The 115,343-nt window shown below is 70.1% G+C and carries 82 protein-coding genes (2 of these 82 cut by a window edge); 48 read left to right on the top strand and 34 right to left on the bottom strand.

Translation table 11 applies throughout. The features are described from left to right. Nucleotides 1-2,286 carry the 3' portion of an AAA family ATPase gene (locus tag ACYQ78_RS05710; protein WP_459799607.1) on the top strand. 387 nt of this gene lie to the left of the window's left edge, so the window shows 2,286 of its 2,673 coding nt (coding positions 388-2,673); its start codon lies beyond the left edge, outside the window; its stop codon occupies nt 2,284-2,286. Between the two features lie 99 nt (nt 2,287-2,385). Next, complete coding sequence (locus ACYQ78_RS05705) at nt 2,386-4,068, top strand: sensor histidine kinase (protein ID WP_459799606.1); 1,683 nt, start codon at nt 2,386-2,388, stop codon at nt 4,066-4,068. On the opposite strand, the gene ACYQ78_RS05700 is transcribed toward ACYQ78_RS05705, so the two are convergent. Next, nucleotides 4,061-4,702, bottom strand: coding sequence for a response regulator (locus ACYQ78_RS05700; protein WP_459799605.1), 642 nt, complete (start codon nt 4,700-4,702; stop codon nt 4,061-4,063). The genes ACYQ78_RS05705 and ACYQ78_RS05700 overlap by 8 nt on opposite strands. Nucleotides 4,703-4,840: 138 nt before the next feature. On the opposite strand from ACYQ78_RS05700, the gene ACYQ78_RS05695 reads away from it, so the two are divergent. From ACYQ78_RS05695 to ACYQ78_RS05655, 9 genes are all read left to right on the top strand, one after another. Continuing rightward, nucleotides 4,841-5,695 carry a universal stress protein gene (locus tag ACYQ78_RS05695; RefSeq protein ID WP_459799604.1) on the top strand — a complete coding sequence of 285 codons (855 nt, stop codon included), beginning with the start codon at nt 4,841-4,843 and terminating at the stop codon, nt 5,693-5,695. 98 nt (nt 5,696-5,793) lie between these two features. Continuing rightward, nucleotides 5,794-6,975 carry an ROK family protein gene (locus tag ACYQ78_RS05690; RefSeq protein WP_459799603.1) on the top strand — a complete coding sequence of 394 codons (1,182 nt, stop codon included), beginning with the start codon at nt 5,794-5,796 and terminating at the stop codon, nt 6,973-6,975. Next, nucleotides 6,972-7,901 carry a carbohydrate ABC transporter permease gene (locus ACYQ78_RS05685; protein ID WP_459799602.1) on the top strand — a complete coding sequence of 310 codons (930 nt, stop codon included), beginning with the start codon at nt 6,972-6,974 and terminating at the stop codon, nt 7,899-7,901. Before ACYQ78_RS05690 ends, ACYQ78_RS05685 begins: the two co-directional genes overlap by 4 nt. Beyond that, nucleotides 7,894-8,700: a carbohydrate ABC transporter permease gene (locus ACYQ78_RS05680; RefSeq protein WP_459799601.1), complete on the top strand. Its 807-nt coding sequence runs from the start codon at nt 7,894-7,896 to the stop codon at nt 8,698-8,700. Before ACYQ78_RS05685 ends, ACYQ78_RS05680 begins: the two co-directional genes overlap by 8 nt. Nucleotides 8,701-8,725: 25 nt before the next feature. After that, entirely contained in the window at nt 8,726-9,979 is a 1,254-nt protein-coding gene (locus tag ACYQ78_RS05675) for an ABC transporter substrate-binding protein (RefSeq protein WP_459799600.1), read from the top strand. Between the two features lie 12 nt (nt 9,980-9,991). Further along, nucleotides 9,992-11,044, top strand: a complete 1,053-nt coding sequence (locus ACYQ78_RS05670) for a glycoside hydrolase family 15 protein (protein WP_459799599.1) — start codon at nt 9,992-9,994, stop codon at nt 11,042-11,044. After that, nucleotides 11,041-13,188, top strand: coding sequence for a glycoside hydrolase family 31 protein (locus ACYQ78_RS05665; protein ID WP_459799598.1), 2,148 nt, complete (start codon nt 11,041-11,043; stop codon nt 13,186-13,188). Before ACYQ78_RS05670 ends, ACYQ78_RS05665 begins: the two co-directional genes overlap by 4 nt. After that, nucleotides 13,185-16,451, top strand: coding sequence for a TIM-barrel domain-containing protein (locus tag ACYQ78_RS05660; protein WP_459799597.1), 3,267 nt, complete (start codon nt 13,185-13,187; stop codon nt 16,449-16,451). Before ACYQ78_RS05665 ends, ACYQ78_RS05660 begins: the two co-directional genes overlap by 4 nt. Beyond that, nucleotides 16,448-19,273 (top strand): TIM-barrel domain-containing protein, encoded by a 2,826-nt coding sequence (locus tag ACYQ78_RS05655; RefSeq protein WP_459799596.1) that lies wholly within the window; start codon nt 16,448-16,450, stop codon nt 19,271-19,273. The genes ACYQ78_RS05660 and ACYQ78_RS05655 overlap by 4 nt, the downstream gene beginning before the upstream one ends. 148 nt (nt 19,274-19,421) lie before the next feature. Here the strand turns inward: ACYQ78_RS05655 and ACYQ78_RS05650 are convergent, their stop codons facing one another. Beyond that, the gene (locus tag ACYQ78_RS05650) at nt 19,422-19,826 is read right to left on the bottom strand and encodes an Imm32 family immunity protein (RefSeq protein WP_459799595.1); all 405 of its coding nucleotides are present in this window, start codon (nt 19,824-19,826) and stop codon (nt 19,422-19,424) included. A 49-nt stretch (nt 19,827-19,875) separates the two neighbouring features. Here ACYQ78_RS05650 and ACYQ78_RS05645 point away from each other — a divergent pair, with 49 nt between their 5' ends. Further along, complete coding sequence (locus ACYQ78_RS05645; RefSeq protein WP_459799594.1) at nt 19,876-20,676, top strand: hypothetical protein; 801 nt, start codon at nt 19,876-19,878, stop codon at nt 20,674-20,676. Here the strand turns inward: ACYQ78_RS05645 and ACYQ78_RS05640 are convergent. Beyond that, nucleotides 20,670-21,071, bottom strand: a complete 402-nt coding sequence (locus ACYQ78_RS05640) for a cellulose binding domain-containing protein (protein WP_459799593.1) — start codon at nt 21,069-21,071, stop codon at nt 20,670-20,672. The two genes, ACYQ78_RS05645 and ACYQ78_RS05640, sit on opposite strands and share 7 nt — an antisense overlap. Nucleotides 21,072-21,342: 271 nt before the next feature. On the opposite strand from ACYQ78_RS05640, the gene ACYQ78_RS05635 reads away from it, so the two are divergent. Both ACYQ78_RS05635 and ACYQ78_RS05630 read left to right on the top strand, forming a co-directional pair. Continuing rightward, the gene (locus ACYQ78_RS05635; RefSeq protein WP_459799592.1) at nt 21,343-22,152 is read left to right on the top strand and encodes a maleylpyruvate isomerase family mycothiol-dependent enzyme; all 810 of its coding nucleotides are present in this window, start codon (nt 21,343-21,345) and stop codon (nt 22,150-22,152) included. After that, the gene (locus tag ACYQ78_RS05630) at nt 22,152-22,625 is read left to right on the top strand and encodes a DUF6368 family protein (RefSeq protein WP_459799591.1); all 474 of its coding nucleotides are present in this window, start codon (nt 22,152-22,154) and stop codon (nt 22,623-22,625) included. The genes ACYQ78_RS05635 and ACYQ78_RS05630 overlap by 1 nt, the downstream gene beginning before the upstream one ends. Nucleotides 22,626-22,627: 2 nt before the next feature. Here ACYQ78_RS05630 and ACYQ78_RS05625 read toward each other — a convergent pair whose 3' ends face one another. After that, complete coding sequence (locus tag ACYQ78_RS05625) at nt 22,628-22,837, bottom strand: hypothetical protein (protein ID WP_459799590.1); 210 nt, start codon at nt 22,835-22,837, stop codon at nt 22,628-22,630. 58 nt (nt 22,838-22,895) lie between these two features. Between ACYQ78_RS05625 and ACYQ78_RS05620 the strand changes: the two genes are divergently transcribed. Then, nucleotides 22,896-23,261 (top strand): DNA-binding protein, encoded by a 366-nt coding sequence (locus ACYQ78_RS05620; RefSeq protein WP_459799755.1) that lies wholly within the window; start codon nt 22,896-22,898, stop codon nt 23,259-23,261. Here the strand turns inward: ACYQ78_RS05620 and ACYQ78_RS05615 are convergent. Together ACYQ78_RS05615 and ACYQ78_RS05610 are read right to left on the bottom strand one after the other, a co-directional pair. After that, entirely contained in the window at nt 23,254-24,468 is a 1,215-nt protein-coding gene (locus tag ACYQ78_RS05615; protein ID WP_459799589.1) for a hypothetical protein, read from the bottom strand. The two genes, ACYQ78_RS05620 and ACYQ78_RS05615, sit on opposite strands and share 8 nt — an antisense overlap. Further along, a complete protein-coding gene (locus tag ACYQ78_RS05610; RefSeq protein WP_459799588.1) occupies nt 24,465-25,922 on the bottom strand; it encodes a nucleotidyl transferase AbiEii/AbiGii toxin family protein in 1,458 nt (485 codons plus the stop codon). The genes ACYQ78_RS05615 and ACYQ78_RS05610 overlap by 4 nt, the downstream gene beginning before the upstream one ends. 46 nt (nt 25,923-25,968) lie before the next feature. Between ACYQ78_RS05610 and ACYQ78_RS05605 the strand changes: the two genes are divergently transcribed. After that, entirely contained in the window at nt 25,969-26,415 is a 447-nt protein-coding gene (locus tag ACYQ78_RS05605) for a hypothetical protein (RefSeq protein WP_459799587.1), read from the top strand. Here ACYQ78_RS05605 and ACYQ78_RS05600 read toward each other — a convergent pair. After that, a complete protein-coding gene (locus ACYQ78_RS05600) occupies nt 26,412-27,623 on the bottom strand; it encodes an acyl-CoA dehydrogenase family protein (protein ID WP_459799586.1) in 1,212 nt (403 codons plus the stop codon). The genes ACYQ78_RS05605 and ACYQ78_RS05600 overlap by 4 nt on opposite strands. A gap of 136 nt (nt 27,624-27,759) precedes the next feature. Here ACYQ78_RS05600 and ACYQ78_RS05595 point away from each other — a divergent pair, with 136 nt between their 5' ends. Further along, entirely contained in the window at nt 27,760-30,306 is a 2,547-nt protein-coding gene (locus ACYQ78_RS05595) for a discoidin domain-containing protein (protein ID WP_459799585.1), read from the top strand. 112 nt (nt 30,307-30,418) lie between these two features. After that, the gene (locus ACYQ78_RS05590; RefSeq protein ID WP_459799584.1) at nt 30,419-31,438 is read left to right on the top strand and encodes an NAD-binding protein; all 1,020 of its coding nucleotides are present in this window, start codon (nt 30,419-30,421) and stop codon (nt 31,436-31,438) included. Here ACYQ78_RS05590 and ACYQ78_RS05585 read toward each other — a convergent pair. The 3 genes from ACYQ78_RS05585 to ACYQ78_RS05575 are packed head-to-tail and all read right to left on the bottom strand — an operon-like array spanning nt 31,389 to nt 34,453. Then, complete coding sequence (locus ACYQ78_RS05585) at nt 31,389-32,009, bottom strand: Uma2 family endonuclease (protein ID WP_459799583.1); 621 nt, start codon at nt 32,007-32,009, stop codon at nt 31,389-31,391. The genes ACYQ78_RS05590 and ACYQ78_RS05585 overlap by 50 nt on opposite strands. Nucleotides 32,010-32,013: 4 nt before the next feature. Continuing rightward, nucleotides 32,014-32,928, bottom strand: a complete 915-nt coding sequence (locus tag ACYQ78_RS05580; RefSeq protein WP_459799582.1) for a glucosyl-3-phosphoglycerate synthase — start codon at nt 32,926-32,928, stop codon at nt 32,014-32,016. Nucleotides 32,929-32,983: 55 nt separating this feature from the next. Then, a complete protein-coding gene (locus ACYQ78_RS05575) occupies nt 32,984-34,453 on the bottom strand; it encodes a helix-turn-helix domain-containing protein (protein WP_459799581.1) in 1,470 nt (489 codons plus the stop codon). A 245-nt stretch (nt 34,454-34,698) separates the two neighbouring features. On the opposite strand from ACYQ78_RS05575, the gene aceA reads away from it, so the two are divergent. Both aceA and ACYQ78_RS05565 read left to right on the top strand, forming a co-directional pair. Further along, a complete protein-coding gene (gene aceA / locus ACYQ78_RS05570; RefSeq protein WP_459799754.1) occupies nt 34,699-35,982 on the top strand; it encodes an isocitrate lyase in 1,284 nt (427 codons plus the stop codon). An 86-nt stretch (nt 35,983-36,068) separates the two neighbouring features. After that, nucleotides 36,069-36,827, top strand: coding sequence for a trypsin-like peptidase domain-containing protein (locus ACYQ78_RS05565; RefSeq protein ID WP_459799580.1), 759 nt, complete (start codon nt 36,069-36,071; stop codon nt 36,825-36,827). Here the strand turns inward: ACYQ78_RS05565 and ACYQ78_RS05560 are convergent. Then, nucleotides 36,798-38,348: a serine/threonine-protein kinase gene (locus ACYQ78_RS05560; RefSeq protein WP_459799579.1), complete on the bottom strand. Its 1,551-nt coding sequence runs from the start codon at nt 38,346-38,348 to the stop codon at nt 36,798-36,800. The two genes, ACYQ78_RS05565 and ACYQ78_RS05560, sit on opposite strands and share 30 nt — an antisense overlap. 218 nt (nt 38,349-38,566) lie before the next feature. After that, nucleotides 38,567-39,574, bottom strand: coding sequence for an alpha/beta hydrolase (locus ACYQ78_RS05555; protein ID WP_459799578.1), 1,008 nt, complete (start codon nt 39,572-39,574; stop codon nt 38,567-38,569). 117 nt (nt 39,575-39,691) lie between these two features. Between ACYQ78_RS05555 and ACYQ78_RS05550 the strand changes: the two genes are divergently transcribed. The 3 genes from ACYQ78_RS05550 to ACYQ78_RS05540 are packed head-to-tail and all read left to right on the top strand — an operon-like array spanning nt 39,692 to nt 42,050. Beyond that, nucleotides 39,692-40,474 (top strand): ABC transporter permease, encoded by a 783-nt coding sequence (locus ACYQ78_RS05550; RefSeq protein ID WP_459799577.1) that lies wholly within the window; start codon nt 39,692-39,694, stop codon nt 40,472-40,474. Continuing rightward, complete coding sequence (locus tag ACYQ78_RS05545) at nt 40,467-41,246, top strand: ABC transporter permease (protein WP_459799576.1); 780 nt, start codon at nt 40,467-40,469, stop codon at nt 41,244-41,246. The genes ACYQ78_RS05550 and ACYQ78_RS05545 overlap by 8 nt, the downstream gene beginning before the upstream one ends. Next, on the top strand, nt 41,247-42,050 hold the full coding sequence (locus tag ACYQ78_RS05540; RefSeq protein ID WP_459799575.1) for an ABC transporter ATP-binding protein: 804 nt from the start codon (nt 41,247-41,249) through the stop codon (nt 42,048-42,050). On the opposite strand, the gene ACYQ78_RS05535 is transcribed toward ACYQ78_RS05540, so the two are convergent. Next, entirely contained in the window at nt 41,977-42,450 is a 474-nt protein-coding gene (locus ACYQ78_RS05535) for a hypothetical protein (protein WP_459799574.1), read from the bottom strand. The genes ACYQ78_RS05540 and ACYQ78_RS05535 overlap by 74 nt on opposite strands. 507 nt (nt 42,451-42,957) lie before the next feature. Between ACYQ78_RS05535 and ACYQ78_RS05530 the strand changes: the two genes are divergently transcribed. Both ACYQ78_RS05530 and ACYQ78_RS05525 read left to right on the top strand, forming a co-directional pair. After that, complete coding sequence (locus tag ACYQ78_RS05530; protein WP_459799573.1) at nt 42,958-43,488, top strand: MFS transporter; 531 nt, start codon at nt 42,958-42,960, stop codon at nt 43,486-43,488. A 44-nt stretch (nt 43,489-43,532) separates the two neighbouring features. Further along, nucleotides 43,533-44,270, top strand: coding sequence for a YcnI family copper-binding membrane protein (locus tag ACYQ78_RS05525; RefSeq protein ID WP_459799572.1), 738 nt, complete (start codon nt 43,533-43,535; stop codon nt 44,268-44,270). Here ACYQ78_RS05525 and ACYQ78_RS05520 read toward each other — a convergent pair. From ACYQ78_RS05520 to ACYQ78_RS05510, 3 genes are all read right to left on the bottom strand, one after another. Continuing rightward, nucleotides 44,267-45,055, bottom strand: a complete 789-nt coding sequence (locus tag ACYQ78_RS05520) for an ABC transporter permease (RefSeq protein WP_459799571.1) — start codon at nt 45,053-45,055, stop codon at nt 44,267-44,269. The two genes, ACYQ78_RS05525 and ACYQ78_RS05520, sit on opposite strands and share 4 nt — an antisense overlap. A 457-nt stretch (nt 45,056-45,512) precedes the next feature. After that, a complete protein-coding gene (locus ACYQ78_RS05515; RefSeq protein WP_459799570.1) occupies nt 45,513-46,436 on the bottom strand; it encodes an ABC transporter ATP-binding protein in 924 nt (307 codons plus the stop codon). Beyond that, nucleotides 46,433-47,458, bottom strand: coding sequence for a LolA family protein (locus tag ACYQ78_RS05510; RefSeq protein WP_459799569.1), 1,026 nt, complete (start codon nt 47,456-47,458; stop codon nt 46,433-46,435). Before ACYQ78_RS05510 ends, ACYQ78_RS05515 begins: the two co-directional genes overlap by 4 nt. A 141-nt stretch (nt 47,459-47,599) precedes the next feature. On the opposite strand from ACYQ78_RS05510, the gene ACYQ78_RS05505 reads away from it, so the two are divergent. Continuing rightward, nucleotides 47,600-48,274, top strand: a complete 675-nt coding sequence (locus tag ACYQ78_RS05505; RefSeq protein ID WP_459799568.1) for a response regulator transcription factor — start codon at nt 47,600-47,602, stop codon at nt 48,272-48,274. Further along, complete coding sequence (locus tag ACYQ78_RS05500; protein WP_459799567.1) at nt 48,264-49,607, top strand: sensor histidine kinase; 1,344 nt, start codon at nt 48,264-48,266, stop codon at nt 49,605-49,607. The genes ACYQ78_RS05505 and ACYQ78_RS05500 overlap by 11 nt, the downstream gene beginning before the upstream one ends. Before the next feature lie 5 nt (nt 49,608-49,612). Here the strand turns inward: ACYQ78_RS05500 and ACYQ78_RS05495 are convergent, their stop codons facing one another. The 6 genes from ACYQ78_RS05495 to ACYQ78_RS05470 form a co-directional block, all read right to left on the bottom strand. Continuing rightward, a complete protein-coding gene (locus tag ACYQ78_RS05495; protein ID WP_459799566.1) occupies nt 49,613-51,991 on the bottom strand; it encodes an outer membrane protein assembly factor BamB family protein in 2,379 nt (792 codons plus the stop codon). Beyond that, nucleotides 51,979-52,797 (bottom strand): hypothetical protein, encoded by an 819-nt coding sequence (locus ACYQ78_RS05490; protein WP_459799565.1) that lies wholly within the window; start codon nt 52,795-52,797, stop codon nt 51,979-51,981. Before ACYQ78_RS05490 ends, ACYQ78_RS05495 begins: the two co-directional genes overlap by 13 nt. Before the next feature lies 1 nt (nt 52,798). Continuing rightward, nucleotides 52,799-54,358, bottom strand: coding sequence for an outer membrane protein assembly factor BamB family protein (locus tag ACYQ78_RS05485; protein WP_459799564.1), 1,560 nt, complete (start codon nt 54,356-54,358; stop codon nt 52,799-52,801). Between the two features lie 181 nt (nt 54,359-54,539). Then, the gene (locus tag ACYQ78_RS05480; protein ID WP_459799563.1) at nt 54,540-55,175 is read right to left on the bottom strand and encodes a response regulator transcription factor; all 636 of its coding nucleotides are present in this window, start codon (nt 55,173-55,175) and stop codon (nt 54,540-54,542) included. Further along, the gene (locus ACYQ78_RS05475; protein ID WP_459799562.1) at nt 55,172-56,347 is read right to left on the bottom strand and encodes a sensor histidine kinase; all 1,176 of its coding nucleotides are present in this window, start codon (nt 56,345-56,347) and stop codon (nt 55,172-55,174) included. Before ACYQ78_RS05475 ends, ACYQ78_RS05480 begins: the two co-directional genes overlap by 4 nt. A gap of 19 nt (nt 56,348-56,366) precedes the next feature. Next, nucleotides 56,367-57,269: an NHL repeat-containing protein gene (locus ACYQ78_RS05470; RefSeq protein WP_459799561.1), complete on the bottom strand. Its 903-nt coding sequence runs from the start codon at nt 57,267-57,269 to the stop codon at nt 56,367-56,369. An 82-nt stretch (nt 57,270-57,351) separates the two neighbouring features. On the opposite strand from ACYQ78_RS05470, the gene ACYQ78_RS05465 reads away from it, so the two are divergent. Continuing rightward, entirely contained in the window at nt 57,352-58,773 is a 1,422-nt protein-coding gene (locus ACYQ78_RS05465; RefSeq protein ID WP_459799560.1) for a pyridoxal phosphate-dependent decarboxylase family protein, read from the top strand. On the opposite strand, the gene folP is transcribed toward ACYQ78_RS05465, so the two are convergent. Both folP and ACYQ78_RS05455 read right to left on the bottom strand, forming a co-directional pair. Next, a complete protein-coding gene (gene folP, locus ACYQ78_RS05460; RefSeq protein WP_459799559.1) occupies nt 58,745-59,587 on the bottom strand; it encodes a dihydropteroate synthase in 843 nt (280 codons plus the stop codon). The two genes, ACYQ78_RS05465 and folP, sit on opposite strands and share 29 nt — an antisense overlap. 135 nt (nt 59,588-59,722) lie before the next feature. After that, nucleotides 59,723-60,592 carry a LysR family transcriptional regulator gene (locus tag ACYQ78_RS05455; protein ID WP_459799558.1) on the bottom strand — a complete coding sequence of 290 codons (870 nt, stop codon included), beginning with the start codon at nt 60,590-60,592 and terminating at the stop codon, nt 59,723-59,725. A 295-nt stretch (nt 60,593-60,887) separates the two neighbouring features. Between ACYQ78_RS05455 and ACYQ78_RS05450 the strand changes: the two genes are divergently transcribed. After that, nucleotides 60,888-62,822: an LCP family protein gene (locus ACYQ78_RS05450; RefSeq protein WP_459799557.1), complete on the top strand. Its 1,935-nt coding sequence runs from the start codon at nt 60,888-60,890 to the stop codon at nt 62,820-62,822. Nucleotides 62,823-63,016: 194 nt separating this feature from the next. Here the strand turns inward: ACYQ78_RS05450 and ACYQ78_RS05445 are convergent, their stop codons facing one another. Both ACYQ78_RS05445 and ACYQ78_RS05440 read right to left on the bottom strand, forming a co-directional pair. Then, a complete protein-coding gene (locus ACYQ78_RS05445) occupies nt 63,017-65,107 on the bottom strand; it encodes a ThuA domain-containing protein (RefSeq protein WP_459799556.1) in 2,091 nt (696 codons plus the stop codon). 9 nt (nt 65,108-65,116) lie between these two features. Continuing rightward, entirely contained in the window at nt 65,117-68,329 is a 3,213-nt protein-coding gene (locus ACYQ78_RS05440) for a carbohydrate-binding protein (RefSeq protein ID WP_459799555.1), read from the bottom strand. A gap of 362 nt (nt 68,330-68,691) precedes the next feature. Here ACYQ78_RS05440 and ACYQ78_RS05435 point away from each other — a divergent pair, with 362 nt between their 5' ends. From ACYQ78_RS05435 to ACYQ78_RS05410, 6 genes are all read left to right on the top strand, one after another. Next, complete coding sequence (locus ACYQ78_RS05435; RefSeq protein ID WP_459799554.1) at nt 68,692-69,975, top strand: ROK family transcriptional regulator; 1,284 nt, start codon at nt 68,692-68,694, stop codon at nt 69,973-69,975. 139 nt (nt 69,976-70,114) lie between these two features. Continuing rightward, nucleotides 70,115-71,563: a DUF2079 domain-containing protein gene (locus tag ACYQ78_RS05430; RefSeq protein WP_459799553.1), complete on the top strand. Its 1,449-nt coding sequence runs from the start codon at nt 70,115-70,117 to the stop codon at nt 71,561-71,563. Nucleotides 71,564-71,890: 327 nt separating this feature from the next. Continuing rightward, nucleotides 71,891-73,252 (top strand): S8 family serine peptidase, encoded by a 1,362-nt coding sequence (locus ACYQ78_RS05425; protein WP_459799552.1) that lies wholly within the window; start codon nt 71,891-71,893, stop codon nt 73,250-73,252. Next, complete coding sequence (locus tag ACYQ78_RS05420) at nt 73,252-73,500, top strand: hypothetical protein (RefSeq protein WP_459799753.1); 249 nt, start codon at nt 73,252-73,254, stop codon at nt 73,498-73,500. The genes ACYQ78_RS05425 and ACYQ78_RS05420 overlap by 1 nt, the downstream gene beginning before the upstream one ends. Further along, entirely contained in the window at nt 73,497-74,054 is a 558-nt protein-coding gene (locus ACYQ78_RS05415) for an AAA family ATPase (RefSeq protein ID WP_459799551.1), read from the top strand. Before ACYQ78_RS05420 ends, ACYQ78_RS05415 begins: the two co-directional genes overlap by 4 nt. A gap of 87 nt (nt 74,055-74,141) precedes the next feature. Continuing rightward, nucleotides 74,142-75,335: a low temperature requirement protein A gene (locus tag ACYQ78_RS05410; RefSeq protein WP_459799550.1), complete on the top strand. Its 1,194-nt coding sequence runs from the start codon at nt 74,142-74,144 to the stop codon at nt 75,333-75,335. Here the strand turns inward: ACYQ78_RS05410 and ACYQ78_RS05405 are convergent. Together ACYQ78_RS05405 and rpsD are read right to left on the bottom strand one after the other, a co-directional pair. Further along, nucleotides 75,301-76,059 (bottom strand): ion transporter, encoded by a 759-nt coding sequence (locus ACYQ78_RS05405; protein ID WP_459799549.1) that lies wholly within the window; start codon nt 76,057-76,059, stop codon nt 75,301-75,303. The genes ACYQ78_RS05410 and ACYQ78_RS05405 overlap by 35 nt on opposite strands. A gap of 105 nt (nt 76,060-76,164) precedes the next feature. Continuing rightward, nucleotides 76,165-76,779 (bottom strand): 30S ribosomal protein S4, encoded by a 615-nt coding sequence (gene rpsD, locus ACYQ78_RS05400; RefSeq protein ID WP_459799548.1) that lies wholly within the window; start codon nt 76,777-76,779, stop codon nt 76,165-76,167. A gap of 79 nt (nt 76,780-76,858) precedes the next feature. Between rpsD and ACYQ78_RS05395 the strand changes: the two genes are divergently transcribed. Both ACYQ78_RS05395 and ACYQ78_RS05390 read left to right on the top strand, forming a co-directional pair. Continuing rightward, nucleotides 76,859-77,584: a DUF2470 domain-containing protein gene (locus ACYQ78_RS05395; RefSeq protein ID WP_459799547.1), complete on the top strand. Its 726-nt coding sequence runs from the start codon at nt 76,859-76,861 to the stop codon at nt 77,582-77,584. Nucleotides 77,585-77,891: 307 nt separating this feature from the next. Continuing rightward, the gene (locus tag ACYQ78_RS05390; RefSeq protein WP_459799546.1) at nt 77,892-79,121 is read left to right on the top strand and encodes a hypothetical protein; all 1,230 of its coding nucleotides are present in this window, start codon (nt 77,892-77,894) and stop codon (nt 79,119-79,121) included. Nucleotides 79,122-79,470: 349 nt separating this feature from the next. Here the strand turns inward: ACYQ78_RS05390 and ACYQ78_RS05385 are convergent, their stop codons facing one another. Beyond that, nucleotides 79,471-80,598: an ROK family transcriptional regulator gene (locus tag ACYQ78_RS05385; RefSeq protein WP_459799545.1), complete on the bottom strand. Its 1,128-nt coding sequence runs from the start codon at nt 80,596-80,598 to the stop codon at nt 79,471-79,473. A 133-nt stretch (nt 80,599-80,731) separates the two neighbouring features. Between ACYQ78_RS05385 and edd the strand changes: the two genes are divergently transcribed. Genes edd through eda form a run of 3 tightly spaced genes read left to right on the top strand, consistent with a single transcriptional unit; the run spans nt 80,732 to nt 84,129 of the window. Then, the gene (gene edd, locus ACYQ78_RS05380; protein WP_459799544.1) at nt 80,732-82,555 is read left to right on the top strand and encodes a phosphogluconate dehydratase; all 1,824 of its coding nucleotides are present in this window, start codon (nt 80,732-80,734) and stop codon (nt 82,553-82,555) included. After that, on the top strand, nt 82,556-83,515 hold the full coding sequence (locus ACYQ78_RS05375; RefSeq protein ID WP_459799543.1) for a glucokinase: 960 nt from the start codon (nt 82,556-82,558) through the stop codon (nt 83,513-83,515). Further along, nucleotides 83,512-84,129: a bifunctional 4-hydroxy-2-oxoglutarate aldolase/2-dehydro-3-deoxy-phosphogluconate aldolase gene (gene eda / locus ACYQ78_RS05370; RefSeq protein ID WP_459799542.1), complete on the top strand. Its 618-nt coding sequence runs from the start codon at nt 83,512-83,514 to the stop codon at nt 84,127-84,129. Before ACYQ78_RS05375 ends, eda begins: the two co-directional genes overlap by 4 nt. A 112-nt stretch (nt 84,130-84,241) precedes the next feature. Here the strand turns inward: eda and ACYQ78_RS05365 are convergent, their stop codons facing one another. After that, nucleotides 84,242-85,255 carry a LacI family DNA-binding transcriptional regulator gene (locus ACYQ78_RS05365; RefSeq protein ID WP_459799541.1) on the bottom strand — a complete coding sequence of 338 codons (1,014 nt, stop codon included), beginning with the start codon at nt 85,253-85,255 and terminating at the stop codon, nt 84,242-84,244. A gap of 426 nt (nt 85,256-85,681) precedes the next feature. Between ACYQ78_RS05365 and ACYQ78_RS05360 the strand changes: the two genes are divergently transcribed. After that, a complete protein-coding gene (locus tag ACYQ78_RS05360; protein WP_459799540.1) occupies nt 85,682-86,968 on the top strand; it encodes an ABC transporter ATP-binding protein in 1,287 nt (428 codons plus the stop codon). On the opposite strand, the gene ACYQ78_RS05355 is transcribed toward ACYQ78_RS05360, so the two are convergent. After that, nucleotides 86,965-87,579, bottom strand: coding sequence for an ACT domain-containing protein (locus tag ACYQ78_RS05355; protein WP_459799539.1), 615 nt, complete (start codon nt 87,577-87,579; stop codon nt 86,965-86,967). The two genes, ACYQ78_RS05360 and ACYQ78_RS05355, sit on opposite strands and share 4 nt — an antisense overlap. Before the next feature lie 160 nt (nt 87,580-87,739). Between ACYQ78_RS05355 and ACYQ78_RS05350 the strand changes: the two genes are divergently transcribed. Then, nucleotides 87,740-89,101 carry a sensor histidine kinase gene (locus ACYQ78_RS05350; RefSeq protein WP_459799538.1) on the top strand — a complete coding sequence of 454 codons (1,362 nt, stop codon included), beginning with the start codon at nt 87,740-87,742 and terminating at the stop codon, nt 89,099-89,101. Here the strand turns inward: ACYQ78_RS05350 and ACYQ78_RS05345 are convergent. Continuing rightward, nucleotides 89,046-94,211 (bottom strand): amino acid adenylation domain-containing protein, encoded by a 5,166-nt coding sequence (locus ACYQ78_RS05345; RefSeq protein ID WP_459799537.1) that lies wholly within the window; start codon nt 94,209-94,211, stop codon nt 89,046-89,048. The two genes, ACYQ78_RS05350 and ACYQ78_RS05345, sit on opposite strands and share 56 nt — an antisense overlap. Nucleotides 94,212-94,419: 208 nt before the next feature. On the opposite strand from ACYQ78_RS05345, the gene ACYQ78_RS05340 reads away from it, so the two are divergent. Both ACYQ78_RS05340 and ACYQ78_RS05335 read left to right on the top strand, forming a co-directional pair. Next, nucleotides 94,420-100,218 carry an amino acid adenylation domain-containing protein gene (locus ACYQ78_RS05340; protein ID WP_459799536.1) on the top strand — a complete coding sequence of 1,933 codons (5,799 nt, stop codon included), beginning with the start codon at nt 94,420-94,422 and terminating at the stop codon, nt 100,216-100,218. Further along, nucleotides 100,215-101,687, top strand: a complete 1,473-nt coding sequence (locus ACYQ78_RS05335; RefSeq protein WP_459799535.1) for a hypothetical protein — start codon at nt 100,215-100,217, stop codon at nt 101,685-101,687. Before ACYQ78_RS05340 ends, ACYQ78_RS05335 begins: the two co-directional genes overlap by 4 nt. Here ACYQ78_RS05335 and ACYQ78_RS05330 read toward each other — a convergent pair. After that, nucleotides 101,684-102,517: an alpha/beta hydrolase gene (locus tag ACYQ78_RS05330; protein ID WP_459799534.1), complete on the bottom strand. Its 834-nt coding sequence runs from the start codon at nt 102,515-102,517 to the stop codon at nt 101,684-101,686. The genes ACYQ78_RS05335 and ACYQ78_RS05330 overlap by 4 nt on opposite strands. 355 nt (nt 102,518-102,872) lie before the next feature. On the opposite strand from ACYQ78_RS05330, the gene ACYQ78_RS05325 reads away from it, so the two are divergent. From ACYQ78_RS05325 to ACYQ78_RS05310, 4 genes are all read left to right on the top strand, one after another. Further along, entirely contained in the window at nt 102,873-104,930 is a 2,058-nt protein-coding gene (locus ACYQ78_RS05325) for an N-acetylneuraminate synthase family protein (RefSeq protein ID WP_459799533.1), read from the top strand. Further along, the gene (locus tag ACYQ78_RS05320; protein ID WP_459799532.1) at nt 104,927-105,865 is read left to right on the top strand and encodes a glycosyltransferase family 2 protein; all 939 of its coding nucleotides are present in this window, start codon (nt 104,927-104,929) and stop codon (nt 105,863-105,865) included. Before ACYQ78_RS05325 ends, ACYQ78_RS05320 begins: the two co-directional genes overlap by 4 nt. Next, nucleotides 105,862-107,145 carry a polysialyltransferase family glycosyltransferase gene (locus tag ACYQ78_RS05315; RefSeq protein ID WP_459799531.1) on the top strand — a complete coding sequence of 428 codons (1,284 nt, stop codon included), beginning with the start codon at nt 105,862-105,864 and terminating at the stop codon, nt 107,143-107,145. The genes ACYQ78_RS05320 and ACYQ78_RS05315 overlap by 4 nt, the downstream gene beginning before the upstream one ends. Nucleotides 107,146-107,232: 87 nt before the next feature. Then, a complete protein-coding gene (locus ACYQ78_RS05310; RefSeq protein ID WP_459799530.1) occupies nt 107,233-108,552 on the top strand; it encodes a CHAP domain-containing protein in 1,320 nt (439 codons plus the stop codon). Here the strand turns inward: ACYQ78_RS05310 and ACYQ78_RS05305 are convergent. Then, nucleotides 108,549-115,343, bottom strand: the 3' portion of a protein-coding gene (locus tag ACYQ78_RS05305) for a phage tail protein (protein ID WP_459799529.1). It continues 984 nt past the right edge of the window; 6,795 of the gene's 7,779 nt are visible here — the last part of the coding sequence; its start codon lies off the right edge, out of view; the stop codon is at nt 108,549-108,551. The genes ACYQ78_RS05310 and ACYQ78_RS05305 overlap by 4 nt on opposite strands.

Raw genomic sequence — 115,343 nt, 5'->3', positions numbered from 1 at the left:
TTCGGCCTCCGTGAGCGGTCGGCTCCGCCGGACGCGTTCCTGGTCGGGGTGGCGGCGCTCGGGCTGCTGGCGGCCCGGCCGGGGCACCTGCCGCTGCTCTGTCTCGTGGACGACGCCCACTGGCTCGACCGGGAGTCGGCCCGGGTGCTGACGTTCGTGGCCCGGCGCCTCCACGCCGACTCGACGGCGATGATCTTCGCGACGCGAGACCACCTCGACGGGCTGCCGGTGCTCGACGTCGAGGGGCTGGACCCGGTGGCCGCCGCCCGGCTGGTGGCGGCCTCGGTCGCGGGGGTCGTGGCGGGCGACGTCCAGGAGAAGATCGTCGAGCTCGCCGAGGGCAACCCGCTGGCGCTGGTCGAGATGGCGCGGGCGCTGACCTCCGAGCAGCTCAGCGGGCAGGTCCCGATCCCCGAGCCGGTGCCGGTGGGGGCGCGGATCTTCGTCGGTGAGACGCGCGCACTGCCGCCCGACGCGCGGGCGCTGCTGCTGACTGCCGCCGCCGACCCGACGGGGAGCCCGTCGACTCTATGGCGGGCCGGGGCGGCGCTGGGTTTCGGCGCCTCGGCAGCGGGGCCGGTCGAGGGTTTGCTGGCCATCGGGCCACGGATCGGGTTCCGGCATCCGCTGATCAGGTCGGCGGTCTACCACGACGCGTCCGTCGCCGACCGGATCCGGGTGCACGCCGCGCTCGCCGGCGTGAGCGACGATCCCGAACTGCGGGCCTGGCATCTGGCCGCCGCCGCGACCGGCCCCGACGACGCGGTGGCCGCCGAACTCGAACGCGCCGGCGAACGGGCCGCCGACCGGGGCGGCTGGACGGGCGCCGCGACCCTCCTGGCCAGGTCGGCGGCCCTGTCCACGGACGCGTCGGCCAGAACCCGGCGCCTGCTCACGGCGGCGGAGGCCGCGGTGGTGGGCGGCTCGGCCGACATGGCCCAGACCCTCCTCGACGAAGCCGATCCCGGCCACCAGAGCCGGGCGTACCGGATTCAGGCCCGGATTCACCGCCTCCGAGGCGAGCCCGCCGCGGCCACCGCCTCGCTGCTGGCCGCCGACGAGCACTTCAGGGACACGGATGTCCTCGTGGAAGCGCTCGTGCAGGCGCAGATCAGCGGCGATCTGGCGCCGAACCGTCAACGGGTGGCCGAGGCGGTCAGGGCGCTGCCAGCAGGCCCGGCCGTCACGGTCGGCGATCTCCTCCTCGACGCCGACACCGCCCTCCACCTCGACGGACTCCATGTCGCCGCGCCGATGCTGGCCGGGGCGGTGGCCGCCGTCCGAACCGCGGAACCAGCGTCCGCCGAATGGCTGGCCGCCGCGTGTTCACACGCCGCGCTGCTCGGCGACGACGTGTCGCTGCATGCCCTGGCCGTCCGGTCGGACACCGAGGCCACCCGGCACGGCGCGGTCATCGCGATGGCGCTCGCGCTCAGTTACGCCGGGCTGGCCGAGCTGATCGCCGGGCGGCTCACCGAGGCCGAGCGGCTCTTCGACCGGTGGGCCGCGCTGGAGGAGGCGCGCGGGGGCGATCTTCCGCTGGGCGCGCTGCTGGTGGCGGCCTGGCGTGGCCGGGAGATCGGCCCGCTGGCGGAAGCGGTCACCGAGCGGGCGATGCGGACCGGTCAGGGCTACCAGCTCGGCTACCGCGACTACGCCCTCGGCCTCGCCGATCTCGCCCATGGGCGTTACGACGCCGCCCTCCCCCGGCTGAGGTTCGGCTTCTGCCTGGCCGACGCCGTCGAGGCCGCCGTCCGGGCGGGGCTTCCCCACACCGATCTGGTCGAGCGCCTGGAGCTCCTGGCGATGACGTCCAAGACGCCGGGGCTGCTCGGCGATCTGGCCAGGGCCAGGGCGCTGACCAGTGGTGACGGCGATCTCTACCGGGAGGCCGTGGACCATCACCGCGGCGCCCGGGGGCCCGGACGGCTGGCCCGCAGTCACCAGGTCTACGGCGAGTGGCTCCGCCGGGAGCGGCGGATCAAGGAGGCGCGCGTCCAGCTGCGGGCCGCCCACGGTCTCTTCGCCGAGATGGGCGCCGCCGGGTTCGCCGAGCGGACGGCCCACGAGCTCTCGGCGGCCGGGGATCCGGTGCCGGTCACGCCGGGTGACCGGCCGGAACTCACCGTCCAGGAGGCCCGGATCGCACGGCTCGCGGCCGGGGGCGCGACCAACCCCGAGATCGCGGCGCAGCTGTTCGTTAGTGTCCACACGGTCGACTACCACCTGCGCAAGATCTTCAGGAAGCTCGGGGTGCGGAACCGGCGGGACCTCGCCGGGGCTTGACTCCGGGTTGGAACGCCCATCGTCCAGACCCCTCGGTCCTGCGGATCTACTGACCGAACTCAGGGCGATATGTCCATTTCGGGAGCGGAAGATGGGCATATGACCCGTCCGCTGATCCCGAGCATGCGGCTGGACGAGCTCCTCTCGGAGCTCCAGACGAGGCTCGACGCCGTGCTGGCCACCCGTGATCGGGTCCACACCCTCCTCGAAGCGGTGGTCCTGATCGGCGGTGACCTCGAACTGGAGACGGTGCTGCGGCGGATCGTCGAAACCGCCACCCGGCTGGTCGACGCCAGTTACGGCGCCCTGGGCGTCATCGGCGACGAGCACAGTCTCGTCGAGTTCATCCCCGTCGGGCTCACCGAGGAGGAGATCTCCCGGATCGAGCACTGGCCGCACGGCCTGGGCCTGCTCGGCCAGCTCATCAAGGAGCCCCAGCCGCTGCGGACGGCCCGGATCGCCGACCACCCCGAGTCCTACGGGTTCCCCGACGGCCACCCCCCGATGGGCTCGTTCCTCGGGGTGCCGCTGCGGGTCAGGGACGAGGTCTTCGGCAACCTCTACCTGACCGAGAAGCGCGGCGGCGCCGAGTTCGACGAGGAGGACGAGGCCGTCGTGACCGCCCTGGCCACCGCGGCGGGTGTGGCGATCGAGAACGCGCGGCTGTACGAGGAGACCCGGCGCCGCGAGATCTGGCTGCGCGCCACCGCCGACGTGACCACGAACCTGCTGTCGGGCGCGGGCCCCGGCGACGTGCTGGCCCAGGTGGCCGAGCGGGTCAAGGAGATGGCCGACTCCGACACCGCCCTGGTCTTCTTCCCCACGGACGGCGGCACCTCACTGCGCGCGCTGATCGCCCTGGGCATGGACGGCATGGACGACCTGGTCGGCGGCGAACTCGCCCTCGACACCTCCCTGGCGGGCCAGTCCTTCAAGACAGGCGAGCCCCTGTCGGTCACCGACATGTCCGCCGACGGCTACACGACCATCCACGGCCTGCCGATCGGCCCGGCCGCCGCCATCCCGCTCGGTTCCGCGGGGTCGGTGCGCGGGATCCTGGCCTTCGGCAAACGTCCGGGCCGGATGCCGTTCAGCGCCTCGACGATGAACCTGCTCTGCTCGTTCGCGGCCCAGGCCACCGTGGCGCTCGAACTCGCCGAGGCCCGGCGCGACGCCGAGCGGATCAACCTCCTGGAAGACCGCGACCGCATCGCCAAGGACCTGCACGACGTGGTGATCCAGCGGCTGTTCGCGGTGGCGATGACGCTGATGAGCACGGTCCGGCTGATCGAGCACCCCGAGGCGGCGGGCCGGGTGCAGCACTCGGTCGACGAGCTCGACGCGACCATCCGCCAGATCCGGGCGACGATCTTCGCCCTCCAGGGCCCGCTGGGCTCCGACGAGTCGGGGCTGCGCGCGCGGGCGGCGGAACTGGTCGACAGGACGTACGGGGATCTGGGGTTCCGGCCGGTGCTGCGGCTGGACGGGAAGCTCGACTACGGCGTCTCTGAGGAGATCGCCGACCAGGTGCTCGCGGTGCTGCGCGAGGCGCTGTCGAACGTGGTCCGGCACGCCGAGGCCAAGCGGGTCGAGGTGTCGCTGGAGGCGGGCGACGAGGTGATCCTGGTCGTCGACGACGACGGGGTCGGCCTGCCGCCGAACGGGCGGCGCAGCGGCCTGCGCAATCTGGAGGAACGGGCCACGGCCTGCGGCGGCGCCTTCGAGGCGGGCCCGCGTGAGGGCGGCGGCACCCATCTCGTCTGGCACGTCCCGGTCAACTGACCCCATCGGGCTGCATCTTGGCGGCGTACACGGCGACCTGGGTGCGGCGCTGCATGCCCAGTTTGCCGAGCAGCCGTGAGACGTGGTTCTTGACGGTCTTCTCCGCCAGGAACATCTCGTCGCCGATCTGCCGGTTGGTCAGGCCCTCGCCGATGTACTCGAGGATCCGGCGCTCCTGGTCGGTCAGGACGGCCAGCGGGTCGCGGCGGCCACTGTCCTCGCGGAGCCGGCGCAGCATCGTGGTGGTGGCCTTCGGGTCGAGCAGCGAGCGGCCCCCGGCCACCGTGCGCACCGCCCCCACCAGGTCACATCCGTGGATCTGCTTCAGCACGTAGCCGGACGCCCCGGCCATCACGGCCTGGAAGAGGGCGTCGTCGTCGGCGTACGAGGTCAGCATCAGGCACGGCAGTTCGGGCACGGCGCTGCGGACCTCGCGGCAGACGTCCACCCCGCTGCCGTCGGGCAGCCGGACGTCCAGGACGGCCACGTCGGGCCGGATCGCGGGGATACGCGTGATCGCCGACGCGACGGACCCGGCCTCACCGACGACCCTGATGTCGCCCTCGGCCTCCAGCAGCGCGGCCACACCGCGCCGCACCACTTCGTGATCGTCAACGAGAAATACGCGAATCATGTCTTCAAACGTATTCGTCCCCTTTGTCCCTAGATAGGGACCAAAGTCACTGTTTGCCTGGTTAGGGACTTTCGGCCCTGGGTATTTGCGCAGCTCAAGCGTTGTTATGGAAGCAAGGGCGAAAACCAAGGGGGAGTCATGAGGGATGTAACAGTCGGTGTCGACGGTTCGCCGATGTCGCTGGCGGCCGTTCAATGGGCCGCGGATGACGCCGCCCGCAGGGGTTCGTGGCTGCGCGTCGTCCATGTGATCGACCGGTCTCCGTACGAGCTCACGCAGTCGCCGGAGCTCGACGCACAGCTCGCGGACGCGGCCTGCCGGATCATGACCGAGGCCGAGAAGACCGCGCGCGACCAGCGGCCCGGCCTCGGGATGCGCCTGCAGAGCATCGAAGGCCGCCCGGCCGACGTGCTGCGCAGGCTCGCCGACGAGTCGGCCGAGCTGGTGCTCGGCAGCCGGGGCATGGGCCGGACGGCCGGCAGCATCCTGGGCTCGGTCAGCATGCAGCTCGCCGGGCACGCCCGCGGCCCGGTCGTCATCGTCCGCGACCGGCCGAGGAACCGCGTCGGCGAGATCGTGGTCGGCCTCGACGAGACCGCCGACTGCCAGCGCCCGATCTCCTACGCCTTCGAGCAGGCGGACCTGAACGGCTCGGAGGTGCGCGCCCTGCACGCCTGGGCCCTGCCCACGCACACCTACGCCCCGGAGATCACCTTCGACCTCGAGAAGGTCAGGGCCGGTCAACGCGCCGTCGCCGCCAGCCAGCTCGCCAAGCACCGCAAGCGCTACCCGCGGCTGGAGGTCTTCGACGACCTGCGCTCCGCGCACCCGGTCGAGGCCCTGGTCGACGCCTCCCGCGAGGCCGACCTCGTCGTGGTCGGCTCGCACGGACGCGGCCGGGCCGGGTCGATGGTCATGGGCTCGGTCAGCCGCAGAGTGCTCCGGCACGCCCGCTGCCCGATCGCCGTCGTGCGCCCGTGCGGGAGCCACTGACGTTCCGACAGGTTTCGATCTGGTTTCGGACCCTTGACAGCACCCAACTGAACAGCGATATTTCGGGACTAACTTTACCAATAAAGAAAGTGAGCCCGATGGCTGCGACCGATCGTGGTGACCTCACCCGGACGGCGATCCTCGCCCTGCTCGGCACGGTCGGGCCGCTCAGCCGCACGGAGATAGCCAAGGAGCTGGACCTCTCCCCCGCGACGGTCACCCAGCTCACCAAGGCGCTCATGGCGGCGGGCATGCTGGAGGAACTCGACCTCCAGCCGTCCAGAGGCGGACGCCCCGCCCAGCGCCTGGGCCTGGCCGGAACGGCCGGACGCGCGCTCGGCGTGAAGGTGACCGCCGAGCACCTGGTCATCGTCGAGGTCCGCCTCGACGGCGACGTCCTCGGCACCTGGGAGACCCCCTTCGACCCCTCCTCCCCCGACGCGCTCGGCGACCTGTCGGAAGCGGTCGCCGACGTGCTGGGCCGGGTCCCCCCTCTGCTCGGCGTCGGGGTCTGCGTCCCCGGCAGCGTCGACGACCAGGCCGTCGGGACCGTGAACGCCCCCACTCTCGGCTGGCAGGCCATGCCGGTGGGCGACCGCCTGCGCCGCCGCCTCAAGCTTCCCGTCCTCCTGGAGAACGACGTCAACGCGCTGGCCGTGGCCGAACGCCTCTACGGCCGGGGCCGTACCCACCGCGACTTCCTCGTGCTGACCATCGGCCGCGGCGTCGGCGCCGCGATCGTCGCCGACGGCCGCGTCTACCGAGGCGCCCGCGGCGGCGCCGGCGAGTTCGGGCACGTCCCGGTCGCCGTGGACGGCCCGTTGTGCGGTTGCGGTGTGTACGGCTGCCTCGAAGCGATCGTCGGAGCGGCGGGTCTCGTGGCTTCGGCCCAAGAGCGCGGCCTGGCCGTCACGACGGTCGACGGCCTCGGCGCCCTTGCCGCAAGCGACCTTAGAGCACGCGCGATCTTCGCCGAGGCCGGCACCATCCTCGGGCGGACGACGGCGGGGTTGATAAACGTCGTCGATCCCGAGGTCGTCGTGGTCCTCGGCGAGGGGACGGCGCACTGGGAGTACTGGCGCGAGGGCTTCGACACGGCGGTCCGCAGGCAGCTCATGCCCGGCCGCCGCGACATCGAGATCGAGGTCGAGAGCTGGGACGACACCTCCTGGGCCCAGGGCGCCGCCGCACTGGTCCTCGCCACCCCTTTCGACACCGAGGGTGCGGCGGGTGAACAGGGCCGGATGGTCCGCGCTCGGCTGATAGGGGCGAGCTCATGACCCTGACCGAAGCCCCGCCGCAGGCTCCCGCCCGTCAGCCGCTCCGGCCGCCGAAGAAGCGGCTCCGGTACGCCCTCACCGTCGCGGTCTTCCTGCTCCCCAGTGCGATCCCGCTGCTGCTGTTCACGCTCATCCCGATGGCCGGATCGCTCTGGACGTCGTTCCACGAGTGGAACCTGATCACCCCGATGCGCTGGGTCGGGCTGGACAACTACGCCGACCTGCTCGGGAGTGAGGAGACGCGGGCCGCGTTCGGGCACACGCTTTACTTCATCGCCGGGTACCTCCCGCTGGTCTACGCGGGTGGCCTGGGGCTGGCGATGCTGCTCAACCGGGCCATGAAGGGCCGGGACATCTTCCGGGCGATCTACTTCCTGCCGGTCGTCACGTCGTGGGTCGTCGTGGCGCTGCTGTGGAAGTGGCTGCTCAACCCGGCCTCGGGGATCGTCAACTGGGCGATCTCGCTGGTCGGGCTGGAGGGCCCGGGGTGGTGGACCGACCCCGACTGGGCGATGCCCTCGATCATCCTGGCCTCGGCCTGGAAGGACCTGGGCTTCGTGATGATCATCCTGCTCGCGGGCCTCCAGGCCATCCCGAAGGAGTACATCGAGGCCGCGCGGGTCGACGGCGCCAACGCCTGGCAGCGGTTCCGCAGCATCACCCTGCCGCTGCTGTCGCCCAGCACGTTCTTCGTCGTCGTCATCTCGCTGATCAACGGGTTCCAGGTCTTCGACCAGGTCCACGTCATGACCGGCGGCGGACCGGCCGGCGCGACGCAGGTCGTCGTCGAGCAGGTCTACAACCTGACCTTCAAGTACGGCCGCGCCGGAGAGGCGTCCGCCCTGTCGTGGCTGCTGTTCGCGGTCGTGCTGGTGGTCACGGTCTTCCAGATCCGCGGTCAGCGCCGGTGGGTGAACTATGGCTAAAGCAGGCAAATACGCCCTCGTCGCGCTGGGCGCCCTGATCATGCTGTTCCCGTTCGCCTGGGCGGTGATCACCTCGCTGACCCCGGCGGGCACCGTCCTCCAGACGCCGCCCGACTTCGCCCCCGACAACGCCACGCTCGACGGCTACTCCCGGCTGCTGGAGACCATGCCGTTCTGGCGGATCATGTTCAACAGCCTCTGGATCGCCGTCGCCTCGACCGTGTTCCAGCTGGTCACGAGCGCGATGGCGGCCTACGCCTTCGCCCGGCTGCCCTTCCCGGGCCGGGGCGCGCTGTTCGCCGTCTACCTGGCGACGCTGATGGTCCCGCTGCAAGTGCTGGTCGTGCCGCTGTTCATCGAGATGCGGACGTTCAACCTGACCGACACCTACTTCGCGATCCTGGCCCCGACGATCGCCTCGGCGTTCGGCGTGTTCCTGCTCCGGCAGGCCGTCCAGCAGGTGCCGAAGGAGTTCGACGAGGCGGCCGTCCTCGACGGCGCCGGGCACTTCCGGATCTTCGCCCTGGTCGTGCTGCCGCTGATCAGGCCCGCCCTCGCCACGTTCGCGATCTTCGGGTTCATGGCGAGCTGGAACAGCTACCTGTGGCCGCTGGTGATCATCAGGTCGCCCGAGTTCATGACGCTCCCGCTGGGGCTGGCCAACCTGCACGGCCAGTTCACCACCGAGTGGAACGTCGTGATGGCCGGGTCGGTCGTCAGCGTCGTCCCGATCCTCATCCTCTACCTGTTCGCCCAGAAGCACGTCATCGCCTCCGTCGCCCAGTCGGGCCTCAAATAACACCCCCCGAAGTAAAGGAACCACCATGGCCGGATCAGCCCGGGTCGTCGCCGCGACCCTGATCACCGCTCTGCTCGCGACCGCCTGCTCGCAGGGGTCGGCGACCCGTACGGAAGAGCCCGCCGCGGGCGGCAAGGTCACGCTGCGCTACTTCACCTTCTCCGCCGCGCCCGACCACGTGAAGGACCTCGACACGATCGTCGCGGCGTTCGAGAAGGAGAACCCCACGGTCGACGTGCAGGTCGAGACGGCGCCGTACGACCAGTACTTCACCAAGCTCCAGACCAGCCTGGCGGGCCAGACCGCCCCCGACACCTTCGAGCTGAACTACGAGAACTTCGTCACCTACGCCGGGGCGGGCAGCCTGCTCGACCTGGGCACGGCGGGCGGCGACACCGACACCTCCGGCTACGCGCAGGAGTCGCTGAACGCCTTCAAGCACGACGGCAAGCAGTTCGCGCTCCCGGCCTCGTTCTCCACCGTCGTCCTGCTCTACAACAAGACCCTGTTCGAGAAGGCCGGCGTGCCGCTGCCCACCGCCGACTGGACGTGGGAGGACGAGAAGGCGGCGGCGGAGAAGCTGACGTCCAAGGACGTCTTCGGCGACTACCAGCCGGTCACGTTCTTCGAGTTCTACAAGGCCCTGAAGCAGGCCGGTGGCGAGTTCATGGCCGGTGGCAAGTCGACGTTCAACAGCCCGCAGGGCGTCAAGGCCGCGAAGTGGCTGGTCGAGAAGGTCGGCAAGACCATGCCGACCGAGGCCGAGATCGGCGGCACCGTCGACTTCGACACCAACCTGTTCAAGTCGGGCAAGCTCGCGATGTGGCACAACGGCATCTGGCAGTTCGCCGGGCTGAAGGACGTGCCTTTCGAGTGGGACGTCGTGGTCGAGCCCGGCGACACCCAGAAGGCCAGCGCCGTCTTCCACAACTCGGTGGCCGCCTCGACCACGACGAAGCACCCGCGTGAGGCGTACGCCTGGGCCAAGTTCCTGAGCAGCTCCAACGTGGCCGCCACGACCCGCATCGCCGGTTCGTGGGAGCTCCCGCCGGTCTCCGACAAGACCGTGCTGGACGGCTACCTGAAGGACCCGGTCCCGGCCAACCGCCAGGCCGTCTTCGACTCGCTGAACAGCATCGCCCTGCCGCCGGTCATCGCCCGCCAGCAGGAGATGCAGGACGCCGTCACCCAGGAGCTCACCGAGGCCGCGGCCGGTCGCAAGTCCGTCGAGGACGCGCTGTCCGAGGCCGCCACCAAGGTCGACGCCCTTCTCGGCTAGGAGAGAACCAGCATGATCGACTTGATGTCTCGCAGCGTCCAGGTGATCCGCGGGAATCAGTCGCCCTCGGGGGCCTATCCGGCGTGTCCGACCTTCTCCGCCTACGCGGGCTACGCATGGCTCCGCGACGGCGCGTTCATCGCCGAGGGCATGTCCCGCGTCGGCGAGGAGGCCTCGGTCACCGCCTTCCACGAGTGGTGCGCGCGGGTCATCACCGCGCGCACCGCGCAGGTGGACGACCTGATCTCCCGTCGACACGGGCCTCTCTCACCTGGGGAGATGCTGCCGACCCGGTTCACCCTGGACGGCGCCGACGGCACCGACGAGTGGTGGGACCATCAGCTCGACGGCTACGGCACCTGGCTGTGGCAGCTCGCCGAGCACGCCGGGCGCTACTCCGTGGACGTCCCGATGGAGGCCGTCCGGGTGGCCTCGCGCTACCTGGCGGCGTTCTGGGACAGCCCCTGCTACGACTGGTGGGAGGAGCACGTCGAGCAGCGCCACGTGGCCACGCTCGGCGCCGTCCACGCCGGTCTGCGGGCCGCCGTCGCGCTCGGGGTCACCGACGCCGAGGTGAAGGAGGCGATCGGCGGCATCGAGGCGCTGATCACCGCCGAGGGCGTCTCGGAAAAAGGCCACCTGCGCAAATGGCTGGGCTCCGACGAGGTCGACGCGAGCCTGCTGGCGTGCGTCGCCCCCTTCGGCCTGTACGCCCCCGACCACCCCGTGGCCGTCGCGACCGTCGCCGAGGTCGAACGGCAGCTCGCCCATGAGGGCGGGGTCTACCGCTACCGCGCCGACACCTTCTACGGCGGCGGCCGGTGGGTGCTGCTGGCGGGCTTCCTCGGGCTGAACCACGCCGCCGCCGGGCGTCCGGAGGAGGCGTCGAGGTACCTGTCGTGGATGGCCGCCCAGGCCCTCCCCAACGGTGACCTGCCCGAACAGGTCTCCGACGTCCTGCTCTTCCCTGACCGTCACGACGAGTGGCTACAGCGCTGGGGCACGGTCGCCACGCCCCTGCTGTGGTCGCACGGCATGTACCTGATGCTGGGAGCCGACCTGTGATCCGTCATCGTCCCTATGGCTCTGGCCACCCCTACGCCGTCTCCGAGGACCAGCGCGTCCCCTCGCTGCCGTTCGAGGGCCAGCCCGTCGAACTGCGCGTGCGCTCGTCGGCGACCGAGGTGGTCTGCGAGTTCGACGGCGTCGACCTGCCGATGACGCGCCTCTTCTCGGGTGAGGGCCCCGCCGTCACCGACGGCGGTCACCTGGCCGCCGCCCAGGCCAAGGCGGCCCGCGCGGCGGTCGGATCATGGACGGTGATGACGGGTCCGCTGGCGTTCGGGAACCGCTACCGCTACCGGTTCCGGGAGCCCGGTCGTACCACCAGGTGGTTCGAGGTGTCGGCGGCGCGGTGGGTCCCCGGGAAGATCGGCGTGAGTGGGACCGACCGGGTCGTGCCCGGGTCGGTCGAGTGGCTGGTGGACGCCGACGGACCCAGAAGAGTCCGTTTCTCGCTTCAGCTCCGTGAAGACGATCACCTGGTCGGGTTCGGCGAGCGCTTCGACGCCGTCGACCAGCGGGGCCACGACCTCGACGCGGTCGTGTTCGAGCAGTACAAGGGGCAGGGGGCGGCGGGGAAGACGTACCTGCCGATGCCCTTCGCCTTCGTCATCGGCGACCAGCCGTGGGGTTTCCATGTCCGGACCTCGCGCCGCACCTGGTACACCGCCGACGGCGACCTGCTGACGGTCGAGGCGGAACTCGGTCCGGACGCCGACCTGGAGATCGCCTTCTACGACGGCGACCCCGCCGCCGTGCTGGCCCGGTTCCTCGACGAGGCCGGTCACCCCACCGAGCTGCCGTCGTGGGTGTTCCGCCTGTGGGCCAGCGGCAACGAGTGGAACACCCAGGCCCGGGTGCTGCACGAGATGGACCGGCACCGCGAGCACGACATCCCGGTCGGCGCCCTGGTCATCGAGGCGTGGAGCGACGAGACCACCTTCACCGCCTTCCGCGGCGCGGTGTACGAGCCCTCCCCCGAACCCCACTCCCTCGCCGACTACACCTTCCCGCCCGACGGGCCGTGGCCCGACCCGAAGGGCATGATCGACGAACTGCACGACCGTGACATCAAGGTCCTGCTCTGGCAGATCCCGCTCCAGAAGATGCGCCCCCACCCCCGCCACCAGGCGGCGCTCGACGCCGAGCAGCTGGTCGAGAAGGGCTACGGCGTCCGCGAGGCGAACGGCAAGCCCTACCGGAACCGCGGCTGGTGGTTCCCGCTCGCGCTGATGCCCGACCTGTCCGCGCAGGAGGTCCGCGACTGGTGGACCGCCAAGCGCGCCTACCTCGTGTCGGAGATGGGCGTGGACGGCTTCAAGACCGACGGCGGCGAACACGCCTGGGGCCACGACCTCCGCTACGCCGACGGAAGGCGCGGCGACGACGGCAACGGCCTGTTCCCGGTGAACTACGCCCGCGCCTTCGGCGACCTGCTCCGCCGCCACGGCAAGGCCCCGGTCACCTTCAGCCGCGCCGGTTTCACCGGCTCACAGCCGCACGGCGCGTTCTGGGCCGGCGACGAAGACTCGACGTGGACGGCCTTCGAGTCGTCGATCCGAGCCGGGATCACGGCTTCGGCCTGCGGCATCGTCTACTGGGGCTGGGACCTGGCCGGGTTCTCCGGCGACCTGCCCACCGCCGAGCTCTACCTGCGCGCGGCCGGGACCTCGGCGTTCATGCCGATCATGCAGTACCACTCGGAGTTCAACCACCACCGCACCCCCATCCGCGACCGCACCCCGTGGAACATCGCCGAGCAGACCGGCGACGCGACGGTCATCCCGGTGTTCCGCGACTTCGTGAAGCTCCGGGAGCGGCTGGTGCCCTACCTGACCGAGCAGGCGGCGATCGCGGTGGCCGGTGGGAAACCGCTGATGAGGGGCCTGTTCTTCGATCATCGGGAGCCGGAGATCTGGCGGTATCCGCTCCAGTTCAAGCTGGGCGACGCGCTGCTCGTCGTCCCCGTCACCGCGCCCGGCGCCACCGACGTCGCCGCCTACCTGCCCGAGGGCGAGTGGGTGGACGTGTGGACCGGCGAGGTGCTGCCCGGTGGGCGGGAGGTCACCCTTCCGGCGCCCATCGAGCGTCCTCCAGTGCTCTGTGCCTCCGAGCACTGGCCGCGTTTGAGAGGAGTGTTCCTGTGATCCGGTTACGCTCGGGCGTCACCGTCGTGGTCCTCGCCCTACTCGCCACGATGTTTCACGCCCTTCCCGCAGCCGCTCTCGACGGCGTCCACCACAATCCGACCGGCATCGACGATCTCTACTCCACCGAACCGACCGAGCGTTCTCCCCGTGACCCGATGGCCGGGGAGGCCGTCACGATCAGGGCCACGACCTGGCCGATCGAGGCCGGGCAGACCGTCTGGATCACCTGGACGAAGAACGGCGTCGCGCAGACCCCGATCGGCGCCGCCTGGGACTACAACCAGGGCAACAACTCCTACTGGCGCATCCCCCTCGGCTCGTTCGTCCGGGGCGACGCGATCTCCTACACCGTCAACGCCAACGTGAACGGCACCGGCCAGCGCAGCGTGGGGCCGTTCACGTTCAAGGTGACGTCGTGGTCGACGGTCACCAACGTCGTCTCGTACGTGAACAACGGCACCTCGGTCGACGTGACGACCGGCGACTCGGCGGGGTCGTTCACCCCGAAGATCCGGTTCGCCTTCCCCGCTCTCGACCGGTTCCGCACCCAGATCGCGCCCGCGGGCAGCGGGCTGAACATCAGCGGCGTGTCCGGCTACACGGTCACCAACTCGGCGTCGGAGCTGACGCTGTCGACGTCGTCCCTGGTGCTGAAGATCCAGAAGACGCCCTACCGCCTGTCGGTCTACAAGGGCGACGGGACGACGCTGATCACGCGGCAGTACGACCCGGCGGTGTTCCGGAACATCGGCTGGGCCAGCGACGGAGTCTCCACGGTCACGAAGATCGAAGACCACTTCCTGTCGCCCGCCGGAGAGCGGTTCGAGGGCTTCGGCGAGCGCTACGACCGGCTCGACCAGCGCGGCACCGACGTGCACAACTACGTCTACAACCAGTATCGCGACCAGGGGTCGTGGCGGCGGACGTACCTGTCGACGCCGTTCTTCCTCAACTCCGCCGGTTACGGCGTCTACATCCCCTCGACGCGCTACTCCATCTTCAACCTGAACACCCACCTGAACGACCTGGCCGGTTTCTCCGTCGACACCGGTGGGGCGTTGAACTCGACGCTCGACTACCACTTCTTCGCGGGCACGCCCGCGGACATCGTCGACGACTACACCGCGGTGACCGGCAGGCCGCAGTTGCCGCCCAAGTGGGCGTTCGGCCTGTGGATGTCGGCCAACGAGTGGAACACCCAGTCGGAGGTCACCGCCGAACTGGCCAAGCCCGGCACCAACAACATCCCGCACTCCGCGATCGTGCTGGAGCAGTGGAGCGACGAGGCGACCTTCTACGTCTGGCACGGCGCGACGTACACGGCGAAACCGGGCAGCGGGAAACTCGCGCTGACCGATCTGACCTTCCCGCCGGGCACGGCGTGGAGCGACCCCAAGGCGATGGTCGACGACGCCCACTCCAAGGGCATCAAGGTCATCCTCTGGCAGATCCCGGTGTTCAAGGAGAACTTCGACTCCAACCCGTCGACCGCACCGCAGCAGCACCTCAACGACCGGTCGTATGCCCAGACCCAGGGCTATCTGGCCACGCAGCCGGGCGGTTCGCCCTACCGGATCCCGACCGGCCAGTGGTTCGGCGACAGCACCGTGCCCGACTTCACCTCGGCCGCCGCGCGGAACTGGTGGATGAGCAAGCGCGACTACCTGATGGACGACGTCGGCATCGACGGCTTCAAGACCGACGGTTCCGAGGCGGTGTTCGGGCGGGGTGTCTCCTTCGCCGACGGGCGCAAGGGCGACGAGATGCACAACGCCTACCCGAACTCCTACCTGTCGGCCTACAACACGTACGTGAAGGGCAAGAAGCCCGACGGGACGATCTTCAGCCGGGCCGGGACCGCCGGGGCGCAGTCGACCTCGATCTTCTGGGCCGGCGACCAGAACTCCTCGTTCCCCGCCTTCCAGGAGGCGGTGCGGGCGCAGCTCACCGCCGGGCAGTCGGGGGTGCCGTTCACCGCGTGGGACATGGCCGGGTTCACCGGCACCTTCCCGAGCGCCGAGCTCTACCTGCGTTCGGCCGCCCAGGCGACGTTCTCGCCGGTCATGCAGTATCACTCCGAGACGGCCAACCCGGGCGTGTCGGAGGCGCGGACGCCGTGGAACGTCCAGGCGCGCACCGGGAACACGAACGTGATCCCGTATTTCCGGAAGTTCGCGAACGTGCGGATGAACCTGATCCCCTACCTGTACACGGAGGCGAAGGCGTCGTCGCTGACGGGTGCGCCGATGATGCGGGCGATGAGCTACGCCTACCCTGCCGACTCCACGGCCGCCGCCCTCGACCAGCAGTACATGTTCGGGCCGCAGCTGCTCGTCGCGCCGATCACCACCGCCGGGGCCACGTCGAAGAACGTGTACCTGCCCGCCGGTGAGTGGTACGACCTGTGGAACGGCGGGCGGTTCACCGGGCCGGGGACCAAGACGTACAACGCCGGGCTGGACACGATCCCCGTCTACGCGAAGGCCGGGGCGATCATCCCGCTGAACCTGAACGCGGGGTACGAGCTGGGCGGGAACATCTCCAACAGCGTCTCGTCGTACGCCAACCTCGTGTTCCGGATCTATCCGTCGGGCACCTCGTCGTACTCCTACTTCGAGGACTCCGCGGGGCTGTCCCGGACCGTCACGTCCACCGAGAACTGGGCCTCTCACACGGTCGGCGTCTCGGTTCCGGCTCTGACGACCACTTCCACGCTCCAGGTGGCCTCCACGCAACCGTCGTCGGTGACCGGGGCGACCGCCCGCGCGTCGCTGGCCGCGTTGCAGTCGGCCACCGAGGGCTGGTGGTGGGATCCGGTGCAGCAGCTCACGTACGTGAAGCTGGCCTCCAGCGCCTCCGCGCGGTCGGTCACCCTGAACGGGGTCGACAAGGCCGCCTACGAGGCCGAGTTCGGCGCCGGGGTCGGCGTCTCCACCAACACCGACCACGCCGGGTACACCGGCACCGGGTTCGTCGACGGGTTCGCCTCCTCGGGCGACTCGGTGACCTTCGCGGTACGGGCCGACGCCACGGGCAGCCACCAGCTCAAGTTCCGCTATTCGACGACGGTCGCCTCCACCCGGACCGTCTATGTGGACGGGGTGTCGGTCGGAACACTGAACCTGCCCGCACTGCCGAACTGGGATACCTGGGGCACGGCGACGCTCACCACGAACCTCACGGCCGGAGCCCGATCGATCAAGATCGAGTACGCCTCCAACGGCATCAACCTGGACAACCTGGTGGTGGCGCGGCCATGAGAAGACTGATCATTCTGGCTCTTCTCGTGAGCAGCTTCTTCGTGGCCCTGCCCGCCGAGGCCGCCGTGCAGCGGGTGCAGTTCACCAGCGGGTCGACGTACCTGATCGCCGAGTTCCTCGACGACGACCTCGTGCACTTCGAACTCGCGCAGGGCACCAGCCCCGGCACCGGGTCACCGCTGTTCACGACCCCGCAGGTGCTCAAGACCGACTACACCGGACCTACCAGCTTCAGCCAGGTCGGGAACGTCATCACGACGGCGTCCATGAAAGTGGAGGTCACCTCCGGGACGCTCTGCGTGAAAGTCTCCGACCCCACCCGACTGCTCTATGAGGCCTGTCCGCGTAATCTTGCGCAAGCCTGGAAGGGTCTGTCGGTCACGAAGGGCTCGATCCAGCACGCCTACGGCCTGGGTGAGCAGTTCTTCATGGGCGGCAGCGCCGACGGCGACTGGGTCGGCCGCACCCGCTCCCCCGGCGGCACCTACGGCAACGCCATGGTCTGGGACACCGACAACGGCCCGGTCGGGAACACCCAGATCCCGATCCTGTTCGCGGTCGGCGCGTCCAACCTGAACTACGGGCTGTTCCTCGACCAGGTCTACAAGCAGGAATGGAACCTGACCGGCGACCCGTGGACCATCGACACCTGGGGCGACCAGCTCCGGTGGTACACGATGACCGGCCCCGACCTCCCTGACCTGCGCAAGGACTACCTGGAGCTGACCGGCAGGCCGCCGGTGCCGCCGAAGAAGGCGTTCGGCATGTGGGTGTCGGAGTTCGGCTACGACAACTGGACCGAGATCGACAACCGGCTCGCCGGGCTGCGCACGGCGAAGTTCCCCGTGGACGGGTTCGTGCTCGATCTGCCGTGGTTCGGCGGCGTGACCGCCGGGTCGGACAACACGGCGATGGGCTCGCTGACGTGGGACACCTCCGACTTCCCCGCGCCCGGTACGAAGATCGCCAACTACGCGGCCAATGACGGTGTCGGGCTGATGACGATCGAGGAGTCGTACATCGGCAGGAACCGCGCCGAACACACCGACATGGCCTCGCGGGGCTACCTGGTGCGGGCGGGCTGTTCGACGTGCGCGCCGACCTATCTGACCACCAACGACTGGTGGGGCCGCGGCGGGATGATCGACTGGACGCAGAACGCGGCCGGCGACTACTGGCACGGCCTCAAACGCCAGGCGCTCAGCGACCAGGGAATCCTCGGCCACTGGCTCGACCTGGGCGAACCCGAGATGTACGACGCGGCCGACTGGACCGCCGGGGTCCTGCCCGGCAAGCACGCCCACGCCGACTACCACAACGTCTACAACCTGAAGTGGGCCGAGAGCATCGCAAGGAATTACGCGTCCGGCACGAAAAGACCGTTCATGCTCGCGCGGTCGGGCGCAAGTGGCATGCAACGGCACGGCGTGGCGATGTGGTCGGCCGACATCGGGTCGAAGCTGACGGCGCTGGCGCAGCAGCAGAACGTCCAGATGCACATGTCGATGTCCGGCATCGACTACTTCGGCTCGGACATCGGCGGCTTCCGCCGCGAGATGCTCGACTCGGACCTGGACGAGCTCTACACCCAGTGGTTCGCCAACGGCGCCTGGTTCGAGGTGCCGCTCCGCCCGCACACCGAGAACCTGTGCAACTGCGCCGCGACCTCGCCCGACTCGATCGGGGACGTGACCAGCAACCTGGGCAACCTGCGGCGCCGGTATGAGCTGACGCCCTACTACTATTCGCTGGCCCACCGGGCCTACCTGACCGGTGAGCCGGTCGTCCCGCCGCTGGTGTACCACTACCAGAACGACGTGAACGTCCGGGAGATGGGCCACCAGAAACTGATCGGCAAGGACCTGCTGGTCGGCGTCGTGGCCGGGGAGGGCGAGCGCTCGCGCAACATGTACCTGCCCGCCGGGACCTGGTACGACTACGCGACCGGCGAGAAACTCGTGTCGACCGGCCAGTGGTTCAACGACCGCCCGTTATGGGTCAACGGCGAGTTCCGCCTGCCGACCTTCGCGCGGGCCGGGGCGATCATCCCCAAGATGTTCGTGGACGACAAGACCATGAACGTCCTCGGCAAACGCACCGACGCCTCCACCCGGAACGAACTGATCACCCGGGTCTACGCGTCACCGACCGCAAGTTCTTTCACCCTGTACGAGGACGACGGTTCCACGACCGCCTACAAGTCGGGCTCGGTACGGACGACTCTTCTCAGCCAATCGCTGTCCGGCTCGGTCGCGACCGTCACCGTCGCGGCCTCCTCCGGGACCTACACGGGAGCGCCGTCGTCGCGCTCGAACGTGGTGGAACTGGTGGCGGACACGCAGGCCAGCGGGGTGACGCTGAACGGATCCGCCTTGACGCAGCACGCGTCGAAGACGGCCTTCGACGCCGCGTCGAGCGGGTGGTACAACGCGGGAGGCGGCGTGATCGTGGCGAAGTCGGCGTCGGTGGCCGTCGGTACGGCGAAAACCTTTGCGTTCACGCTGGGCCAGGCGGTGTCGTCGATGACGTTCAGTTGCGCGAACGGGACCACCACGGCCGGGCAGTCGGTGTACGCGGTGGGGAGCGCGCCCCAGCTCGGGGCGTGGTCGGTGGCCAGCGCGGTGAAACTGTCACCGACGTCATATCCGACGTGGACGGGGACGGTCGCCAAGCTGCCGCCGGGGACGTCCATCGAATGGAAGTGCGTGAAACGCCAGGAGGCGGGCTTCCCGGACACGGCCGACGCGTGGGAACCGGGCGCCAACACGGCGTTCACGGCCCCGGCGAGCGGCTCGGGAGGAACCACTTCGGGTTCGTTCTGACGTTACGGGTCACAGCGCCTTCACCTGCCGGTGGGGGCGCTGTTTCCTTGCCCCTCCGCCGAGATGATCCGGGCGGCGTCATCCGCGACCTCGGGCCACACCTCGATGCCCTCGTCATCGAAAGCCACCTTGAGCGCCCCCTCTACCGTCAGGCCTTCGTGGCCCGCCCGCAACCAGAGCGAATCGCGATGACCAGAGGATCGGAGTCGGGCGCGAGATATGCGTGACCCGGGAAATAGTCGAGATGAAGGTGATCCGAATGATCGGCACCTGTGGCGAACTCCTCGATGTTCTCGGAAAGAAGATCCAGCGCCCCGCGCCCACCGCAGATTCTCAGAGAGGAACCCCGCGCCCAAAGACGGATCGAGTCGCCCGGCGCCTCCTGAAATTCCAGCCCGGACAACGATCGGCTGTACGGAGCTGGTTCACGATTCTCGGAGAGGTCGCATCGTCCAGTGCCACTCCGCAAGGATTGGGCAAGAGCCCGCAGCTCCGGCCGGGTTCCGGACAGCTCCAGTTCAGCGGTCGAATCTGCCCTCAGGACCTGCAGCATCGCGATTCCCGTCATTCATCAGCCGTTGAAGACCTGGAGCGAACCACTCATGTGGACCGACATTCTCGCCGATGAAGCTCCGGAGCCCTACCTGGCCCGGCTCGGGACGATCTTCGCCCGCTTCGACCGACAGGACTCCGGCAACGTCTCCTACGGTGTCGCCTTAGACGGCGAACGCCTCTTCGTGAAGACCGCGGGCCGTCCCGACCATGTCCCCTTCCTCACCCACGCGCAACGCGTCAACCTGCTGCACAACGCGGTCAGGCTGGCCCGCGCCTACCGGCACCCCGCGCTGCCGGCCCTCCGTGCCGTCGTCGACTCCGCGCACGGCCCGATGCTCGTCTACGACTGGGCCGACGGGGAACTCGTCGGGGTCCCCCGCGAGCACCGCGACGACCCGGCGTCGTCGTTCCAGCGTTTCCGCGGCCTGCCACCCGACCGCATCCTGGCCGCCCTGGACACGATCGTCGACGTCCACGACCTCCTGGGCCGCGCCGGCGAGATCGCCGTGGACTTCTACGACGGATGCCTCCTGTACGACTTCAGCACCCACCGCCTGTCCCTGATCGACCTGGACAACTACGTCCCCGCGCCGTTCCGCAATGAGATGGGCCGGACGTTCGGCTCGTCCCGCTTCATGGCGCCGGAGGAGTTCACCCTGGGCGCCCTCATCGACCAGCGCACCAGCGTGTTCACCCTGGGCCGCACCGCCCTGATCCTCCTCGGCGAGCACCTTCGGGGCCCTCTGCACGAGGTCGTCACCCGCGCCGTCCGCCCCGACCCGGCCGGACGTCACGGCTCACTGCCCGAATTCTGCGCGGCCTGGAGAGACGCGCGGCGCGGTCAATAGGTGATGTTGCACCCGACTGCGGTGGGCAGGGGCGAAAGAGTCGCCGTGGGCACGAGGATTTCGAATCCGAAATACGCACTCTGGCCCGCCGGGAGGACTTTGTTCCACGACGCCGGATTCCACACATAGGTCGACGGCCTGGTGATGTTCCAGAACTGCTTGACGGCCGCACCCTGCGAATAGGCGAAACCGATGATCGCCTCCCAGTTGGTCGACGGCGTCGTGCCGATGTTGCGGAACCTCGCGTCGACCTGCCACATGTACTGCGTGCCGTACATTCCCCGGAAGTTGGGTGTGAACGTCAGTTCGCAGGTGGCGGCCTGGGCGGGCGTGGCGAAGGTGAACGCGCCCACTAAGGCGGCCACCAGCCACACGGTCAGTCGTCGTTTCGTCATGGGCCTCTCCTGTCAGGTTTAACCGAACGTACGATCGGCCCACACCGCCGTCAAATGTCAATGAAAGTTACAGCCAATACCATTATGAAGTCCGGCGAATCACAGGATAAGAAATGCTTGAATTGCCGTCGTGAATCCCAGGGTCGAGCGTGATCTGCGCGTCCCGATGCGCGACGGAGAGGTGCTGCCGGCCGACCGGCGGCGACGGCCTCGCGGCCAGAGCCATGGTCGGTCCGTCGGCGATGATCCTCCCCATGCATACGCTGACCTCATGACGATCTTCGGGGACCCCATCGACGTACGCCACCTGTTCCCCATCGAACGGCGCTCGCTCCTGGACGTGCTGGAGAACCTGTCCCCCGCCGACTGGACCCGCGAGACGGTCTGCCCCGGCTGGACCGTCCACGACCTCGCGGCACACGTCCTCCACGACTACGGCCGCCGCCTGTCGGGAAGCCGCGACGGCCATCATGGAAGCGGCTTTCACGACGGCGAAACCCTGCCGGTGTTCCTTGCGCGGGTGAACGACGAATTCGTGCAAGCGGCCCGCGCATTTTCACCGGCGGTCGTCACGGACCTGCTCCGGCACCTGGGTGTCCAGCTGGACGCGTACTGGGCCCGGAAAGACCTCGACACCCCCGCCGACCTGGACGTCTCCTGGGCCGCGACCGACGTGCCGAGCCCGGCGTGGCTGGACATCGCCCGCGAGTTCACGGAGTTCTGGGTCCACCAGCAGCAGATCCGCGACGCTGTGGGCCGTCCGGACGCCCAGAACCTCATCGCCCCGGTCATCGACACCTTCGCCAGAGCGCTCCCCTTCGCCCTCCGGGACCACACCCGCCCGGAGGGCACCTCCGTCGTCCTGAAGGTCGGCGAGCAAGAGAGGTCGGCCGTATGGCACGAAGGCCGCTGGCGCATGGGCGCGGGCACCCCGACCGCCGAGATCACGACGGACCAGGACACGTTCTGGCGCCTGGCCAGCCGAGGAATCACCGTCGAGGAGGCCCGCCGAAGGGCCACCATGACAGGCGACCCCGAACTCACAGCGGCGGCGACCACCCTGCTTGCCGTCGTGGCCTGATGAGTCCGGCCGCGTCCGTCACCCTGTGGCTGTTCGAACAGCCGAACCTGTCGGCGCTCACCGAGGAGCCGCCCGCCCTGCGAAGAGAACTCGGCCCGTGGACCCCCGACCCCGCCGACGACTACGCGCAGGTCCCCCGCCTGCCCGTGGCCGAACTCATGATGTGGTCCGAAGGCGGCCCCGACACCGCTCTCGGACAACGGGCACTGGACGTCGCCCGCCACCTCGACGCCCTGATCGACTTCGACGGCCTGCTCGGCCCGCGCCCCTGGATCTCCAACGGACACCCGGGAGACTTCCGGCGGCGCATGCTCGCCGTGCGCCCGTTCATCGCCACGATCGGAGGAACGGTTCACGAAGTCGGCTACGCCATGCACGACAGGGACATGCGCTACTCGCACGTGGCCGACACCGAATTCCTCGCCGCCTGGCTGCACCATCCGGCTTTCCACTTACTCCGGGACTGGCAATGAGGTCAGGAGGCGGGGCCGACCTCGGGTTCCGGTTCGGGCATTTCCGAATCCTCCCCCGGATCCTCGTCGGCCATCGGGTCGGTCAGCGGTTCCGGGTCGCGGGGGATCGGATGTTCGGGGGTCTCGGTGTCGGCGCCCGATCGTTCGGCCACGACTTCGCTCTCGCCGTCTACGCCACGGTTCTCGCCCATGAACACCCGGGTGCCCGGCACGCGAGGTCGTACACTTTCAACATTTCGTTGACAACAGTCCGTTGAAAAGCCCATCATGATGGACGTGTACGCATCCGTCACCCACATCGCCGCCCGTCACGCCGCCACCGAAGCCCAGCGCGCGCGGCAGGTCCACCCCACGTTCCTCGGCCCGCACGAAGCGGTCCGCCTCGTCACCATGCTGGCCGCCGGATCCGCCGCCCCCGACCCCGGCGAACCCGAGGTCGACGACTCCGATCTCAAGGCCGCGCTCACGCTCATGCCCCTGGTCAGAGGCGAAATGGACCAGCTGGAGGCCAGCCTGCTGCTGATGGCGCGCGGGCGCGGGCTGACCTGGCAGGAGATCGCCAACAGCCTCGGGCTCGGCTCCCCCCAGGCCGCCAAACAGCGTTACGAACGCCTCGCCGGACGCACGGCTACGTGAGCGCCCACGCCACCCGCCGCCGCAGCTCCCCGGGCGCCTTCTTCAGCAGGTCGTCCAGTTCGCCCCGCAACTCGTCCGGGCACGGGCGGAACAGCTTGACCGCGATCCGGTCGCACCACACCCGCAGGTCCGTGTAGGCGGTCGTCCCGAAATCGGGGTCGTCCAGAAGCAGCAGGTCGGTCTTGAGGCGGGTCCACGGATCGGCCGAGATCAGCAGACGGTATCCGGCCCGGCGCACGTGCACGGGATGAGCCGGGTCGATCAGGTCGAACGACGCCGGCGCGCCGGTGGTCATCCGGCTCCGCGAAGCCTGCGCCACCACCCGGGCCGACGGATCGTGGATGAGCGCGGTCACCTCGTCGTGGCGGCTCCAGCCACGGAGGGCCTTCGCCGCGGCCGCCCGGACCTTGGCCCTCGGGTGCCGCAGGAACGGGATCACCAGGGCCGCGTCGGCGGGGGTGCCGCTCTCGCCGAGGCCCTCGATCGAGGCGGGGGTGCTCAATTCGTCCCGATAGAAACGGGCGGGATCGCCGCCCGCGCGCCGCACCAGACCTTGGGCCGTCAGGCGCACGAGTTTCGACGGATCGTCGAGGAAGCCGCCCGCCCGATGGGGCAGCCGGACCAGCGCGGCGGCTCTGATCTGGGCGAATCGCGAGGTCAGGAACGGTTCCGGGTCGTCGCGGCCGAGCAGGTGGGTGGCCGCGCGGAGCAGGGCGGCGGGGGCGGTCATGGTGGCGTTGAGGTCGCGCAGGGCGGCGTCGTCGCCTCGGGCGATCAACTCCTCGACCACGAAACGCATTGTCGCGTCGTCGAAGTCGGCGTGCGCGCCGAAGGGCAGGAGGTCGAGGACCTCCCGGCCTCCCTTCCGGTGGCGGAGCCTGACGGCGGTCGGGATCAGGCGGGCGGGCGCCTCCGGCCGGGTCGCGACCTGGGTCAGGATGTGGCGGGCGTAGGTCCTGACCTGCGGGACCCAGTCGACGGCGCGGATGGCCAGCAGGGGCCAGAGCACCGGGTGGCGGGCCACGTCGAGGATCGCCCGCTCGCGCTGGTGGCCCTGATGGCTGCACGCCATGCGGAGCACGTCCACGCTGGTGCGCATCAGGGTGACCTCGTGCGGCAGCGCGGGATACCAGTCGGCGCGGGACGACTGGTCGAGGGCGATCCACCTGTCGGGGGTGAACCCCCAGAGCTCGTCTTCGGAGATCATGAGAGCCTCAGGCGCTTGACCCAATGGTCCCGGTCACCCTTGACCTGCGGATACTCCTTCTTGAAGGCGTCCCAGTCGAGGAACGAGAAATCCGGCGGGTACGTCGCCTCATCACCCAGCACCTCATCGAGCAGCCCCTCGGGGAGGGTGACGCGTTCGGCGAGCAGGACCGCGTCGTAGAGGTCCTTGCCCTGGGGCCAGCTGTCGGACGCCAGCCAGAGGATCTTCCACGCCAGCGACAACTCGGGCGTCACCGCCAGGACGGACGTCGTGCCGCCGCCCGATCGGGGGATAGACGCGACGATCGGCGGCATCGGCAGGTGCTCGCCGCAGACGAAGTCGAGCTGGATCGTCCCCGCCGGGAGGCCGTCGGCGCGCCAGACGAAGACCAGGCGGCGGCCGGGCACCCGGTCGTAGGTCCAGATGTCGTCGGCGGTGGCCGCGGCGGCGTTGATCTCCAGGTCGCCGTGGGCCGCACCGGCCACGCTCCGGAGCAGGCCACGGAACATCGCGACGATCTCCGGGCTCTCCAGCGTCAACTCCTGCGGCACGACGACGAAGTCGAGGTCACCGGGGTCGCGGGCCTCCTCCCCCACCCACGCCTCCAGCAGCAAGCTGCCGCGCAGCACCAGGTGGTCGGCCCAAGGTGAACCGGCGACGACGGCGAGCACCAGGTCGATCACCCGGCGCCGGGCCCGCCGCCAGCGGCGGCCCGTCTCCGCGTCGTCGAAGCGCGGCTCGCCGACCCGGTAGGCGCACTCGAACTGCTTCAGCGCCGGGTCGAAGACCGGCGGCTGCGTCACTCCGGCGCCGTGGGAGACAGGGGTGTACGTCTTGGGCCAGTCGTCGAACCACCCCTTGTCGGTGGCGGGGTTGTCGTCGTACACGACGAACTCCTGTTCCGATTCCAGCACGGTGAAGCGTTGCCGCAGGTCGGCGAGGAGGGCGTCCAGGCGCCGGGTGGCCTCGGTCAGGCCGACGTCGTAGCAGCGCTGCGTGACGAACCGCTCGAAATGCCCCTCGGCGCGGACGCGGCGGGGGTTGATGGAGACGCGCGCATGGTGGCGCTGGGCGAGTTCCCGCAGGACGATCCTGTCGGTGTCCGGATCTTCCAGGACCTTCACGTGGTGCTCGAAGTAGCAGCCGTCGAGGCCGTGGTCGAGGGGGACGCCGTCGTTGCGGGGACCCGCCTCGATCTTGGCGCGGACCACCTCGAACCCCTCGGCCCGTAACCGCTCCGTCCACTCGGCGACCAGAACGCGCTGCTCCGAGAGGGTGCCCCGACCGCGAAGCGTGACCATCGGCTGCGAGGGCGTCTGGCCGCCGAACAGGAAGATGTCGGTGAACTTGGCCCCGCCGGCGATCGCGAGCGCGGCGAGGCGCACGCGGTCGAGACGCCTGGCACGCTCGTCGACCGTGAGGTGAATGTCGAATACTCCCGCGAACTCAGACATATGATCATCGTTCCAGGATCGGAACGCCATCTCACCGAGGTTTCCAGTGGATCTCCTGCGCACGGGTCTGGCGCTGGTTCTCGCGTCGGCCATCGGTACCACGGGGTGCGCGCAGATCTGCCCGCGCACGGGGTCCGTCGGATCGGTCCCGTCGGCCGCCGACCCTCCCGAACGGACGGTCGCCGTCTACCTCGCCGCGATCAACGCCCGCGACGGCGACACGATGGACGAGTTGTCGACCCCCGCCTACGCGGAACATGGTGAGGCCGTCCGCTGCGACTGGACCGTGAGCCACGCCAAGATCACCGGTGTGGGCCCCGACCGCGATCTGCAGGGACGGTTCTGGGAGGTCGTCCAGGTCGGAGTGCTGTTCGAGCTGTCACAGCGGGACGAGACCCCGGAGATGCCGAGCGGTGAGACGGGCCTCAGCTACTGGCTGGGCCGCAACGGCCCGGCCGACCGCTGGCTGATCTACGACTCGGGCCACGGCTAGCGGACCGCCAGGCCCGTCACCGCACGGGAGATGATCAGGCGCTGGATCTCCGAGGTGCCCTCGAAGATGGTGAAGATCTTGGCGTCGCGGTGGAAGCGCTCCACCGGGTGGTCGCGGGTGTATCCGGCCCCGCCCAGCACCTGGATCGCCTGCTCGGTCACCCAGACCGCCGTCTCCCCCGCCACCAGCTTCGACATCGAGCCCTCCGCCGAGGAGAACCCGGCCCCCTGCCGCCCCATCCAGGCCGCCTTCCACGTCAGCAGGCGCGCCAGCTCGATGCGGGTCGCCATGTCGGCGAGCAGGAACGCCACCGCCTGGTTCTCGCCGATGGCCCGTCCGAACTGGCGCCGTTCCCTGGCGTAGTCGCGCGCGTATTCGAACGCGGCCCGTGCGATCCCCACGGCCATCGACGCCACGGCGGGCCGGGTGGCCTCGAAGGTCCGCAGTGCGGCCTGCCCGCCCGACTTCTGGCCCGCCCGTGCTCGCGCCAGCCGTTCCTCCATCTTGTCGACCCCGCCGAGCAGGCACGACGCGGGCAGGACCACATCGTCCAAGACCACTTCGGCGGTGTGCGACGCCCTGATGCCGTGCTTCCTGAACTTCTGGCCCTGCGAGAAACCCGGGGTCCCCGGCGGTACGACGAACGTCATCTGCCCCCGCGCCCCCAGCGACGGATCGACGGTCGCCACGACGATGTGCACCGCCGCGATGCCGCCGTTCGACACCCAGGTCTTGGTGCCGTTGAGCCGGAAGTCCCCTGAGGGCGATCGCGTGGCCAACGTGCGGATCGCCCCGATATCCGACCCCGCGTCAGGCTCGGAAGCGCAGAAGGCCCCGACGGCCACGTCGTCGGGTGTGCCGAACATGACCGGCAGCCAGGTGCCGACCTGTTCGTCGGTGCCGTTGGCCGACAGGGCGGCGGCGGCCAGGCCGGTCGCGGTCAGCGAGAGGGCGATGCCCGCGTCGCCCCAGAACAGTTCCTCGAAGGCGACCGGCAGCCCCAGGCCGCTGGTCTCGAACCACTGGGTGGCGAAGAAATCCATCGAATAGAGGCCGATCTTGGCCGCCTCCTGAAGCACCGGCCAGGGCGTCTCCTCGCGGTCGTCCCACACCGCCCCAGCAGGGCGGACGACGTCTCGGGCGAACGCGCGGACCCAGTCGCGGACCTCGGCGATCTCGGCCGGCAATTCAGGGTTGAAGGTCGTCACCCGCACAGGCTACCCCTTGACGTCCATGTTCCCGTTAAGTTAAATCAAGGATCGAAATAAGGCATTGAGAAAGACCCTTCACACCCCCCTTCACCGTGGAGAAACACGCATGAGAGGTCTGCCTAGGCTCATAGCCTTGGGCGCCGCGTCGGCGGCGGTGGCCGCGACGCTGGTCGCCTTACCGAGCCCCGCCTTCGCCGACGTCCTGCTGTCGCAGGGCAAGACGGCCACGTCATCGTCAACAGAGAACGGCGGGACGCCCGCATCGGCGGCCGTCGACGGCAACACCGCCACCCGCTGGTCGAGCCTGTACACCAACGACCAGTGGGTCCAGGTCGACCTCGGGTCGGCGCAGGCCCTCAACAAGGTGACCCTCCTGTGGGAGGGGGCCTACGGAAGCGCGTACAAGATCCAGGGTTCCACCAACGGGACCACCTGGACCGAGCTCTCGAACGTCACCGCGGGTGACGGCGGTACCGACACCCTGACCGTGAGCGGTACCTACAGGTATGTCCGGATGCAGGGCGTGACCCGGGCCACCGGCTGGGGCTACTCCCTGTGGGAGTTCCAGGTCTTCGGCCCGGACGGCTCCACCGGCGGCACCTGCGGCACGACCAACGCGGCCCTCAACAAGCCGGCCACGGCCTCCTCGCTCCAGGGCGCCGGGTTCCCGGCCTCGGCGGCGTTCGACGGCAACAACGGCACCCGCTGGTCGAGCCTGGCGACCGACCCGCAGTGGGTGCAGGTCGACCTGGGCTCCGCGGTCGACATCTGCAAGGTCGACCTGCGCTGGGAGGCCGCCTACGCCTCCGCCTTCCAGATCCAGTCGTCGACCAACGGCACCACCTGGACCACCCTCAAGTCGGTGACCGGCGCGACCGGCGGCGTGCAGTCGCACACCGTCACGGGCAACGGCCGCTACCTGCGAGTGAACGGCACAGCCCGCGCCACCGGCTATGGCTACTCACTCTGGGAGGTCGCCGTCTACACCGGCAGCGGTCCCGTCGACCCGGGTGACCCGGGCGGCCCGATCACGGGCGGCGGGGACCTCGGTTCCAACGTCCACGTCTACGACCCCTCGACGCCGGCGGCCACGATCCAGAGCCAGCTCGACTCGGTGTTCACCCAGCAGGAGTCGGCGCAGTTCGGCACCGGGCGGCACGCCTTCCTGTTCAAGCCGGGCACCTACAACGTCAACGCCAAGGTCGGCTTCTACACCTCGATCTACGGCCTCGGGCAGAACCCCGGCGACGTGACGATCAACGGCGGCATCACGGTCGACGCGGGCTGGTTCGGCGGGAACGCCACGCAGAACTTCTGGCGCTCCACCGAGAACCTGTCGGTGCAGCCGACCGGCGGCACCAACCAGTGGGCCGTGTCGCAGGCCGCGCCGTTCCGCCGCATGTGGATCAAGGGCAACCTGAACCTCGCGCCGACCGGCTACGGCTGGGCGTCGGGCGGCTACATCGCCGACTCGCGCGTCGACGGCTCGGTCGGGCCCTACTCGCAGCAGCAGTGGTACACCCGCGACTCCACGATCGGCAGCTGGATCAACGGCGTCTGGAACATGGTGTTCTCGGGCGTGGTCGGGGCCCCGGCCAACGGCTTCCCCGAGCCGGTCTACACCACCCTCCAGAACACCCCGATCTCCCGCGAGAAGCCCTACCTGTACGTGGACGGCGGCGGCGCCTACCGCGTCTTCGTGCCCTCGCTCCGCACCAACGCGCGGGGCCAGAGCTGGGCGAACGGCGCCACCCCCGGCACCTCGCTCCCGCTGACGGACTTCTACGTCGCCAAGCCCGGCGACTCGGCGGCCCGGATCAACGCGGCGCTCGCCCAGGGCCTCAACCTGCTGATCACCCCGGGCATCTACCGCCTCAGCGCCCCGATCAACGTGAACCGGGCCAACACCGTCGTCCTGGGCCTCGGCCTGGCGACGATCATCCCGGAGAACGCCTCGGTGGCCGTCAAGGTCGCCGACGTGGACGGCGTCCGCCTCGCGGGCTTCCTGATCGACGCCGGACCGCAGAAGTCGCCGGTGCTCATCGAGGTCGGCCCGCCCGGCTCCTCGGCCGACCACGCCGCCAACCCGACCACGCTCCAGGACGTGTTCGTCCGCATCGGCGGCGCCTTCGCGGGCAACGCCGAGGTCAGCGTGGTCGTCAACAGCGACGACGTGATCATCGACCACACGTGGCTGTGGCGCGGCGACCACGGTGAGGGCATCGGCTGGAACGTCAACACCGCCGAGACCGGCCTCATCGTGAACGGTGACGACGTGCTGGCCACCGGCCTGTTCGTCGAGCACTACCGCAAGTACGACGTCGAGTGGTACGGCGAGCGCGGCCGGACGATCTTCTTCCAGAACGAGAAGGCCTACGACCCGCCGAACCAGGCCGCCTACATGAACGGCACGGTCAAGGGCTGGGCCGCCTACAAGGTCGGCGACAACGTCCAGGTCCACGAGGGCTGGGGCATGGGCGCCTACTGCTACTTCAACGTCGACCCGACGATCCAGGTCGACCGGGTCTTCGAGGTGCCGATCAGGCCGACGGTGAAGTTCCACAGCCTCCTGGCGGTCTCGCTCGGCGGCAACGGCATCATCAACCACGTCATCAACACGACCGGCGGACCCGCGCAGGGCACGGCGACCATCCCCGCCAAGGTGGTCTCCTACCCCTGACGATCCCCACGATCTGAGCCGTGAGTCTCCCGGGCGCCGCCGGGAGGCTCACGGCTCCTCCATTTTTGGGCGCGGTCCATATATGGTGACCTGCACCGGAATGGGGTTGTATATGCCGATCTTTCTCGCGCGGCTGCTGGCCCGGATCAGCACCTGGTGGACACCGGTCCTCGTGCTCGGCTTCGTCTTCCTGACGAGCTGGCCGCTCATGCTCTGGGCCGAGCCGGGCAGCGACATCACCTCTCTGGGCAACTACTGGTGGTATTTCGTGGTGACCGCCGCGACCGTCGGCTACGGCGACCTGTTCCCCAAGTCGGCGACCGGCCACGTCGTGGGCGCCTATGTGATCATCGGCGGCATCGCGGCGCTGACCACCCTCTTCACCCGCCTGGCCACCCGGATCGAACGCACGAGAGGGCGCCGCATGCACGGCTCGATCACTGTGAACCTGTCGGGGCACATCGTGCTGCTGGGGTACAGCCCTGGACGTACCGAGACGATGGTGGAGGAACTGTCGGCCGACGGCACGAAAGTGGTCGTCTGCGCCTGGGACGAGGTCCAGAACCACCCCATGCCCGAGATGGACGTGGATTTCGTCCGGGGCGACCTGGCCGACGACCGGACCCTGGAGCGGGCCGGGGTCCAGCGGGCGCACAGTGTGCTGGTCGACGCCCGCGACGACAACGAGGCCCTCGCCGTCGCGCTCACCGCCGACCATGTGATCACCACCGCTCATCTGGTGGTGGCGCTGCGCGATCTGTCGCGGGTCAAGCATGTCCGGTACGTCAGCGAGAGGGTCCGCTGCGTGCAGTGGCACACCCCCCACATGATCACCGAGGAGCTGAAGGACCCCGGGATCAGCGACATCTACGCCCAGCTCATGACCCACGGCGGCGCCGACACCTACTCGGTCCCGCTCACGGTCGGCCCGGTGACCGTCGAACACTGCCAGACGGCGCTGGGCCGCCACCACGGCGCGACCCTGCTGGCCGCCCGCGACGGCGAGTCACTGCTGGTCAACCCGCCCTGGCACGCCGAACTGACCCTGGGAACGGTCCTCTACTACGTGGGCTCGGCCCGCCTCAGCCCGGCCCAGCTGGCGGCGACTCTTGGAGCTCCGGCCAGTCGATGACCATCGAGATCGGCGTCCCGATCTCCGGCGAACCGCCCTCGTCGCGCATGAGCGTGCCGATGTGCTTGTACGTCATGGTCGCCTGGTCGAGATGGAACCGCTCGATGGCGGAGATCCCGCCGTGGTCGAGCCGGACGATCCAGTAAAAAGGGATCCCAGCCCGCCCGTATTCGGCGGGTTTGCCACAGGTGTCGGTGATCTCGGAATCGGCCTCGACGATCTCCGCGATCAGGACCACGTCGTCGGGCCGCAGCGCGTCGCCGCCGTCGAGGCAGCGGTAGAGGACGACATCGGGCCGCCGCACGTGCAGCGGCGCGTCTCTCAGGCGGAGATCCACGGAATTGGCGACGGTCAGACAGCCGTAACCCCGGTTCATCGCCTCGCGGGCGTGTTTCTCCAGGAGGTTGGCCAGATGGCGCCCCACGACCTGGTGCCGCCGGCCGGGCCCCGGGCGATGCGCCACGTAGCCGTCGACGACTTCGATCCGCAGGTCTTCGGGCAGGAGCGCGTATTCCTCGACCGTCAGACGATGAGGCTGGGAGCTGAGCGAGTGAAACCAGGCATCTGGCACCCGCTCAGGATAGAACGCTCACCATCGGAGGTCTCTGGGCGACCGAGACATCGTGTTCGACCGGTTCGTGTCCCGACGCCGACCGCCGGAACTGGGTCAGCCTGAGCTGGCTGCTCCCCAGCGGCACCCCGGTCAATCGGGACCAGGCGGTCTGCATGATCTGCGCGGCCATCCCGCCGAGGGCCTCCGTCGACTGGTGGGAGTGCACCCGGCGGCCGAGGTCGACCTGGGCCAGGGCGTCGAGCCCGCACAGCTCCAGCAGGTCGATGAGCAGGCCCAGCTCCACGCCGTAGCCGGTCACGAACGGCACCCGCTCCAGGGCGGTGCGGCGCCCGGCGTACTCCCCCGACAGCGGCTGGACGAATCCGGCCAGCTCGGGCCAGTGGAGGTTGATCAGGGGGCGCGCGACCAGCTCGGTCACCCGACCGCCGCCGGTCTGCTCAGCGCCGAAGGGGCGGTCGTAGCAGCCCTTCACGTACGCCACCGTCGGGTCGGCCAGCAACGGGCCCAGCAGGCCGGTCACGAAGGAGGTCTCGAACTCGCGCAGGTCGGAGTCGATGAAGACGAGCAGGTCACCGGTGGTGGCGGCGAGCGACTTCCAGAGCGCCTCGCCCTTGCCGTCGAGCGGTTTGAGATCGGGCAGGATCTCGTCCTGGGCGATCACCGTCGCGCCCGCCTTCAAGGCCACGGCGGCGGTGTCGTCGGTCGACCGCGAGTCGATCACCACGAGTTCGTCGACCAGCCCGGCCAGGTCGCGCCGGATCGCCGTGACGATCTCGCCGACGGTCTCCCGCTCGTTCCTGGCCGGCAGGACGACGCTGATCGTCGTGGCCCCCTTGGCCGCGAGCACCGCCGGAAGGGGCCAGTCGGACGCCGACGACGACCGGCCGCCCGACCACGCCAGCACCTCAGGCAGCACGCCCGCCCTCCCCCCTGAACGTCACGGACACACCCTATGGGGTGGAGTGACCGTTCTACTCGGCGGCGTGGCGTTCGAGGAAGGCGTACACGTCGACCTCGTCGACACCCGGGAACGAACCGGGCGGGAGCGCCGCCAGGACGTGGGAGTTCGCCCGCGCCGACGGGAACGCGAACCCCTCCCAGCGCTGGGCGAGCTCGGCCGGGGGACGGCGGCAGCAGTCGCCGTTGGGGCAGTTCGACTTGGTGCGGCGGGTGGTCTCGCGGCCCCGGAACCAGCGCGACTCCCGGAACGGCACGCCGAGCGTGATCGCGAAGTCCTTCTCGTGGGAGGGGTCGACGTGGGCGACGCAGAAGTGGGTGCCGGTGGGGCTGTCGCTGTACTGGTGGTAGACCGAGTAGCGGTCGGGCGACCGGAACACCTGGCGCCCCGACCACTGCTGGCACAGCCGCTGGCCCTCGATCGCGCCCTGCTCGTCGGCCGGGAAGATGATGCCGTCGTTCTCGTACGCCTTGTAGATGATCCCCCCGGCGTCGTTGCGCACGAAGTGGCAGACGAGGTCGAGGTGGTGCGTGGCCAGGTTGGTGAAGCGGTGGGCGGCCATCTCGTAGGAGACGGCGAACACGTCCCGGAGATCTTCGACGGAGAGCGCGCGGTCGCGCTTGGCCTCCAGCAGGAAGGGGGCCGCCGCCGCCTCGGGGACCAGCACGGCCGCGGCGAAGTAGTTGGCCTCCACCCGCTGGCGCAGGAAGTCGGCGAAGTCGCGCGGCTTGTGGTGGCCCAGCGCGATGTGGCCGATGGTCTGGAGCAGGATCGTGCGCGGGGTGTGCATGCCGAGCTGCTCGTGCTTGAGGTAGATGCGGTGGTTGCGCAGGTCGGTCACCGAACGGGCCGAACGCGGCAGGTCGGGGGCGGTGTGCACGGTGAAGCCGTAGTGGGCCACCAGGGCCTGGATGGTGCTCTGTGACAGGGCGCCGCTGCGGTAGCCGACCGACAGCAGCGCCTCGGCGGCGGCGCCCTCGATCTCCTCGAAGTAGTTGCCGGCCTCGCGCTGCTTGCGGCGCAGCTCGGCGTTGGCGGCGCGGGCCTCTTCGGGGGTGGCGGTGCCCTTGGCCTGGCGGGCCTTGAGTTCGTCGTACAGACCGAGGATGTGTTCCAGCACGTCGTTGGGGACGCGGGCGGAGACCTTCAGCTTGGTGAGGCCGAGCGAGGTGTAGAGGGGGTCGCGCTGGGCCTCCTCCAGGGCGATCTCGAGCTGGGCGCGGCGGTTGGGGGCCTGGCGGCGCAGCAGTTCCTCGACCGGGACGCCGAGCGCCGAGGCGAGTGACTTCAGCAGCGACAGCTTGGGTTCGCGCTTGCCGTTCTCCAGCAGCGAGAGCTGGCTGGGCGCCCGGCCGACGCGCTCGCCGAGCTCCGACAGGGTCAGGCCGCGCTGGCGGCGGAGGTGTTTGAGGCGCTGCCCGAACGCGAGCAGGTCGATCTCCTGCGTCAAAGACAGCGGTTCTTCGCTGAGTACGGAGGGCATCTCTTCAGAGTAGGCGAAATTTCGTGACATCTTCCAGGCCCAGTGACTCAGCTCACATCGATTGGTCTAGTCCTTTGGAAAAATTCGACGTTTCTTCTCACGTCAATCCGGGCAAGAATTTCCGCCCAGGGGAAGATTTGGCCATATTTCTAGACATCTCGGCTTGTCGTATCTCTTGACATCAACACAAACTCGTACCAAGCACCCCAGGTGACGTCGCGCAACAAGGGAGTGACGAGAAGATGATGTCGGAACGCCTCAGGTCAGCCGCCGCCGAGCTGCGCCACGACTGGGACACCAACCCCCGGTGGTCCAGCACCGAGCGCACGTACGCCCCCGACGACGTCGTGCGGCTGCGCGGTTCCGTCCAGGAGCAGTACACCCTCGCCCGGCTCGGCGCCAAGCGCCTCTGGGACCTCCTCCACACGGAGGACTACGTCAACAGCCTCGGCGCCCTCACGGGCAACCAGGCCGTCCAGCAGGTCAGGGCCGGGCTCAAGGCCATCTACCTGTCGGGCTGGCAGGTCGCCGCGGACGCCAACCTCGGCGGCCACACCTACCCCGACCAGAGCCTCTACCCGGCCAACTCGGTGCCCGCCGTCGTGCGGCGCATCAACAACGCGCTGCTGCGCGCCGACCAGATCACCTGGGCCGAGGGCGACGAGAACGCGCCCCACTGGCTGGCGCCGATCGTGGCCGACGCCGAGGCCGGGTTCGGCGGCGTGCTCAACGCCTTCGAGCTGATGAAGGGCATGATCGCGGCCGGCGCGGCGGGCGTCCACTGGGAAGACCAGCTCGCCTCCGAGAAGAAGTGCGGCCACCTCGGCGGGAAGGTCCTGATCCCGACCTCGCAGCACGTCAAGACGCTCAACGCGGCCCGCCTCGCGGCCGACGTGTGCGGCGTCTCCACTCTGGTCATCGCGCGGACCGACGCCCAGGCCGCGACCCTGCTGACCAGCGACATCGACGAGCGCGACCAGCCCTACCTCACCGGGGAACGTTCCGCCGAGGGCTTCTACCACGTGCGCAACGGCGTCGACCCGTGCATCGCGCGGGGCCTGGCCTACGCGCCGTACAGCGACCTGCTGTGGATGGAGACGGCCACGCCGGACCTGGACGTCGCCCGCCAGTTCGCCGAGGCGATCAAGGACCGCTACCCGGACCAGATGCTCGCCTACAACTGCTCACCGTCGTTCAACTGGCGCAAGCACCTGGACGACTCCACGATCGCCAAGTTCCAGCGCGAGCTCGGCCACATGGGGTACAAGTTCCAGTTCATCACCCTGGCCGGGTTCCACTCGCTGAACTACGGCATGTTCGACCTGGCCAAGGGCTACGCCGAAGAGGGCATGTCGGCCTACGTGGAGCTCCAGGAAGCGGAGTTCGCGGCCGAGCGCCGCGGCTACACCGCCACCAAGCACCAGCGCGAGGTCGGCACCGGCTACTTCGACCTGGTCAGCACGGCCATCTCACCGGACTCCTCGACCACCGCCCTGCGCGGGTCGACCGAGGAAGACCAGTTCCACTAGAAGCCCGGTCCCGCCGCCGTGGACGCCGCAGGTCACCCTCGAAGGATCTGACGTAACAAGCGGCGGCGGGACCGTACCCTCTACGGGTGATCGGGAAGTTATGCATGCTCGTCGTCCTCACCGCCGCGCCGGGTTGCGCCGTGGGCCTGGAGTCCACGACGACGGAGGCCACCCCGTCCGCCGCGCCGGTTTCGGCTTCGGCTTCGCCTGAAATGCCGCTGTACGGGGCGAATGTGGTCAACCTGGCGGGCACCGCTCCCTCCTGTACCAAGAGGATCCAGGGCTCGGGGTTCGCCTACTCACCCGACCGCGTGCTCACCACCGCGCACACGGTGGCGGGCACCGAGGGCCCGATCACGGTGACCGCCTCCGACGGGAAACGCCACGAGGGCCACGTCGTCGTCTTCGATCCGCGTAAAGACGTCGCCGTGCTGCGGGTACCGGGGCTGGACGCCGACTTCCTGAACTTCGACTCGATCGAGCCTGGCGACCGCGCCACGTTCGCCGCCTACTCCAAGGACGGAAAGCTCACCGTCCGGTCGGGCGAAGCGGGCCCGCCCACGACCGCCCACGTCAACGACATCTACAACGAGCGCACGGTGAAGCGCGAGGTGCTCGTCCTCCAGGCCGCCATCGACCCGGGCATGTCGGGCGCGCCGCTGTTCGGGCCCGGCGAGGAGGTCGTCGGGATGCTCTTCGCCGCCAACCTCTCCGACGCCGGCACCGGCTACGTGCTCACCACCGGGGAGATCGCCCGCCCCGCGGCGGACGGCCTGAACGCCACCAAACCGGTGTCCACCCGGGAGTGCGACCGATCACCCGTCCGAGGGCGACGGAGACGGTGACGGGCTCGGCGACGGTGAGGGGGACGGCGAGGCCGACGGGCTCGGCGACGGCTGAGGAGACTCCTCGTCGCCCCACTGCGGTTCCGTGGTGATCCCGCCCGTCGGGACCGGGCGGGTAGGCGTCGGGTTGGTCGTCGGCCGGGTCGTCGGGCCCGGGTCGTCCGGCGGACCCTGGGTCCAGCCTCCCTCCCCCGGCGGGGGCGACGGGAAGGACGTCCCCCAAGGGTCCTGGCCCTGCGGCCAGGTCGGGGTGATCGTCCGGGTCGCGGTCACCGTGACCTGCGTTCCCGGCTCGGTGCCGGGCGGGACCTCGCCCTGCGCGGGCGGCCGGGAGGTGCCCAGCACCTCCGGCGAGGCGCCCTCCTCGTTGGGCAGCACCACCATCGGCACCGCCGGAGGCGGCTCCGCCGTCTGGACTCCCCCGGCCGGGGAGCTCGTGGCCGCCACCACCGTGAACGCCGCGATGGTCACCGTGGCCAGAGCGGCGTAACCGGCGTGCTGGGCGGTCGAGGCGCCCCTGCGGCGACGGCCCCTGGCGCCGGTCTCCGCGACCGCCACGGCCCGCGACGACACCTGCTTGACCGCGCCGTTCTTCGGATAGGGAACCGGCTGCCAGATCTCCTCCATGACCTCCGCCACGGCGATCCGCAGGTCGGGCGGCAGACCGACCCCACCGGCGGCCAGCAGCGCCGACAGCAGCTCGGCGGCGTCGGGACGCTCGGCGGGCTCCTTGCGCAGGGCGGCGTTGACGGTGTCCCAGAGCAGTTTGGGCACCGCCGAGATCCGGGGCTCCTCCAGCATGATCCGGCGCATCACGACCTCGGCCTCGCCCGACCCGAACGGGTGGTAGCCGGTCGAGGCGAAGGCGATCAGGCAGCCCCAGGCGAAGACGTCGGAGGCGGGGATCGCCGGGCCGCCGGTCAGCCGCTCGGGGGCGACCCAGCCGGGGCTGCCCATGATCTGCCCGGCCTGGGTGTGCGCGGCCAGCGTGTCGAGGTCGCGGGCGATGCCGAAGTCGATCACGAAGGGCCCGCTCGGGGAGAGCAGCACGTTGCCCGGCTTCAGGTCGCGGTGCACGAGCCCGGCGTCGTGGGTGGCCACCAGCGCGGCGGCCGAGCCGAGGGCGACGCCGTAGGCCAGATCGGGGGTCAGCGGGCCGTGCGCGGCCACCACCTGCGCCAGGCCGGGCCCGGCGATGTACTCGGTCACCAGGTAGGGACGGTCGCGGTCGCTCCCGTCTTCGATCACGGCCGCGGTGCAGAACGGCACGACGCGGCGGGAGAACTCGATCTCCTCGGTGAACCGGGCGCGTAAGGTCGCGTCGGAGAGATGCATCGGGTGGGGGGTCTTCAGCGCGACCAGGCCGCCCTCCGGCGGCTCCGCGAGATAGACCACGCCCATGCCGCCGGTGCCGAGACGGCCGAGCAGCAGATATCGGCCAATGATGACCGGGTCTCCCACCGTCAGTGGTCGCACGCCGGGGGGCATGCCGTTCTGGGGGCCCGTTCCGCCTCGTGCCATCCGGAAGTTACCTCTCCGATCAAAGAAGTACGCACAGCACACTGTGGCCGGGTGGAACGGTCCGCGCCTCTCACTACGCAGAAGCGGCATAACGGGTTAGGTCACTACGACCTCGGGGTAACTATCCGCAGGTCACAGCCGAATCAGCAGTCACACTTGTCTTCGAGGCAGATTCCGAACGCGAGCCACGACCGGCCTTCGGCCGTCCGCGTCTCGCTTCAAGCGGCCGCGGTATCACCGCTCGTCGCGCGGGCCGCCGCCTCGACCGCCTCGACGAAGGTCCCCATGTGCGGGAAGACCTCGCGGGCCTCGGGGAGGATGTCGGCCAGGATGGCGAAGACGTGGGGCATCCGGCGCCATTCCTCGTACCGTACCGGCACGCCGTCGGCGCGGGCCCGCTCGGCCACCCGGTGGGCCTCCTCCCGGAGGACCTCGGTGGTGCTGGTGACGATCATCAGCGGCGGCAGGCCCGTGTAGTCGCCGAAGACCGGCGAGACCAGCGGGTCGCGGTTGTCCAGGCCCTCGGTCCAGCGGCGCGACAGCCACTCGACCCGGCCGGCCGGGAGCATCGGGTCGGCCCAGCGGTTGGCCTTCTTGCGCTCGTCGCTGAGATCGGCCCACGGAGACAGAACAATGGCCGCCGCCGGAAGCGGCAGCCCGTTGTCCCTGAGGCTGAGGAGCAGGGCCAGGGTGAGGTGTCCCCCGGCCGAATCACCCGCCAGGATGATGCCCTCGGGCGGGAACCCCCGATCGAGCAGGGCCCGGTAGGCGTCGAGGGCGTCGGCGAGCGACTCGGCCAGCTTGTGCTGGGGCCCCTGACGGTAGTCGAGTGCGAGCACCGGCCGCCCGGTCACGGCGGAGAGCCGCCAGGTGATCGGCCGGTGCGTCACTGGAGAACAGATGAAATAGGCGCCCCCGTGGAGGTAGAGGACGACCTTGTTCTCATCGAGTTCGGCCAAATCGGAGTCGGGATGCCCGGATCCCCGTACCCACTCCCCCGAGCAGGCGCCGAAGGACTCCTCTTCGATCGAAACGGTGGCCGGCACCAGACCCGGCAATCGACCGCCCAGCTCTATCAGGCGGTTGGCCAGGATCAGACTCGTGGTCGTGCGGAGCAGAACCGCGGAGATGGGCTTCATGGTGCCCATCAGCAACCCGTTGGCCGCGATGGCCTGCCAGCTCAAAGGGTATTCCGGGCGAACGTCTACGTCGATCTCAGCGTCCATGCCGACCCTCCTTGTCCGTTTCGTTCCCTTATGCCTAGTTAGGTAACCCAGGATGTTACACAGGGGTTACATAGATCGGCAGGGGTCAGTTCCAGGGTTAAGATCCGGGTCCGGGAGGTGACCGCTTTCGTCCTCTACCTGCGCTTGTTCCAGTACGGCTTCCGCCGGCACAGCACCTACCTCGCCGCGGCGCTCGCCGGAGCCTTCACCAACACCGTTTTCGGCATTTTGCGGGCCTATGTCCTGATAGCCCTCTGGGAGGCCCGCCCCGGCCTCGCGGGCTACACCCTCACCCAGGCCGTCACGTTCTGCTTCCTCACCCAGGCCTTCATCGGGCCCATGCAGGTGTTCGGCCGCGGCCTGTCGTTCGGCGACCGGATCAGGTCGGGGGATATCGCCTTTGACCTGGTCAGACCCGCTCCACTGCTGCTGTGGAGCCTATCCGAGGATTTGGGCAGGGCCGCCTACCTCGCCTTCGCCCGCAGCCTGCCGCCCACCCTCATCGGGGCGCTCCTCTTCACCGTGACCGGGCCGGCCTCGCCCTGGTTCCTCGCGTCGTTCGTGCTGGGGATCGTGGTCAGCTTCGGCTGGCGCTACCTCGTCACGCTCACGTCGTGCTGGACCACCGACGACCGGGGCATGCACACCCTGTCGGCCCTGCTGACCATGTTCTTCAGCGGGATGGTGCTCCCGCTCGGGCTGTTCCCCGGCTGGCTGCGCACGGTCGCCGAGGCCTCGCCGTTCGCGGCGATGGTGCAGGTCCCCGCCGATCTGTGGCTCGGCACCCGGCCACCCCTCGAAGCGCTGGGGTTCCAGCTTTTCTGGGCGGTGGTCCTGCTCGCCCTCGGCGCACTGCTGACCGCGGCGGCCCGGCGCAAGGTGGTGGTGCAGGGTGGGTAGCTACCTGCTGCTGGCCTGGACGTGGGCCCGCGCCTCCGCGCAATATCGCACCTCGTTCGTCGTGTCGATCATCAGCTCGTTCGCGATCAACGCCCTCGACGCCGTCTCCATCGGCATCGTCTTCCTCCACGTCACCACGCTGGGCGGGTTCGACTTCCGCGAGGTCCTGTTCCTGTACGGCACCAGCGGCGTCTCCTTCGCCATCGCCGACATGCTCTTCGGCAACATCGAACGCCTCAGCCAGCACATCAAGGCCGGGAGCTTCGACACCATGCTGATCCGGCCGGTCTCCCCCTTCGTCCAGATGGCCGCCGACGGCTTCGGCGCCCACCGCATCGGCCGCATGGCCCAGGCGATGATCGTGCTGGGCCTGGCACTGCCGGTCGTGCCCTGGTCGCGGGCCTGGATGGTGCCGGTGATGATCCTCTGCGGCGTGGTGATCTTCACGGCGATCTTCACCCTCGGGGCGGCGCTCCAGTTCGTCCTGGTCGACGCCCCCGAGATCTCCAACGCCTTCACCTACGGCGGGGGCACGCTGACGATGTATCCACTGTCGGTCTACGGTGACCAGCTCGTGCGCGGGGTGACGTTCATCGTCCCGCTGGCCTTCGTCAACTGGCAGCCCGCCCTGTACGTCCTCGACCAGCCCGACCCCCTCGGCCTGCCGGCGTGGCTGCGCTTCGCCTCGCCCCTGGCCGCCCTCCTGCTGGCCGGGCTCGCGGCGCTGGCCTGGCGGACGGGCATCCGCCGCTACCAATCGACGGGGAACTGAATGATCGAGACCATGTCGCTGGGACGCGACTTCAAAGTGCGCGGGACGGTCGTCCCGGCCGTCCACGACCTGACCTTCCGGGTCGAGGCCGGGGAGTTCGTCGGCTGCCTCGGCCCCAACGGCGCCGGGAAGTCGACGACGATCAAGATGCTCACGGGCATCCTCACCCCCACCCACGGGCGCGCGCTGGTCGCCGGGCTCGACCCCGCCCGGCAGCGCAAGGCGCTGGCGCGGCGGATCGGGGTGGTCTTCGGCCAGCGGACGACGCTCTGGTGGGATCTTCCGCTCCGGGACAGTTTTGAGCTGGTCCGACTCCTTTACAAAGTAGATCGTGATCGGTACGCCAAGCGGCTCGCCGAACTGACCGAGGTGCTGGAGCTGGGCCCGTTCCTGCGGACCCCGGTCCGCCAGCTCAGCCTCGGCCAGCGGATGCGCGGCGACGTCACCGCCGCACTGCTGCACGACCCCGAGGTGCTGGTGCTCGACGAACCGACGATCGGGCTCGACGTCGTGGCCAAGGCGGAGGTCCGCGCCTTCCTGGCCCGGCTCAACGCCGAGCGCGGCACGACGGTGCTGCTGACCACCCACGACCTGGGCGACGTCGAGCGGCTCTGCCGGCGGGTGCTCCTGATCGACCACGGACGGCTGGCCTTCGACGGGAGCGTGGCGGAGCTGCGGGCGCTCGTCCCCGACCAGGAGTCGATCGAAGACGTGGTGGCCCACCTCTACGTCAGTAGTACTCGGGCTGCTCCTCGTACTCCTCGTCGTACTCCTGATGCGGACCCGCCCACCGTGACGGCATGAGCACCGGGACGAACAGGGCGATCCCCAGCAGCCCGAAGACCCCGTTGGAGAGCAGGGCCAGCATCCCCTGACCCGCCTCGGCGATCTCCTTCTGCACGGTGGCGCCGACCGGGGCCAGGCTGGTGGCCCGGGAGACGTCGATGGCGTACACGACCGTCCAGGCCAGCAGCACCATCGAGGGCACGAACGCGGCGAGCGGCGAGACCCGCCCCGCGATCACCAGCCCGAGGAGGAGCCCCACGACCGCCATGATCCCCAGCGCGATCAGCATCCGGTTGTCGCGGATGGGGTCGAGGTCGGACACGGATCCCCGTAGCAACTCGCGCGAGGCCCACCCCCCGCCGAACAGCAGGGCGGCGGCGACGACGATCCCGACGAGCAGCCCGAAGAAGTGCCGCATGTCACCCACCTCGAAAACGTTCTTGGTCCGCGCGGCCACATTAGCGACAAAAACCGAAATATCGCACTGCTCCTGACGGGATCGATTTGGGTGCGGGGGTGACATCCGTTCAAAGCGTGAGAAGATGTGCCCGCCATGCCGACGAGCCACCCGATCCCCGCCACCGCGCGACTCCCGCGCGACCGAGGCGGGGCCGTGCGCCGGTCAGACGACGATCACCATCGACCTTTCGGTGCAGGCGCCGCGCGATCAGGTGACCACGGCAGGAACCGGCACTCGGCCGTCGGCCCCTTCGGCACAGGCTCCACAGGACCAGGCGAGCACAGCAGGAACCGGCATCAGGCCGTCGACCCCTTTGGTACAGGCCCCGCGGGACTGAGCGACCGCAGCAGGAACCGGCATCGGGCCGTCCGCCCTTCCGGCATAAGGCCCGCGCGGTCCGGTGGCCACACCCGGAATCAGGCGTCGTCGGATGATCATGGCCGGGGCCGGTTCGCCGGGCCTGGTTTGAGGCTCGCCCGTGCTTCCGCCTTCGCCGCCGTCTGTGTCGTGCTCGCCGCCGTCGGGCACCAGGCCGCCGGGGGCAATGGCCCCACCTTGTGGGCGCTCGGGGCCGGGATGGCCGGGGTGTTCGGTGGGGCCTATGCGCTCGCGGGTCGTGAGCGGTCTCATGGGGTGATCGCCGGGGTGCTGGTGGTCGTCCAGGCGCTGTTGCACGAGCTCTTCACCGAGGGGCAGACCGCGCGGGTGCTGATCGATCCCGATCACGGGCATGGCGGGCTCGGGGTGTCGCTGGGCATGGTCCTGGCCCACCTGACCGCCTCGCTGATCACCGCCTGGTGGCTCGCCCGGGGCGAGGCCGCGCTGTGGGCGGTGCTGCGGCGGCTCGGGGTCGGCGCGTGGCGGGTGCTCAAGGCGCCGGCGCCTCCGTCGCTGCCGCGTCAGGCGCGGGTCCGCGCCACGGCGGTTCTTCCTTCCTCTGTACGACCCCTCCGGCACGCCGTCATCAGGCGAGGCCCTCCACTGGCCGGGCTCTAGACCCGTCCCCTTTTTCCCTTTGTGAGACCAGTGGAGTCTTTGTCATGTCCCTTATTCGCCGTGCCCTGACGATCACCGCGACCGCGACCGCCCTCACCCTCGGCTTCGCGCTCCCCGCGCTGGCCCACGTCACCATCCAGCCCGGCTCCGTTCCGCAGGGCAGCTTCAGCAAGGTCGCCTTCCGCGTCCCCAACGAGCGCGACGACGCCTCGACCACCAAGATCGAGGTCACCTTCCCCGTCGACGCGCCGCTGCCGTTCGTCTCGGTCAAGCCGGTCCCCGGCTGGAAGGCCGAGGTCACCGAGGGCAAGCTGCCCACCCCGGTCCAGTCGCAGTACGGCGAGATCACCGAGGCCGTCACGAAGATCACGTGGTCGGGCGGCGAGGTCAAGCCGGGCGAGTTCCAGGAGTTCGAGGTCTCCCTCGGCGGCCTGCCCACCACGACCGACCACCTCTACTTCCCGACCAAGCAGACGTACAGCAGCGGTGAGGTCGTCGAGTGGAAGGACGAGCCGAAGACCGACGGCGGCGAGGCCGAGCACCCGATCCCGACCCTGAAGCTCACCCCGCCGGTCACCGACGACCACCACGCCGCCGCCTCCCCCGCCGCCGCGGCGCCGACCGCCACCACGGCCCCGGTCGCGGCGGCCGCCCCGGCCGCGGCCGAGCACACCGACTCCTCCGACGGCACCGCCCGCCTCATCGGCGGCGTCGGCATCGTCGTGGGCCTCGCCGGTGTGGGCGTCGCGGTCGCCGCCCTGCGCCGCAAGCCCACCGCCTAGGCCGTGATGTCCCTGGACGTGAACCGCGCCCACGCGACCGACCCGAAGATCGCGATGTACGCGGCGAACGCCAGGACCCCCTGACCCATGTCCCCCGTGGCCAGCGGATCGCGGAGCGCTCCGTCGAACCGCTGGAACCACGAGGTGAGAAGGTAGGGCGAGATGACCTCGAGCTGCGGCACGAACGCCAGCACCTGACTGACCAGCACCAGCACGATCGTGGTGACGATCGCCCCGATGGCCGCGTCGGTGAACGCCGACACGGCCAGGGCGAGCGTGCCGAGCGCGATCATGCCCAGCGTGACGTAGAGCGTGATCAGCCCGATCCGCAGCAGCCCGTCGACCAGCGGCACGGTCGTCCCGGAGAGCAGTGTGACCGGCCCGACGGGGAACAGCAGGAACCCGGTCGTCAGCGCCGCCACCACGATGGCGAGCGACGTGGCCAGCGCGAAAGTGGCCATCCCGGCGAACTTGACCCCCAGCAGCCGGGCCCGCCCGGCCGGGGCGACCAGCAGATACCGCAGTGTGCCGAGCCCGGCCTCCCCCGCGAGCGTGTCCCCCGCCACGACCGCGACGACCAGCGGCAGAATCAACGGCACCATGATCGAGAACGCGACGTACCCCAACGCCAGCCCGTTCCCGGCCACCTGCATCATCAACGCCTCGCCCTCACCCCCGAACACCCGGATAGCGACCCCACAGAGCACGGGAACCACCGCGACGACGGCCAGCATCGCCACGGTCCGAGGCCGCCGGAAGATCAGCCCGACCTCGGACCGATACAACCGAACCGTCGACCCCCACGAGACTGAGGGGCTCTCGCCACCGGGCCCTTCGGTTTCCAGAGCGAGAGAGACCTGCCCGTCGGCGTTGATCGGAACGCCACCATCCAGGTCCGGGGCTCCTGTGACCTCCGCCCCACGCGAGGGCCGACCGGAGACGCCCGCAGCCGGGGAAACGCCGAGCCCATCACGCGCTCCGCTTGAGCTCCCTACTTCAGCCGCAGCCTCCCCATGGCGCTCCGTCGAACGAGCCGAAGCGACAGGCACCTCCCGATCACGAAATTTCGGGATCGGAGAAGGCTCTTCCGCCACGCCGTTCGAGCTCCCCGCTTCGATCCGCCCGTCCGGCGTGTGCGCCCCCACATCACTAAATTTCGGGTCTTGTGCGGGTTCCGTCGCGACAGCCTGGTGTTCGTGAGGGCCGGCTCTTCTCGTGTCGGGTTGGTCGGTGGTCGGTTGGCTATGCGTCGACATCGAAGCCCTCCCCCGTCAGGCCGACGAAGACGTCTTCCAGGCTGGGCCTGATCACCTGGAAGCCGCGGATCGAGACGCCCGCCTTGAACAGCAGGCCGCTCACGTGCTCGGGGGCCAGGCGGCCGAGCTCCGCGCTGACCCTTTCGGGTCCGGGGGTCACGTCGGCCAGGTCGAGGCCGGTCAGGACGCCCGTCGCCAGAGCGACGTCGGGTGTCTCCACTTCGACCCGCGCCGCCGCGGCCGATCTCAGGTCGCCGAGGGAGCCCTGGGCGACCAGCCGCCCCGTCCGCATGACGCCGATGTGGGTGCACATCTGCTCGACCTCCGCGAGCAGGTGGGAGGAGACGAAGACCGTCGTCCCGTCGGCGGCGATGTCCTTGATCAGGCCGCGGACCTCGCGGGTGCCCTGGGGGTCGAGGCCGTTGGTGGGTTCGTCGAGGATCAGGAGGTCTCGGCGGCTGAGCAGAGTGCTGGCGATGGCCAGGCGCTGGCGCATGCCCAGGGAGTAGGCCTTGTAGCGCTTTCCGGCCGCCGCCGTCAGGCCCACCCGGTGGAGCGATTCGGCCACGCGCATCGGGGCCGACCGCGCGTCGGACGCGGGGTTGGCGGCGTCCAGGCGGAGGAGGTTGGCCTCGCCGGTCAGCCACGGGTAGAAGGCCGGGCCCTCGACCAGCGCGCCCACCCTCGTCAGGGCCGCGCGGGCGGGGGCGCCGAACAGGGCGCTGGTGCCGTCGGTCGGGGTGACCAGGCCGAGCAGCATGCGGATCGTGGTGGTCTTTCCTGATCCGTTGGGGCCGAGGAAGCCGTACACGGAACCGCCCGGGACGGTCAGGTCGACGGCGTCGACGGCGACCTGACCTCCCGGGAAGCGCTTCGTCAGACCCCGCGTGGCTATCGCGGGCGTGTTCATCCGGCGGCCTTCTCCAAGGTCTCGGGGGTCACCGCGCCGACCAGGAGACGGCCGTCGTCGGTGATCAGAGCAGACACCAGCTTGGTGGCGATCACCTTGCCGCCCTCGACGGTCCTGGCCGCGGCCAGGAGCGGGTTGTCCTTGAACTGGGCGGCGTCGAAGGGCAGGCTCACCACGGCGGTCCAGCCCTTTCCGGTGACGGCGAGGTCGTCGGCGGGCATCCGGGGAGCTTCGTTGGTGAACTCGGGCAGCTCGCCCTCGGTCACCTTCGCGCCGGGGGGCGGGGTGAAGGTGAAGTTCTCCGGCGCCGGCTTGGCGAAGGTGATGGAGTCGAAGCCGACCTCGAAGGCCGGTTCGGCGGCGCCCTTGGCGAAGATCTGCACCCGCAGCGGCACCATGGTCTCGCCGTCGACCGCGAGGCGCACGTCGCGGATCAGCGACTCGGGCGCCTTCGGGGCCAGAACCAGTTCGTAGGCCGCCCGTCCGGCGACGGTGGCGTCGTTGCCCACGCTGACCGCGGTGTCCGACTCGGCCATGGCCAACGCGAGCCGGGCCGCGTCGGGCGGGGTCACGGCGGCGGTGGGGAGGGGCGCGGGAGTGGTCGTACCGGACGGAAGCTTGATCTTCGTCGCGGTGTTGGCGGCGCTGTCCCACCACCAGGTCTGGCCCTGGTTGTGGATCAGGTTCTGCTCACTCATGGGCCCGGGGATCGCGAGGCGGAACTGGTCGGCGGAGCCGTACCAGACCTTGAGCTCGTGGGAACCCGACAGCAGCGCGAGCGGGCTGGGACCGGCCGGCGCGGCGGGCAGGCCGGGGATGCCGAGGGACGCGGTCTCGACGATGGTGCCGGACATCGGCGCGACCGACCCGGGCCCGCCCCAGCGGGCGGCGACCTCGGTGACGAGCTGGTCGGCGGTGAGCTCCGGCAGCTGCGGATCCCCCTGGACGGCCGCGATCACGGGGCCCGCTCCGATGGCGCCCGCCACCACCAACACGGCGGCGGCCGGGACCCCCCACCTCACGGCGCGTGCTCTTGTGGACATCTCATGCCCTCCAATCTGATGGACGTGCCCACACCATGCGCAACCCGGCCTGTGGTGAGGCTGAGACGCCCTGAGACCACTCTCAGCATGAGCACAGGTCAGAACCCGCAAAATGGGGAAATGCGCGTTCTGGTGGTGGAGGACGAACGAAGGATGGCGGCGGCCCTGCAACGGGGTCTGCGCGCCGAGGGTTTCGCCGTGGACCTGGCCCACGACGGCGAGGAGGGCCTCCACCTGGCCTCGACCGGGGAGTACGACATCGTCGTGCTCGACATCATGCTGCCCCGCCTGTCGGGCTACAACGTGTGCAAACGCCTCCGGGAGGCGGAGAACTGGGTGCCGGTCCTGATGCTGTCGGCCAAGGACGGCGAATACGACATGGCCGACGGCCTCGACCTCGGCGCCGACGACTACCTCACGAAGCCGTTCTCCTACGTGGTCCTGGTCGCCCGGCTGCGGGCCCTGCTGCGGCGCGGCGGCGGGCGGCGCCCCTCGGTCCTGCGGGCCGGCGACCTGACCCTCGACCCGGCCAGGCGCCTGGTGCGGCGCGGGGAGAAGACGATCGACCTCACCCCCCGCGAGTTCGCCCTGCTGGAGTTCCTGCTGCGCCATCCCGACGAGGTCGTCTCCAAGGCCGAGATCCTGGAGCACGTGTGGGACACCTACGACACCGACCCCAACGTCGTCGAGGTGTACGTCGGCTACCTCCGCCGCAAGATCGACGCGCCCTTCGGCCGGGGCGCCGTGCAGACGGTGCGGGGCGCGGGATACCGGCTGGCCAGCGATGGCGGCTAACCCGTTCCGCTGGTGGCGGCGGCGCAGCCTGCGGGTCCGGCTGACCGTCGTGGCCACCGCCGCCCTCGGCCTCGGCCTCGGCGTCGCGGCGTGGGTGTTCGTGAACGTGCTGGGCCGGTCGCTGATCAACACGATCGACGACGAGGTGACCTCCCGGGCCCGCGAGATCGTGGCGCTGTCGGACGCGGGGCGGCTCGACGGGGAGATCGTCCCGACGAAGGCGACGATCGTGCAGGTCATCGACGCGAACGGCCGCATCACCGCGGCCACGCCGTCGACCGACCGGCTGGTCCCGCTGCTGCCGTCGGGCGCGCGGAGGGCCGCCGCCGACTCGGGCAAACCCCAGTTCCTGGACGGACGCCCCTACGGCATCCCCGCCGTCCTGCGGATCACCGTGATGAGCGCCGACCACGGGGTGACCGTGCTGACGGCCCGCTCCTTCACCGAGATCGAACGCTCCCTGAAGGCGACGGGCCATGTGCTGCTGCTGGGCACGCCGCTGCTCCTGGTCCTGCTGGCGGGGGCGTCGTGGGTGATCATCGGCCGGACGTTGAGCCCCATCGGGGCCCTGAGGCGCGGCGCGACCGAGATCACCGGGTCGTCGCCGTCGCGGCGGCTGCCGGTGCCGGAGGCCAACGACGAGGTGCACTCGCTGGCGATGACCCTGAACGACATGCTGGCCCGCCTGGAGGAGGCCGGGTCCCGGCAGCGGGCGTTGGTGAGCGACGCCGCGCACGAACTGCGGAGCCCGCTCGCGAGCATGCGCCTCCAACTCGAAGTGGCGCTGAGCCACCCTGATGGGCAGGACTGGCGCGAGACGGCGGAGGGGGTGCTGGAGGACACGCTGCGCCTCTCCAAGCTGGCCGAAGACCTGCTGGCGCTGGCCCGGCTCGACGAGGGCCGGGCGCTACGGCACGAACCTGTCGAACTGGGGCGGCTCGTGACGCGGACCGCCGCCCGCTATGGCCTCGACGCGGACATTCCGGCCGAGGCCGTCGTGGCGGTGGGGGCGGAGATGGATCTGGGGCGGGTCCTGGTCAACCTGATCGACAACGCGGTCCGGCACGCGCACGACAAGGTCGGCGTGGGCCTCTGGAAGGCCGGGCCGTGGGCGGTCATCACCGTCACCGACGACGGGCCCGGCATCCCGGAGGAGGATCGGGAGCGGGTGTTCGCCCGGTTCACCCGGCTCGACTCGGCACGGGCCCGCGACGACGGCGGGTCGGGGCTGGGGTTGGCCATTGCCCGCGAGATCGTCGAGGCCCACGGCGGGACGATCACGCTGGACGACGCGGAGCCGGGTCTGAAGGCGACGGTCCGGCTGCCGGTGTGACCCGGCTATCGATCGGGACGGTCGAACACGAGGTAGTTCATCGGAAAGATGTCACCACCGCCGTCGCCGAAGGCCACCGGTTCACTGGGCAGTCCGGAGAGGTCGATGAGACGTGCCGTTCGAGGCCTGGGGCCCCATTCGTAGTCGTCGCTTCCCCAGTCGATCACACGATCGTCGTCGTACCAGCCGCCGAAGTCTCCGGGGTCATACGGCAACGACGCGACACGACGTCCCGAGCGGACATCCAGCACACACATCTCGTAGGACGCATCGGCGCAGCGAGCCGCGAGGAACAGTCCGGACGGCGAGAGAGCGTCGGCCCGGCCGGGGATGAGCCGGTGATCGAGGGTCACCACCGACCCCTTCACCTTCCCGTCCATGCCGAAGGTGTACAGCTTCGGTATGTACTCACCGTCGACGAGGTCTATCGACAAGCCCACGACCTCGTCCCGGTTCTTCCAGACAAATCCGCCGCCATCGATGGAATCGTCGAAAGCAGCGTCGACATAGCGCGCCAGCCGCCGCGAGGGATCCGCCACCACGAATCCCAGCGTGCGTTCCTCATCCTCGGTGTCGACGACCGTGAGCAGGACCCGGCCGTCCGCCGCCCACATCGGCGCGGTTAGCCGCTCCCCGCGTGGAACCACCCGCAGGGAGAACGAGGCCTCCGCATGATGGTCGGTGAACTCGATCACCGAGCCGGAACCAAGGCTCAGTTCCCAGCGACCCTCGGCCGACAGCGTGCCGGAGAACGCCGAAACGCGTTCGAAGACTCCGGACGACCAGCGGAACAGCCCCTCACCGTCGACGGCGAACGCCGCCACCCCCTCGGACTCCCGCCGGTAGAGGACGGTCCTTCCCACCGGATGGGCCTCACCGGCAGCGCTCTCCGCGGGCGGGGGGATCTCGACCAGCCCGGCCAGTGTCCGTCTCGCCAGATCCACGAGATCGACGCCCTCCTGCGCCGCGTGGAACTCCACCAGCCATCCGCCGCGCCGCGCCACGATCAGGCGAGGTCGCCGGCGATCGGCGAAGGCCTCATCACCCACGCCTGGGAGCGGTATGCCGATGTCGGCGTCCTCGTGCCACGCGAAGAGGCCTGCCGCCCGGTCGTGGTCTCCGGCCGCGATGACGTTCACTCCGAGGCGACGGCCGGACGCGTCGGCGAGCACGCACGCGGAGGGCTTTCTGAAGGGTTGGGGCGTGACGGGCGAGAACCCCGGGAGAAACCTGATCCGGCACCCGTCGGGCGGAGGACGCATCTGTCGGCGGTCGCCGACCGACCCCACCCAGGAGACGGCCGCGCCCCAGATGGGAAGCTGCCGACGCGTCACCAGATAGAGCCGACCGTCCGCGTCCACCACGGGGTGGCCGACGGCGGGGACGTCCACCCTGTCGACGACGTGTCCGTCGGCAGGGCGTACCACTTCGGCACCGAACGGATAGTAAGAGTGCTGGACCATCACCCCGGCGGCCACCCTGGTGAGCGACCAGGGCTGCCCGGAGAGCCTGCGCCTCCACGTCACCCGGCCCGAACCAAGATCGACTCCTTCCAGAACATGGCCATCCCGCAAGAAGACGACATGCCGGCCATGCGCCTCGAACCGGCAGCGGTAGTCGCAGTTCCGGTCCTCGTGAACCAGCGAACCGGCCGCGTCGAGAAAGAAGATTCCGACACTGTCACGGACGGCGATCGCCGTCCGCCCGCCCACGACGCCCTCCGTCGCGTCCCACCTCAAAAGGTAAGCGCTCTCAAGAAGAGGAAACCTCCGGATGAATTGGAGAGCTCCCGTCACCGGATCGAAGACCCGCAGGATCAAGGATGTCCCGTCGTTCAGCAGTGCCGCGGCGATGTCCTCGGTCACGTGGACGTCCTCGAGGGTGCAGTCCGGACAGTCGATCCGCCGCCAGAGAACCGCCCCGGACTCGGTGTCCACCCCCGAGAGCTCCCGCCTGAGCGAATCCCAGATCAGCAATGTCCGCGAATCGACGAGGCTGAGAGAAGCGTCCTCGTTCTCACCGACCGATCTGGTCCACAGAAGCCTCCCCGAACGGAGATCCAGTCCACGAAGCGTGGTGGCCTGCCGCGGGCCTCCCCGCACACGGGTCTGCACGATGACGACGCTCGTGAACACCCCCCACGACCACACGCTCCCGAGGTCTCGTCTCTCCCAGCCGACCCGCCCCGTCCTCCCGTCGACCATCGTGACGGCGTTGTCCGCGCGCACGATGAACATGTCCGGGTCATGCCCGGCCGGGAGGAAGTCGAGCACCCCGGGAACCTCGACCGACCAGCGGGAACCGGGTGGTGGTGTCTCCTTTCCGTCCAGGGCGACCCCTGACAGCAGTAACGCGGCGAGCGCCAGGGATCTCACAACGCGCATGTTCGCTTCCCGTCGGCTTTGCGGTAGCTGGAGTAGAGGTTGGCCGGAACGTAGGAGACGTCGTATGTCTTCGCCATCCCGGTGATGCGCAGCGGCCGGCCCCCGTTCGGCCTCGCGCGGATGCGTTGGAGCCCGGAATCCGCGCCGTAGTCGAAAAGGACTTCGATCTCCCAGTCATGGGCACGGCGCGTCGCGCTCACCGTCAACTCGACGGTCAGCCGCTCGTCCTGCCGGAGATCGACGCTGTTCTTGAGGAAGAGGCTCCGTCCGGCGGGCGGGTGGAAATCGTCGAGGTTCGCCTTGACCAGGAAGTGGTTGGGCTCGCCTTGGGGCGGCAGCGTGCGCAGACAGGTGCCGCGGACGATCGGCGAAGACGTGATCACGTGGGGGCGCACGTCGATGATGCGGACCGGCTTGCTCCGCAGACCCTGCACCACGACGGTGACCTCCACCTCCTTCACCCGATGGGCCTGCTGCCGCTGCAGGAGGCCGTCCATCTCCGCGGGAGACGGACCGCGCAGGAGAAGCGCGTGGTCGGGCCCGCGTTTCAGCACACCGGGCAGGGCCACGAGGTCGTTGCCCCAGAAGGGCTCGTCCACGACGACCCGTAAGGGCGGCTGCCCGGCAACGTCGTTGGCGGTGTCACTCACCCAGGCCCAGCCGCCTCCGATCACCGATGCCACCAGTGCGGCGATACCGGCGGCCAGGGTGGTGAACCACCACGTGCCCATCCGGCGGAGGACGCCTTTCTTGGGTTCGGCCGCCCCGGTCTCCTGCTGCGGCGTCTCCTGCTGGGGTGACGTCATCTCACCGCTCTCCGGTCAGGGTCCGGTGGGCATGGCGTACCAGTTGCCGGGCCAGCTCCGGATCACCCTCGGCTAGCACCCTCAGGAGAGTGGATCCACTGCGGAACGTGATGAGATCCGGGTCGTGGGCGGCGATCGCCTGATCGGCCAGATCCGGCGTCAGTTCTTCGTCGTAGGGGTGGACGGTGGAGAAGAGCAGGCGCGCGTCCGGTTCCGACGCGAGCTCCCTGATGACTTCGATCTGGATCGTCGGGCCGTCGCCTTCGACGGGATCGGCATGACAGCGAGTCGCCACCGGCAGGCCCAGAGCGGGATTGCCCGGATACGGGGAGCGTTCGTATCGGACGCCGCCGACCTCATCGGGCAGGAGCGAGCATGCATCGGGCCACCGCTCCGACGGCACACCGCCTCTCGCCGCCGCCTCCTGAGCTTGGGACGTTGCATCGCGTATCTCGTACACGGTCAGCGTTTCCGCTCCCGCCGACACGACCAGATCGTCGGCGATGCTGTCCGGCTCCTCCGGCGGAGCGAACCAGGCCATGGGACGTGCACGACCGGCCCCATCGACCCAATAGAGCAGCGACCCCCAGTCCTCTTCGGTCACCGGGCCGAAGAAGTAGGGGCCGGAGTCAGGCGAGTCGAACTTCGCACTCGGCAGGCTGTCGGTGACCTGTCCGGTTCGGCGGTCGATCAGGTCGATGGACCCGCCATCGACCTCCAACGCCATCGTGTGGGCGTCGTAGAACTCGATGACCTCGTCGATGAGCTGCTGGCGATGGACCGGCCCGCCGTCCAGGTCGAGGACCACGAGAGCTTCTTTCGACGAGACCTGGAGCACGTCACCACGGACCGCGAGGTCATCGAAAGTGGCGGTCAGGTCGTGGCGCCAGACGATGCGACCGGTAACCGGGGAGACCGCCCAGACGGCGCCGCGACCCACCTGGCACGATCCGAGGGCGAAAATCTTCCGCGTGTGCACGCGTACCACGTCGACACCACATCCGGGGGGTGCCGGGGAACGCCATCGCGTACGGCTGGTCTGCTGGTCGAGAGAGACGATCTCCCCCCGCTCGGACATTCGAAGATAAACCGCTCCGTGAGCGATGCCCGGCACATCGAAATGGTCAGGCCGCCCTTCGAATCCCGAACCGCTCTTCCAGAGGTTGTCACCCGTTCTTATGTCGAACACGTCGAGCATCGTAATATCGGCACCTCCGCTTTCCCGTTCGAACGAGAAGGCGGCCACTCCGATGGAACCCGATGCGGCCAGCGAATCGATCGAGCCGATATCGTCGGCGGATAGGACATCGTCGCGTTCCCAAAGCGTCTCACCGGTCCGCACATCGAGCGCTTCGATCTTCTTACCACCACCCAGTAGCAGAACGTTCCCCGCCCGCTGTATAGAGGCCGGTCGGCTGGTCGATTTCTTCGACCACAAAGAGACCAGAACCGGATGGGAACGGCTCTCCCGCGCGGTGGTCGGCGCCGGAGCAGCAGATGCGGCAGCGGCCACGAACGGCAGCAGGAGAACACACAGCTTCCCGATGGCATTCCAGTTCATCCGTCACTCCCTGGAAAGCCATCCTCATCGGTGCAGGACTCCCCGAGGAAACGCAGTCGCAAACCCGTAGCTCAATCGTGACACCATGGTCATTGCGCAATATTCGAACTACTCAATAAGAGACAGCCGATTCATTAAGCAGAGTCCGCTTTAGTGCCTGGTGGAATATTTGGGCGATTAATCAGGCCAGGCCGTGGTCGTGGGCGTACACGATCGCGGCCGGTCTGTCCCTCAGGTCGAGTTTGGTCAGGATGTTGCCCAGGTGGGTCTTCACCGTCGCCTCGGAGATGTGCAGCGCCGCCGCCGTCTCCGCGTTGGTGGCGCCCCGCGCGATCTGGATCAGCACATCCCGTTCCCGCTGGGTCAGCCGCGCCGCCTCCGACCGGCCCCGCTTCTCTTTAAGAGCCACCCGCCGGAAGGCCGTCAGCACCGGCCCCGCCACCTGGGGGTCAAGCCACGACCCGCCCTCGGCGACCATCGTGACGGCCCGGACGATGTCCTCCCCCGGCGCGTCCTTGAGGATGAACCCCGCCGCCCCGGCGCCGAGGGCGGCCGCCACGGTGTCGTCGTCGTCGAAGGTCGTCAGGATCAGCACCGGGACCGCGCCCGACAGCCGCCGGGTCGCCTCGGCGCCGTCGACCCGGCGCATGCGGATGTCCATCACGACGACGTCGGGTTTCCAGCGGGCCACGGCGTCCACGACCTGGTCGCCGTCGTCGCACTCCCCCGCGATCGTGAAGGTCCCCTCGGGTTCGAGGATGCGGCGGAGACCGGCGCGGACCAAGGGCTGGTCGTCGACCAGCAGCACGGTGATCATGCGGGAATCCTCGCCGACACGACCCACTCCCCGTCGCGGATCCCCGCGTCGCATTCGCCTCCGGCGGCGGAGGCCCGTTCGCGCATCCCGGCCAGCCCGCTCCCCGACCCGTTGTCGCGCGCCGGGCCGGGAGGGTTGCCGATCTCCAGGCGGAGCTCCCCGGCCGCCACCGTCAGCGCCACCCTGGCCGCCCCGGTTCCGTGCCGGACCGCGTTGGCCAGCGCCTCCTGAACGATCCGGTACGCCGCCAGTTCCGCCCCCGGGTTCACCACCGCCACCCCGTCCACGGACAGCAGGAACTCCACCGGAGAACCGGCGGCGCGGAAGCTCTCGACGAGCGCCTCGACGTCGGCGAGGCCCGGCTGGGGTGCGGTCGACGGCTCTTCACCCGACCGCAGCACCTTCACCAGCCGCCGCAGATCGGCCAAACTCGCCCGCCCATGACGCTCGGCCTCTTCGAGCGCTTCCAGGGCCTCCGCGGAGGCGGAGCGCTTGATCGCCATCCGGGCCGCCGTGAGGTGCAGCATCGTGACGGCGAGGGTGTGCCCGACCACGTCGTGGACGTCCTGGGCCATGATCCGCCGCTGGTCGGCGGCCCGCTGGAGGGCCAGCGCCTCCAGGGCCTGCGCGACGAGACGGCTGGAGGTGTGGCTGACCCGCACCGCGTAGGCGGCGGCGAGCGTGAGCGCGAACCCGAGATGCGCGGCCACGAGAACGACCGGCGGCGCGCCCGCCAGCACGGCGAGCGTGGCCAGATAGGTCGCGAAGGTCACCCCGGCGGCCAGGGGCACCGGTGCGAAGCCGATGTTCAGCGCCACCAGCAGCAGCCCGACCGCCAGCGCCATCAGCGCCGCGACCGGACTGTCCAGCCCGGTCAGCGCGGCCGCGCCCAACGGCGCCAGCACCGCCACCGCGAACCACCAGGTCGGCCCGTCGTCCCCCTTCACGAGCCAGCGCCCCCACGGGACCGCCGACACCAGCACCAGCACGATCCCGACGATCCGGGGCTGGGGGGCGAGCGCGGCGGCCAGCACCGCCCCGGCCGTGAAGGCCAGGGCCAGTGCCGGCGCGCCCACGCGGAACATCACCGAGAGCTCGACGGGGGCGGCCCGGCCCGCGCGGCGGAGGTCGTCCTCCCAGTCGCAGACGGCCGTGGCTGCATCAGTGGCCATCACCCCATCGTGCCTGGAATCAACGCTCCAGCGACACCACGTTGTACGTCGTCGTCGGGGTCGCGGGGGTCGTGAAGCGGGCGTTGGGGAGGTAGAGCCGGTCCTTGAACGCCGCGACCGTGGTCGGCACGTCGAAGCTCGGGTCGGTCACCTTCTTGGCGATCGTGCCCTTCGTGGCGTGCCGGTCGAGCGCCACCCACGTCACCGTGTTCAGGCGGTTCTGGACGACGATGAGCCTGCGTCCTTCGAGGAGCAGACCGTCGCCGTTGGTGAGCAGTTCGGTGCCGAGGTCGACCTGCTTGGTCACGCCGGTCTTCTTGTCGACCCGGAACAGCTTCCCGGTGTTCGACTGGACCACCAGCAGCGCCTTGCCGTCGGGCGTCTGCGCGATCCCGTTGGCGTTGTTCCCGGTCGTGTAGACGAGGTCGCCGGTCAGCGGGATCTTCTCGGCCTCGGCCGGCAGGCGGCCCCACCGGCGGAGGTCGAGCTTGTAGAGGAACGGGTTGGCCGAGTCGGTGAAGTAGGCGGCGTCACGGGTCAGCACGACGTCGTTCACGAACGAGGTGCCGGTCGCGAGGGTGTAGCTCTTGAGCACCTTGCCGGTCCGCGCGTCGAGCACGCGGGCGTTGCCACCGGTGCCGCCCGCGACGAACAGCCGGTTCCGCTTGACCTTCAGGCCGAGGGACGGCGTGCCGGGACCCTCGTTGAGGACCCTGCCCTTCCCCGAACGCAGGTCGACCTTGAAGATCGCCCCGGTGGCGCGCGACCCGAAGTAGGCCGACCGCCCCTCGTCGATGGCGATCCCCTCGGGCTGGAATCCGTCGGGCAGGGAGAACGAGGTCGGATATTTCGGTGCCGTCGAGGCGAGGGCGGGCGGTGCCGCCACCAGTACGGCTAAGAGGCCGGCAACGAAAGCTGCCATGCGCATGGAACAGATCCCCTCTGTCTTCGGAACGAACAACCCGTCTACCGCAATCCCCGTGTGATTTACATAAAATGTCGCGATGCTCCCCCATCACGGCGCGACCGCCGAGGAACTGCTCGCCCGGCTGGCCACGGCCCAGGAGGCCGATCTCCCCGTCCGGGGCGGACAGGTCACCGCCTATGTGTACGACACCGGCCGCCCCGAGGTGCACGAGGCCGGCGCCGCCGTCTACGCGGGCATGCTCGAGGTGAACATGCTCGACCCGACGGCGTTCCCGAGCATGGTCGCCCTGGAGAAGGACGTCGTCGGCGCCGTGGCCGCCGAACTCGGGCAGCCCGGCGCGCCGGGGATCTTCACCAGCGGCGGCACCGAGTCGATCATGCTGGCGGTCAAGGCGGCCCGCGACGCCGCTCAGGTGGAGCGGCCCCAGATGGTCGTCCCGGTCACCGCGCACCCCGCCTTCCACAAGGCCGCGCACTACCTCGGGGTCGAGGTGGTGGCCGTACCGGTGGAGCTCGACACCTTCGCCGTCGACCCGGCGAAGATGGAGGCGGCGATCACGCCTCAGACGGTCCTGGTCGTGGTCTCGGCGCCCTCCTATCCGCAGGGCGTGATCGACCCCGTCGAGGAGGTCGCGGCGATCGCGGCGGGCCGGAACATCCCCTGCCACGTCGACGCGTGCGTGGGCGGCTGGCTGCTGCCGTGGCTGCGCGAGGCGGGGGCGGCGGTGCCGCCGTTCGACCTGTCGGTGCCGGGCGTCACCTCGATCTCGTGCGACCTGCACAAGTTCGGGTACGCCCCCAAGGGCGCCTCCGTGCTGCTGTTCAAGGACGCCGCGCTGCGCCGGAAGGCCTATTTCGCCTCGGCCGCCTGGCCCGGCTACACGATCATCAACGCCACCGTGCAGAGCTCCCGCTCGGCCGGCCCGCTCGGCGGCGCCTGGGGCACCCTCCACGCCCTGGGCCGCGAGGGCTACCTCGAACTGGGCCGCACGACCCTGGAGGCCACCCGCCGGATCGCCGAAGGCGCCGCGAAGATCCCCGGCCTGCGCGTGCTCGGCGACCCCCAGGCCGCCCTGGTCGCCATCGCTGGCTCGCCCGAGGTCGACGTGTTCGTCCTCGCCGACGAGGCGCGCAAGCGTGGCTGGTTCCTCCAGCCGCAGCTCTCCTACGCGGGCATCCCCGCCAACATCCACATCACCGTCACCGGCGTGACCCTCGACCGGGTCGACGCCATGCTCGCCGTCATCGCCGAATCGGCGCGGGCCGCCCGGGAGAAAGGCCCGGCGGTCGTCCCCGAGGGCCTGCCCGAGCTGATCGCCTCGCTGAACCTCGACGAGCTCGACGACCCCACCTTCGTGGAGCTGGCCGCCTCGGTCGGCATCGACCTGACCTCCCGCGACCAGCCGGAGATGGCGGCCGTCAACGCGGTGCTCGACGCGCTCCCTGCGGCGACCCGCGAGACGATCCTGATCAGGTTCCTGTCGGTGATATACGGCTGACGACGTCGAGGACCTTCCGGGCCGAGGCGGCGTCGTGGACGCGGAACACCCGGGCGCCCTGCACCGCCGAGATCGCCAGGGTGGCGAGGGTCCCCGCGTGCCTCTGGTCGACGGGGAGGCCGCCGAGGGTCTCGCCGACGAAGTCCTTGTTCGAGACGGCCACCAGGACCGGCCAGCCGGTCGCGACCATCTCGTCGAGGCGGCGGCTGAGCTCCAGGGAGTGGTAGGTGTTCTTGCCGAAGTCGTGGGCGGGGTCGATCAGGATGGCGTCCCGCGCCACCCCCGCGGCGAGCGCCTTTTCCGCGAGATCGGTCGTGTACGCCACCACGTCGCCCACCACGTCGTCGTAGGCGATCCGGTGGGGGCGGGTGCGCGGTGCCACGCGGCCGGCGTGGGCGCAGACCAGGCCGATGCCGTGTTTGGCCGCGACGTCGGCCAGACCGGGGTCGACGCCGCCCCAGGTGTCGTTGAGCAGGTCGGCCCCGGCCGCCGCGACGACCTCGCCGACCTCGGCGCGCCAGGTGTCGACGCTGATGATCACCTCGTCGTGGCGGTCGCGGACGGCCGCCACGAGGTCGGCGACCCTGCGGATCTCCTCCGCCACGTCCACGTCGTCGCCGGGGCCCGCCTTCACCCCGCCGATGTCGACGATGTCGGCGCCCTCCTCGATCAGCCGGGAGGCGGCGTCGAGGGCGGCGGTGAAGCCGTAGGTCGCGCCCCGGTCGTAGAAGGAGTCGGGCGTTCGGTTGACCACGGCCATGATCGCGTGGTCGCCGGGGCCGAAGACACGGCCGCGAAGGCGCAGAGTAGACATCGTCAGCGAGCCTACTCCGCGCCCCAACCGTGATCTCCGGACTGCGGTGGTGCTTCGGGAAATGGCCGATCCAGAAGTGCCCCCACAGGGCCGGCCCACCAATCCGACATGTCGGATTTGGAACGGTCCAAGCTTTTAAGCGGCGGATCCTCCCTCTGCCAGGGTCACGAAATCGAGCGCCGTCGCGGGCAGCCTCTTGCGGGCGTGCACGATCGCGATGATCTTCCTGGGCGCCGGGTCGAGCGACCGCACGACCAGGCCGGCGCGGGCCGCCTGCTCGGCCATCCCGCGATACCAGAGGAGCGAGGCCCGTCCTTCGCGTACGGCGGGCAGCCACTTGGCCCTCTCGTCCGACTCCAGCGCGGGGATGGGTCGGACACCGTACGAGCTGAAGATCTGGTCGAACTCCCTGCGGCGCGGGCTGCCCGGACCGGGCAGGACCAGCCGCATGCCGTTGAGCTTGCTCATCGGCACCGGGTCGGGCAGGTCGAGGCCGGGCGGCGAGATCAGGACGATCTCCTGCCGCTCCAGCGGGTGACTGACCAGGTCGGTGGGCACCGGAAGGTCGGTCAGGCCGAGGTCGGCCCGCTGTTCGCGGACGGCGGTGACGACGCTGTCCCGCCCGTCGCAACGGACGATGTGGACACGGATCCCCGGATGCTCCGCCACGTAGGCGGGCAACAGACGACCCGCGAGCCCCGGTTCGAGACTCGGCGTCGACGCGATGCGCAGTTCCGCACCCGACGTGTGCGACTGGGTCGCCAGCGCCTCGATCTCCCGGACGGCGTCGAGCGCCTCCCGGGCGAGCTTGACGACCCGGCGCCCCTGCGCGGTCACCACCACTCCCCGCCCCGACCGGGCGAAGAGCGTCATCCCGAGCTCGCGTTCGAGGTCCCGGATGGCTCGGGATAACGCGGGCTGCGCGATGTAGAGGGACCGTGCGGCGTCGGTCATGGTGCGGTGCTCTGCGGTGGCTACCACATAGCGGAGCTGTTGCAGATTCATGCCAAAGACGCTAGGGCAGACGAGGCGTCCGAATCCGGAACATCGCAGAGATCACCTCGGACGATTACCCGGAGTGCACGAATGGTGCGACATCCGTGACGAGTGTGAAAACTGTGACGAACTGGCCAATCTCAACCCCGGGCGGGGCAGGCTACCGGTGCGGCGCGGGGGCGGTGCCCATCGGCGCGATCTAGGTAGACAAGCCTTCTTTCCGGATGTGTTCAGTGTTGTCCAGATTTGAGAGCTAGAATCCCTGGGCATCGCAGGGGCATAACGAGCAGAGGAGCGGTTGACCATGCGTCGTGGGGGAGCCGCGGGTGACGAGTCACGTCAAAGACGCACCCGGAAGCGCCCCCAGAAGTCTTCCGAGGACTTCCCCGGCGGGGCGTCCGACGAAACCTACGAGGACGCGCAGCCGTCCGAGCCTTCGGTACCGCCGCAGACCGGATCCTTCGCCGCGATCCCGAAGAACGCCGGACCGCAGCCCGACCCGGTCCCCAAGAACGCCGGACCGGGCGCGACCTCCGGCGACCCGACCTCGCCCGGACGCCTGGTCGCGGGCGGCCGGCTCGACACGCAGCCGGTGACCGGCGCGGACGGGGGCGTCCACGTGGGCGGCCCGCCGAACGGCGGTCAGCCGCAGTTCATGCCCGCCCCTGCCGTCCAGGGCTCCCCCGCCGACCAGAAGGTCGCCGACGACGAGATCACCCGGCCGGGCCCGCCGCGCACACCCTCGCCCCTGCCGCCGCAGCGCCCCCGTGGCGCCGCGGCCCCGAAGTTCGGCCGGTCGCTCTCGACCGGCGCCATCATCGGCTGGACGGCGCTGTCGGCGATCGTGCCGGGCGCCGCGCACCTGCGCAGCGGGCGGCGCAAGCTCGGGTTCATCTTCCTCGGCACGTTCGGCCTCATCCTCATCGCGGCGATCGTGTTCGGCATCGGGATCCTCGGGAACGTCGGCTCGATCGTCCGCGAGAGCACGCTGAACACCGTCATGATCGGGTCGGCCGTGCTCGCGCTGGCGTGGTTCGCGCTGGTGCTCATGTCCTACGTCTCGCTGCAGCCCGACCGGCTGCCCCAGCGGGGGCAGATCGTGTCGGGGGTCGCGGTGGGCGCGCTGTGCGTCGCGGTCATGGCGCCGTTCGCGTTCGCGGCGACCACGGTGAACACCGCGCGCGACCTGCTCGACGCCTTCCCCTCCGAGACCGACGCCGGCGGCCCGGCGGCCGTGCCGGTCAAGGCCGAGGACCCGTGGAACGGCAAGAAGCGGATCAACTTCCTGCTCATCGGCGGTGACGCCGCCGGCAACCGGACCGGCGTGCGGACCGACTCGATGCAGGTGGCCAGCGTCAACGTGCAGACCGGCAACACGATCCTGTTCGCGCTGCCGCGCAACCTCCAGCACGTCCACTTCAGCAAGAACAGCCCGCTGAACAAGCAGTTCCCCCTCGGCTTCCACGCCGACCTCCCCAACGGCGGCCTGCTGAACGAGGTCTGGCAGTACGCCGAGGACTACCCCAATCTGGGTGTACGCGGCCCGACCGCCCTCAAGGACGCCATCAGCACCACCCTCGGCCTCCACGTCGACTACTACGCCATGGTCGACATGTACGGCTTCGCCGCCCTCGTCGACGCGATCGGCGGCCTGGAGATCAACGTACAGACCGACATCAAGTACGGCGGCGTCCTCGGCACCGCGGGCACCATCCCGGCCGGCAAGCGCGTCCTGAACGGCGAGCAGGTCCTCTGGTACGGCCGCTCCCGCGTCGGCAGCGACGACTTCTCCCGCATGGGCCGCCAGCGCTGCGTGATCGGCGCCCTGGCCCAGCAGGCGTCGCCCCCGGTCGTGCTGCAGAACTTCACGAAGATCGTCCAGGCGGCGAAGCGGCTGTTCCGCACCGACATCCCGCGCCCGCTGCTGGAGCACCTGGTGGGCCTGGGCATGAAGGTCAAGGACGCCAAGATCACCAGCACCCAGTTCGTGCCCCCGCAGATCTGGCCCGGCAGCGCCGACTGGGAGAAGATCAAGAAGATGGTCGCCACGGCCATCCGCAAGTCGAACGGCTCCGTGGCCCCCGTCCAGGCGGGCGTGACCGCCTCCCCGAGCGGCAGCGGCCCGGTCCCGACCCCTCCGGCGTCCCCGACCCCGAGGGCGGCCAAGCCGACGCTCAGCCCCACCCCGAACAACCAGGCCACCGAAGACCAGTCCCTCGCGGAACTCTGCGGCTTCTAGGCCCGGCGTGTGAGGCCCCCGGGAGATGGTCCCGGGGGCCTTTCTCATGCGGCCGGTGGAACCTGGCAGGCGATCGATCTGCCCCAGGGTGGGCGGAGCCGTACAGAAGGAAGGCTCTTGTGCCCACGGCGGCGATGCAGCGAAAAGCCCCGGGGCCGCTGAGCGGCGCCCGGGGCTCTCTCGGAGAACCGGTGTTACTTCTCCAGGACGAACTGGTCGACGTCGAACAGTGAACCGGAGCCGCCGGTGAACCTCAGGAAGATCGCGCCGGAGGCGGAGCTCGTGAGGTTGGCGGAGACGGTCTGGAAGGTGTCCCAGCTGCCGGTGTTCGGGATCGACAGGGTGCCGATCACGGTGCCGGTCTGGGAGCCCGCGCGGACCTCGATGGTGCCGCCCGGGCCGCCCGAGGAGTAGCGGACGGTGATGCGGGTGGCGCCGTTGGCGGTCACCTGGTTGTAGCCGGCCCAGTCACCGTTGTCGATGAAGCCGGCCGTGGTCCCGCCGACGGCGGGGCCGTGGGCGGCCGTCTGGATGCCCGACTGCGACGTGAACGCCTCGCCCTGGACCGTGGTCTGGGTCGGCGTGGTGCCGGTGGTCAGGGTGATGGTGTCGACGTCGAGCAGGGCGCCCGAGCCGCCGGTGAAGGTGAGGAACAGCGGGCCGGAGGCGTTGCTGTTCAGCGCCGTCGTGACGGTCTGGAAGGTGTCCCAGCTGCCGGTGTTCGGCACGTTGACCGTGCCCAGCACCGTGCCGGTCTGGGAGCCCGCCCTGATCGTGATGGTGCCGCCGGGGCCGCCCGAGGAGACCCGCGCGGAGAAGCTGTTCTTCCCGGCGGTGGAGAAGTTGGCGTAGCCGACCCAGTCGCCGTTGTCGATGTAGCCGACGGTGGTGCCACCACTGGCGGTGGTGTGGCCGGCGGGCTGCACGCCCGAGTTCGAGGTGTACGTCTCGGCCTCGATCGTCGTGGGCTGCGTCGGCGGGTTGCCGCCCAGCTCCTTGATCCGGACGTTGCGGAACGACACGTCGTCACCGGTGCCGTGGTTCTGCAGGCCGATGTAGCCCTGCACCAGGGACCTGGCGGCCACGGTGTTGGTGAAGTCGTTGATCAGGCGGCCGTTGAGGTAGATCCGCAGCCGCTCGCCCTCGACGAGGAGCTCGTAGGTGTTCCACGTGCCCGGCGGGTTGAGCGCGGCGTCGCGGGCGGCGATGTCGGCCGACTTGAAGCCGTACACCGATCCGGTCGTCTTGTCCGAGGTGTCGGTCGAGTCGATCTGGATCTCGTAGCCGTTGTTGACCGCCGAGTTGGGGTCGGTGGACGACGGGAAGCCGATGAAGACGCCGGAGTTGTCGTCTCCGTCCATCTTCCAGTCGAGCTTCAGCGAGTACGAGCCGTACTGCTTGGCCGAGTACCAGAGCAGGCCCATGCCGCCGACCGACTTGAGGGTCGCGTCGGTGTTGGTGAAGCTGCCCGGTCCCGCCTGCGACCAGCCGGTGGTGGAGCCGTTGTAGATCGGGGTGTAGCCCGTCTCCACGCGGCAGTCCTGCTTGGCCCAGCCGGCCGCGTACCGGATGCCGCCGAGCAGCAGGGTCCGGAAGTTGGCCTCGCTGTAGCTCGCCTGGGTGTGGCCGAGCCCGGTGTAGAAGCTGCGGCCGTTGCTGACGGTCTTGCACCAGGTGATCGGGTGGTCGCCCATCCCGCCGCCGCTGTAACTGCCCTCGTCGAGGTTCTGCAGGACCTTGACGCTGTTGCGCGGGTTGGTGCGGTAGGAGTACCACTCGTCCGACCGCGACCAGGTCGCGCCGAGGTGGGCCGTGGCCGCGTGGGCCCGGTCCTCGGTGCGGACGGTCGCCGTCTGGATGGCCGGGTGGCTCTGGAACCAGGCGCCGACCAGGTTGCCGTAGTAGGCCCAGTCGTACTCGGTGTCGGCCGCCGCGTGGACGCCCACGTAGCCGCCGCCGCCGTTGATGTAGTTCTCGAACGCGGTCTGCTGGGTGGCGTTCAGCACGTCACCCGTGGTGCTCAGGAAGACCACGGCCTTGTAGTTGGCCAGGTTCCCGGCGGTGAACGCGTTGGCGTCCTCCGTCGCGGTCACCGTGAAGTTGTTCGCCGAGCCGAGCGACTGGATCGCCGCGATGCCCTGCGGGATCGAGTCGTGCCGGAAGCCGGCCGTCTTGGAGAAGACGAGCACCTGGTAGGCCGGGTCGGCGGCGTTGGCCGCCGTCGGCACGAGCGTGGAGGCGACGACGGCCGCCGCGGCGACCGCGCCCATCACTAAGCGCTTCATTGACTCACCTCACTTCTGGATGGTGAAGGTGTCGACGTCGAACAGGGCGCCCGAGCCGCCGGTGAACCGGAGCACGACCTGGCCGGTCGCCGAGCCCGCGGTCAGGTTGGCCGAGGCGGTCGCGAAGGTCTCCCAGCCGCCGGTGGGCGGGATGGCCAGGGTGCCGAGCACCGTGCCGGTCGCCGAGCCCGCCCGCACCTCGATGGTGCCGCCGGGACCGGCCGAGGAGTACTTGACCGTGATGCGGGTGGCGCCGTTCACGGTGACCTGGTTGTAGGCCGCCCAGTCGCCGTTCTCGATGTGCCCCGCCGTCAGCCCGCCGGAGGCGGGGGTGTGCACGGCCTGCTGCACGCCCGAGGTGGAGGTGTAGGCCTCACCCTCGACCGTCGTGGTCGGCGGCGGCGTGGTGCCGAGCGAGAAGGTGTCGATGTCGAACAGCGAGCCGGTGCCACCGGTGAAGGTGAGGAACAGCGCGCCCGAACCACTGGTGATCGACGTCGAGACGTTGGCGAAGGTGTCGAAGCTGCCGGTGTTCGGGACGGCGACCGTACCGAGCACCGTGCCCGTCTGCGAGCCCGAGCGGATGGTGATCGTGCCGCCCGGACCGCCCGAGGAGACGCGCGCCGTGAAGGAGGTCTTCCCGGACGTGCTCACCTGCGAGTAGCCGGCCCAGTCGCCGCTGTCGATGTAGCCGACGGTCAGGCCGCCCGACGCCGCCGCGTGGGCCGCGGTCTGCACGCCGGAGTTCGACGTGAACGCCTCGCCCTCGATCGTCCCGGCGGGCGGCTGGGTGGTGCCGCCGTTGATGGTGAAGGCGTCGAGGTCGAACAGGTTGCCCTGGCCGGTGGCGCCCTTGAAGACCAGGAACAGCGTGGTCGACGCGGTCGGCACGTTGGTCAGGTTGGCCGTGACGTTGGTGAAGGTGTCCCAGCTCCCGGTGTTGGCCACCGTGGCGGTGCCCAGCAGGGTGCCGGTCGCCGAGCCCGCGCGCACTTCCAGGGTGCCGCCGACGCCGCCCGAGGAGACCCGGGCCACGAAGGAGGTGGCGCCCGTCAGGTTGTACGGGGTGAAGGAGATCCAGTCGTTGTTGTCGACGAAGCCGACCGTGGTGCCGCCTTCGGCCGCGGCGTGCGTGGCGACCTGGACGCCGTTCTGGGCGCCCCAGTGCTCGCCCTGGCGGTGGCGCGGCTGGAGGGTGCGGGTGACCGTGGTGGTCAGGCCGCCGTTGTCGGTGTACTCGGCGGTGAAGACGCCGTAGATGTTGGCGGCGGCGTCGTGCTCACCGTCGGTCGGGACGGTGATCGTGCCGGAGCAGCCGGTCTTCGACGTGATCTGGTGCGAGTGGCTGTCGTGACCGAGCAGGTAGGTGAACCGCACCCGGGTGCAGTCGATCGTGCCGTCCTGCGGGTCGCTCACCGACAGGGTGTACGGGATCGTGTCGCCGAAGTTGAACAGGCCGCCGCTGAGCGGGGTGTTCATGGTGACCGTCGGGGCGGTGTTGCCGACCGTGATCGTCACGTTCGCGGTGCCCGTCAGGTTGCCACTGTCGCGGACCGTCAGGGTCACGTTGTAGGTGCCGTTGGCGGTGTAGGTCTTGCTCGGGTTGGCGGCCGTGGAGGTGGTGCCGTCGCCGAACGCCCACGAGTAGGTCAGCGCCGAGCCCTCGGGGTCGGACGAGCCCGCCGAGGAGAAGGTCACCGCGAGCGGGGCCACGCCGGAGGTCGGCGTCGCCGCGGCCTTGGCGACCGGGTTGCGGTTCGCGCCGCCGATGTACTCGATGCGGTAGAGGGCCTGGTTGCCCGAGCCGGTGCCGTAGTCGAGGACGTACAGGGCGCCGTCGGGGCCGAAGGCCATGTCCATGACCTGGGTGCCGGTCCACGGGAAGCCGCTGATCTCGCCCACGCCGCCGCTGCTGGTCACGGCGATGGCTTTGATCCAGCGGCGGCCGTACTCACCGGCGAAGAACCGGCCGTCGAGCGACTGCGGGAACTTGACCGTCGAGGTGCTGTTGGGGTCGTAACGGTAGACGGGGCCGCCCATCGGGGACTCCGAGCCGCCGCCGAACTCCGGCGGGGAACCCGCTTCTCCGCCGTAGCGGATCCAGGCCGCCCGGGGCGCGGGCAGGGTCTGGAGGCCGGTGTTGCGGAACGAGTTGTTCGTCGGGCCGGTGGCGCAGTTGTACTTCGCCTGCGACGGGCCGCTCGGGAACGTGTACTCGTTGTAGGTCTCGGCCGTGGTGTTGTTGCCGGTGCAGTAGGGCCAGCCGTAGTTGCCCGCCGAGGTGATGCGGTTGAACTCGACCTGGCCGCCGGGGCCGCGGTTGGCGTCGGCGCCGCCGGCGTCCGGGCCGTAGTCGCCCAGGTAGACGATGCCGGTCGCCTTGTCGACGCTCATCCGGAACGGGTTGCGCAGACCCATCGCGTAGATCTCGGGACGGGTGTTGGCCGTGCCCGGTGCGAAGAGGTTGCCCGACGGGATCGTGTACGTCCCGTTGGCCGCCGGCTTGATCCGCAGCACCTTGCCGCGCAGGTCGTTGGTGTTGCCCGAGGAGCGCTGGGCGTCGAACTGCGGGTTGCGGTTGGTCCGCTCGTCGATCGGGGTGTAGGAGTTCGACTCGAACGGGTTGGTGTCGTCGCCCGTGGTCAGGTAGAGGTTCCCGGCCGCGTCGAAGTCGATGTCACCACCCGCGTGGCAGCACTGGCCACGGTCGTTGTCCACCCGCAGCACGACCACTTCACTGGCCATGTTGAGGGTGTTGTTGGTGTTCAGGGTGAACCGCGACAGGTAGAACTGGCCCTTCCAGGTGTTCCAGGTGTTCTGGTCACCGGTGGTCGGGGCGTCGCCGTCGGGGGTGCTCAGGCGGGGCGAGTAGTAGAGCCAGATGTAGCGGTTCGTGGCGAAGCCCGGGTCGACCGCGACGCCCTGCAGGCCCTCCTCGTCGTGCGTGTACACGTTGAGGGTGCCGGCGAGGGTGGTGGTGCCGTTGACGTCGGTGATCCGGACCTGGCCGCCGCGCGCGGTGTGGAGCACCGAGCGGTTCGGCAGCACTGCCAGGGACATCGCCTCACCGAGCTCGCCAGGTCCGGTGGCAAGCGCGACTTGCTGATAGTCCGAGGCCGGGATGTCGGCCGCGTGGGCACTCTGGGGCGCCGCGACGCCCATCGTCACCATGAGCGCGGTCAGGGCGAGTAACGCCCGCGACCGCCGGTGAGGTCGAAACATAAGGGGGGTGATCCTTCCTGACCTGGGGATACAGTCAGGCAAGGCGCGCGCCGCCGCGCTTGTGCCCGTAAAGCCAATGCGTGGTAGACGAAAGACGAGACGGTGCCACGTCATCGAGATTCGTCGTTCCGTCTGGGTTTTGCGTACCCTGTGACGGAATTTACCGATTTCTAACACACCTGTCATCTCGGTGTACAGCCCTGGTGTACCACAGACCGGGCTCCGGTTCCACGTTACGAAACTGTAATGCAAGGCGAAGCGGTTCGACACTTGTGGCACACCCGTCAGGGTCATTTAATTCGGCAAGGCATGCAAATTAATTCGAGACGAACGGTCGCGAGCAGAGATACGGGGTGCGAGACGTGCGGTTAACCTCCGGCCCCGCGCTGGGCAGGAACGGCTCCACGAGCGTTCCCGTCGACCAGACGATGATCCGCCGGTCGAACCTGTCCCTCGTCCTGCGCCACCTGAAGGAGCACGGTCCCCGGTCGCGTTCGGCGGTGGCCACGGAGACCGGGCTGAACAAGGCGACGGTCACCAGCCTCGTCGGCGAACTGCGGGCCCGCGGCCTGATCCGCGAGATGGGTCCCCAGTACGCCGGTTCCGTCGGCCGCCCCGGCCTGGCACTTGCCCTCGACGGCGCCGGCGTCGGCGCCCTGGGGCTGGAGATCAACGTCGACTACATCGCGGCCTTCGCCACCGATCTGGCCGGGCGCGTCCTGGTCGACCGGCGCGTGGGCTTCGACGCCATGGGCTGCGAACCCGAGCAGTCGCTCGACGAACTGGCCCGGGTCGCCCGCGACGCCATAGCCGAGCTCCACATGCTCGGCGTCCGGGTCGCCGGGATCACGGTCGCCGTCCCCGGCCTCATAGACGGCACCAACGGCGTCGTCCACGTCGCCCCCAACCTCGGCTGGTACGGCGTCCCGGTGGCCGAGCGCCTCTGGGAGGTCGCTCCCGGCGTCCCCGTCACGGTCGCCAACGACGCCAACCTGGCGGCGCTGGCCGAGTTCACCAACGGCGTGGCCGCCGGATCGGCCGACATGGTCTACCTGACCGGTGAGGTCGGCGTCGGCGGCGGCATCATCGCGGGCGGACGCCTCCTCGGCGGCGCCGACGGCTTCGCCGGTGAAGTGGGCCACGTGATGGTCGACTCCTCCGGTGAGCGCTGCGGCTGCGGCCGGATCGGCTGCTGGGAGACCAAGGTCGGCCTGGCCGCGCTGGTCCGCATGGTCACCCCCGACCACGCCTACGGGACGCGCGACGGCATCGTCCGCGACCCCGAGGAGCGCCTCAGCGAAATCGAACGCCGTCTGGCGCAGGGCGACCCCCAGGTCGACCACGCGCTGGCGGAGGTCGGCCGCTGGCTGGGCCGCGGCTCGGCCACCCTCGTCCGTCTCTTCAACCCCCGGGTCATCGTCGTCGGCGGCTTCTTCGCGCGGCTGGAAGGGCACATCCTCCCGCGCGCCCAGGCGGAACTCGCCCGCCTCGGGGTCACCGGCTCCGTCGCCCGCTGCACCTTCGTCGCCTCCGACCTGGGCTTCGGCGCCGCCTCGCGCGGCGCGGCCGGGGTCGTCGTCGACCGCGTCCTGGCCAACCCGGCCACAGTGGAGATACCGCCCACCACCCTCAGCACCCTGGCCTAGGACACCCCAGAACTCCCGTCCGCCTGGCCTTCCGGTTCTACGTGACGCCGACCTCGCCGACCTCGGCGCCGCGTAGATGTGCCACCCGGAGGCCAGGCGGACGGGCTTTTTCTCACCGGGACTCTGGGAACATGTGATGGTGTTCCTCCCGGTTACCCGCCATCTGACCACCCATCGCCTCGGCGTCTGGTCCCTGGCCTGGGTCTCGGCGGTGACCTACGCGGTGCTCGGCCTCGTCAAGTTCGGCACGTTCCGGACGACCATTTTCGACCTGGTGATCGTCGACCAGGCGGTGCGGGGCTACGCGAAGTTCGGCGCGCCCTACGCGCCGTCGGTCGGGGTCCAGAAGGGCTACGGGCTCGACTTCCTCCAGCTGGCCGACCACTTCTCACCCATCTACGCGCTCCTCGCACCCGCCTACTGGATCGCCGACAACCCGCGGATGCTCATCCTCTGCCAGGCCGTCCTGTTCGCCGCCGCCATCCCCTTCCTCTGGATGTACGTCCGCAGACGCCTGGGGGTGTTCGCCGCCTACCTCATATCGGGTGCCTACGCGGTGTCGTGGCCGGTGGCGCAGGCGGTCAACTTCGACGTCCACGAGGTCATGTTCGTACCGGTGCTGAGCGCGATCATGATCGAGCGCTTCGACCGGGGGAAGCGGCTGCCCGCCTACCTGGCGGCGTTCGGCCTGCTGCTGGTCAAAGAGGACATGGGCCTGATGCTGATCGGCTTCGGCTGCGCGCTGCTGCTGGGGCGGCGGTGGCTCGACGGCGGTCTGGTCGCCGGGATGGGCCTCGGCGGGCTGCTGCTGATCCGGGGGGTGCTGATCCCGCTGGCGGGCGGCTCCAACGACAACCACTGGCGCTACACCCACCTCGGCGACTCGCTCCCTGCGGCGGTGTGGAAGCTGGTCAGCGATCCGCTCAACACCTTCGAGCTGGTGTTCATGGACGCCGGCAAGATCGACCTGCTGGTGCTGCTGTGCTGGCTGACCCTGTTCCTGTGCCTGTTCTCCCCGCTGATCCTGGCGGCGGCCCCGATGGTCCTGGAGCGGCTCGTCTCGGAGAACAGCCTGTGGTGGTCGTGGGAGTACCACTACAACGCGTTCGTCGTGGTGATCGTCTTCTGCGCCGGGGTGGACGGCGCGATGCGCCTGCTGCGCCGCCTCCAGGCCCGGACCAACCCCGACACCGCCCGCGTGGCCGCTCTGGCGTGGGCGGTCGCGGTGGTGATCGTCGGCCTGACCCAGCTCCCCCGGTTCGCGTTCGACCAGCTCGCCAACCCCGACTTCTACGACCCCCACGAGCGCACGGCGGCCGCCTACGAGGCGATGGCCAAGATCCCCGACGGCGCGGTCGTCGAGGCCGCCAACCATCTGGGCCCCATGATCACCGACCGCACCACGGTCCTGCTCTGGGAACGCACCCCGAGGAACGCACCGTGGATCCTGGCCGACGTCTCCCAGTGGGGCTGGCCGTGGGGCTCGACCGACGACCAGAAGCTGTCGGTGGAGGAGCGCAGAGCGATGGGCTACATGGTCATCTTCGAGAAGGACGGCTTCGTCGTTCTTCACAAGCCACCGGCGTAGATCGACCGCCGTCGAGGGCGCGTGGGGCTCGGTCTGGATCGGCGCGCGACTCGGCGCCGGTGCGGCGAGGTGCGTCACCTGCATCGGCGGCGCTTGGAGTTTGTTAGGGCCTCTGAAGGCATCTCGAGCGCGACTTCGGTGGGCTGAGTACCCCTTGAGCCGGATCGTCGCGGGCCTTCTTCGGGCCGGGAGGTTAGATCGTCGTACCACCTCGCGGGTTTCGGTGGTTACGGAGTGGATTGGTGTGTGTTGAATCGGTGGACCTGATCGCGGTCGTGCGCGAGATTGGGGGGCGTCGAGTCTCCCCTCATCGGATGGATCTGCCACATGCGCGTGCTCGTCCAGCTCCGCCTCGCTCCCGACGTCACCGCGGCGGTCGCCGATCCGGCCGTGACGGCCACGGCCTCCGACGTCGTCAACGGGCTTCCCGGGGTGCTGCTCGACCCGACGTTCAACCCCGTCGCCGTGCCCCGGCCGCTGCCGGCCCGCGCGGGCGGCGACCCGCTGTCGCTGAACCAGCCGCTGATCTTCTCGATGGCGCCGCGCGACGCATCGGTGCTGGTCCGGGGCGAGATCGCCGACGACGAGGTGTCGACCAGGCTGGCTTTACTGCCGGGCCAGGCCGGGGTGGTCGGCGTCTACGCCGATCCGGTCATCCAGACCTCCCTCACCTGCGGCGGCGACGCCCCCGTCGGTGACTGGCGCGACGTCGCGCAGTTGCTCGCCGTCGAGAGGCTCCATGCCGAGGGGTACGACGGCTCCGGGGTCGCCCTGGCCGTCACCGACACCGGGGTGAACAAGAGGCATGTGGCCGACGTCCTCGGAAGCGACTTCGTCCTCGACCGGGAGCGGAGCTGGAAACCCGACGGCGTCCCCGGGCGGCCGGGCTCCTTCGAGGTCGACCACGGCACGATGTGCGCCTTCGACGCCCTGATCGCCGCCCCGAAGGCCTCGGTGATCGACATCCCCGTCCTGCTGTCGCGCCGCCCCGGCGGTTCGGCGCTCGACGGTTTACTGTCCGACGCGATGGCCGCCTTCGCCCACCTGCGCACCGTCCTCGACGCCCAGCCCGCCGAGACCCGGGCCCTCGTCGTCACCAATTCCTGGGGCTCCTTCTCCCCCGAGTGGGACTTCCCGCCCGGCCACCCCGGCAACTACTCCGACAACGCCGCCCACCCGTTCAACCTGATCGTCGGCAGCCTGGCCAACGCCGGAGCCGACATCCTCTTCGCCGCCGGGAACTGCGGCCGCGAGTGCCCCGACGGCCGCTGCGCCTACCCCGACCGGCCGATCACCGGCGCCAACTCCCACCCGGCCGTCCTGTCGGTGGCCGGGGTCGACGTGACCGGCGAGCGGGTCGGCTACTCCTCCCAGGGCCCCGGGCGCCTGACCGACATGAAGCCCGACCTGGCCGCGTACACGCACTTCTCGGGCTCGAAGGCCTTCGGGCCGGGCGAACCCGACTCGGGCACCAGCGCCGCCTGCCCCGTCGCGGCCGGGGTGGTGGCGGCGATCCGGTCGCGGGTGCCGTCCACGGTGCTCTCGCCATCCCATTTGCGCACTTTGCTGATGAGAAGTGCCGATGATCGCGGTGTGCTGGGGTATGACTACGACTACGGATACGGAGTCGTGAACGTGCCCGGCATCGTCGAGGCCCTGCGGGCGAGGGCAAGCGGAGTTGTTGCGTGATGGTACTGATCACGGTACGGCTGCCACGCGGCGCCACCATGGACATGGCGCTGCGCGACCTGCGGCTGAAGAACGAGGAAGTCGACACCGGCTACGGCCTGGTCGCCATCGACCCCGACCACGGCCTCTACGGCCTGCGGGTCAGCGCGATGGCCGCCAACCGGCTGACCGCCACCCCGGAGGCCATGGGCGGCCCCTGGGCCGACCCGAAGATCGAGCCGATGGGCCCGACCAGGAAAGATCGATGACCTGCTGGATCGTGGCGGGCCCTCCGGGGTCCGGCAAGAGCACACTGTGCGAGGCCCTGCTGGCCCGCCTCGATCCGGTCCCGGCCCTGCTCGACAAGGACACCCTGTACGGGGGCATGGTCAGCGCGATCCTGGCCGCCGCCGGCCGCGACGAGGGCGAGCGCGAGGGCCCTTGGTACGACGTCCATATAAAGAGGTACGAATACGCCGGAATGACCGCCACGGCGCGGGAGATCCGTGACCACGGCGCGCCGGTCCTCCTGAGCGCCCCCTTCACCGGGCAGGTCCACTCGAAGTCCCGGTGGGACGAGTGGGCCGAGGAACTGGGCGGCGGGGACATCCGGCTGCTGTGGGTGCGCTCCGACGGCGAGACCCTGCGTTCACGGTTGATCGCCAGGGGCCTGGAGCGGGACCGCGGCAAGCTGACCGCCTTCGCCGACTACCTCAAAGCGATCAAGGTGGACGAGCCACCGGTGGTCGACCACGTGGAGATCGACAACCGGCCGGGGGCCGAATCGATGGGACACCAGCTCGAACAGCTGGGGATCGTCTAACCCCTCGCCGGCGTCAACCCGATGGAGCGCCGACCGGCGCAGGCCCCCGGTTAGGACATCTCGGGTCCCACGCGTACATTCCTGTGCGTGTCTGAGGTGGAAACCGGGGAGCGGCATGCCAGTTGGCTCGAGCTGTTCTTCGATCTGATCATCGTCGTGGCCGTCGCTCAACTGGCCCACATCCTGCATCCCACGCCCGAGCATCCGCTCGACGTCCAGAGAGTCCTGCTGTTCCTGGGGCTCTACTACGCCATCTGGTCCGTCTGGACGTCGTTCACGCTCTACGCCAACGTCGCGGGGGCGAAGACGCGCCAGCGGGCCATGCTCGCGGCGATGTTCGGCATCGCGGTCATGGCCGCGTCGGTCCCCGAGGCGACGGGGGCGCACGGTACCGCGTTCGCCATCGCCTACGTCTACTGCCGCCTGCTCGCCACCTCTACCTGGGGCTCCACCAACACGTTCTTCGGTGGCTGGCCCGCCGCGCAGAACGGCGCGGGGCTGGTGCCGTGGGTGATCTCGATCTGGGCGCACAACCCACCCACCCGCTACTGGCTGTGGGGCATCGGCATCGCGCTCGACCTGACCTTCTCGTTCCTGCGCAGTGGTGACAGCGAGGAGCAGCTCGACCGGATCACCAAGCGGTTCGAGGAGCACCGGAAGCGGGAGGAGGAGCGCGGCAGGAGGCGGCGACCGTTCACGTTGCCCGAGCCGGCGCGGCTCAACGAGCATCACCTGGCCGAGCGGCTCGGGCTGTTCGTGATCATCGTGCTGGGTGAGGCGGTGATGCAGGTGGTGATGGCCACCTCGGAGATCGAGTGGACGTGGGCGCTCATCGTGTCGGCGCTGGCCGGGTTCGGGCTGCTGGTCTGCTTCTGGTGGCTGACCCTGCAGTACGGGGCCTCTGCCGCGCCCGTCCACGAGGTGCGGCCCAGGGTCACCCTGCCGGGGCACTTCCTGATGACCGCGGGGATCGCGGCCATCGCCGCCGGGCTCGGGGCGCTGGTCGCCCACCCGGAGGGCCACTTGGAGGAGGCGGTGAAGTGGACCCTCTGCGGGGGGACGATCGTCTACTTCCTCACGTCGGGGGTGATCGCCAGAGCGGCCGGGGCCAGGATCGGCTGGCTGCTCGCCTGGACGCTCCCCGCCGTGCTCGGCCCGGCCGTATTGGGGCTGCTGCCGCTGCCCGGCTGGGGTCTGGCGGCCGGGTTGCTCGTGGTGGCCGGATGGCAGGTCGCCTTCCCCCGGATCACGGGGAGGCCGCGGGCTCTCGCAGCTCCTTGACCTCCCTGCGGAGTTCGGCCAGTTCGGCCAGGATCCGTTCGCTGACCTCGACCTCTTCTTCGTCCATGGCACTGACCACGACCGCGATGAAGAGGTTCACCACGACGAAGGTGCAGATCAGCACGAAGATGACGAAGAAGATCCAGGCCGACGGGTAGACCGTCATGACCTGGCGGGTGATGTCCGACCAGCCGTCGCCGGTCATGATCTGGAACAGGGTGAACAGCGACGTCTGGAGGTTCCCGAAGTAGTCGGGGGCGACGTGGCCGTACATCCTGGTGCCCATCACCGCGGCGACGTACAGGACCAGACCGAGCAGGGCCGCGATCGAGGCGACGCCGGGGACGGCGGTGAGCAGCGCGCCGACCACCCGGCGCAGGCTCGGCACCGCCGAGACGAGCCGGAGCGCGCGCAGCACGCGCAGCGACCGCAGCACGGTCAGGCCGCCCGCCGCCGGCATGAGCGAGACCGCCACGACGATGGAGTCGAAGACGTTCCACGGGTCGCGGAGGAACCGGGCGCGCTGGACGTAGAGCCGCGCGGCCAGTTCCACGACGAAGATGGCCAGGGAGACGCGGTCGATGAGGTGGAGGATGTCGCCGTAGCGGGCCACCGCGTCGGCGGAGGTCTCCACGCCGAGAGTGGCCGAGTTGATCAGGATGACGGCGATGATCGCCTGCTGGAACCGCTTGGACTCGATGATGTACCGCACACGCTCGCGCACCGTTTTTGCCCCCGGGGGATGCGGAACAGGAACAGCAGGCGAGCGTAATCGCGGTCGTACGAATCCTTGGGGACCCTGGGAAATACGGCGATCCCGGCGCAAAGACTACCGAGAGTAGTGTTCGACGACGAGCTGCTCGTCAACGGGGACGGCGATCTGCTCGCGCACCGGCGCCGACACCAGCGTCACCGTGAGCTCCTTGAGGTCGACCGACAGGTAGGCGGCCGGGCGCTCGTCGGCGTAGACCCCCTCGGCGGCGGCCACGAACGGCTGCATCTGCCGCGACCTGGCGCGCACGCCGATGACCTGGCCGGGCTTCACGAGGTAGCTGGGGATGTCGACCTTGCGGCCGTCGACGGTGATGTGGCCGTGGTTGACGTACTGGCGGGCGGCATAGATCGAGGCGGCCAGGCCGGAGCGCATGACGACCGAGGCGAGGCGGGTCTCCAGGATGGCCAGCAGCTCCTCGCCCGACCGGCCGGGACGGCGAACGGCCAGGTCCCAGTAGCGGCGGAGCTGACGCTCGGACACGTCGTAGTACCAGCGCAGCTTCTGCTTCTCCATCAGCCGCATGCCGTAGTCGCCGACGTTGCGGCGGTTGGTCTTCCGGCCGTGCTCCCCGGGCGGATAGGGCCGCGCTTCGAAGTACTTCACGGCTTTGCGGGTCAGCGGGACTCCCGCCCGTCGAGACAACCGCACCTTCGGACCCGTGTAGCGCACGTGCACTCCTCTATGGTTAGGTAACCCTTGCTAAGGTAAGCCTTACCTTAACAGAACCTCGGCACCCAAGGAGACCCCGATGACCCAGCCCATCTCGGCTCCCCCGATCACCGAACGCGTCCGCACGCTGGCCGCGACCGCCGCCCCGACCCACGTCGCGGTCGCCGGGTCGGAGCTCAAGGCGCTGCCCGCGCGCGGTGGTGTCGACGCCCAGGGCCGCCCGGTCCTGCTGGTCAAACCCGATGAGGTCCTGTACGACTGCCGCGACGACATCGCCGTCACGGTCGACCTCGTGGCGACCCGCAACCTGGGCGAGACCGAGCGCGCCCGGGGCATGCTGAAGATCCGCGGCTGGGCCCAGGCGGTCCCCGCCGACGAGATCCGCGCCACCGCGGTCGCCATCGCCGAGCGCTGCCCCGACGAGGACCTGTTCGCGGCCATCGAGAACGACGTCCGCGCCCCGAAGCTGCTGCGCATCGACGTGGCCGACGTGGTGTACCTGACGGGCACGGAGTCAGGCGTCCTGGACTCGGACGACTACCTGGACGCGGCCCCCGACCCCTTCCTCGACCAGGCCGAACGCATGCTCCACCACGTCAACTCCTCGCACCGCGCCCAGCTCGTGGCCGCGGTCGAGAAGCTGATGGGCGAACCGGCCCCGGACGCCTGGCTGTGGGAACTCGACCGCTACGGCGCGACGGTCCGCGCGGGACGCGACCGGCTGGTCCGGCTACCGTGGCCGACCCCGGCGGAGACCCCGCAGGCTTTGGAACACGCTTTGGCCTGCCTGGTCTGCGCCCACTGACGCACCCCCGGTTGCTCCGTATCGAGTCATCTGCGTTCACCTTTGGACCACGCGGCCAACCCTCGAGTATGTGATCGACGCTCGTGCCCACGCTCAGGCGTTCTCCATTCGAAACTCTGGAGAAAGGCTACGTCTGGTCCGTACGCTCAATCGAGATGCAGTGGAAAGACGGCTGGGCCCGGCCCAAGGTGCGTAAGGACCTGCAACCATTACACTTTCCTTCTGATATTCTGATCGACTGGCCTCATTCAAGGTCATCGTTCGGTGCCGAGCCGGATGTCCTGCGTACTCAATGGAGTGTGCGCATATGCCCGAGGCAGTCATCAGCTACGCCGGAGAGATGCCCCTTCAGCCGGGCGGGATCAAAGACCTGCATCCGTTCGTCCCCTGTCTCGAGGCCAAGATCGGCGACGAGCCGCTCTTCACAGTATGGATACAGCTGAGTGGTCAAGGCGGCTTCATCGCCGGCAATCGCCTCGAACAGCAGGGGTTTTCCAGAGACGAGGCGCGTGAAGCGCTCGATCGGGCACTGATCCGATACGGCACTCACCGTCTGGAACTACTGGTCACTGAATGGCTGGAGACCGGCGCCGAAGTGAACTCAGGCCACGTGTGGGAGCTGACGGCCGAAGAAGTGCCGCAACTCCTGGAGCTCCTACGGGACAAGAAGTGCGGATACCAGGTCCGTTCACAACGTGATCTCTTCTGTACGGCTGCCAGCGATCACGACGAAACGGCCGTAGGCACTATTGACGGGCGTCGTGCAGCACCTACCAGCAAGCCCATTTGCGAGAATTGCGGTTTGCCGGACACCGACTACGTGTGCTCACACCTCATGCACACGGAAGTCGTCGGCATAAGAACGCTGCCCGGGCTTGTCGGCCGCCAGGTAATAGGCGCACTCTGCGATCAAGGTAGAGACGAGGTGAAACAGTTTGGCAGGTGTCACGCCGGCGGGAACGAGTGCTGGCAGCGTCTCGTGGAAGTTGAAGAGCCCGCCATCCCCGCAGTCTCTCCGCTGGAACTGGCTGAAGCCTTCGATGTGCTCGACGCCGTCTGGCGACTGGCGTTCGACAAGAGAAAGCCACTGCTTTCGCTGAGCACCGTGACAACACCCGCCGCTCTGTCACTGGGATGTGCAACCCGGGCAGAGTTCGAGACGCGCATAAGCGACCTGGCTGACCTGATCGACCGGATCAAGGTGGATGACACCCGCCTCAGACCCGGCACAGACAAGGCCAATGAGATCAAGGGAAGTCTCGATGCGCTGACGAACTGTCTGCACCATCACCTGGATACGGCACAGTATCCGGCAGTGGACAAGGCGATCCGGACGCTACGCACCATCCGCCAGGCACGCAATGCCGTACAGCACGGGATCACCGATGGCGGAGGGCTGACCGCCAGGCTACGCGATCTCGGCATCCACGATGCGCCACCCAACTGGAGCGGTGCGTGGGATGTGGTGAGAGCGCGGGCGGTGGGAGCGCTGACCGGGCTGCGGCATGAGTTGATGATGTACATCAACAAGCCGTAGGGCGCACCGAAAGGTGTTGTCCGCCATCTCACGCTGATCCCAGCAAGGTGGGCGATGCCCTGTGATCTCTTCCGTTTCGGGAAGGGGTAGAAGCGGACCGCCGCCAGGTCTCAACGGCCGGACACAGGACACCGGCTAGGCGGAGCCGTAAAGAAAGAAAGGTGTTTCGAGCGGAGCGAGCAGCCTTCCGAGCGAAGCGAGGCCTTGCCAGGGAGCGCGAGGGGCGGAGCCCCTGGCAAGGAGCGCAGCGACCCGGAGCGACAGCGACGACGGGACGCGAAGCGGCCAGGGGGAGCGCGAGGGGGCGTATGCCCCTTCGCAGCGGGGGGCTCGGGGGGTCGTCCCCCCGTCAGACCTCGTCCAGGATCCGATCGATCACGAGCAGAGCGCAGCCGGTGATGCCCGCGCCCGGGCCCAATCTGCTGCGTTCGATTTTCAGGCTGCGCGTCGCCAGTTGGGTGGAGCGCTGGTAGACGACCTCTCGCACCCCAGACACCAGCGGCAGGAACATCTCCGCCACATCTCCGCCCAGCACCACCATCGACGGGTTCAGCAGGTTGACCGCGCTGGCGATGACCTCGCCCAGCCAGCGCCCCGCCTGCCGTACGACCGCCATCGTCTCGGCGTCGCCGGCCCGGACCAGGGTGGTCACGTCGGCGAGGGACAGGACGTCGCGGCCTCGGCGGCGGAGTTCGCCCAGGATGGCGGTGCCGCTCGCGACCGAGTCGACGCAGTCGAGGTTGCCGCAGCGGCACAGCACGCCGCCGCCGTCGCGGACCGGGATGTGGCCGATCTCTCCGGCCGCACCGAGGGCGCCGCGCAGGATGCTGCCGCTGGAGATGACGCCGGCGCCGATGCGGGTGGAGACCTTCACGAACAGCAGGTCGCGTTCGTCGGGGTGGACGCCGCGGTGCTCGCCCAGGGCGATCACGTTCACGTCGTTGTCGACGATGACGGGGACCGGGAAGCGGGCCTTGATGCGGGGCGGGATCTCGACGCCCGTCCACGACGCCATCACGCGGGCCGATTCGGTGCGGCCCCGCGCGTATTCGACCGTCGCCGGGACGCCCAGGCCCACGCCGACGACGGGGCCGCGCGTGTCGAGCAGCTTCTCCCACGTGTCCATGACCAGGCCGAGGACCGCGTCGGGGCCCTCCTCCACATCGATGAGCAGGTCGGTGCGTTCGATCACGCCGCCGTTCAGGTCGCACAACGCGATCTGGGTGCGGCTCGCGCCCAGGGACGCCACGGCGACCACTCCACCGGACGCGTTGAAGCGCAAGCGCACCGGTGGTCGGCCCCCCGTCGACGGGCCCTCGGCGTCTTCCACGATGAGGCCGCGTTGCAGCAGCTCGTTGACCCGATGGGTGACCGCGGGGCGCGACAGGGCCGTGACGCGGCCGATCTCGGCGCGCGTGGTGGCCTCACCGCTGCGGATGAGGTGGAGCACCTCGCCGGTGGTGGCAATCCGTGACATACGTGGCATCGCCTCAAGCATAGGGGTTGACCGAAGTTCACCTACTTATTCATTCTAGGTTACAAAAGTCGGCTTGATGAATACCTAAGGTTCGAGCTAATGTCCTGCATGTCCGTATTGAGGAGGGGACGTTATGACGCACCCGGCCGTCGCCGAGGTCACCGCACGCATCGCCGAACGCAGCCGGGAGTCACGCACCGCCTACCTGTCCCGTGTGGACGCCGACGCGGCCGAGCTGCGCCGGAGGGGACCCGCGCGGGGCCACCTGGGCTGTGCCAACCTGGCTCACGGATTCGCCGCCGCCGAAGACGACAAGCCGCTGCTCCGGGCCAACAAGCGTCCGGGCGTGGCGATCGTGACGTCGTACAACGACATGTTGTCGGCGCACCAGCCCTACGAGAGCTACCCGCCGGAACTGAAGAAGGCCGTGCGCGCGGCCGGGGGTGTCGCGCAGGTCGCCGGGGGTGTCCCGGCCATGTGCGACGGCGTCACCCAGGGGCGCGCGGGCATGGAGCTGTCGCTCTACAGCCGCGACGTCATCGCCATGTCGACGGCGATCGCGCTCTCCCACGACATGTTCGACGCCTCGCTGCTGCTGGGGGTCTGCGACAAGATCGTCCCGGGGCTGTTCATCGGGGCGCTGCGCTTCGGGCACCTGCCTGCGGTCTTCGTCCCGGCCGGGCCGATGCGGTCGGGGCTGCCCAACAAGGTCAAGGCGCGGGCCCGGCAGGCGTTCGCCGAGGGCAAGATCGACCGCGCCGAGATGCTCGACGCCGAGGCGCGCAGCTACCACTCCCCCGGCACCTGCACCTTCTACGGCACCGCCAACTCCAACCAGCTTCTGATGGAGGTCATGGGCCTGCACCTGCCGGGCGCGACCTTCGTCAACCCCCGCACCGAGATGCGCCAGGCCCTCACCGCCGCCGCCGCGAAGCGGGTCGTCGAGCTGACCGCGCACGGTGACGAGTACACCCCCATCGGGCACGTCGTCGACGAGAAGTCGGTCGTCAACGCCGTCGTCGCGCTGCTGGCCTCGGGCGGCTCGACCAACCACACCATGCACCTGGTCGCCATGGCGAGCGCCGCCGGAATCACGCTGACCTGGGATGACATGGCGGCGCTCTCGAAGGTCGTCCCGCTGCTGACCCGGATGTACCCCAACGGCGAAGCGGACGTGAACCACTTCCAGGACGCCGGCGGCATGCAGGTCTTCATCGGCACGCTGCTGGACGCCGGGCTCCTGCACTCCGACGTGCTCACCGTGGCCGGGCGGGGGCTGGACCTCTACCGGTCGGCGCCGGAGTTCAAGGAGGGCGAGCTGGTCTGGGCCGAGCGGGCCGAGGGCAGCGGCGACCTGTCGGTGCTGCGCCCCGCCACCGAGCCGTTCTCGCCCGACGGCGGCATCCACATGCTCGGCGGCAACCTGGGCCGGGCCGTGTCGAAGGTGTCGGCGGTCAAGGACGAGCACCTGGTCATCGAGGCGCCCGCCAAGGTCTTCGACGACCAGCTCGACCTGCTGCGCGCCTTCGAGCAGGGCGACCTCGACGGGCAGGACTTCGTCGCGGTGGTCCGCTACCAGGGCCCGAGCGCCAACGGCATGCCGGAGCTGCACAAGCTCACGCCGCCGCTGGCCGTGCTGCTCGACCGGGGCCAGAAGGTGGCGATCGTGACCGACGGCCGCATGTCGGGCGCCTCGGGCAAGGTCCCCGCCGCCATCCACCTCTCCCCCGAGGCGGCCAAGGGCGGGGCCATCGCGCTGATCAGGGACGGCGACCCGATCAGGCTCGACTCGACCGCCGGAACCCTGGACGTGCTGGCCGACCTGACCACCCGGACCCCCGACGGGGCTGCCAAATCAGATGACAAATGGGTGGGAACCGGACGCGAGCTTTTTGCCGCCTTCCGTCGTACGGTTGGACCCGCAGAACGCGGTGCCAGCATCTTCGGAGGGTTCTAAGTGAGCTACCCCTGGCTCGTCGCCGACATCGGCGGCACCAACGCACGTTTTGGCATCGTCTCCGGGCCGGGTGCGGCACCGGAGGCGGTGGCCGTCCTCAACGTGGCCGAACACCCCGGTCTGCCCGATGCCGTGAGCGCCTATCTGACCGACCACACCGACGGCGCCCGGCCGGGCGCCGTGTGCGTGGCCATCGCCGGTCCGGTCAAGGGCGACCACTACACGCTGACCAACGGCTCCTGGACCGGGTCGATCAACGACCTGGGCATCCCGCAGGCGGCCGTGCTGAACGACTTCGAGGCGCTGGCGATCTCGCTGCCCCACCTGGCGGGCGACGACCTGGTGCCGCTCGGCGGCCCCGCCCCCTCGGCCGGCATGGTGAAGGCGGTGCTCGGGCCGGGCACCGGCCTGGGCGTGGCCGGGCTGGTCCCGGCCGGTGACGGCTGGGTGCCGGTGCCGGGCGAGGGCGGCCACGTGTCCGTCCCGGCGGTGACCGACCTGGAGTTCGAGATCGTCAAGGCCCTCCGCAGCGACGGCCTGCCCTACGTCGACGCCGAGCACCTGCTCTCGGGCTCGGGTCTCCCCCGGTTGCACCGGGGGCTTTCTCTCGTACGCGGCATCAAGGCCACCCGCAAGAGCGCCTCGGAGATCGTGGCGGGCGACGACGACGTGTGCCGCGAGACGATCGAGGTCTTCCTGGCCCTGCTCGGCGGGTTCGCCGGCAACGTCGCCCTCACGCTGGGCGCGCGCGGCGGCGTCTACCTGGGCGGCGGCGTGCTGCCCCGGATCGTCGAGCGCGTCCGCGACAGCGACTTCCGGGCCCGGTTCGAACTGACGGGGCCCGCCCTCTCCGACTACCTGACCGCCATCGCCACCTCGCTGATCGTCGCCGAGCAGCCCGCTCTGACGGGTGCGGCCGCTTGGCTCCAGCAGCGGGCCACTAGTGTGGAGTACGTATGAGCAGCAGCCTCCTCGACATCGCCCCCGTCGTCCCCGTCGTCGTGATCGACGACGTCGAGACCGCCGTGCCGATGGCGCGTGCCCTGGTGGCGGGCGGGCTGCCCGTCATCGAGGTCACCCTGCGCACCCCGGCCGGGCTCGAGTCGATCCGCCGGATCGCCGCCGAGGTCGAGGGCGCGATCGTGGGCGCCGGAACGGTCCGCCGCCCGGCCGACGTCGAGGCCGCGGTCGAGGCCGGGTCGAAATTCCTGGTCTCCCCGGGCTCCCCGGCGAAGCTGATCGACGCGATGATCGCCTCCGGGGTGCCGTTCCTGCCCGGCGTGGCGACCGCGACCGAGGTCATGGAGCTGTTCGAGCTGGGCCTGCGCGAGATGAAGTTCTTCCCCGCCGAGCAGGCCGGTGGCATCCCCTATCTGAAGGCGCTCGGCGGCCCGCTGCCCGAGGTGCGGTTCTGCCCCACCGGTGGCATCCGCCCGGCGACGGCGCCCGACTACCTCGCGCTGGCCAACGTCGGCTGCGTGGGCGGCACCTGGCTCACGCCCGCCGACGCCCTGGCCTCCGGCGACTACGCCGCCATCGAGAAACTCGCCGCGGAGGCCGCCACGCTCCGTTGACAGCCTCGCCGGCCAGGCCATCCTCCCTCGGCCGAAGCCGGCGACCATGCCCGCGTCCGCAACCCGGAAGAACGGTCATGGGTACCCGGGCCCGTGACACCCAACCAAGCGGTCACGGGCCCTTCCCATGTCTGCCGCCGGTGGAGCGGCGGACCACCAGCTCCGGTTGGAAGACCAGTTCCAGGTTCTTGGACGGCGCGCCGTCGACGATCTCCAGCAGGGTCTCCACGGCGGCCGACGCCATCGCGACGATGGGTTTGCGCACGGTCGTCAGCGGCGGATCGGTGAACGCGATCAGCGGGGAGTCGTCGAACCCGACGACCGAGACGTGACCGGGCACGCTCAGCCCCCGGGCGCGGGCGGCCCTGATCGCGCCGAGCGCCATCAGGTCGCTGGCGCAGAACACGGCGGTGCAGCCCCGGTCGAAGAGGGCACCGGCCGCCGCCTGCCCTCCTTCGACGGTGGCCAGGCTGTGCTCGATGAGGTCGTCGACGTCGGAGACCCGCGTCATGGCCTGCCGGAACGCCTCGATCTTGCGCAGCGCCGGGACGAACCGCTTCTGGCCGAGGGCCAGGCCGATGCGCTCGTGGCCGAGGTCGACCAGGTGGCGCACCGCCAGCCGGGTGGCGAGCCGGTCGTCCGGGGAGATGAAGGGCGCCTGGATGGTGTCGTTGTAGCCGTCGACCAGGACGATCGGCAGGCCCCGGTCGGTCATCCGGGTGTAGCGGTCCATTCTGGCGGTGGCGTCGGCGTGCAGCCCCGAGATGAAGACGATGCCGCTGACGCCGCGGTCGATGAGCATCTCGGTGAACTCGTCTTCGGGGGCGCCGCCGGAGAGCTGCGTACAGAGAACAGGTGTGTACCCGTGCTGGCCGAGGGCCTTCTCGACGGCCTGGGCGAAGGCCGGGAAGATCGGGTTGTCCAGCTCGGGGGTGACCAGCCCGATCAGGCCGTTGCTGCGCTGGCGTAGTCGGAGCGGGCGTTCGTACCCCATGAAGTCGAGGGCGGTGAGGACGGCCTGCCGGGTCGACGGGGAGACCCCCGCCTTGCCGTTGAGCACACGGCTCACGGTCGCCTCACTGACCCCCGCCTGCACCGCGATGTCGGCGAGCCGGGCGTTGTTCATGCGCGTATCCTCACCGCCGGGCGGCGATTGAGCCAGGAACGCTACTTGACCCCGTCTGCACATTGCAGAAAGTAGGCCGCTCACCTTTGATCGGCCCTTGTCAGGGCCGGAAGTCAAATGAACCTTTCATGCCAGCGTTACGGGAAATGTCGGCCGATGCCTGACATTGCCGTGAAAAGCCGCAGGAAGTTCCGCAAGGCTTACGGACACCCGGAGGCCGCTCCCCGGTTTTCGGCCGTCCCAGAACACACGGGCACCGCCGCTTCATTGGGTCACCCCAGGTCCCGGCAACACCCCGGTAACCCCAGGGCCTCCCATTTTTCACGACATGTATGGACATGGACCGTGCCCACGCGATGTACTACCTCATCAATCACCCAGATGGCGGGCTCCGGGCACTGCGCGCCCGGAAGGGAACGAGAACCTATGAGCCAGGTCGTCCTCGACAACGTCACCAAGGTCTACCCAGGCGGATTTCTGGCTGTGGACCGGATGAACCTGCGCGCCGAGGACGGCGAGTTGCTGGTGTTACTCGGCCCTTCGGGTTGCGGAAAATCAACCCTCCTTCGCATGATCGCCGGGCTGGAGGACATCACCGACGGCGACCTCTGGCTGGGCGGCAAGATCGCCAATCACCTGGCCCCCCGCGACCGCGACGTCGCCATGGTCTTCCAGAACGGCGCCCTCTATCCCCACCGCACCGTCCGCGGCAACCTCTCCTTCCCGCTCGAGATCGCCAAGGCCGACCCCCAGATGGTGCGTGACCGCGTCACGGAACTGTCGAAGGCGCTGCACATCGACGAAACACTCGACCGCCGGCCTGGAACGCTCTCGGGTGGCCAGCGCCAGCGGGTGGCGATGGGCCGTGCCATAGTGCGTCAGCCGAAGCTCTTCCTGATGGACGAGCCCCTCTCGAACCTCGACGCGGGCATGCGCACCGAACTCCGCATGGAGATCTCCTCTCTCGTCCGGGCCCTCGGCGTCACCACCGTCTACGTGACCCACGACCAGATCGAGGCCCTCACCCTGGCCGACCGGATCGCGATCATGAACCGGGGCGTGCTCCAGGACATCGGCACCCCGGCCCAGGTCTACAACGACCCGGCGACCGCCTTCACCGCGGCGTTCCTCAGCTCGCAGCAGCTCAACCTGCTGGCGGCCACGGTGCGTACACCCCAGAACCAGTTCATCCTCCTGGACTTCGGAACACACCAGATCACGATGCCCTGGACCGATCCACGCGCCTACGCTGTGTCACAGCACACCGGAAGCCAGATCATCGTGGGCATCCGCCCCGACGCCCTGGCCCCGATGCCCGACGGCATGGACGGCCCGGTGTTCATGGGCCGGGTGCGCACCCTCGAATATCACGGCCACGAGTGGCTGGCCTACGTCGAGGCCGGGATCCCGTCGGTGCCGGTGCCCGAGCCGCCGGACCCCCGGTTCGCCCTGGCCAACGCCGCCAACGGCACGGGCAAGGCCCGGTCGATGATGCGGCGCCTGTTCAACAGCGACGTCGAGGCCGACGAGACCCCGTCGGGCCCGCAGCCGGGGCCGAACGGGCTCGGCTCGCACCGCCGGGCCGACCTGATCGTGCGACTGGGCGCCCGGCCGTCGTGGCGGGCGGGCGAGCACGCCCGGGTCGCCGTCGACGTGTCGCGCCTCATGCTGTTCACCCACACCGGCGCCCGCATCGACCCACCCCGCCGCTAACGCCCGACGCCCGCGTGGGCGAGGACGGAGACGACGTCCACCAGACGAGTGATCTTGTCCTGTTCGGCCTTGTGGAACGCGGGGCCCTGGCGCCGCGCCACGATGAGGTGCAGGTCGCCGATCGGCACGCTGAGCAGGTGGAGCGTGCCCTCGGTGAAGGTCGCCGCGCGCGGCGCGGTGAGCAGGGTGGCGTGGAGGGTCTCGGGCGCCTGCCAGCTCCCGTGGACGACGTCGCCCGACGCGGCGTCGACCGCGACCGCCCACTCGGCGCTGACCAGGTCGGCCACGGCGTCGACCAGCGTCAGCACGGCCCGCCCCGGTTCGGCCGCGACGTGGCCGAGCAGGTCGTAGTCGGGGTTGGCGCCGGGCGTCTCCCTGGTGGGCCAGGCCGCCTCGACCTTGACCCCGGGCACGACGCCGATGCGGTCGCGCAGTTCGTCGGGGCTGAACACGGCCGACCACGACACGGTGAAGTCGTCGATCGCCCGCCCGGCCTCGCGTTCGAGCACGGTCACCTGGAGGATGTCGGCCCCCATCACTCCGAAGGCCCTGGCCACCTGGCCGAGCACTCCCGGCCGATCGGGCAGCGACACCCGTAGACGCAGCAGCATGACCAGCCTCCTCTCCCCCACCACCCTGGCTTAGGCACGTTTCGGCGCTGTTCCAGGAGGATGTCCAGCATAAGGCGGTGTCCGATTCGGAAACCGGGCTTGGCCGACCTTTGGTGTTGTCGGGGCGGCGCGATGAGATCACGGTGAGTAGCCTCAAGGGATGTCCCTCCCCTGGCTGCGGACCCGCTCGATTCGCATGCGGCTCACGCTCGTCGCGGTGACCGTGGCGTTGCTGATCCTCATCCCGGTCGGCGTCGGCGGCAACATGATCACCCGCAGGCTGGTGATCGACAACATCTTCGAGTCGAGTCAGAACATCGCCTCGCAGATCTCCGCCGAGATCCGGATGGGCAACGTCCCCGACCCGATCCCGATCCGCGACGGCATCACCTATGTCCAGGTCGTCGCCCCGGGCGGCCGGGTGATCGAGTCGAGCAACCCGGCCCGCGACCTGCCCCCGGTCACCGCCGTCTGGCCGGCGCCCGACAACCGGATCATCCGGTTCACCTCCTGCCCCCTGCCCGACAAAGATTGCGTCTACGGGGTCGGCATAAGAGCCACCCCCGACCCCAACAGCGAGGTCGTGTACGCCGCCCGCGAGGCCCCCGGCTTCCTCGCCACCCGCAGCATGGCCCTGGCGATCACGGTGCAGGTGGCGCTGCTGACCGCGCTGATCGGCTGGCTGGCCTGGCGGATCACCGGCCGCGCCCTCCAGCCGGTGGAGGACATCACCAACGAGCTGGCCGAGATCACCGCCCGCGACCTGTCCCGGCGGGTACCGCTCCCGCCGGGCGACGACGAGATCGCCAGGCTGGCCCGCACCGCCAACGCCACGCTGGGCCGCATGGAACGGGCGATCGAGCAGCAGCGCCAGTTCGCCGCCGACGCCTCCCACGAGCTGCGCACCCCCATCGCCGGCATCAGGGCCCAGCTGGAGAGCGGGCGCCTGCACGTCGAGGACATGCCCGAGGCGATCGAGGCGGCGCTGCGCGACACCGACCGGCTGGAGGCGATCGTCACCGACCTGCTGTTCCTGGCCCGGGTGGGGTCGGCCGACGCCCACGTCAGGGAGCGGGTCGACCTGGCCGGGCTGGTCGGCGCCCGGCTCAAGCCCAGTTCCGAGCGCATGCCGAGGAAGCTGCGCCTGGAGCCGGGCGTGGTCGTCGAGGCGATCGAACCCCAGCTCGCGCGGGCCTTCGGCGAGCTGCTCGACAACGCCGACCGGCACGCCGCCAGCGAGGTCTCCGTCAGCCTGACCGCCGAGGGCGGCCAGGCCGTGCTGACCGTGCACAACGACGGCGACGGCATCCCCGAGGCCGACCGCGAGCGCATCTTCGAGCGGTTCACCCGGCTCGACGCGGCCCGCAGCCGGCAGCGCGGCGGCAGCGGCCTGGGCCTGGCCATCGCCCGCGAGGTGGTCGAGGCGCACCACGGCACGGTCACGGTGGAGTCGGAGCCCAACGGTGTCAGGTTCGTGATAAGGCTGCCTCTCGCCGGTCCGCCACCGCCTGAAGACCGATGAGGTCGTCCGGCGGCGCGTCGGGCACGTCGGCGTCGAACCGGGCCAGCAGCGGCACCCGCAGCGCCACGAGGGCGATGAGGGCGATGGCACCGGCGAAGATGACGTACAGGAGCCCGATGCCGGCGCCCGCGGGGCCGCCGACGGCGTCCTCCATGAACTCGGCGCCGAGCGGCGCGACCACGCCGAAGGCCAGCGGCAGGGTCGACCAGGCGACCAGGGTGTTCAGGGCGATGACCCGGCCGTGGAACCGCTGCGGCACCTTGACCTGGATGATCGTCGCGTAGACGCCGTTGACGACGGTCAGCGCGAACGACATGCCGAACGCGCCGATCGCGATGATCACGAGGCTCCGGTCGAGGCCGGTGACCGCGCAGAACACCGCCAGCCCGAGGGTGGCCAGCAGCATGCCGCGCATCCGGTGCCGTCGCGGACCGCCCCACAGGGCGACCAGCAGACCGCCGAGCAGCACGCCGACGCCGCCCGCGAACGACACCCGGGCGACGTCACTGACGTCCCGGGTGACGTCGGCCAGCACGAGCGGGCTGAGCAGCAGGAACAGCGGCGACAGGAAGACGTTGAGGCCGGCGAAGAACAGCAGCATGGCGCGGAAGTTCAGGTTGAACCAGGTGTAGCGGAACCCGCCGACCATCTCGGCCCAGATGGTCTCGCGGCGGCGCAGGCCCATCACGCGGGGGAACTTCACCAGCAGCACCGAGGCGATCGCGAAGGTGTAGCTGACGACGTCGATGATGAGGATGCCCTCGAGCCCGATCGTGCCCATCAGCCCGGCGGCGATCAGCGGCACGATGAGCTGGGACGACCCGGTGACCATCTGCACGATGCCGTTGGCATGGCCCAGCAGCCGTTTCGGGACGAGCTGCGGGATCGAGGCGCCGTAGGCGAGCCGCTGGAAGGTCAGCGCTATCGACAGGATCGCGAGGAGCGGGTAGATCGTCCAGACGTGGAGGTTGCCGGTCCACAGCAGGATGCCGAGGGCGAGCTGGGTCGACCAGGCGCCGACGTCTCCGGCGAGCATGACCTTGCGGCGGTCGTACCGGTCGACGATCACGCCCGCGAAGGGGGCGACCAGCATGCCGGGCAGCAGGCCGATGACGGAGAACAGCGCGAAGTTGACCAGTGAGCCGGTGGTGACGTAGATCCACAGGGGTACGGCGAACTCGGTCAGCGCCGAGCCGATGATCGAGACGAGCTGCCCCGCGGCCACGGCGCCGAACCGCTTCATGCTCGGCTTCGGGCCCTCGTCGACGACGGGCTCGTCGGAGGTGGCCTGGGTCCACCAGGTGCTCTCGGCGGTCCGGGGCACGACCTCGCGGGTGGTGACGATCTCGGCGAGTTCCTCGGCGCGGTGCTTGAGGAAGAAGTGCCCGGCCTCGTCGAGGACGACGCACGAGCTGGCCGGGGCCAGCCGCAGCCATTCGCGGAAGCGTTCCTGGTAGAACTCGGTGGCCGGGTCGCGCTCGCCGACGACGGCGACGATCGGGGCGTTGATCACCGGTCCGCCCGACTCCGACCAGAGCTTGGTGAAGTAGGCCTCCGCCTCGCGGGTGCCCTCTCGGCGGTTCTTGATGATCGCCCTGAGCTGGTCGTCGTCGAGTTCCTCGACGTCGAGACCGGCGGCGATGAGGCCGTTGGCCCACATCCGGTCGGAGCGCATCTTCTCGGCCATGGTGCGGACCTTGCCGACCAGCGAGCTGGGCCGGGAGAACGGGAAGACGCCGCCGAGGTGCAGGACCTCGACCTCGCGTCCGGCCGCCTCCAGGCGGCGGACGATCTCGACCGCGAGCATGACGCCCAGGCCGCAGTGGCCGTAGAGGGCGATCGGGCCGGGGACCCGCGCCAGGATCTCCTTGGCGCACTCGTCGGCGACCTCGGGGATCGGCCGCCCTTCCTCGTCGAGGCCCCACTCCTGGCCGGGGACGGCCACCGAGTAGAGGGCGACGTGGTCGGGCAGCGCGTCGGCGAGGGGCTGGTAGATCGCGGCGCTGCCGCCGCCGTACGGGACGCAGACGAGGTTGGTGGTCGTGCGTCTCGGCGGGGTGAGGCGGTGCAGGAGCTTTCTGGGCCCGTCGTCCTTTCTCGACGCCAGGGCTCTGACCGTGCGGTGCTTGAAGATGTCCATGATCGTCACCGGGCGTTCGGTGACGCGGCGGAGCTTGGCCACGACCTGGGCGGCCAGCAGCGAGTGGCCGCCGAGGGCGAAGAAGTCGTCCTCGGCGCCGACCCGGTCGACCTGGAGCACGCCCGCCCACACCTCCGCGATGGCGCGTTCGAGGTCGGTCGCCGGTTCCACGTAGACCGACCCGGCCTCGCGCTCGGTGCCGGGGTCGGGCAGCGCGGCGCGGTCGACCTTGCCGTGGGATTTCAGGGGCAGGGCGTCGAGCCAGACGTACCGCGACGGGATCATGTAGTCGGGCAGCAGGTCGGCCAGTTCGGTGCGCAGGTCGCGCGCCTCGCCGACCAGGTAGGCGACGAGGCGGTCGTCGCGCAGCTCCACTACGGCCTGGCCGACTCCCTCGCGGTCGGCCAGGACGATCTCGATCTCGGCGAGCTCCACCCGGTAGCCGCGGACCTTCACCTGGAGGTCGCGGCGGCCGAGGAACTGGAGGTCGCCCGAGGGCAGCCAGCGGCCGAGGTCGCCGGTGCGGTACATGCGGGCGCCGGGTGCGCCGAACGGGTCGGGCACGAACTTCTCGGCGGTGAGCGCGGGACGGCCCAGGTAGCCGCGGGCCAGCCGGTCGCCCCCGAGGTGGATCTCGCCGGGAACGCCGACCGGGCAGGGGTTCCCGGCCGGGTCGAGCACGTAGACGCGGGCGCCGGGCAACGGGCGGCCGATGGGCAGCAGGCCCTTCTCGTCGTCGTGGACGTCGTGGGTGGTGACGCCGACCGTGGCCTCGGTGGGGCCGTAGTGGTTGACCACCCGCAGGCCCGGCCTGCGCAGGCCCGCGGCCCACTCGGCCGGGGAGGCCTCGCCGCCGAGCAGGAGCAGTTCCCTGGGCAGGACGTCGGCCTCGGGCAGCAGCGAGGCCAGGTGCGACGGGGTGATCTTCAGGTAGTCACTGTCGGCCATCGTCACGGCGAGTTCGTCGGCCGCCAGGCGCGGGTTGAGCAGCGTCAGCGTGCCGCCGGTCATCAGCGACAGGTAGAAGACGGTGATGCCGAAGTCGAAGCTGAGCGACTGGAGCAGGGCGTAGGACCCGGCGTCCTTGGGCGCCAGGCGCTCGCGGACGCCCGAGAGATAGGTGAGGATCTGCCGGTGCTGCACCGCCACGCCCTTGGGGCGGCCGGTGGTGCCGGAGGTGTAGATGACGTAGGCGAGGTCGTCTTCGGAGATCTCCGGAAGCTCTCCAGAGCCGCGTTCGTCCGGGGTGACCGTGTGGGTGACGCCGGGCAGCTCGCGCCGGGTCACGGCGATGTCGATGCCGGCGTCGTCCACCAGGTAGGCGAGGCGGTCGTCGGGTTGCGCCGGGTCAAGCGGCACATAGGCGGCGCCCGCCTTCAGGACACCCAGGATGGCGACCGCGATTTCGGCCGACTGCTCTAAGCAGACGGCGATCCGGGAGTCGCGTCCGGCGCCCAGGTCGCGTAATCGGGCGGCCAGTGCGTCGGAACGTTCCGCCAGGTCACCGTAGGTGAGGTCGACGCCGTCGCAGCGGATCGCGACCCGGCCGGGCGGGCCGTTCACCACGTCGTGCAGGAGCGTTCCGGCCCGGTCGACGGCGCCGCCGTCGGAGAAGGCGAGCACCTCCCCGGCCGGGAGGGCGTAGGTGGAGACCGGGCGGTCGGGGTCGGCGACGACCTGGGCCAGCAGGGCCGCGAAGTGCTCGCCGAGGCGCTCGATCGTGGCGCGGTCGAACAGATCGGTGTTGTACGCGAACTGCGCCCAGTAGCCGCCCGGCCGCTCGTACAGATAGAGCGACAGGTCGAAGCGGCTCACCCCGGCCTCGACCCGGAACGGGGTCAGCGTCAGGCCGTGGCCGTCGAGGCCCTGGCGCCAGTTCTGGAGCGCCATCGTCACCTGGGCGATCGGCGAGCGCGAGACGTCGCGTTCGACCTCCAGCTCCTGGACCAGCCGGTCGAACGGGAGCTCCTGGTGGGCGTAGGCGTCGAGGGCACGGTCGCGGACCCGGGCGACCAGGTCGGTGAACGTCGGGTCGCCGGTGAGGTCGGCCCGCATGGCGAGGGTGTTGATGAACATCCCCGCCACGTCGTCGAGTTCGGGAACGCTCCGGCCCGCGCTCGGGGAGGCGACGGCGAAGTCGTCCTGGCCGGTGTAGCGGCCGAGCAGCACCTGGAAGGTGGCCAGCAGCACCATGTAGGGGGTCACTGTGCCGTCGCGGGTGATGACGACGTCCACCGGGAGCTCGTACATCGCCCCGGCGTGGCCCATCTCCGGCGGGCGCGGCCGGTCGGTCGGCAGGTCGAGGACCGGGACGTTCTTGAGGTGCTCGCGCCAGTGGGCGATGTCCTTCGTGTGGTCGCGGTCGCGCTGCCAGACGGCGTAGTCGGCGTAGGCGACCTTCGGCGGCGGCTTGAGCGCGTCGCCCCTGGCCAGGGAGAGCAGCTCCGACAGCACGATGTCGTGCGACCAGCCGTCGGTGACGAGGTGGTGGGCCGACAGCAGCAGGATCCGGTCGGCCGGTGAGAGCCGGACCACCAGGGCGCGCAGCAGCGGGCCGTGCTCCAGGTCGAACGGGCGCTTCAGCGCGGTCTCGATGATCTCCCGCGCCTCGTCCTCGGAGGCGGCCTCCCGCAGCTGGAACTCGGCGCCGGCCTCGGGCCGCAGGGTCACCACCGGCACGCCGTCGTCGTCACCGGCGAAGCGGGTGCGGAACACCTCGTGCCGGGCCGCGACCTGGTGGAACGCGTCTTCGAGCACCGCGTCGTCGAGGTCGCCCTCAAGGCGGATGGTCAGGGGAACGGTGTACGTGGTGGTGCCCGGCCGATATTGCTCCAGGAACCACAATCGTTCCTGGGCCGGGGAGAGCACGAGGGGCGCGGCCGGGTCGCGCGGGGGTATGGCGCGGGTCTCCTCCCTGCGTCGTAACCGCTGGGCGAGGAGGGCCTTCTTGTCGGCCGACAGTGTGCTCACGGAATGCTTCTTCCGACGACGGTTTGTCAATTTCCCTTACTGTAAATAGTCTTTACAGTTAAGCGGAGATCGTCAGTCTCGCACGCCCACAACGTGCACACAATGACTGAAACGAGGGCTTGTCGGGCACTCCATCGGCGTGGTTCACTGACGCCGATCGCGCTAACTGTAAGCAAACTTTCCAGTTATAGGTTTGGCGGTTCTCCCCTTGGCTCGCCCGCTGTCCCCCGGGCAGGAACGCCTCTGGTTCCTGCACCAGCTCGACCCCGCAGATCCGTCGTACACGACGTGCCACGCCTACCGGTTGCGCGGCCCCCTCGATCCGGCGCGGCTGGCGCTGGCGTTCGAGACCGCGGCGTCCCGGCAGGAGAATCTGCGCACCCGCTTCCCCACCGCGGCGGCCGAGGTGCTGCCACCGGGCCCGGTGCCGATATCCCAGGTCACGGCGGCGAACGCGGGCGAGGCCTACGAGCTGGTGCGCGCGCTGGCCAACGCGCCGATGGACCTGTCGCAGCCGCCCGTCAAGGTCGTGCTGATCGGCCTCGGCCCCGATGACCACGTGCTGGCGATCGCGCTGCACCACATCATCGCCGACGGCCTGTCGGTGGGGATCCTGGCCCGCGAGCTGGCCGACGCCTACAGCGGGTCTGGAGCGCTCCCACCGCTGAAACCGCAGATCATCGAGGCCGTCGAGAGCGACGCCGACTGGTGGGTGGAGCAGTTGCGCGGGGCGCCGGTGCTCGACCTGCCCACCGACCTGCCCCGCCCGGCGCGGCGGGGCGGCCTGGGCGGCGAGGTGCGCGTCGAGATCCCGCCGGGCCTGGCCGTCCTGGCCCAGGAGACGGCCCGGAACCTGCGCGCGACGCCGTTCATGGTCTACCTGACCGCCTTCGCGGCGTTCCTGGCCCGGCACTCGGGCCAGGACGACTTCTGCGTCGGCACCCCGGTCTCCCGGCGCAACGACGTCAGCCAGGAACACGTCATCGGCCATCTGACCAGCATGCTCCCGCTGCGATTAGCCCCGGCGGGCACGTTCGCCGACGCCGTGAAGGCGACCCGGCGCACGGTGATCGAGGCCATGTCGCACGCCGACGTGCCGCTGGAGAAGGTCATCGCCGACCTGGGCCTGCCCCGCGACCTGAGCCGCACCCCGGTCTTCCAGACGATGTTCGCCCTGCACAACTACACCGCCGACGCGATCGCGAGCCCCCTGCCCGGTCTCGACGCCGAGGCGTTCCCCACCGGCTTCTCCGGCGCCCGCTGCGACCTGTCGCTCGACCTGTGGCCACACGCCGACGGCTCGATGACCGGCTCGCTGATCTACAGCTCCGAGCTGTTCACCGAGGCCACCGCGCGGCGCCTGGCCGACCGGTTCCGCACCCTCCTGGTCGAACTCCTCGCCGACCCCGCGCAGTCGCTCGACGCGGTGGACCTGCTGCCCGACGACGAGCGGGCCTGGCTGATCGAGCAGGGCCGGGGCGCCCCCGGCCACGAGGTCGGCACGTGGACGTCCCTCTTCGCCGAGCAGGCCGCCCGGACCCCCGGCGCGCTCGCCGTCGACGACGTCACCTACGACGAACTGCTCCGCTGGGCCAAATCGGTCGCGGCGTCGCTGCCGGAGGTGCGGCTGGTCGCGATCCAGACCTCGCGCGGCGTTCAGACCATCGTCGCGATGCTCGCCGCGCATTTCGCCGGAGCGGCCTATCTGCCGGTCGACCCCGCCTATCCGCGGGCGCGCGTTGAATACATTCTGAAAGATTCAGGCGCCGACGCCGTTTTACGCGACGAGGACCTCTCGGTTCCGGAGCGCGATTTCACTCCGACCTCCCCTGACGGGCCCGCTTACATTCTCTACACCTCGGGGTCAACGGGTCTTCCGAAAGGCGTGGTCGTCACCCATCCGGCGCTGGCGAATCTGCTGCTCGGCATGCGGGACATCGTCGGGTCGACGCCCGACGACGTCTGGCTGGCGCTGACCAGCACCGCGTTCGACATTTCTGCGGTGGAGCTGTTCCTGCCGCTGATCACCGGCGGGCGGGTCGTCTTCGCCGAGGACGCCCGCGACGCCCAGGTGGTCGCCGAGCTCATCCGCGACAGCGGGGTCACCCACGTGCAGGCCACGCCGTCGGGCTGGCGGGTGCTGCTCACCGCCGACTGGCCGCCGGTCACCGCGATCACCGCCGGTGAGCCGCTGCCGCCGAAGCTGGCCAGGGAGCTGACCGCCCGCACGAGCCGCCTGATCAACGGCTACGGCCCCACCGAGACGACCATCTACTCGACCACCTGGGACGTCCCCGCGGACGCCGAGGCGATCAGCATCGGCCGCCCGACACCCGGGACGGTGATCCGCGTGGTCGCCCCGAACGGCGACCTGGCCCCGATCGGGGTGCCCGGCGAGCTGCGCATCGGCGGGCTCGGCCTGGCCAGGGGCTATCACGACCGGCCCGAACTGACGGCGGAGAGGTTCACGGCCGACGGCTTCTACCGGACCGGCGACCTGGTCCGGATGCTCGGCGACGGCACCCTCGAGTTCCTCGGGCGGACCGACAACCAGGTCAAACTCCGGGGCCACCGCATCGAGCTCGGCGAGATCGAGACGGTGCTGGAGTCGGTCGAGGGGGTCGGCCAGGCGGTCGTGGCCGTCCAGGACGACACGATCGTCGCGTTCGTCACCGGCGACGCCTCCGGGGTGCGCGACGAGGCGCGGCGGGTACTGCCGGCGTACATGGTGCCGAGCCGGGTGGTGGTGCTGGAGGCGCTGCCGCTGACCCCGAACGGGAAGGTCGACCGCAAGGCGCTGCCGAAGGCCGAGGTGACCACGGCGCCCTCGCGGATGCTGAAGTCGCGGACCGAGCGGCTGGTCGCCAAGGTGTTCTCGGACGTGCTGAAGACCCCCATTCCGGGGGCCGACGACGACTTCTTCGCCCTGGGCGGGCACTCGCTGCTGGCCACCCGGGTGATCGCGCGGCTGCCGGTCCGGCTGCCGGTGAGCACGGTCTTCATGCATCCCACGGTCGCCGGGCTGGCGGCCCAGATCGACGGCGCCCGTCCGCCGGTCGACCACGTGCCCCAGCCGCGCCCGGCCGGGACGAACCCGCCGCTGTCGGCCGGGCAGGAGCGCCTCTGGTTCCTCAACCGGCTCCACCCGGACACCGACGCCGGGTTCAACATGTGGCTGGTCCGCCTGATGAAGGGCGACCTCGACCGCGCCCGGCTCCAGGCCGCCCTGGTCACCGTCGCGGAACGGCACGAGATCCTGCGGACCGCCTTCCCCGCCGTCGACGGCGAGCCCGTCGTGGAGATCCGGGACGTCACGCCGGTCATCGAGTGGATCACCGCCGACGACCCGGCGCGGCCGGTGGCCGACCGGGTGAACACCCCGTTCGACCTCACCGCCGGGCCCGCCATCAGGGTCACCGTGATCGAGGTGCCCGACGGGCACGTGCTCTGCGTCGTCGCCCACCACATCACCGGCGACGGGGTGTCGCTGAACATCCTGCTCGACGAGCTCGCCGACGCCTACTCGGGCGTCGACCTGCCGCCGGTGCCGCTCCAGTTCGGCGACGTCGCCGTCTGGCAGCGCGCCCGCGACGGCAGGAAGGCGGTCGACTACTGGCGGAGCCAGCTGGCCGAGCCGACCCCGCTCGACCTGCACCCCGACCGGCCGCGCACCGGCAACGCCGGGCCGAGCGCGATCGTCACCTTCCGCGTCGGGCTCGCCGAGACCGAGAAGCTGGTCGCGATGGCGCGGGCCAACAAGGTGACGCTGTTCATGGCGCTGCTGGCCGCCTACCAGACCACGCTCGCGCGGCACACCGGCCGGACCGACATCCTCGTCGGCACCTCCAACGCCGGGCGCGACACCATCGCGCTCGAATCGGTGATCGGCTACCTGACCGACATCCTGGTGCTGCGCGGCGACCTGTCGGGCGACCCCACGTTCTCCGACCTGCTGCTGAAGACCAGGACCACCGTCCTGGACGCCTTCCAGCACCGGGGCGTGCCGTTCGAGAAGCTGGTCAGCGAGCTGCGGCTGGAGCGCGACCTGACCCGCACGCCGGTGTTCCAGACCATGGCGATCCTGCACACCCACGAGACCGGCCGGGTGCCGCGCCCGTTCTCCGGGCTGACCGTGACCGACCTGCCGAGCGGCCACGCGCAGGCCAAGTTCGACCTGCTGCTGGAGGCCTGGCAGGACGCCGAAGGTCTCAACGTCCAGCTCGAATACGACACGCTCCTCTACGACGCCGCGACCGCCGAGGGCCTGGCCGCCCGGATGGCGACGCTGCTGCACGGCGTCATCGCCGACCCGGCGCGCCGCCTGTCGGAGCTGCCGCTGCTCACTCCGGCCGATGAGGAGTTCCTCGACCAGGTCGTGTACGGCCCCGCGCTCCCCGACCCCGAACGGGTCCCCGCGATGATCGCCCGGCAGATCGCCGAACGGCCCGACGCGGTGGCGATCCGGACCGACGGCCGCACCGTGGCCTATGGGGAGCTCCCGATCTCCGTCCACACCCCCGGGACGACGATCCGCGAGGTCGGCCTCGACCGCACCCCCGAGGGCATCGGCGCGCTCCTGGGCGCCTGGGCCTCCGGCGCCGCCTACCTGCCGGTCGACCCGGCGCTGCCGGAACCGCGCAAGGCGTTCCTCCGCGAGGAGGCCGCGGGCGGCAGCTACGAGGACGCCGCCTACGTCCTGTTCACCTCCGGCTCGACCGGGACGCCGAAGGGCGTCGTCGTCGGGCACCAGGCGCTGGCGGCGCGGGTGGCGTGGATGCGGGAGGCCTACGAGCTCACCCCCGACGACCACGTCGTGCAGTTCGCGGCCTACTCGTTCGACACGCACGCCGAGGAGATCTATCCGGCGCTGGCCGCCGGGGCGACCCTCGAACTGCTGCCCGACGGGCCGCTGACGCTGCCGGGCTTCCTAGCCTCCCCGCGCGGGCGCGACGTGACGGTGCTCGACCTGCCGACCGCCTACTTCCACGAGCTGGTGACGCTCGACGTGGAGATGCCGCCGCGCCTGCGGCTGGTCATCCTCGGCGGCGAGGAGCTGAACGGCGCCGCCGTCGCCCGCTGGCGGTCGAAGTTCGGTGACGCGGTACGCCTGGTCAACACCTACGGCCCGACCGAGGGCACCATCATCGCCACGGCCGGAGACGTCACCGGGGAGGACCGGCCGTCGATCGGGCGGCCCGTCGGCGGCGCGGTCGCGCTGGTCCTCGACGCCCACGGCCGGTCGATGCCGCCGGGGATGCCGGGCGAGCTGTGCCTGGGCGGTTCGGGCCTCGCCGACGGCTACCTGAACCGGCCCTCGCTGACCGCCGAGCGCTTCCAGCCCACCTCCTACGGCCGGGTCTACCGGACCGGCGACCGGGCCCGATTCCTGGCCGACGGGCGGCTGGAGTTCCTCGGCCGGGTCGACGACCAGGTCAAGGTGCGCGGGCACCGGGTCGAACCGGCCGAGATCGAGCTGCGGCTGGCCGCGCACCCGTCGGTCACCGGCGCCGTCGTGATCGCCGACGCCGACCGGCTGGTCGCCTACGTGACCGGCACCCGGACCGACCTGTCCGACTGGGTGGGGGCGGCGCTGCCGTCGTACATGATCCCCTCGGTCTGGATGTGGCTGGACGCGCTGCCGCTCACCCCGCACGGCAAGGTCGACAAACGCGGCCTGCCCGCCCCCGACGCCGCCGCCTCGCTCGGCCACGTCGAGCCGCGCGGCGACGCCGAGGCCCTGGTCGCGGAGGTGTACGGGGAGGTCCTCGGCCTGACCGGCGTCGGCGCCCTCGACGACTTCTTCGCCATCGGCGGCCACTCGCTGCTGGCGGCCCGCGCGCTGGCCCGGATCAAGGCGATCACCGGGGTGGAGGTGCCGATCAGGGTCATCTTCGACGCGCCCACGGTCGAGCAGCTGGCCTCAGCGGTCGAGGATCTCATCGTCGCCGAACTGGACGAGCTCTCCGACGAGGAGGCCGCCGCCCTCGTCCACGGGAGGCCCCAATGATCTTCTCCGGGCTCCCGTCGCGCGAGGGGCCGCTGACGCACGGGCAGGCCAACATGGTCCGCTGCGTCCGCACCGACCCGCCGGAGCACATGAACTACCGGGTGGTCCGCTCGCTGCCGCCCGGGGTCTCGGTGCCCGACGCGGTGCTGACCCTGGTGGGCCGGCACGAGTCGCTGCGCACGACCTTCCACGGCGACGTGCAGCGCGTGCACGGCTCGGGCGAGGTGGCGATCGGTGACGAGGCCGACCACACGGTCCGCTTCGACCTGGAGAACGAGCTGCCCCTACGGGTCGGGGTGTCGGGCGACCAGGTGACCCTGGTGACCACCCACAGCGCCGCCGACGCCGCCGGGCTGGCCGTGCTGCTGGCCGACTGGGACGACATCGTCGTCGGGAAACCCCTCGAACCGGTGACCGCGCCGCAGCCGGTCGACATCGCCCTGGCCGAGACGTCGGCGGCCGGGCGGAAGCGGGCCGAGGCGGCGCTGCGCTACTGGGAGGGCGCGCTGTCCCGGGTCCCCCGCTCGACTTTGGCGGTCTCGGTCGACGACACCGGGCACGAGTGGCGGCTGCCCCGGCTCCGCGTGCGCTCGGCCGGTGCGGCGCGGGCGCTCGCCCGGATCTCCGCCCGCACCGGGGTCAGCGCGTCGTCGGCCGTCCTCGCCGCCTACGCGGCGCTGGCCGGTCTGTACGGCGGGGTGCCGCTGACCGGGGTGCTGTCGATCTCGGCCAACCGGTTCCGGCCCGAGTTGCGGTCGTACGTGGGGCCGCTGGCGCAGGACGCGCTCGTGCCGGTGCCCGTCTCCCGGGACTTCGAGGAGGTCCTGGCGGGGATGCGGGGGGCGGCGCTGGGGGCGTACCAGAACAGCAGGTTCGACGCGGACGCACTGATCTCGATCATGGAACGGGTGCAACGGGACCGGGGCCTGTTCTTCGCCCGCGACCTGGTCTTCAACGACATGAGCGGGACCGGGCGGACCGGGCGCCCGGCGACGTCGGGCGACGAGGTGCGGGCGGTCTGGCTGCCGGAGGCGACCCTGCCGTGCCGGACGGCGCTGTGGGTGCACCGGCTGCACGGTGAACTGGACCTGACGTTGTGGGCCGATCCCCGGGTGCTGCCTCGGGAGGACGCGTTATTGCTGGGCGAGGGAATCGCGAAGGTATTGATCGCGGCCGCCGACGGAAATGTCTGCGACATTTCCGAAATTTCAGGAATTGTCCCGGTCGAGCGCGATGAATCATGGGTCTTCGCCGACGGACAATGGATTTCCCTCCCCGAAGTGACCCGTCTGGTAACCGACGCCTGCGGGGTGGCGGCGGCAATTGATCGCGAACTCGTCTGCCGCGTGGATACGGCGATGACACCCCAGGAATTGCACACGGAATGCCTCCGCCTGCTCCCCGGCCGAATGGCCGCGACGACCCCCCGCCACTATTACGTGGCGGGGTCCGACGGGTCGGGACGTTAGGGCAGCAAGGTCGGCAATGCTCTTTCCAGGGCTCGGGTCCAGTAGGGCCAGTCGTGTTTGCCGTTGCCGTAGAGGTCGGTTTCCAGGGTCAGGCCGGCCTTCTTCGCGGCTCGGATGAAGCGCTGGTTCTGGCGGAGGATGGACTGTTCGCCGAAGTCGGTGCCGCCGCCCTCGTCGAGTTCGCCCGGTTCACCGTTGCCCGACGACACGTAGAGGCGTAGGCCCGTCAGCCTGTCGGCCAGGTCGGCGGGGTTGTGGGCGCGCCAGTTGTCCTCCCTCGCCGGGAGCGGGCCCCAGAGCTTGTCGGGGTCGGCGCCGTTGTCGCGGAGGAACGACGAGAAGCCCGGGACGTCCATGCGGATGTCGAGCACCCCCGAGAAGGACGCCACCGACTCGAACACCCCGGGGTTGCGGGCGGCGTACCCGAGGGCGCCGTGGCCGCCCATCGACAGGCCGGCGATCGCGCGGCGGTCACCGACGCCGTAGAGGGCCTCGACGAGGGTGCGGACCTCCTTCATGTGGAAGGTCTCCCAGGCGGGGCCTTCCAGCCAGTCGGCGTACCAGCCGTCGCTGCCGCCCTCGGGCACCACCACGACCGCTTTGAGTTTCTCCGTCACCTTCGCGGCGTCGCCCTTGGTCAGCCAGGTGTCGCCGGTCGGCTCGCAGCAGCCGTGCAGGAGGTAGAGGACCGGCCAGCCGGTCGAGCCCTCGGTCCAGCCCTCCGGTTTGAGCACCCGCACCTGGGCGTCGCGCCCCAGCGCGGCCGAGGCGATCGTCAGGGCGTCCTGGCGGTCGTCCATCGCGGTCCTGTCGACGATGCGGGTGGTCAACGGGGTCTGCCTTTCCTGAGGGGCGTCGGTGCATGCGGCCGACAGAAGAACCGCGGGTAAACACACAACCATCAAAAGTCGTCTCATATGTGACTTCCATCTGAAGTTTGATCATTTGGATAGTTGCCGGGATTCGGGGGTAAACGACTTACTCAGTCATGCGATAGCCTCCAAAACGCCACGCGAAAGCCGCAGGTCAGAGGGTTCAAAAAGATCAAAGCGGGGCGTATGGCACAGAAAGTTAACGTGCGCGACCATAACCGTTAAGCTCACCCACCCCATTCTGGTCACACTCGTGACTAGGTTTCCTGGGACCCCCGTACCTGGGGGTCACCGCCCTTTGAGGAGTTGACCCGTGCGAGTCTTGGCCGTTGTCCCCGCCCGTGGTGGTTCGGTGGGCGTGCCGCTGAAGAACCTGGAGCGCGTCGGGGGGATCCCCCTGGTCTCCCGTGCCGTCAGCGCCCTCGTTCGCGCCGGGTCCGTCGACACCGTGGTCGTGAGCACCGACCATGAAGGGATCGCCGCCGCCGCCGAGGCCGCGGGCGCGCAGATCGTCGACCGTCCCGCCGACATCGCCGGCGCCACCGCCTCCAGTGAGTCGGCCGTGCTGCACGCCCTCTCGGCCCTCGGCGAGACGCCGGAGATCGTGCTGCTCGTCCAGGCGACCAGCGCGTTCATCGACCCCGCCGACATCGACGCCGCCGTGGCGAAGGTCGAGTCGGGCGAGGCCGACGTCGTGTTCTCCGGTCTGGAGACCTACGAGTTCCTCTGGACGGAGGGCGGCGCCGGCATCAACCACGACCCGGCCACCCGCCCGCGCCGCCAGGACCGTGAGCCCCACTACCGCGAGACCGGCGCCTTCTACGTCATGCGCGCCGACGGCTTCAAGGAGGCCGGTCACCGCTTCTTCGGCACCGTCACCGTGCAGCCGGTCAAGAGCGCGACCGCCCACGAGATCGACACCCCCGAAGACCTCGAGATCGTCCGCGCGCTGGCCCACGTGGTCGACCAGCCGCTGCCGATCGACGTCGACGCCGTGGTCACCGACTTCGACGGCGTCCACACCGACGACCGCGCGTTCGTCGACTCCGAGGGCCGCGAGATGGTCGCGGTCTCCCGCGCCGACGGCATGGGCGTCTCGCTGCTGCTGCGCGCCGGGATCAAGGTGCTGGTGCTGTCGACCGAGCAGAACCCGGTCGTGGCCGCCCGCGCCCGCAAGCTCGGCGTGCCGGTGCTGCAGGGCCTGTCGGCCAAGTCGAACGCGCTGGCCGACTGGCTGGCCATCGAGGGCCTCGACCCCGAGCGGGTCGCCTACGTCGGCAACGACGTCAACGACCTCGGCTGCATGGCGCTCGTCGGCTGGCCGGTCGCGGTGCCCGGGTCGAACCCGCAGGTGCTCAAGGCCGCCCGGGTCGTGCTGACCCAGAGCGGCGGCGACGGCGCCGTCCGCGAGCTGGCCGACCGGGTGCTCGCCGCCCAGCCGCAGGCGCCCGCCGAGCGGCCCGCCCCGGCCCACCGGCCGCGCGCCATCACGGTCGAGCCGAAGGCCGTGCGCATCGGCGAGAACCTGCTCGGCGCCGGTCACCCGGTCTACGTCATCGGCGAGATCGGCATCAACCACAACGGCGACGTCGAGATCGCCAAGAAGCTGATCGACGTGGCCGTCGAGGCCGGTTGCGACGCGGTCAAGTTCCAGAAGCGCACGCCGGAGATCTGCGTGCCGATGGAGCAGCGCTCGCAGATCCGGCAGACTCCGTGGGGCGAGATGACCTACATGGAGTACAAGATCCGCACGGAGTTCGGCAAGGACGAATACCAGCAGATCGCGCTCTACTGCGCCGAGAAGGGCATCGACTGGTTCGCCTCCCCGTGGGACGTGCCGTCGGTCGAGTTCCTCGAGAACATGAACGTCCTCACCCACAAGGTCGCCTCCGCGTCGATCACCGACCACGAGCTGCTGCGGGCGCTGGCCGAGACCCGCAAGCCGATTCTTCTCTCGACCGGTATGTCGACTCTGGAGGAGATCGACGCCGCCGTCGATATCCTGGGCACCCAGAATCTGGTCATGATGCACGCGACCTCGACCTACCCCCTGCCTCCCGAGGAGGCCAACCTGCGCACGATCATCACCCTCCGCGAGCGCTACGGCGTCCCGGTCGGCTACTCGGGCCACGAGCGCGGCCTGCAGATCTCGCTGGCGGCCGTCACCCTCGGCGCCGTCACGGTCGAGCGTCACATCACCCTCGACCGCACGATGTGGGGCTCCGACCACGCCGCCTCTCTTGAGCCGAGCGGCCTGGAGCACCTCGTCCGCGACATCCGGATCATCGAGAAGGCCCTGGGCGACGGCGTCAAGCGCGTCTTCCCCGGCGAGGAGGCCCCCCGGGCCCGCCTGCGCAGGGTGACCGTGTGATCTCCCTCTCGGTGATCGTTCCGGTCCGCGACGGCGCCCCCTACATCGCCGACGCGCTCACGTCCCTGGTCCGCAACCAGCGGTCCGATTTCGAGGTCATCGTCGTCGACGACGGCTCCTCCGACGACACGGGCGCGATCACCGACGAGTTCCGCAGGGAACTCCCCGGCCTGCACCTGATCCGCAACCAGGTGCCGGTCGGGCTGGCCGACGCCCGCAACGTCGGGCTGAAGCTGGCCTCCGGCCGCTATGTGACCTTCCTCGACGGCGACGACTGGATCGGCCGGGGCTACCTGGCCGACCTGGTCGCCGCGATCGACGGCCTGGGCTGCGACTTCGTGCGTGTCGACCACGTACAGGTCAACGGTTTGAAGAGAGAGACCCACCGCGCGCCGGTCGCCCGGCGCGGGGTGGTGCTCGACCCCCGCGACGCGATCCTGCCGCCCGACGCGAAGACGATGGTCGACTACCCCTACGCGTGGGCCGGCGTCTACCGCCGCGAGACCCTGGGCGACCTGATCACCTTCCCGAGCGGCCTCCACACCGCGGAAGACCGGCCGTGGATCTGGCGGCTGCACCAGCGGGCCCGGTCGTTCGCGGCCGTGTCGATCGCCGGGGTGTTCTACCGCCGGGGCGTGCCGCAGTCGCTCACCCAGATCGGCGACGAGCGGCAGCTCCACTTCTTCGACGCCTTCGACCTGGTCTTCGAAGAGGTCGAGGAGCGGTTCCTGCCCAAGGCGGTCCGCACGTTCGTGGCGCTGCTGGCCAACCACCTGGCCAACAACGAGCGCTTCACGCCCGAGATGCTGGCCAAGTTCGAGGCCAGGGGCGCCGACCGGCTCGGCCGCCTGCCCGCGGCGATGGTCCGGGAGAGCGTCGACTCCATCGACCCCGACCGCCGGGAGTTCGTCGCCCGGTTCCTGGAGGCAACGTGACGCAGGTCTTCCACGCCTCACGGTTCTTCGGCGCCATGTCCCTGGCCGCGGCGATCGACGCCGGGGCCTTCGGCCCGCCGGGCTCCGCCGAGCGGGTCCTGATCGTCACCAACAACGCCGACATCCCCGAGGCCGCGCTCGGCCTCGACGAGGCGCCCGGGTTCGCCGCGCTGCGCGACCGCTTCGACCGGATCGTGTCGTGGAACGAGATCATCGCGCCGCTGCACCCCTCCGACTGGAAGCCCCGGTCGATCGAGGCCCCGATGCTGGGCCGCCTGCTCCAGAAGGCCATGGGCCTGGAGCACATCGAAGAGATGGTGCTGGAGTCGGTCATCGTGCCGCCCGCGCGAGCCTTGCCGGGCCTGTTCAAGGACGCGATGCTGACGATCTACTCCGACGGCCTGATGGCCCACAGCCCGACCCGCGACGTGCTGCCCGGCGAGATCTCGCAGCGCATCACGCGGCTGCTCCACCTCGATCTGGTGCCCGGCCTGACGCCGCTGCTGCTGACCGAATACGGCGTGCCCGCGCAGGCGCTGCCGAGCGGGGCGTTCACCGACATCGTGGGCCGGGTCGCGGTGGCGTCGGGCCCGATGCCCGAGGGCGAGGCGATCGTCCTCGGCCAGTATCTCGCCTCGCTCGGCATCCTCACCGCCGACGAGGAGTTCCGGCTCCACGCCGACATGATCCGCGGCGTCGTCGCGCGCGGCCACCGGTCGATCGTCTTCAAGCCCCACCCGGCCGCGAGCCGCCGGCAGGGCCGCGAGCTCGCCCAGATCGCGGCGGGCCTGGGCGCCGCGCTGACGGTCGCGCCCGAGGAGGTCCCGGCCGAGGTGCTGTTCTCGGCGCGCCGCGCCCGCCTGGTGGTGAGCTGCTTCTCCACGGCCCTGATGACGGCCCGCCGCTTCTTCGACCTGCCGGTGGCCACGGTGGGCTCGCAGCTGCTGCTGGAGCGCCTCACGCCCTACGAGAACAGCAACCGCGTGCCGGTGACGATCGTCGACGCGACGATCCCCCGCCTGGAGGCCGACGGCACGCTGACCGACCCGATCGTCACCGACGTGAAGGGCCTGGTCGAGGCGACCGCCTACTGCATGCAGAGCGCCGCCCACCCGGAGCTGCGCGCGGCGGCCGACGCCTACGTGAAGGCCCACGGCCCGGTGCGCTACTTCAAGAAGAAGCGGCTCGAGGTGCTGGGCCTCATCGAGAAGCCGGCGCCCGCTCCCCCGCCGCCGCCCAAGACCGGGCTGGCCCGGCTGAAGCAGATCGTCAAAGGCTGATACCAAAGGGGTATTCCAGACATTCTGTGACGTGAGTTTCGGCAGTCTTTCGTCCCGTCGTGTCACCCACGGAAGGACGCGGGACGGATGTCCACCCCTCTCAAACAGATCATCGCCGGCGGAATGGCCGCCGCCGGCATGTTGTCCGCCACGCCCGCCGACGCCTCGGCGGCCGGAGCGCCGCTGCGGCTCGCCGGTGCGTCGTGGTTCGCCGGCGGCGGTGTGCCGGTCTGCGGTTCGAGCACCGCGACGAGCTGCGCCGGTCAGCGGCACGTCGGCGGCGTCTCGTACAACTGGTGGCAGTGCGTCGAGCTGCCGCAGCGCTTCTACCTGAAGCGCGGCTGGCACTCCGGCATCTTCTCGGGCGTCGGCATCGCCTCGCAGATCTTCACCCGCGCGGCGGCGCTGGGCATGGAGCGCCAGGCGAACGGGTCGATCAAGGCGATCGTGCCCGGCGACATGGTGGTGATGAACCGCAGCGGCGCGGCCGGTCACGTGGTCGTGGTCGAGCGGGTCACCGTCAACAAGGACGGCACCCGCAACGTCGTCACCGTCGGGCAGAACTCGCAGGTGGTGCGGAACCCGATGCGCTGGCACGGGGGGCGGCTCGACTCGTTCTGGGCGAGTTACAGCGTGGCGGGGGTCGTCCACGCGAAGAAGAACATGGGCATCCTGTCGACCGGCGGCGGGCCGGTCGACTACCCGGCGCTGCTGAACGGCGGCGGCGCCCGCCCGTTCGGGACCGGCTTCCTGTCGGTGACCTCCACCGGCCAGGTCTTCGGCGGCCTGCCCGGCGCCGCCCCCGCCGTCTCGGGCCGCGTCACCGACGCCGCCGTGACTCCTTCGGGCGCGGGCTACTGGCTCCTCTCGTCGAGCGGCCAGATCTTCCCGTACGGAGACGCGGCCCCTCCCGTCGCCCGCCCCGCGACCGCCACGGGTGAGCTGGTCGCGATCGACGCGGCCCCGAACGGCTACCTGGTGACGGCCTCGACGGGCCAGGTCTACGGCCCCGGCGTGTGGATCACCGCCTCGCCCGAGGGCTACTCGGGCGCCTTCGTCGACATCGAGGTGACGACGGGCGGCTACTGGCTGCTGACCTCGGCCGGGCAGGTGCACCCGTTCGGCGCGGCGAAGTGGTACGGCAACGCCACGACGTTCGACCGCGCGATCGTGGCCATGTCGGGCACCGCGTCCGGCAAGGGCTACGTCATGGTGGACGTCGCCGGGAACGTCTTCGCGTTCGGCGACGCCGAGCACCTGGGCGACCTGCCCGAGGGCTCGGCGGAGGCCGCCGACATCGTCACGACGGCGACCGGCTACGTCGTCACCACCAAGACGGGCGAGCGGCACACGTTCGGCCCCGGCGCGGGCGTGACGAAGCCGGGCGCCTTCACCGGAACGTTCTAGGTCGACGCACGCGGCATCAACCGGGTGTTGAAGACGTCGTACGGCTCCGTGCCGGTCAGCACACCCCGGTCGGCGAGCAGCCGGACCAGGCGCAGCAGGAGCGTCAGCGGCAGCGTCGGCGTGTCGGGGAAGGCCAGCCAGTTCTTGTTCTGCGCGGTCGGCGTGTAGACCGGCACCCGCTCGTCGGTCACCCCGAACACCACGCTGCCCCGCACGCCGGGCAGCGTGGTGCCGGTCAGGTTGGTGGCCGTGCCGAACGCGACGCACACCTGCGGCCCGGTGCCCTCGCGGGCGAACGGGACCGTGAGCGAGCCGTTGAACACCTGGTAGGGCGCGCTGCCGGTGAGGACGCCCTTCGCGGTGAGCAGCACGTCGAGCTGGAGGATCGCGTCGAGCGCGCCGTCCGGTCCGGTGACCGCGCCGACCCAGCCGGACCGCTCGTCCCGGAAGATCGCGTACAGCTCGTCGAGCTGCCCCGGGGTGACGCCCTGGATCACCCCGCCGAACTCGGCGTGCGGCGTGCCGACGCCGCACGCGCCGCCGGGCGTGGTGCCCAGGCAGAGGGTGGTGTACGCGCCGCCCGCCTCGTCGGCGATCGGGTGCTCGGTCCCGGCGCGCAGCGCCGCGTACGCCTGGGCCTGGGTGAACGATCCCGCCTTGACCAGCGCGGCGGTGAGCAGCGCCAGCACCGAGAGCGGCCCGCCCCGCCCCTGGACGGACGCGACCCAGCCGGTCCGGACGGGGGTCTGGGTGGGCCGGTAGATGTTGTCCAGGTCGTGCTCGGAGACCCGGAGGATCGCCGGGCCGTCGCCGGCGACCGGCAGCACGGTGTAGCGGGCCACCGGAACGGGCTCCGACCAGGTCTGGCCGACGACCCTGACCTGCGCGGTCTCCCCGGCGACGAGGAGTTCGGCGCTGGTCTGGGTGGTGACCGCGGCACGCAGCACGGTGCCCTGGGCGTTGAGCAGCCTGACCCGATACTGCTCCGCGCCGTCGACCGGTGACCAGGTGAGGCGGGTGCGCAGGCCGTCCCAGTCGGCGGTCAGGTCGGCGGGCGGGTCGATCAGGTCGAACGGCGTGGTCGGCGAACCGGCCGACGACAGGTCGTCGAGCAGCGAGACGACCGTGACGCCCAGGCCGCGCAGCCGGGGCAGCCCGGAGGCGTCGATCGTGACCGGCTCGGTCTCCGTCTCCGTGGTCAGGAGTTCGTTGCCGAAGGTGTCGAGCACCGCGACCCGGTAACGCTGGGCGCCGTCGACCTGCTGCCAGCCGACGGTGATCTGCCCGTTCTCGTACGACACGGTGACCGCGCTCGGCGGGTCGAGCACGGCGACCCTGGCGGGCGGGTCGTTCCAGACGCCGAGCCGGTCGCCTGCGGTGGGGCGGATCCGGAAGGTGTACACGGTGCCCGGGGACAGCTCGTCGGCGGAGACGTCCACGAACGTGTCGGTTCCCGGGGTGAGCCGGAGGTCGCCCGGCTCCATTCGGACCTCGTAGCTCGCGCCCTCGATGGGGTCCCAGGCGACGTGGATGGACTCGCCCGCGTAGGACGCCTCCCGGATCTGGACCTGGTCGAGGGCGCGCGCGCTCGTGTGGGTCCACGGGCCGGTCCGGTCGGGGGTGGCGTAGCGGACCCGGAGCGGGAACTCCGAACCTGGCTCCAGCGTGCCGTCGGTCGTGCTCATCCTGACGGCCTCGCCGGTGTACGGCCCGGCGGCCTCGCCCAGGATGACCTCAGTGAAGCTGGAGCCCTGGTTGACCACGTTGCCCTGCTCGTCGATGCTGACCCACGAGAAGCCGTAGCCGATCCAGAACTGCGCCAGGAACGACACCGAGGGCGCCTCCGGGGGAAGCACCGGCGCCGGCCAGCTCAGCAGGAACGCCTGACCGTCCTGGCCGATCGCGATCTCGCCGGGCTCGGGCAGGCTCGCGTAGGTGAAGGCGACCGGCGCGCTCCACAGGCTGGCTCCGGCCGCGCTCGTCGCCCGGACCCGGAAGGTGTGGACGGCGCCCTCGGTGAAGGGCGGGTCGAACGTCATCGAGGTGTCCGGCCCCGCGGCGCGCACCTCGGCGCCGTCCATCTCGATCTCGAACCGGCCCTCGGGGGCGGTCCAGGCCGCCTTGAGCTGGGCCACCTCCTGGCGCAGGGTCAGCCCTTCCGGCGTCGGCAGCAGCTCGAACGTGGCCTGCGCGCTCCAGTCGCCGGGCAGCTCGGCCGCCCGTACGGCCCGCACCTCGGCGACGAGGGTGCCGGGTTCGGGGGTCAGCACGAGCTCGCGCAGCGTTCCGGCCGCCTGGGTCACGACGCCGTTGACCCGGACCTCGTAGTGGTCGGCGTCGGTGGCGTCGGTCCAGCCCAGCACGACCCCCGCCTCGCCCAGGGCCAGCGCGGCCACCGGCGCCGGCGACTTGACCAGCGGCAACGTCGACCACCCGCTCAGTTCCGAGTCGCGGAAGGCCCGCACCCTGCCGTGGTAGACGCCCACCGGCAGGTCACCGGTGACCTCGATGTCGCCGCGCAGGACCGTCGTGTAGTCGTGCGAGCCGAGACTGGTCCCGTCCGGGTCGAGCAGCTCGTAGGTGTAGCCGTGGGCCCGGGACGCGGCGTCCCAGGTCGCGGTGACCATTCCGGGGGCGTACTCAAGGCGTTTCAGAACCGGGACCGCGGGCGTCGCCGAGCCGGAACCGCCACCCGAACCGCCACCCGAACCACCTCCGCCGGAGGACTCGTCCGACTCGGTCAGCGACTCGGTGGCCGCGGCCAGCGCCTCGACCGCGGTGACCGCCGTCCGTCCCGCCGCGGCGGCGGCCGCGACGGCTTCGGTGGCGGCCGCGACCGCGCCTTCGACGAGCCCCTCGCAGACCAGTTGCAGGGCGGCCTCCAGCGTCTCCTGGGCGACCAGCATGCCCACCAGGACGGCGATCTTCTCCGGGTCGTTCAGCAGGTCGGCCACCAGCCGGGGCGCGGCGAGCGCGAACTCCAGGGCGATCTTCTCGGGGAGCTCCTGCCAGGTGGTGGACGTGTCCACCTCGACCCTCATCGGCGGGAGGTCCACGCTCAGGAACGGGTGGGTGGCGCCGTTGACGGTGAAGCCGTAGCCGCCGGTCAGCGTGAAGACCAGGTTCGCGCCCTCCAGCCTGATCGCCGGAGTCAGGTCGAACGTCGTGTGGTAGGCGACCGAGGCGAACAGCTTGGCCAGCTCACCGCAGCCCGAACCGGCCAGCGACCTGATCGTCGCGAACACGTCGAACATCTCGCGGACCCAGGTGAACCTCGGCCAGCCGGTCACCGTCAGCTCGCTCTCCCGGCCGGGGTGCGTGGTGTAGGTGAAGTGGCAGCCCAGCTTCCCGAACGGATAGACGTCGATCTCGGTCTTCAGGTCGCCGTCGATGATCGTGCCGCCGTCGGAGCCCTTGCGGAGCGTGATGTCGGTGGTGCCGAAGTCGACGCCGAGGAAGGTCATCGCCGTGAAGAGGCCCAGCGAGGACTCGGCGCCCGTGTGGATCTTGAGTTCCGGCCCCCCGGTGAAGCCCTCGCCGGACAGCTGGACGAACAGCAGGTCGATCGGGGTGAGCAGGGCGACCTCGGCGTCCATCATCGAGTAGGTCGTGTCGGTCTCGCGCGCCTTGCGGAACGTGACGTCGAGGGTGAGGTCGAGGGAGACCAGCAGGGTCAGCCGCATGTTCGCCCTGACCACGAGCCCGGCGGTGTACGCCGGGTCGGCCGCCGCCCCGGCCTCGGTGGCGTACCTGACGTAGGTCCCGTCGGAGAAGACAACGTCCAGGTAGTCGACCGGCCAGTCGGCTCCGCTGCCGGTCACCAGCGCGGCCAGCAGCCGGCCGATGCTCAGGTCGCGGTCCACCGCGATCTCGAACAGCTCGGCGCCACCGTTCACCAGGGACATCGTGCCCCTGAACGAGGCCCGGTCGTCGGGGGCGCCCTCGTCCGGGATCGGGCCGAGCAGCGCCCGGCCGGTCAGCGCGTACGACGAGCTCGCGGGCGTCCAGGTGTAGCCGATCTCCATGCCGAGCCCGGACAGCTCGACGCCGGGCAGGTGGAAGGGGTTCTCGATCTTTTCGCTGCTCTCTTCGACCGTCGCGATCAGCCCGGTCTCGTTCACCACCAGGGACACGTCGAAGGCGTACGCGGTGTCGAACACGCCGGTCAGACCGACCGAGCCGGTCAGCTCCACCTGGTTCGCCAGGTTCGGGCGGTAGAGCAGCGTGAGCCCGGTGAACGTCAGGGTGCTCAGCACCACGATGTCCGGCAACCGCGCGCCGAACACCGTGTCCACGCTGCTCGTGTGGTCCATCCGGGCGAACAGCATCACGCTGGGCGGGGTGTCGTCGCTGCCGATCCGCAGCACCTTCGACAGGAGCGGGCTGGAGAAGTCGAGCCACGCGGCGAAATACGCCCCCTGCGTCATCGCGAGCGGCGTTCCCGGAGAGGCGAGCTCCGGCAGGCCGTCCAGCACCGCCATCGGAGAGACCGCCTCCGGATCGGTCAGGGCGAGCGTGTCGTTCATCGCGGTGAACACCGTCTGGAGCGTGCTGCCCTCGGGCAGGTCGCACAGCACCAGCACCGCGTCGCGCACGGTCAGGATCGCGTCGATCGGGCGCAGCGGTTCGAACAGGTCGCCGAACGCGAACCCCGGCGCCAGCCCGACCGCCACCGCGTAGGACCAGCCGTCGGCCTCCGGCGCGCAGTACACCAGCCCTTCGGCCGTGTGGTCGGCCGACGTGCGGTACCCCATCGCGCCGTACAGCAGGAACCGTTCCCCGGTCAGGTCGAGCGCGAAGGTGACCCCGGTGAACCCCACCTCGGGGAGGTCGGCCGGCACGACGGCGGCCCAGGTACCGGTGGTCTCCCCCATCGCGGTGACCGCGCCGAGGTCGACGTCGTCCAGGTCGGCGGGCTCGACCACCCCGGTCAGGATCGTCGGCGTGTCCACCGTGCCGAGCAGCAGCGAGATCTTCGCGACGACCGTGGCGAAGCCGAACGTGCCGGTCACCCGCGCGACCATCGGCGCGCCGGTCGCCGCGATGTCGACGGCGCCGCCGAACGAGGTCACCGTGAAGTCGGTGCCGGCGACGGTGATCGTCCAGTCGGTGCCGACGAGGCCCGCGAAGTGCAGTTCTCCGGTGTCGGGCACGGCCCGCAGCGTGGCGCTCTCGATGGTGATCGACTCGGGCAGGCCGTTCGCCAGCGCGTCCGACGGCAGCATCAGGCCGGTCACGGCGTCGACGCTCCGCGCGGCCTCGATCAGGTCGATCGTGAGCCCGTCGAGCAGACCGCCGCTGAACTCCCACGGCAGGTTCTCGCCCGGTTTGACGGCGGCGATCCCGATGTCGACCCCGCCGAGCGTGAGCACCGCGCCCAGCCGGGCCACGATCGTCTCCGCCTGGATCGGCCACGCCATCGACAGCTCGGCGCGGACCCGGCTCAGCGCGAACCGGCCGTCGGCGACGCTCCACAGCTCCGCGGCGTACAGGGTGAACCCGAGCGCGGTCAGCGCCCCGTCCTCATCGGTGAACCGCAGCCAGACCCGGGTCAGCTCGAACCCGTCGGCCAGCGGCATCCCGCTCGGCAGCGACGCCCCCGCCGCGCTCGGCGCCAGCCAGCCCTCCAGGGCGGTCCAGCCGGGCACCCTGATCTGGTCGGAGTAGGCGGCCCGCAGCACCCAGTCCTCGCCGGGCCCGTTCTTGACCAGCCCGGCGTCCACCGGCATGCCGCCGACGACCAGCGTGCCCTGGAGGAACCCGGCCGAGCCGTCCGGCGTGACCGAGAGCGACGCCGCGAAGTCCTGGAGTGTCAGCAGGTCGGTGCCGGTGCCGGGGATGACGATCCAGTCCGCCGACTGCTCGATCCTGACGTACAGGAAGGCGACCGAGGTCAGCCCCTGGTCGAGGGCGATCCGGAAGCCGGTGATCGCCGGATCGCCCAGGTCGCCGAGCCCGCCCGGCAGACGCGCGTCGGCGCCGAGCAGGGCGAGCAGGTCGGACAGCGAGGGCAGCCGGATCTCCGAGCCCTCCTCCAGCGACAGCGTCCACAGGTCGTCGCCGGGCGGCGCGCTCACCGAGACGGCGAAGTCGGCACCGCCGATCGTGACCGTGCCGGACAGCAGCGCGGCCGGCCGCCAGGTCCCGGCCTGGTCCCTGGCGATCGAGATCGTGGCCGCCCAGTCGTGCACGGTGAGGATCTGGGCGATCTGCCAAGGGGTGGTCTGCGCGATCGTGAACTCGACCTCGACGAGCGTGGCCGCCACCGGGTCGGCCAGCACGGCCGCGTGCGTCACCGTCAGCGGGAACCCGGCGAAGAGCGAGGCGGGCAGCACACTGGTCGCGGCGGCCGTCGTCATGTCACCGGCCAGCCCGGTCAGGTCGGCGGCGTCGACGGTGGCGGCCTGGTCGATCTCCAGGTACCACGGCGACTCGGCGAAGGCCCCGGCCTCGATGTCATAGCCGACGCTCCCGAGGTTCAGCCTGCCGGACACGGCCACGCCGGTGGAGGGCGGGAGACCGCCGGCCTGCCGTACGGTCGCCTCCAGCCGGAAGCCGCCCAGGCTGAGGCCGGTGGCGATGTCCCAGTCGCCGCCGAAGTCCAGAGTGACGACGGTGACCGTGGGTTCGCTCCCGTCCAGCGCGGCGACGATCATGAGCTCGCCGACCGAGACCCCGGCCAGCTCCAGCAGAGCGGCGGGCAGCCGGTCGCCGACCGCGTCGGCCAGCCCGATCGCTTCGAGCAGCGCGGCGGCGGTCGTCCCGGCCAGCGGCGGCTCGGCGATCCGCAG

The organism is Herbidospora sp. RD11066 (genome assembly GCF_054661255.1).
Note: the sequence above shows the minus strand (reverse complement) of the source record. Positions and strands in the feature narration are given on the sequence as shown.

Bases quoted from the DNA above. Each gene is read 5' to 3' on its own strand.
- ACYQ78_RS05705 (WP_459799606.1), top strand. From the start codon at position 2,386: ATGACCCGTCCGCTGATCCCGAGCATGCGGCTGGACGAGCTCCTCTCG.
- ACYQ78_RS05700 (WP_459799605.1), bottom strand. From the start codon at position 4,702: ATGATTCGCGTATTTCTCGTTGACGATCACGAAGTGGTGCGGCGCGGT.
- ACYQ78_RS05695 (WP_459799604.1), top strand. From the start codon at position 4,841: ATGAGGGATGTAACAGTCGGTGTCGACGGTTCGCCGATGTCGCTGGCG.
- ACYQ78_RS05690 (WP_459799603.1), top strand. From the start codon at position 5,794: ATGGCTGCGACCGATCGTGGTGACCTCACCCGGACGGCGATCCTCGCC.
- ACYQ78_RS05685 (WP_459799602.1), top strand. From the start codon at position 6,972: ATGACCCTGACCGAAGCCCCGCCGCAGGCTCCCGCCCGTCAGCCGCTC.
- ACYQ78_RS05680 (WP_459799601.1), top strand. From the start codon at position 7,894: ATGGCTAAAGCAGGCAAATACGCCCTCGTCGCGCTGGGCGCCCTGATC.
- ACYQ78_RS05675 (WP_459799600.1), top strand. From the start codon at position 8,726: ATGGCCGGATCAGCCCGGGTCGTCGCCGCGACCCTGATCACCGCTCTG.
- ACYQ78_RS05670 (WP_459799599.1), top strand. From the start codon at position 9,992: ATGATCGACTTGATGTCTCGCAGCGTCCAGGTGATCCGCGGGAATCAG.
- ACYQ78_RS05655 (WP_459799596.1), top strand. From the start codon at position 16,448: ATGAGAAGACTGATCATTCTGGCTCTTCTCGTGAGCAGCTTCTTCGTG.
- ACYQ78_RS05650 (WP_459799595.1), bottom strand. From the start codon at position 19,826: ATGCTGCAGGTCCTGAGGGCAGATTCGACCGCTGAACTGGAGCTGTCC.
- ACYQ78_RS05645 (WP_459799594.1), top strand. From the start codon at position 19,876: ATGTGGACCGACATTCTCGCCGATGAAGCTCCGGAGCCCTACCTGGCC.
- ACYQ78_RS05640 (WP_459799593.1), bottom strand. From the start codon at position 21,071: ATGACGAAACGACGACTGACCGTGTGGCTGGTGGCCGCCTTAGTGGGC.
- ACYQ78_RS05635 (WP_459799592.1), top strand. From the start codon at position 21,343: ATGACGATCTTCGGGGACCCCATCGACGTACGCCACCTGTTCCCCATC.
- ACYQ78_RS05630 (WP_459799591.1), top strand. From the start codon at position 22,152: ATGAGTCCGGCCGCGTCCGTCACCCTGTGGCTGTTCGAACAGCCGAAC.
- ACYQ78_RS05620 (WP_459799755.1), top strand. From the start codon at position 22,896: ATGGACGTGTACGCATCCGTCACCCACATCGCCGCCCGTCACGCCGCC.
- ACYQ78_RS05615 (WP_459799589.1), bottom strand. From the start codon at position 24,468: ATGATCTCCGAAGACGAGCTCTGGGGGTTCACCCCCGACAGGTGGATC.
- ACYQ78_RS05610 (WP_459799588.1), bottom strand. From the start codon at position 25,922: ATGTCTGAGTTCGCGGGAGTATTCGACATTCACCTCACGGTCGACGAG.
- ACYQ78_RS05590 (WP_459799584.1), top strand. From the start codon at position 30,419: ATGCCGATCTTTCTCGCGCGGCTGCTGGCCCGGATCAGCACCTGGTGG.
- ACYQ78_RS05575 (WP_459799581.1), bottom strand. From the start codon at position 34,453: ATGCCCTCCGTACTCAGCGAAGAACCGCTGTCTTTGACGCAGGAGATC.
- aceA (WP_459799754.1), top strand. From the start codon at position 34,699: ATGTCGGAACGCCTCAGGTCAGCCGCCGCCGAGCTGCGCCACGACTGG.
- ACYQ78_RS05560 (WP_459799579.1), bottom strand. From the start codon at position 38,348: ATGGCACGAGGCGGAACGGGCCCCCAGAACGGCATGCCCCCCGGCGTG.
- ACYQ78_RS05555 (WP_459799578.1), bottom strand. From the start codon at position 39,574: ATGGACGCTGAGATCGACGTAGACGTTCGCCCGGAATACCCTTTGAGC.
- ACYQ78_RS05540 (WP_459799575.1), top strand. From the start codon at position 41,247: ATGATCGAGACCATGTCGCTGGGACGCGACTTCAAAGTGCGCGGGACG.
- ACYQ78_RS05535 (WP_459799574.1), bottom strand. From the start codon at position 42,450: ATGCGGCACTTCTTCGGGCTGCTCGTCGGGATCGTCGTCGCCGCCGCC.
- ACYQ78_RS05525 (WP_459799572.1), top strand. From the start codon at position 43,533: ATGTCCCTTATTCGCCGTGCCCTGACGATCACCGCGACCGCGACCGCC.
- ACYQ78_RS05515 (WP_459799570.1), bottom strand. From the start codon at position 46,436: ATGAACACGCCCGCGATAGCCACGCGGGGTCTGACGAAGCGCTTCCCG.
- ACYQ78_RS05505 (WP_459799568.1), top strand. From the start codon at position 47,600: ATGCGCGTTCTGGTGGTGGAGGACGAACGAAGGATGGCGGCGGCCCTG.
- ACYQ78_RS05500 (WP_459799567.1), top strand. From the start codon at position 48,264: ATGGCGGCTAACCCGTTCCGCTGGTGGCGGCGGCGCAGCCTGCGGGTC.
- ACYQ78_RS05495 (WP_459799566.1), bottom strand. From the start codon at position 51,991: ATGCGCGTTGTGAGATCCCTGGCGCTCGCCGCGTTACTGCTGTCAGGG.
- ACYQ78_RS05490 (WP_459799565.1), bottom strand. From the start codon at position 52,797: ATGACGTCACCCCAGCAGGAGACGCCGCAGCAGGAGACCGGGGCGGCC.
- ACYQ78_RS05485 (WP_459799564.1), bottom strand. From the start codon at position 54,358: ATGAACTGGAATGCCATCGGGAAGCTGTGTGTTCTCCTGCTGCCGTTC.
- ACYQ78_RS05480 (WP_459799563.1), bottom strand. From the start codon at position 55,175: ATGATCACCGTGCTGCTGGTCGACGACCAGCCCTTGGTCCGCGCCGGT.
- ACYQ78_RS05475 (WP_459799562.1), bottom strand. From the start codon at position 56,347: ATGGCCACTGATGCAGCCACGGCCGTCTGCGACTGGGAGGACGACCTC.
- ACYQ78_RS05470 (WP_459799561.1), bottom strand. From the start codon at position 57,269: ATGGCAGCTTTCGTTGCCGGCCTCTTAGCCGTACTGGTGGCGGCACCG.
- ACYQ78_RS05465 (WP_459799560.1), top strand. From the start codon at position 57,352: ATGCTCCCCCATCACGGCGCGACCGCCGAGGAACTGCTCGCCCGGCTG.
- folP (WP_459799559.1), bottom strand. From the start codon at position 59,587: ATGTCTACTCTGCGCCTTCGCGGCCGTGTCTTCGGCCCCGGCGACCAC.
- ACYQ78_RS05455 (WP_459799558.1), bottom strand. From the start codon at position 60,592: ATGAATCTGCAACAGCTCCGCTATGTGGTAGCCACCGCAGAGCACCGC.
- ACYQ78_RS05450 (WP_459799557.1), top strand. From the start codon at position 60,888: ATGCGTCGTGGGGGAGCCGCGGGTGACGAGTCACGTCAAAGACGCACC.
- ACYQ78_RS05445 (WP_459799556.1), bottom strand. From the start codon at position 65,107: ATGAAGCGCTTAGTGATGGGCGCGGTCGCCGCGGCGGCCGTCGTCGCC.
- ACYQ78_RS05440 (WP_459799555.1), bottom strand. From the start codon at position 68,329: ATGTTTCGACCTCACCGGCGGTCGCGGGCGTTACTCGCCCTGACCGCG.
- ACYQ78_RS05425 (WP_459799552.1), top strand. From the start codon at position 71,891: ATGCGCGTGCTCGTCCAGCTCCGCCTCGCTCCCGACGTCACCGCGGCG.
- ACYQ78_RS05420 (WP_459799753.1), top strand. From the start codon at position 73,252: ATGGTACTGATCACGGTACGGCTGCCACGCGGCGCCACCATGGACATG.
- ACYQ78_RS05415 (WP_459799551.1), top strand. From the start codon at position 73,497: ATGACCTGCTGGATCGTGGCGGGCCCTCCGGGGTCCGGCAAGAGCACA.
- ACYQ78_RS05395 (WP_459799547.1), top strand. From the start codon at position 76,859: ATGACCCAGCCCATCTCGGCTCCCCCGATCACCGAACGCGTCCGCACG.
- ACYQ78_RS05390 (WP_459799546.1), top strand. From the start codon at position 77,892: ATGCCCGAGGCAGTCATCAGCTACGCCGGAGAGATGCCCCTTCAGCCG.
- ACYQ78_RS05385 (WP_459799545.1), bottom strand. From the start codon at position 80,598: ATGTCACGGATTGCCACCACCGGCGAGGTGCTCCACCTCATCCGCAGC.
- edd (WP_459799544.1), top strand. From the start codon at position 80,732: ATGACGCACCCGGCCGTCGCCGAGGTCACCGCACGCATCGCCGAACGC.
- eda (WP_459799542.1), top strand. From the start codon at position 83,512: ATGAGCAGCAGCCTCCTCGACATCGCCCCCGTCGTCCCCGTCGTCGTG.
- ACYQ78_RS05365 (WP_459799541.1), bottom strand. From the start codon at position 85,255: ATGAACAACGCCCGGCTCGCCGACATCGCGGTGCAGGCGGGGGTCAGT.
- ACYQ78_RS05360 (WP_459799540.1), top strand. From the start codon at position 85,682: ATGAGCCAGGTCGTCCTCGACAACGTCACCAAGGTCTACCCAGGCGGA.
- ACYQ78_RS05355 (WP_459799539.1), bottom strand. From the start codon at position 87,579: ATGCTGCTGCGTCTACGGGTGTCGCTGCCCGATCGGCCGGGAGTGCTC.
- ACYQ78_RS05350 (WP_459799538.1), top strand. From the start codon at position 87,740: ATGTCCCTCCCCTGGCTGCGGACCCGCTCGATTCGCATGCGGCTCACG.
- ACYQ78_RS05335 (WP_459799535.1), top strand. From the start codon at position 100,215: ATGATCTTCTCCGGGCTCCCGTCGCGCGAGGGGCCGCTGACGCACGGG.
- ACYQ78_RS05310 (WP_459799530.1), top strand. From the start codon at position 107,233: ATGTCCACCCCTCTCAAACAGATCATCGCCGGCGGAATGGCCGCCGCC.